Source organism: Roseibium sp. (assembly GCF_965229775.1).
Taxonomy (GTDB): domain Bacteria; phylum Pseudomonadota; class Alphaproteobacteria; order Rhizobiales; family Stappiaceae; genus Roseibium.
On the sequence record NZ_OZ245929.1, the window covers coordinates 1 to 115343 of the forward strand.

The window sequence follows — 115343 nt, forward strand, 5'->3', positions numbered from 1 at the left end:
GATGAAGGCGAAGCGGACGTGTTCGTGCACATCTCGGCGGTGGAACGCTCGGGGCTCGCGACGCTTGACAGCGGGCAGCGCATCTCGTTCGAGACCGAACCGGATCGTCGCGGCAAGGGCCCGAAGGCGGTGAACCTGCAGGTGATCGAAGAAGGTGCCGAGGCAGGAGAAGCCGAGGACGCCGCACCCGAAACGGGATCGCCCGAAGAAGAATAAGGCCGCATGGCCGGCAATACTGTATTGAGCGAGCGCAGCTTGGCTGCGCTCGTTCTTTTTCAGCACGTACCAACGCTCCATGAGGGCAGGCCACGAATACGGCAGGTCGGGCCTGCCCGGATGCATTTGCCATGACCCAGACAGTTTCTCCAGCAACGATCCGTCCGTTCGAACCCGGCGATCTCGGCGCTCTGCTATCTCTCAACAACGCGGCCGTACCGGCGGTCAACGAACTCGGCGCCGAAGAAATGCTCGACCTGATAGGCCAGTCGCTTCTGTGTCTTGTCGCACTTGCCGAGGACACACCGGTCGGCATGCTCCTCTGCTTCGGAGAAGGCGCGGACTACGCGAGCCCGAACTACCGCTGGCTCAGCGACAGGTACGAGCGGTTCGCCTACACCGACCGGATTTTCGTCGATGACACCCAGCGCGGGAAGAAGATTGGTGACGCTCTTTATTCCACGCTTTTTGATCACATGCGGGGGACGGGCCGCTGTTTCACCTGCGAGGTCAACGAACGCCCGCCAAATCCCGGCTCGCTGCGATTTCACACCGGATTGGGTTTCGAGGAAATCGGCAGGGCGGACAACGGTGCGACATCCGTCATTTACATGCGGCGCGATCCCGAACCCGCGCGCTGACCCTCTTCAGGCCGGAATAGCGACATGAACTACAGACATGCCTATCATGCGGGAAATATCGGCGACGTGCTCAAGCATGCGGTGCTTGCTCGGCTGATCACCTATTTTCAACGCAAGGACAAACCGTTCCGGATGCTGGATACCCACGCGGGTATCGGCCAATACGATCTGACGTCGGAGGAAACGAGCAAGACGGGAGAATGGCAGCAGGGCATCGCCAGGGTGCTTCAGGCGGATATGCCGGACGTGGTCGAGCCCCTGCTTCGCCCCTGGTTGGAAGTGGTTCGGGATCTGAACCCGGGTGATCAACTGGAGATCTACCCGGGCTCGCCCGCGCTGGCACGGCGCCTGATGCGCAAATCCGACAGGCTGACGCTCACCGAGCTTCACCCGGAGGATTTCCGAACCCTGTCGGATCTTTTTGCCGGCGACTTCCAGGTCAAGACCATTCATCTGGACGGATGGCTGGCCATGGGCAGCTTCCTGCCACCGAAGGAAAAGAGGGGCTTTGTGCTGATCGACCCCGCCTTCGAGGTCACGGACGAGTTTGAACGAATGACCGGCGCGGTTCTCAAGGCCTGGAAAAAGTGGACTAGCGGAACCTATGCGCTCTGGTACCCGTTGAAGGACACCCGATCGATAAAGCGAATGCACGACGCATATGCCGCGTCCGGCGTGCGGGATCTGCTTTCAGTTGAACTGCGGGCAGGCAAAAGCGGACTCGATACGAGGATGCTCGGCTCCGGAATGACGCTCATCAATCCCCCGTTTACGCTCGCCGATGAGATGCGGACACTCCTGCCCTGGTTCAATGACGTTTTGCACCAAGGCCCCGGCTCAGGGTGGGACGTGACCCAACTGATTGGCGAATAACTGCATATTCTGGTCCTTTTGGCGCACCAAGTCCTTGACCTTGGGGCTTCCCTCCCCCATCGTCTGTCACACTGTTTGCCTCTCGGAGACCATGCCGTGCACATCGCCCGTTTCGCCCGATTGATCCTGTCCAGTCTTGCTGTCTGCGCCTTCCTCACCGTTCCCTCGGTCGCGGAAGAAAACCGCGCCTACCTCTCCTTGAGCGGCAAGAACCGCTTGCCGGAATGCACGGCCAACTCGGTGCAGAAGGCCGTTCGCAAATCTGTCGCGCGTGCTTATGCAGACTACTACGAGGGCAGAAAGATCGTCGGCATCGAGGAAATCACCGAAATCGCCTTCAAGGTGAACGAGGTCAGCCCGCTGGCACGCCGCCACTGCACCGGAACAGCCAACATGTCCGATGGCTCCCACCAGCATCTGCATTACCTGATCGAGGAACATGCCGGTTTCGTCGGTGTGAGCTGGAACGTGGAAACCTGCCTGTCCGAACTCGACAAGTGGCGTGTCTACGGGTCGCACTGCAGAACCACAAAGCCACAGTGAGCCAGACGTCATGGCTCTTTTGAGCCGGGCGGCCGGCCTGACGGCTTTTCTGATTTGGGTTCTGGCGTCGACAGCAAGCTTCGCCGATGAGCCCGGCGACTTCGATTTTTACGTGCTTTCCCTGTCGTGGTCACCGACCCACTGCAAGCAGGAAGGCGTGGACGCCAACCCGCATCAATGCGACGTTCGCGATCCCTTTCGCTTCATCGTGCATGGTCTTTGGCCGCAATATGAGCGCGGCTATCCGCAGACCTGCCGGGGCCCGAAGCGGATCGACAGGCGTATCGCGGTCGGCATGGAGGACATCATGCCCAGTCACGGGCTGGTCTTTCATCAGTGGCGCAAGCACGGAACCTGTTCCGGTCTCGATCCGGAGGACTATTTCGACCTGACCCGGCGCGCCTTTGAAAAGATTTCGATACCAGGTGCGTTCACCAAACTGCAGAAGCGGGGCAAGGCGTCTCCCCAGACAGTGGAGAAGGCCTTTCGCCTGGCAAATCCGGGCCTTGACGAAAGCGCCATGGCGGTTACCTGCTCCCGCGGCGAATTCGACGAAATACGGATCTGTCTGACCAAGAGCCTCGATTTCCGGTCCTGTCCGAATGTCGACCGCCGCGGCTGCCGCGCCGATAGCCTGTCCGTGCCACCACCCGGCCGATAGCAAAAGACCTTCTCAGGGCGTCACACCCCCCGGGTGCGGACCCGTCCCAGTATCAGGAGTAACTTCATGATGAAACTTCGCTCATCGCCCCCCTCGCCCTTTGGACGCAAAGTCAAGATCGCAGCGGCGATGCTCGGCCTGAAAGACCGGATCGAAATCGTCGAAGCCAACACCGCCGATCCGGCCGACAGTCTTCGTGGACAGAACCCGCTCGGCAAGATCCCCGCCCTTGTTCTTGAGAACGGCGACGTCCTCTACGACAGCGCCGTGATCCTGGAATATCTGGACTTCCTGGCCGGCGGCAACAGGCTGTTTCCGGAAGGCGAAGCCCGTTTCACTGTCCTGCGTGATCAGGCCCTTGCCGACGGCATTATGGATGCCGCATTGCTGCGTGTGTATGAAAAGCGTTTCAAGCAGCCCAACTATCGGGATCCGGCCTGGGACGCTTACCAGGGCTCGAAAGTGGACCGTGGACTTGCCCACTTCGAAGCGAACACCCCGCCGGCTCCGGCAACCGCCGATGACGTCAACGCGGCCACGCTGACACTGGCCTGCGCGCTCGGGTATCTCGACATGCGGTTTGGCGACGGCTGGAGGGAAAACCATCCCGCACTCGTTGCCTGGCTGACCGCCTTTGAGGCCGCTGTGCCTGCCTTTACCGACACGCGTCAGCCGGCCGCACCCGTACCGGACAATGCTGCCGTTGAGCTTCGCTAGAGCATCGGGCGATAAGTGTGCACCATTTGACCGGATCTCCTTTGTCTGCTGAGGAGGCGGATTGCGCGCCGTGGTGTTTCCCACCACAAGTGCGATCCAACGATGTCAGCGGGCAAAGGAGAGCGGCCCTTCGTGTGATGCTCTAGGCCGGTGTCGAGGTCAGCTTAAGGCGTGGGCGTTTCGCCGTGTTTTCCCTGCAGCGGACGGCGTCCCTTTGCCTTGAGCAGGCGGCGTCCGCTTGATACCGACTGGCCGAAGTCTCTCTGAACGGCGAGCAGTGCCGGAACGAGCAGGATCACCAGGAACAGGCCGACACCCAACCCGTAAGAGAGGGTGATCACGGTCGGTTTCAGGAATTGTGCCTGCCGGCTGGTTTCAAAAAGCAGTGGTGCCAGGCCGAATACGGTCGTTGCGGTCGTCAGGACGACGGCGCGCAGTCTGTCACAGACCCCATTGATGAGCGCCTGCCGGAACGGATGGTTGCGCGCATATTCATCGATCGTGGTCACCAGCACGATACTGTCGTTGATGATGATCCCCGACATGCCGATGAAGCCGACGACCGAGAACATCGACAGCGGCACACCGTGAATGTAGTGCCCCCAAAGCATTCCGATCGACCCGAACGGAATGATGATCATGATCATCAGCGGCCGCGTCCAGGATTCGAAAATCCAGCACAGCACCAGGTAGATACCGGCCAGGCAAAGCGCAAAGCCGACCATGGCGTCCGACAGGAAGGATCTCTCCTGTTCAGCAAGGCCCGCCATCTCGCTCTCGACATCGAATTCTGCAGCCAGTTGCGGCAGCAGCTCGTTTTCCAGGAAGGCGGTCACCCGGGCAGCCGCTTCCGGATCGTCTTCGGAAACATCGCCGCTGACTGTCAGCGTCCGCAACCCGTCGCTTCTTCTGATGGACGCGAACCCGTAACTGCTGTCGGCCTGCACGATCTCGCTCAGGGAGACATAGGTCCCTGCCTCGGTGCGTATGCGCGTGGAGTAGAGGAATGAGGCGTCCGTCTCCTCGTCCGGCATCAGAACCTTTACCTTGGCGGTGCGGCGGCCAACCGGGAATTCCGCAACCTCGATCCCCTCCAGGCGATTGCGCAGGATCCGCGCAACATCGTCGGTGCTGAAGCCGAGAGCTTCCCCCTTGGGCGTCAGGCTGAGACTGAGTTCCGGCTTGTCATAGGCCAACGTATCTTCAAGAGCGCTGACACCTTCAAGCGGGGCAAGCGCCTGTTTCAGGCTTTCCGCAGCCGCCTTCAGGTTCTCCGTCGACGTTCCGTAGAGCCGGACATCGATTGCATCGCCGCCCGGACCCGAGCGCTCGCCGCGCAGGGCCAGGGTTTCAAGCAGCGGCGGCCGCTTGATTTCCTTGCGCCATTCGCCAATGAATTTGAACGCCGAATAGGGACGCAGGTCCGGGTCGATCAGTTCTATGGAGATGCCGCCCAGCTGGTCGACATCCTTGCTGTCTGCGCCGCTCAGGCCCCGCCCGGCGGTTCCACCGACGGTCGACAGCGCGAACTGGACCGGCTCATCGCCGTATTCTTCTCCGTAACGCTGATTGACGACATCGAGCGCCCGCTCCATTTCCGCGATCATCGCCTTGGTATCGTCCCGGTCCGCACCGGGCATCATGGCGATGCTGGCGGACACGACGGACCGTTCCGGCGCATTGAAGAAGCGCCAGCGGACGCTGCCGTCGACAAAAAGCGACACGGACAGAAGCAGCACCATCAGCGCAAACCCGAGCGCCGGGTAGCGCACTGTCAGGATCCAGTCGATGAACCTGCGGAAGACCTGTTCCCTGAACCACACGAACCCGCGATTGAAGACCCGGTTCGGCATGTCGTACCAGCGCTGTTTCTTGCTGGCCGAAAGGGCGTGGTTCATGTGCGCGGGCAGGATCAGGAAGCATTCCACCAGACTGGCGATCAGCACCACGGCCACCGTGAACGGTATGTCGGCAATCAACGTACCGAAACGTCCGCCAATTGCGATCAGGCCGACAAACGCGATCAGGGTCGTTATCGATGCCGTGAACACCGGAGCCGTCATGCGCCGCGCGGCGAGGCTTGCGGCTTCCGCCGGCGGATACCCGCGCCGATGGAGCGAATCCGCGTGTTCCCCGACCACGATGGCATCATCGACCACGATGCCGAGGCATATGATCAGTGCGAATACCGAAACCATGTTGAGTGTCAGCCCGAAGGCATACATCAGGCCGATGGTCGCAAACATGGCGACTGGAATTCCCGCCGCGACCCAGAACGCCGTACGCGCGGACAGAAACAGGAACAGGAAAGCAAGAACCAGCCCGAGCCCGAACAGTCCGTTTTCGATCAGGATATTCATCCGGTCGATAATGTTCTGCGACCGCGTTCGCGTCAGCTGAACCACGACGCCTTCGGGCAATGTCTTTTGAAATTCGGCGGTGATACGCTCCACCGACCGCTGGATCGAAATCGTGTCTCCCTGGGCACTCCGGTCAACCCGCAGCACGACGGCAGGCATGCCCCGGTGATAGTAGGCCCGGCCGCTTTCAACACCTTCGGTGACAATATCCGCTACGGAACGCAGTTGCAGCTTTTCGCCCTGGCTCGGGGCCTTGAGGACGATTTCCCCCAGTTCCTGTTCGCTGCGGCGGGTCTGCCCGGTTCTGAGCCGCGCGCCGCTGCCACTGACGTCTCCTGCGGGTGTCGTTTCCATTTCCGCCGCGACGACATCGGCAACGTCCCGCAAAGTCAGGTCGTGCCGGACCAGCATGCCCTCACCCACGTTGATCCGGATGATCGGATTTGCCAGCCCCTGGATCGACACCCGGGTGACACCGCCGCGGAACAGCACCGTCTGCAGATCTTCGGCAAACCGTGCAAGCTGATCGATATCCACGGGACCGTAGATCACGACATCCGTTACGCGGTCCCTGTAAACGCCCCGGCTGACGACAGGTTCCTCGATCCCTTCGGGCAGACTGGACCGCGCCTGGTCGACGGCGGCCTTGACCTCGTCCGTCGCCTGGCCCATGTCCCAGCCATCTTCGAATTCGAGATTGATCGACGCGCGGCCTTCGCGCGACACCGAAGTCGCCTCGTCTACGCCGTTGATGGCCAGGAGCTGCGGGCCGAGGATCTCGACCACCGAGCGGTCGAGATCGTCCGGACCGGCCCCCGGCCAGGAAATATCGACATCGACTTCCTCGCGCACGAAATCGGGAAAGAACTGCGTCCTGATTTGGGATCCGGCTGCGATCCCGGCCAGAAGCATCAAGGCCAGAAGCAGGTTCGCCGCCGTCCGGTGGCGCACCATGTAATCCAGAAACGATGCAAATCGCGGTCCGCCGGGAGAACGCATTCAATCACTCCAGTCTCGGCGCGGGCGGAAAAGCACCGCCGGCCTGCCCTCGGGTCCTAACCCTTGCGCCCCTGCCGCTGTTCCAGCCGGTCCACCAGATCCTTGGGCACCATGGGCTCGTTCAACAGCGCAAGCAGTCGCGCCTTTCGGTTTTCAGGCATGTTCGAGTTCGTCAGTTGCGCGATCAGCGCCGCGCGCCTTTCCGGGTCAAGAGCAACCAGGTCACCGGCAGGCTGGCCTGCACCTTCCGGCGCGCTTGCCGTGACCGGCGCGTCTCTTTCAGGTTTGCCATCGTCGCCGCGGCGCGGCGACACTTTCAGACCCTTGCCGAGTTGCGGAAGGCGTTCACGCACATAGTCGGTCCCGAACGGAACATCCGCCAGCAGCACTTCGTTCCCCATGCGCCGCAGGACGCGCGTCGTGATTTCGTCAATGCGTTCGTCTTCCGTGACAATGAGAAGACGGCCGTCCTCCGTCACGGCCGCCGCAGGGACTGCAACAACATTGGTGAGTTCCGGCTCTTCGACCGCCACCTTGACGAAATCTCCCGGTCGCAGAACCGTCCCGGCCTCGATCTCAAGCGCGGCGAACAATGTCCTTCCGGCTTCGCCTTCAGAGACGATCGCGGCGGCCCTGTCGATGCGTCCGGGAACCTCGACGGATCTCCCGCCGAGCTGCAGCGTGACCGTGACGGGTGCCTTGACCAGCTTTCCGCTTTGATCGAGCAGACGCGAAAACTCCGCGGTCGACAGCGAGAACTGCACTTCCAGGGCCGTGGGATCGATCAGCATCGCCAGGGTTTCCGACGGGCTGACACGGCGGCCAAGCGTGGCATCCACCTCAGCAAGATACCCGTAGAACGGCGCCGTCAGCGTGGTTTCCTGCAGCACCCGCTCCGCATCCTCAAGTGCCAGCGTGGCGCGTTGAACCGTCAGGTCCATGCGCTCCACCCGCCGGCGCGCGGTGATAACCGATTGCAGCCTGTTGTTCAGGGACTGTTCCAGCGAAGCGACCGCCAGTTCTTCCGTTTCGACCTGAACAGCGGTCGAGTAACCCTTGTCCTTGAGCTGGGATTGCCGCTCCAGCGCCTGTTTGCGCAAGTCCAGCTGTCGGCGCGCCGCTTCCAGTTCCTGTTCTGCGACAACGATCGCTTCTTCGGCCTCGGCCTTTTGCGCTTCGGCATCCGCAAGTGCGGCTTCGGCGTCGAGAAACTGGAACTCCGCGTTCGCCGGGTCGATCCTGAGCAGCAGTTCGCCCTCTGCCACGGCGGCGCCGTCCCTGAACTTGCTCGCGACATCGACGAGCCGCCCTTCCGAGCTGGCCCTGAGCTGCAGCGTTCGCCAGCTTTCGATTTCGCCATAGGCAATCGTCACCGGGCTGATCGACTGCGGAGTAAGCTGCGCGACATTGACGGTATAGCTGCGCTCACGCGCCGGGCGCTCGCGTGCGGTCTCCTCGACCGTCATGGCGCCATACAACCTGTAGGCTCCGAACCCTGCGAAGCCCAACATGATCGCCATCAATGCCAGACCGACAAGTCCGCGCATCAAAAACCGCATTCACTTCTCCACTCAAACCGTCCCGCCAGCCTGCCAGGGGCACCATCCTGACACCCAATATGGCGCGGGGACCCTGTTTTACCATGGACTTGGGGCAAATTTCGTAAAAGCTTGTATCCACTTGTAACAAAAAACCGGCCCCTTCCGGGACCGGTCTTTTTGTATTTGGTTGTGGCGGATATCAGAACTTGTATCCGACACCAAAGCGCACGAGTTGATTGCTGAAGTCAGACGTCACGCCTGTCCCGTTCAGGTTGAAATCCTGATCGCCAAAATCTTGGTAGGCATAGTCGAGGCGTGCGGTCACGTTGTTGGTGATTGCCGCTTCACCGCCGACACCGAGGGTCCAGCCGACCGCAGTCTTGCTGTCCTTGTCGCCGTTGCCCGAGACTTCAAGATCCGCCAGTGCCAGACCACCTGCCCCGTAGACCAGATACCGGTCGAACGCGTAACCGATCCGGGCACGGATGTTCGAGTTCCAGTCCGACTTGGACTTCAGCGACACGCCGCCCGCGGTCTTGTTGTCTTCCAGATCGGACAGGGTGAAGTCCGCTTCCGCACCAACCACGACGTTTGGCGTGACCTGGTAGTTGTAGCCGGTATAAAGACCGCCCGCGACACCGTTTGCATCGGTATCGAGATTGGTCCCGCCGAACCGGTTGTCGAAACTGCCGAATGACCAGCCGAGATTGCCACCGACATAAATGCCGGTCCAGTCGATGCTCTGCTGCTGAGCCGGAACCGCCTCATAGGCCGGGGCCGGAGCCTGGGGAAGGTCCGCAGCCAGAACCGGGGCGGTTCCCACTGTTGCGGCAGTCACTGCCAGGCCTGCAAGCGCAAGACGTTTCATGAATGATACTCCAGATCCATACTATCCATACTGAGCTGGCCAAGTTCCTTGACCAGGCAAAAGGGACGGTTATGCCGCGCCCTCACTCCCCCGGTAAGGACATATGGGGAGCGTTTGTGGCGGATCAGGATTTAGATTTGGGAGTTTTGATGACAAATCGGGGCAACAATCTGTCAAGGTGAACACGACGTTAAGCGAGTTGCAATTTGCAATGAAACCGGAACAAAGATGCTTGTCCCCGGGTTTCCCCATACCAATCTATTGCGTATAAGGCGCCCAAGTGATTTGCGCGCTCCCTCCGAAACCGTGCGCGCAGACCACAAAAACCCGAACCGGAACTCGTAGATGCTGTTTGACTATATTAGCCTCGCTGGCGGATTGGTTGTGCTGATTATTGCCGGCGATGTCTTGGTCAGGGGCTCTGTGGGTATCGCCCAGCGGCTGGGGATTCCGAATCTGGTCATCGGGTTGACCATCGTCGCATTCGGCACATCGGCACCGGAACTGGTCATCTCCCTCAAGGCCGCGATGGAAGACGCCGGCGGTATCGCGATCGGTAATGTGGTCGGGTCGAACATCGCCAATGTTCTCCTTGTTCTCGGCATGCCGGCGCTCATTGCCGCCACACCGTGTGGAGAAGACGGCGCGACTCGCAACGCCATGTTCATGGTTGCCGTCACCGTCGTCTTCATCGGTCTGTGCTTCTTCACGCCGATCGGCCTGCTCGCCGGGATCGTACTTCTGGTCCTTCTGGCGATTTTTCTGACCGCCTCCACGATCACCGCCCGCCGCCATCGAAAGAAACAGAAGACAATTACGGCCGCATCGGCCGGCGCTGCCGTCGCCGACGCGGAGATCGACGACGACGACACGCTGGACGATGTCGAGGACGTTCCGGATTCCGTCTGGATTGCGCTGGTCTATATTGTTCTCGGTCTCGTCGGACTGCCGCTGGGTGCGCATTTCACCATTACCGGCGCGACCGACATCGCGTCCCACTGGGGCGTCAGCGAAGCCGTGATCGGCCTGACCGTGATCGCGCTCGGAACATCGCTTCCCGAACTCGCGACAACGGTCATGGCCGCCATTCGCCAGCACGGCGCCGTCGCGATCGGCAATGTCATCGGTTCGAACATCTTCAACCTGCTCGCGATCATCGGCATCACGGCAGTGGTGGTCCCGATCGACGTCCCGCCCGAGGTTCTCAAACTCGATGTCTGGGTCATGCTCGCCTGTGCGGTGCTGCTGGCCGTTCTCTCCGCATTCCGCATCTGTCTGGGCAAAATCTCCGGCCTTGCCATGACGGCCGCCTACGGCCTCTATATCACCACGGTGTACATGCTCGGCCACGCAAGCTGACATTTAGGGCAGGAACCGGCACGCACGGCACGGGAATACCTCTTTCCCAATGAGCCGATGACGCTTAAATGTCGGGTATGCAGGACAGATCCGATTCTCCAGAAGCTGACGGCGACACGGCCACGGAAGACCCCGCCCGCACGCAAAAGGGCGTGGAGGTCATCGCCAACGAAGTGAAGCGCTTGCCCAACGGTCCCGGCGTCTACCGGATGCTGGACGAGAACGGCGAGGTGCTTTACGTCGGCAAGGCCAGAAGCCTGAAAAAAAGGGTCACCAGCTACACCCGCCTTCAGGGGCAGTCCAACCGGATCATGCGGATGATCCTGTCGACGGCGGCTATGGAATTCGTGGTCACCAAGACGGAACCCGAAGCCCTTCTCCTGGAAGCCAACCTGATCAAACGGCTCCGGCCGCGATTCAATGTCCTTCTCAGGGACGACAAGTCGTTCCCCTATATTCTGGTGACGGGTGACCACGAGGCGGCGGCGATCGTCAAGCACAGGGGCGCCCGGAAACGCAAGGGCGACTACTTCGGCCCGTTTGCTTCCGCCGGCGCGGTGGACCGGACAATCAACGCGCTTCAGAAGGCCTTCCTGATCCGCACCTGCTCGGACAGCTATTACGAGAACAGGTCCCGGCCCTGCCTGCAGTATCAGATCAAGCGATGCGCCGGACCCTGCACGGGGGAGATCGACCCGCAGGACTACGCCGGCCTTGTCTCGGAGGCAAAGGCCTTCCTGTCCGGGCGCAGCCAGCTGATCAAGAAACAGCTTGCCGAGCAGATGGAAGCCGCTTCCGCCGACCTGGAATTCGAGCGCGCGGCAATTTACCGGGACAGGCTATCCGCCCTGTCCCACGTCCAGGCACACCAAGGCATCAACCCGCAGTCTGTCCAGGAAGCGGACGTCTTCGCCATTCACCAGGAAGGCGGACAGTCCTGCGTCCAGGTCTTCTTCTTCAGGACCGGGCAGAACTGGGGAAATCGGGCCTATTTTCCGAAGGCCGACAAGACGTTCGGCGAAGCGGAAGTGCTGGAGAGCTTTCTTGCCCAGTTCTACGACGACAAACCGGCTCCGAAGCAGATCCTCCTGTCGCACGAACTTGCCGAGCAGGACCTGCTGGCCGAAGCACTGAGCGAACGCGCCACCCGAAAGGTGGAGGTTGCCGTTCCCAAACGCGGCGAAAAGAAGGAACTGGTCGATCATGCACTGACCAACGCACGCGAAGCACTCGGACGGCGTCTTGCGGAAACTTCCAGCCAGGCCCGCCTGCTCAAGGGTGTGTCGGAAGCCTTTGATCTGAGCGCACCGCCACGGCGCATCGAGGTCTACGACAACTCCCACATCATGGGCACCAATGCGGTCGGCGGCATGATCGTTGCGGGTGCCGAAGGCTTCGCAAAGGGCCAGTACCGCAAGTTCAACATCAAGTCCGGGGATCTCGTTCCCGGCGACGACTACGGCATGATGCGCGAGGTTCTTACACGCCGGTTTTCACGCCTCCTGAAAGAAAGCAGCCGACGGGAACCCCCGGACGCAGAAATCCAATCTTCGGATGTCGACAACGGCGAGGAAGCGGATGTTCCGGAAAGCACCGCCGACATGCCGGATTGGCCTGATCTGGTTCTGATCGACGGCGGACTTGGGCAATTGAACGCAGCCCGCGAGACGTTGGAGGAGCTCGGCATTTCGGACGTCCCCCTTGTCGGGATCGCGAAGGGCCCGGACCGCGACGCCGGGCGCGAGAAATTCTTCATCCCCGGAAAGCAGTCTTTCATGCTGCCGGAACGCGATCCGGTGCTCTACTTCGCGCAGCGCCTTCGCGACGAGGCCCACCGGTTTGCCATCGGCAGCCACCGGGCACGGCGGAAAAAGGATATCGCAAGGAACCCCCTGGACGAGATCGCCGGGATCGGCCCGACCCGCAAGAAAGCGCTTCTCCAGCATTTCGGAACGGCCAAGGCCGTCTCGAAGGCTGGTGTGGACGACCTGGCGTCAGTCCCCGGAATCTCGGAAGCGATTGCGAAACTGGTCTACGATCATTTTCATGAGTGACCACAGGTTCGCGGACCTGTCCACCGGCAGAACCATCAATGCGGCAAGCCGCACCCGTGCCAGGGGCCCGATAGCAGAATGTCTTCTACAAATTCCAAACGCCGCTGGTCCGTTCTTCTTGCCCTTGTGTCCTTGATCTGCTGGTGCGGCTCGCTCGCAGCTTTGGTCTTCTGCGCGCTCGGCATCTCTGCCTTTGTCGCACCGGATTTCTGGTTCACGGACAACATGAGCTTCTTCTTGAGGCAGTTTCTTGCCGCGGGACTCCTGGGATGTGGCGCGGCGGCTCTCGGCCTCCTGTTGCCGCACCGGTTCGCCCGGACCTATCGGCTGATGTTCGGGCTTGCCCTGGTCGCGTTCTCCGGCCTGGCGGCGGCAACCGCGATGCGGACCCTGGAGAACACGGCCGAGACCCAGGAGCCTGCCGAAAGCGGGCTTTCCCTCAAGATCGTTTCCATCAACGTTGAGCGCATGTTTCTGGGTGACCGGAGGCTGACACGTTTTCTGGAACGCGAAAGTCCCGACATCATCGTGTTGCAGGAGGTGATGTGGTGGCTGCAGGAACGCCGCTGGGAGCGGCTTGAACTGCCTGTCGGAAGCACAGGGGAAAACGGTTTCCCGGAGTTCTTTTCCGTCGGATCGGCCGAAAGCCTGGTCGTCTACTCAAGGTTTCCCATCCTTCAAACCAGGTCCCAGGTCGTGCTGGGTGATCTGCATGAGGGCGCCAGTGTCATCCACGACGCGGATCGTGAAATTCTGGAGGTCGCCCTGGACACGGCAAACGGCCCGCTGAACCTTGTTTCGGTTCATCCCGACAGCCCCAGAAATGAAGTCCGCTGGCAAAACAAGAGGCGGTATTTTGCGGAAGCCGACAGGTCCATCCGGGACCTCCGGGATAGCGATGCAGGTCCCATACTCGTTATCGGGGACTGGAACAGTGCGCCCTGGTCCGCGCGTTTTCAGAGAACACTCGCCGACAACAATCTCCGGACAGCCTATCCCGGGGGATGGCCGAGAACGACGCGGTTCTTTTTCGACCATCGCCTTCGCTGGATCTTGGGCGCTCCCGTCGACCAGTTTGCCGTTTCGGGCGGCATCAAGGTGCTCGGCGTATCAACCGGACCGCATGTCGGCTCCGATCACCTGCCGCTCATCATTGAAATCGAACTGCCTGCACCGAACTGATCCTGCCCATTCCCTGTGACTTCAGGGCAAAAGTGTTTGAGCCCGCCACGCGGATTGGGAACACTGCGGAGAACTTCAAACCGATTCTCAGACGATCTGAATGGCCAAACTCTATTTCAACTACTCTTCCATGAATGCCGGCAAATCCACTGTCCTGCTGCAGGCCGCCTACAACTATGAGGAACGCGGCATGAACGCCCTCCTCATGATCGCGGCCGTTGACGACCGGGGTGGCAAGGGACGGATCGCCTCCCGGATCGGTCTGGCCGCGGATGCCGACATCTTCACTGCCGAGGACAATGTTTTAAGGCACGTGGAACAGGTGCACACCAAGACTCCTGTCGACGCCGTCCTTGTCGATGAGGCGCAGTTTCTGACCGAAGAACAGGTCTGGCAGCTGGCCAACGTTGCCGACCAGCTGCGCATTCCCGTGATGTGTTTCGGTCTGCGCACCGACTTTCAGGGAAAACTCTTCCCCGGCAGCGCCACATTGCTGGCCGTGGCCGACAACCTCAAGGAAATCAAGACGATCTGCTGGTGCGGCCGCAAGGCGACCATGGTTGCCCGTCTCGACGGCAACGGCCGGATCGTGGAAGAAGGCGAGCAGGTCGTGATCGGCGGCAACGAGACCTACGTCTCCCTCTGCCGCAAGCACTGGAGCCGCCGGGAACTGGCCTAGATCCACCCGGTTACGCTCCGCCCTTGATGTGACCTAGCGTGAGGCATAAAAAGATCGGGACAGGGGTCCGTCAGACGATCCAGATTTTCAAAATATGGCGGCCTGTCGGTCGGCCAAAATCAAAGACAATCATTTAGGGAGGAAATCCATGAAGAAGACCTTGTTGTCACTTGCGCTCGCAGCCACGATGGGACTGGCGTCCGGCGTTGCTTCAGCCGAGACGCGCATCACCTACAAATCCGCCAAGTCGACGTCTTCCTATTACCAGATGGCCGTGCAGATCGCCGAAGCGATGAAGGCCGGCACTGATGGCGACATCATCGTCACGGTGGAAGAAAGCCAGGGCTCGGTCCAGAACGTCATGGAAGTGAGAGCCCGCGGCGGCGACTACGTGTTCACGACACCGCCTGTGCTCGTCAAACTGGCGCAGGGCGGCAAGGCCATGTTCGAGGGCAAGTCGGACCCCAAGTTTGACGAGATCCGGGCGCTGTTCCCGATCCCCTCGCTCACCATGCATTTCGTCATGTCCGAAGGCAGCGGCGTGACCGATTTCGCAGGCATGGAGGGCAAGACCATCCTTCTCGGCAAGGGCTCCTTCGGGGCGCGCGAAGGCGAGAAATATCTCAAGCTGTTCGGCCTTGAAGGCAAGGTGGACCTTGCCGAGGTTGAACTTTCCAATGCCGTTGCGGCCCTGAAAAACGGCCAGATCGACGGTTTCGTCACAGCCGGGTCCTTCCCGGCCCCGAACGTGATCGAGGCCGCCGCGTCAACGGGCGTGAACGTCATCTCCCTGAACGACGACCAGATCACGCAGACCAAAAGGACGAGGCTCGTCATTCCGGCCGGCACCTATGCAGGGCAGACCGAGGACATCGTCACCACCTCACTTCCGGTCGTGGCTTATACCACCACCGCAATGGATGACGACGCGGCCTACGAGCTGACAAAAACCTTCTGGGAGCAGAAGGCCGACATGGGCAACGCCGCTCCCTGGTGGAACGGTGTCGACAAGGGCCTCATGGGCAACATCACCGGCAAGATCCATCCCGGTGCCCTGCGCTACTACCAGGAAGCCGGGTTTGAATTGACGCCTGAGCAGCAGTAACTCCTCGCCTTTGCGCATAGCTTCTGCGCGCCCGCGCGCGGAAGCCCATCCTTCCAGCCTCACCAGCCGCGCCGGTTCTTCGTGCGCATGTTGCCTCCACCGGGAACAATGTCTTGAGACCATTGATCATCGCTGCAGCGCTCGGTCTTGTTGCGTTTCACCTCGCCTTGATCTTTTCGGGCCTCGTTCCCAACCTTGTGAGCCGCCCGCTCCACCTCGCCTTTGCGCTTCCATGGATCCTGATCGCAGCCAAACAGGGCATGCTTTCAAGGGTGAGCGGCATCGTCCTGAGCGTGTTTGGGGTCCTTGCCTGCATCTGGGTGGCGGTGTCGCATGACAGGCTGTCGGATCAGTACGGATTTCTGGAAGGCGATCTTCAGTTTGCGATTGCCGCCCTGCTGCTGTTTGTCGTTCTGGAAGCCGCGCGGCGGGCAATTGGCTGGCCGCTTCCGCTTGTGGCGTTGCTGGCCCTGCTCTACGGCCTGTTCGGGCAGCATATCCCCGGTGAATTCGGTCACTCCGGGACGCCGATCGCAAGTTTTCTCGGAACATTGACCATCGCCGAAGGCGGCATCTGGGGCAGCCTGACGGGCGTCTCGGTGAACGTGGTCGCGATCTTCGTGATCTTCGGTGCGGTCCTGAACGCCGGTGAAGCCGGTCAGGGCTTCATGAACATCGCTTCGGCTGCCGCGGGACGCCTGAACGGCGGGGCCGCCAAGGTCTCGGTCCTGTCTTCCGCGCTCTTCGGTTCGATATCCGGCTCGGCGTCGGCGAATGTCGCCTCGACCGGTGCAATCACCTTGCCCGCCATGACACGGCTCGGCTATCCCAAGCGCCTCGCGGCAGCCGTTGAAGCCGTCGCCTCTTCGGGCGGCCAGATCATGCCACCCCTGATGGGGGCCGGTGCCTTCGTAATGGTCGAACTGACCGGCGTCCCCTACACATCCATCATGGCCGCGGCGCTTCTGCCCGCCATCTTGTATTTTCTCGCGGTCTGGATCGGCGTCAACGCTTACGCCAGCCATCACGACCTCGCCGGGCTGGACGAAGAGGACCAGCCCTCGGGCCGGGATGTCTTCATCACCTCCTGCTTTTTCCTGATCCCCTTCACGGTCCTGCTTGTCGGCATGTTCTGGATCCGGTTCACACCGCAATACGCCGCGTCGATGGCAATCCTCGCCAGTTTTCTGCTGCTGTTTTTCAACGCCGGGGGGCTCGGCTCGTTCAAGGATAGCCTGGCCCGGGTCGAAAAGGCCCTGGTCAGCTCGGCGCGGCAGGTGTCGATGATCGCCGCCATCATCGTCTGTGCATCGATCATCATCGGTGTCCTGTCGATCACGGGCCTCGGCGTGAAAATCACCTCACTCATCCTGTCCGGGTCCGGCGGGCTGCTTTGGCCGTCCCTGTTCCTCACCGCGCTTGCCTGCATGGTTCTGGGAATGGAAGTGCCGACCACCGCCGCCTACGTGATCTGCGTTTCCGTCGCCGGCCCGGCGCTCATTCAACTGGGTCTGGAGCCCCTGCAGGCGCACCTGTTCGTTTTCTGGTTCGCCCTGCTTTCGACAATCACGCCGCCTGTCTGCGGTGCGGTCTTCATTGCCGCAGGCATGATCAACGAGAACTGGCTGAAAGTTGCGCTCACCGCGATGGCGCTCGGGATCGGCCTTTACATCATTCCGCTCGCCATGATCGCCAATCCGGAGCTCATCCGGCTTGAAGGCAATCCGCTGGGCGCGCTTCTGGCCGCTCTTCAGATCGGTCTTGGACTGGCACTGATCTCCTACGCGATCATCGGATTCCGCAATCCCCTTTACCGGATCCTTGCAGGCAGCGCCGGCATGGCGATCATTTTCTGGTCCCTGCTGCTGACCTGAGACATCTGTCGCCACGCGTCAGGTCACCGATGCCGCTCCAGCCCGGCGGCTTGCAGGGAAAACGGGACGTATGACCCCTGCTGGAACCCGGCACCTGGACAGGCAGCCTTCCGCGCATGACGAAATCGTAAAGCTGTCCCCCTTGATGCCCTCTGCCGCTCCCCCTAAAAGGGAACAAACAGTAAGGAGTGGGCGTTATGCTCGGCAAAATGTTCAAATCCCTTTTCGGGTCTTCCGAGGGGGGGCAGGCCACGAGTTCGGCAAAAGCCACCATCGTTGACCACGAAGGCTTTCAGATCATCGCGGAGCCGCAGTCCTCGGGCGGCCAGTGGCAGGTCGCCGGCCGGATCGAAAAGCAGGTCGGCGAAGAAACCAAATCGCACCGGTTCATACGCGCCGACGTGATGCCGGGCGAAGCCGATGCCGCCAACGAGATGATCCGCAAGGCGAAAATGATGATCGATCAGCAGGGTGACCGAATATTCGATTGAGGCAAGCAGCGCAGAAATGCTAATCGAAGGCAATGTGCGAACCGGATCAGACTGAATTGGCTGACCGGCGCCCGAACCGAATTGTGCCGTCGCGGTGGCCCGGACTGTCCCTGAATTGAAAGCCGACATGAAACGTAACGTAGCCCTTAGCCTGCCCAACCTTTTGACCTATGGGCGCATTCTGGCTGTGCCGGCGGTCGCGTTCTGTTTTTACTTCGAGGGAACGACCCCGCGCTGGATCGCACTCGGCATATTCATCGTTGCTGCGATTACGGACTTTTTCGACGGTTACCTTGCCCGCGCTTGGCAGCAGCAATCCGCTCTCGGGCGCATGCTCGATCCGATCGCCGACAAGCTGCTCGTTTCCGTTTCGCTCCTGATGCTTGCTGCGGACGGCACGATCGGAGGCTGGTCGCTGGTGGCTGCGATCATCATCTTGTGCCGCGAAATCCTGGTCTCCGGCCTGAGGGAGTTTCTGGCCGAACTGCAGGTCAGCGTTCCGGTGACAAAGCTCGCCAAGTGGAAGACGACGGTCCAGCTCGTCGCCATTGCCTTTCTGCTTGCCGGGCCGGCCGGCGATACCATCTTCCCCTACACGACGTTGACAGGGCTGATCGCGCTTTGGCTCGCCGCCACACTTACGCTATATACCGGGTACGACTATTTCCGTGCCGGCATCGGTCATCTCATCACCGAGTAGGCCGGTGATTTCAATTGCCGCAAAGGCTGCGCAGTAAGAGGTCGCATGAACATTCGCTATTTTGCCTGGGTGCGGGAACGTGTCGGCAAGGAAGAAGAAACCCTGGACCTTCCGGCTGACGTGAAAACCGTTGCCGATCTGATTTTGCATCTCAAGGGGATCGACGAGTATCACGCCTCCGCATTCGAGGAAGAGGACGCGATCCGGGTCGCGCTTGACCAGGAGCATGTGGAGACGGATGCGGAACTCGGAAGCGCCCGCGAAGTTGCCTTCTTCCCACCGATGACGGGTGGATGAACATGCCGGTCACGCCGAGGATAGTGGTTCAGGCCGACGATTTCAGCGCCCAGGACGAAGCCCGGCGGCTTACGGACGGCCGCAAGGACGTCGGAGCGCTTGTGACGTTCACGGGGCTCTGCCGCGACGAGGCCGGGACCTTGAGCGCGCTTGAGCTTGAGCACTACCCCGGCATGGCGGAAGCCGAACTGACCCGCATTTGCGAGCAGGCGATCGAACGCTGGCCCCTGACGGGCCTCACCGTCATACACCGCTTCGGCAAGATACCGCCCGGAGACAACATCGTCCTCGTGATCGCCGCCTCCTCGCACCGCCGTGCGGCCTTCGAGGCCGCCGACTTCCTCATGGACTACCTCAAGACACGTGCACCTTTCTGGAAAAAGGAACACCTCGTCGCCGGTGATGCGAGCGGCTGGGTCGAAGCCAGGGATTGTGACGACAAGGACGCTGCACGCTGGACCTGAGCGTTCCGACAGCATAGACTGACCGTCTCTCAGCCCGACAGCGGTGCCGTTTCGATTTTCAACGGGGGTCTGTCAGCGGCAAATCTTTGAACTGGTTCCGATACAGTGAAAACCGACATCGAGCATTCCGATGCTGCCGTTGCTGACTCGTCCACCGGCGCTTCGCGGCCCACCGGCGAGGTCCTGCGGGAACCGGGCATTCCATTCGCCGAATTCGTCGCGATCATCGCCATGATCATGGCACTCAATGCCATGGCGATCGATGTCATGCTGCCGGCGCTTCCGGCAATCGGAGACGCGCTCGACATCATCGAGGAAAACAATCGCCAGCTGATACTGACCACATACCTGGCCGGGTTTGGTGGCGCACAGCTGTTTTTCGGACCGCTGACGGATGCCCTTGGCCGCCGCAAGGTGCTCATTGGCGGGCTGGCTCTTTACAGCCTCGCGAGCATCGGGGCCATTTTTGCATCGGACCTTCAAACGCTGCTGATCGCCCGCGTGCTTCAGGGGGTCGGCTGCGCAGGTGCGCGCGTCGCCGCACTGTCGGTCGTCCGTGACTGCTATACCGGACGCAGCATGGGCAAGGTGATGTCGCTGGTCATGATGGTGTTCATGGCCGTCCCGGTGATTGCGCCTTCGGTCGGACAGGTGGTGCTTCTGCTCGCCGGCTGGCACTGGATCTTCGCATTCCTGCTGTTTGCAGGTCTGGCGGTCCTGGTCTGGTCGATGCTGCGCATGCCCGAGACGCTGGCCCCTGATCGCCGCCGACCGGTCGAGATTTCCGAGATATCTAATGCCTACGGAACGGCCATCACCACGCGTGTGTGTGTCGGTTATGCGGTCGCGACCGCCTTCGTCTTTGCCGGACTCTTCGCGTTTCTTGCCATGTCTCAGCAGATCTTCGTGGACATTTTCGGGCTTGGAAACCTTTTCCCCGTCGTGTTCGCATCGATCGCGATCGCGATGGCAATCTCCTCTTTCACCAATGCGCAGCTTGTCGAAGCGATGGGAATGCGGCGGCTCTCGCACGCGGCCCTGATCGTCTATACGCTGTTCGGCTTCTTGATCTTCGCCGTTTCGGCACTCGGCCTTGAAAGCCTGGCCTCGTTTTTCATTCTGACGACGATCGTCATGATGTGCTTCGGTTTTGTCGGCGCGAACTTCAATGCGATGGCGATGGAACCGCTCGGCAAGATTGCCGGCACGGCCGCCTCCGTGATCGGGTTCATCACGACGCTGGGCGGCGCGCTTCTGGGACATGTCATGGGACAACTGTTCGACGGAACAACCGAGCCGCTCGGGCTGGCCTTTGCCGTCTACGGCCTGGCGGCAATCGCCTGCGTTCTTTTTGCCGAAAAGGGCCGCATGTTCCACGCCCTTCATGACGGCAGACAATGAAAAAGGCGGGCTGAGCGGCCCGCCTCATTGACCCTCGATACCTCGGCTTCGATTAGCCGGCTGCCGCCTGCAGAGCAGGTGCGTCGGCTCTCACGGCCGCATCGTAGTCCTTCATCAGCGTCTCTATGATTTCGCCGACTTCGAATGTCGTACCGGCAATTTCCGAGACCGGCGTGACTTCTGCGGCCGTTCCGGTCACGAAACACTGTTCGAACCCTGGAATTTCCTCGGGCATGATCACACGCTCGATGACTTCGATACCGCGGTCCCGTGCCAGGTCGATGACGGTACGGCGGGTGATCCCGTCCAGGAAACAGTCCGGGATCGGCGTATGGATCTTGCCGTCCTTGATGAAAAACACGTTCGCTCCGGTGCATTCCGCGACCTGACCACGCCAGTCCAGCATGAGGGCATCGGTGTAACCCTTCGCTTCTGCAGCGTGTTTTGAAACCGTGCAGATCATGTAGAGGCCTGCGGCCTTCGCCCTGAAAGGTGCCGTTGCCGGATCCGGGCGCCGGTACTGGGCCATGTCGAGCCGGATACCCTTGAGCCGTTCTTCGGGCTTGAAATAGCTGGGCCATTCCCAGGCCGCAATGGCCAGGTGGATCGTGTTGTTCTGCGCGGAGATACCCATCATCTCGCTGCCGCGCCAGGCAACCGGGCGGATATAGGCATCCGTCAGATTCATGCGTGCCAGGGTCTCTTCCTTGGCGGCATTGATCTGGTCGGCCGTCCAGGGGATCTCGAAACCAAGCGTCCGGGCGGATTCCAGCAGGCGTTCGGTATGTTCCTCGGATTTGAAGATCCGCCCGCCATAGGCCCTCTCGCCCTCGAAAACGCTGCTGCCGTAGTGCAGCCCGTGACTGAGAATATGGAGCTTCGCATCCGACCAGGGCACGAATTCTCCGTCATACCAGATGTCACCACTGAGCTGATCAAAAGGCGCTCCCGCCATGTTTCTTCTCCCGGCCGCTCAAAGAGCGATTATTGATTTCTTTCAACAGACGCAAATAACGCCAAAGACTTGCGCCCGTTTTGCTGCTGTATCTTTTGCACAGCACGCGAACTATCGGTATCCTGATGACCGCAGCGGCGCTGAACGGATTCGCTTGTCGACGGATGCCCAAAAAATGCATCTTTGAGACCGATCATTTCGCGCGCGGCTGCTGACAAGTAACAATCGACCAGAATTATGTCAATATGACTGACGTAAATTTCAAAACTGCTGTTTCCCGCGGCCTGCCCGGCCAGGAGCGTGCCGTGTCCGGAGCGGACGTCGGCCCGTCTGAGGACACGTTGCCCTACGATCTGATCGAACTTCTGTTCTTTGCCTACAAGGACTTCACGGGGGATCCCGACGACGTGCTGGCGAAATTCGAATTTGGCCGTGCGCATCACCGCGTGCTCCATTTCGTGGAACGCAATCCCGGTATCATGGTGACGGATCTTCTGGGCATTCTGCGCATTACGAAGCAAAGCCTGGGACGGGTCCTCAAACAGCTCGTTGACGCCGGCATCATCGAGCAGCGCGAAGGTCTGAACGATCGCCGCCAGCGTCTGCTCTACACGACGGAGCGCGGCCATACGCTTGCCGAGAAACTCGCGCGCCTGCAGCAGGAACGCCTTGAACGCGCCCTAATTGGATTGCCTGATGGCAGCGAGGAGATCGTGCGGCGGTTTCTGCTGCAGATGATCGACCCCGACGCCCATGCAGACATTCTGAAGCTCGTCAGGAGCCCTTTTCCTCTCAAGGACTGAAAGCCGCCGAAAGCAAAGGAACCAGCCGCCGACATGAAAGTCCAGGTGCCCGACGACAACGCCAACCACATCCTTCTTGTTGATGACGACAAGCGCATCCAGGATCTGCTTTCCAGGCTGCTGAAGGAGAACGGCTATCGCGTCTCCACGGCCGCCAATTCCGCGGACGCCAGAAAGTGTCTGTCCGGATTGGAATTCGACCTGATCATTCTGGATGTGATGATGCCGGGCGAAACCGGGCTCGAGCTGGCGGCCTCCCTGCGCGAGGAGTCGGAAGTGCCGATCCTGATGCTGACGGCAAGGTCCGAGGCTACCGACCGGATCGCCGGCCTTGAAGCAGGTGTCGACGACTATCTGCCGAAACCCTTCGAGCCGCGCGAACTGATGCTCCGGATGGCGGCGATCCTCAGAAGGGGGAACAGTCAGCCTGCTGTCGTGAGCGAGGAAATCCGCTTTGGCCCGTTTTGCTTCAACAGTTCACGCGGCGAACTCAAGAACGGAGATTCAGTCGTGCGGCTGACGGACCGCGAAAAACAGATCCTCTCGATTTTCGCCGAACAGCCGGGGGCCACGGTGCCACGCCACAAGATCGTCGGCGGTGAGAGCGGTCTTGGCGAACGCACCGTCGACGTGCAGATCAACAGGCTGCGGCGCAAGATAGAAACCGATCCGGGCAATCCGATCTATCTGCAGACAGTTCGCGGCATCGGCTACCGTCTGGCCTGCGATTGAACAGGTGCCAATGGCCAACACAGAAGTCCTGTTCCGCAAACTTTCCAAATCGGCCTTTTTCAGGCCGTTTCTGCGTGGCTACAGGTCCGTGTCCCGGCTTTTGTACCGGCTCATGCCGAAGGGCCTCTATACACGGACCTTTCTGATCATTGTCGCGCCAATCGTCATTCTTCAGTCGGTGCTGGTGTTCGTGTTCATGGAACGGCACTACCAGCTCGTCACCAAACGCATGTCGGAGGCGGTCGTCCGGGAGATCGCCGCAATGGTATATGTTCTGGAAAACTACCCGCAGGACCCTGACCACGCGAAGATCGAGCAACTCGCCTCCAGCGCGCTCGGAATGTCGACGACGATCCTGCCGCTCGAACCGTTGCCGCCGCCGGCGCCAAAGCCGTTTTTCGACGTCATCGATCAGGAACTCAGCCTCGCGATCAGCCAGAAGATACGCAAGCCATTCTGGATCGATACCGTCGGCCGTTCACGCTTCGTCGAAATCCGGATCCAGCTCAAGGACTCGATCCTGCGGGTGTTCACGCGGCGCAGCCAGACCTTCGCATCGAACTCGCACATCTTTCTGGTCTGGATGTTCACCACATCGCTGGTACTCCTGATCATTGCCCTGCTGTTCCTCAGGAACCAGATCAGACCGATCATCCGGCTCGCCGATGCGTCGGAAGCCTTCGGCAAAGGCCGCTCGGTGGAGAATTTCCGGGCAAGCGGCGCGCGCGAGGTCCGCCGCGCGAGCGTCGCCTTCATCGACATGCGGCGGCGCATCGAGCGGCAGATCGAACAGCGCACCACCATGCTGGCCGGCGTGAGCCACGATCTGAGAACCATCCTGACACGTCTCAGGCTGCAGCTCGCCTTCCTGTCTGAATCGCCTGAAAGCGAAGCGATGCGGAAGGATGTCGACGAGATGAGCCACATGCTGGAGGACTATCTCGCCTTCGCAAGTGGTGATGGAGACGAGGAAGCGCAGACGACGGATATCAGTCTGCTGCTGGAGGAATTGGAGGAAGAAGCCGAGATCTCCGGTCTCCTGGTAACCACGCATTTCGAGGGGCCGACGGATGCGCAGGTCAAGCGGCTGTCGCTGAAACGGTGCCTGTCGAACCTTGTGACCAACGGCTGCAAATACGGAAACCGGGTCGAAGTGGCCGGTTCGATCGAAAGGGATTGGCTCACGATCACGGTCGACGACGACGGGCCGGGCATTCCCGAAGACGACCGGGAACTTGCGTTTCGCGCCTTCCACCGCCTCGACCTGGCCAGAAACCAGGACGAGTCCGGCAGCGGCCTCGGGCTCGCCATCGCCCGCGACGTCGCCCGCTCGCACGGCGGAGATCTTTATCTGGAAGACAGCCCGCTCGGCGGCCTGAGAGCGCGGCTCAGGATTCCGGCCTGAGGCCGCGTTGCGCTTCTGTCAGTAGAGCCGTCCGCCGACCGGCACGTCCTTGTCAGGCGCGAGCAGGACAACTTCGCCATCCTCATCCGGAACGCCGAGCGTCAGGACCTCCGACATGACCGGTCCGATCTGGCGAGGCGGAAAATTCACCACCGCCATGACCAGCTTTCCGGCCAGCGTTTCGGGCGTGTAGTGTTTCGTGATCTGCGCCGACGTCTTCTTGATGCCGATGTCCGGGCCGAAGTCGATCCGCATCTTGTAGGCAGGCTTGCGGGCCTCAGGAAACTCTTCCGCTTCGACGATCCGGCCGACACGGACATCCACCTTCAGAAAATCGTCGAAACTGATTTCAGTGCTCATGGTCTACCCCTTGCTTTCAGGGGCGACCATGACGGCTGGCAGCCGGCGCTGCAAGCACAAATCGCGTCAGGCGCCAGCCGGTTCCTCACTGGAATAATCCGGCTCGTGATCCCCGTCATCCTGCGACTGTCTGCGCCGTCCGCGCCGCCCGGCAGCGGCCTTCCTGAGGAACGAGCGCATGCCCTTGGCGAAACCTTCGATCCCGTTCAGGCGCTTCATGAATGCGGAGCCGCTGTCCAGTTCCTTGTCCAGCCGCGCCATGGTCCGGGGCATGCCTTCGTCGTCTTCGTCCAGCCAGACCCTGACAACGCGCGCAAAGGCGACCGACAAGCCCTGTGCGACGATACCTGCCTTCAAGCCGGAAACGTCAATCCCGGCCGCGATCAGCATCCATTTCTGGGAGCGGACTTCCAGACGGTTGAAATCCAGCGCCAGCGCCGGATCCTTGCGCGCCGCCCTGTGAAGGGCTCTCACCGCCTCCTTGTGCCCGTCCAGTGCATCGATACGTGACATGAGCACGTCGAACAGCCGGTCGCGGGGCGGCTGGTCATGCATATCCTCGTCACGCTCATCCAGCACCGTCTTGTCGACGCTCTCCGCAAAGGCCGCAACGAGATCCAGTTTCGAACCGTAGGCGCCCCGCATGTCCGACAGTTTGATCTTCGCCTTTTCCGCGACCAGCGGCAGGGAGACGTCCTCGTAGGGATGATCTGAGAGAAGATCCAGAAACGTCTGGAGGATCTTTTGCTTCGTCTTCGCGGTTGTCATGGAGCAATCTCCCTTGGCTCTTGATTGGGAAGATAGGAGATCGAGGGTGCGCCGAAAAGGGTGGCGCACTGCCGCAGTTCACGAATTTGCGTGCAATCCGTCAGCAATTAGGGCGCAGCCGTCTCAGGCTCGCCCCCAGGGGCGATGCAGGAAAACCTGCCTTAGCCGGCCAGTTCCCGTGCCCGTTTCACCGCGGCTGCAACGGCCTCGCTCAGAACGGGCTGAAGCCCCTCTTCATGCATGAGAACATCGAGCGCCGCTGCCGTCGTTCCGTTCGGACTGGTCACGTTCTGCCGCAGGACCGAGGGATGTTCGCCCGACTGATGCAACAACTCGCCCGCACCGCTGACGGTCGCTATCGCCAGTTCATGCGCAATGTCCTCCGGCAATCCGGCATCCTGGCCCGCCTTGCTGAGCGCTTCCGCCAGGTAGAAGACATAGGCCGGTCCCGACCCGCTGACGCCGGTCACGAGATCAATCTGGTCTTCCGCGTCGAGCCAGACGACTTTCCCGACGGCCGCCAACAGCCGCGCGACGGCGTCTTTCTGACCTTCGCTGACCAGTCCGGTCGGATAGACCGCGGTGATGCCGCGTTTGACCATCGCCGGCGTATTCGGCATGCACCGGCAAACCGGCACATCGCCGAAAACGGACAGGAATTTGGAAACGGGCGTGCCCGCGGCCACCGACATGATCAGCGTGTCGGAGGAGACCGCCGGTTTGATGCCCGGCAGAACGGTGTCCATCATCTGGGGTTTGACCGCGACAAGAACGATGCCTGCCTGAAGATCATCCGGGACCGCCGCCACGTGCCGGATACCGTGCCGGTTCAGCAAGGCATCCATCTCGTCCGACAGGCCCGGATCGCAAACGACGATGGCGGCCGGATCGATTCCTTCCGCCATCCAACCGGACAGCATGGCCCCACCCATCTTGCCGGCGCCGACAAGAAGAAAGGGCCGCTCCTTTGAAAAACTCATGCTTCTCCTGCGGTCTCGAACAAGGCCGAGTTCATTGCCTCCGTGGCGGAATGCCCCGCCCACACAACAAACTGGAATGCCTGATAGAAGCGCTCGCAATTCTCAAGCGCGTTTGTCAGCATTCCCTCGATCTGTGCGGAAGACGCCTCGGCGCCACCGCTCAGGAGCAGCGATTGCCTGAACATGATTACGTTTTCTTTGTGCCAGAGGTCGAAATGGCCCATCCAGAGCTGTTCATTGACGAGCGCCAGAAGACGCAGGACTTCCGTCTTGCGCGGTTCGGTCACCTTGAGGTCAAAAGCACACGCCAGATGCAGGGCTTCAACCTCTTCCATCCAGGAAAAGGAGACATGGTAATCGCACCAGCTGCCTCCCAGGGAGATTGTGATTTCGTCATCGTCTGAGCGCTCGAACGCCCAGTCGTTCAGCGCGGCAACGGTTTCGATGGTGTCGACGGGATTGCCAGGTCGCTCGAATTCGATCTCGATGAGGCTCATGTGCCTTCTCCCCTTCCGAGCCGGAGGCCGGGAACCCGATCAGGATAACCGGGCGGGCCGCCGGGAAATGTCCCATGCCGGAGGAGCAAAACGCGTCCTTTGGTGGCCCGTTACGATCGAACCGGTTCCGTCTTGCTCCGACGAATCCCTGTTACATCGAGTATAGGATCAGGAATGATTTAATGGATACACACCAAATCGGACCAAAAAGCTGAAACTTGTGGAAGAATTTGGAGAAATTCTGATCAGACTGCCCAAAATCACTGCATTCCCGCCAACTTTTTTGGTCGTATTTCTGTCATCAACAATCAACAGAAACCGCTCAATTCGGCGTCAACGAACCTGCTCAGGCGTCTCCACTTCCCGTTGCGTCGCCACCTTCCAGTTTGGCAAGCCGTGATTCGAGCTCTTCGATCCGGTCGAGTGCACGCACCGCCATTTCCTTGACGGCTTCATGCTCCTCACGGGAAACCATGTCCATGTCGGACAGGAACCGCTCGGCCTGTGCCCGAAAGGCGGTCTCCACCTCGCGCCGTGCACCCTGTGCGACGCCGGCGGCATCCGTCATCAGCTTGGCAAAATCATCGAGTAGGCGGTTCGGGCCCTGGGTCATCTGACCCTCCTTGTACAAGAAATGTTCAACACCAAAGAGGTATGGGTGAAACGCGGCAAGTTCAAGAACCATTTCCGTCGCACCGCCTGTCACCCGGCGGGCTACGTGCTTGACGAACAGGGAAAGATAGCGCAAGCGTTTGCCCGAATGCGCGCAAGCGACACTCCGCCAGGAAGGACCTCACGTGCCAGCAGTTTTCGTCCTGCCGTTTCCGGCAATCGACCCGGTGATCATCGAAGTCGGCCCCTTCGCGCTCCGCTGGTACGCGCTGGCCTACATCGTCGGCATCATTCTCGCCTGGCGCTACATGCGCGCCCTTGTCCTGAATGACCGGCTCTGGAACGGCGCGAAGCGGCCCTCTCCCCTGGAACTCGACGATTTCGTCCTCTGGGGAACGCTCGGCATCATCATCGGTGGGCGCCTCGGCTACGTGTTGTTCTACAATTCGGCCTATTACCTCTCCAACCCGGGCGAAGCTTTGGCGATCTGGTCCGGCGGCATGTCGTTCCATGGCGGGTTTGCAGGCACCGTCATTGCGATGATCCTGTTCGCCTGGCGCAGGGGATTGCCCGTCTGGACGCTGTTCGACCTGGCCGGATGCGCCGCGCCGATCGGCCTCTTTTTCGGGCGCGTCGCCAATTTCATCAACGCCGAATTGTGGGGACGGACGACCGATGTCCCCTGGGCATTCGTGTTTCCGGGCGCCGGCCCCGAACCGAGGCATCCCAGCCAGCTCTACGAGGCGGCCCTGGAGGGGGTCATCCTGTTTTTGGTCCTGCGCTTCCTCAGCCACCGGTTTCAACTGCTGAAAAAACCGGGTTTTCTTGCCGGCGCGTTCGCATTCGGATACGGCATCGGCCGCTCGATCGCCGAGTTCTACCGCGTTCCCGACGCCCATATCGGATATCTGTCGGGCTTCCTGACGATGGGTATCCTCTTGTCGTTGCCGATGATACTCGCAGGGCTCGCGCTCATGATCTGGGCGTCACGCCGCCCCTTGAAGGACGCCGCGGCTTGACGGAGCTCAAGGAGAAAATCAAGGCCCGTATTGCCACTGAAGGCCCGCTTCCGGTGGCGCACTACATGGCCCAGTGCCTCGGCGATCCGGACCGGGGCTACTACAGGACGCGGGAACCGTTCGGCAGCGAAGGCGACTTCATCACCGCCCCCGAGGTCAGCCAGATGTTCGGCGAACTGGTCGGCGCCGCCTGCATCGCCGCATTCCAGGCGCTCGGCGAACCTGAGGCGTTCAATCTGGTGGAACTGGGTCCGGGACGCGGCACGCTGATGGCCGATCTGTTGCGGACGGCATCGCTTCGTCCGGGCTTCATCGCCGCCGCGCAGCTCAATCTGGTCGAGACAAGCCCGCGTCTCAGGAAGATCCAGCAGGCCACGCTTGCCGGCGCGCCCCTGAAACCGGCCTTTCACGACGCTGTCGAGGACATACCGGAGGGACCTTTCATACTGGTCGCGAACGAGTTCTTCGACGCGCTGCCGATCCATCAGTTTGTCAGGACACCCGACGGCTGGCAGGCGCGCGTTGTCGGGCTGGACGCAGGCGGAGAACTCACATTCGGCGCCGGAACGGCACGGATCCCGGACAGCGACATACCGGCGGATTTCCGGAACGCGCCACCCGGGACGATCCTCGAAACCCAACCGGCCGCAAATGCGATCGCCGAAGGGCTGGGGCACAGGCTCGCGCGCGACGGCGGCGCTGCGATCATCATCGACTACGGCTATCTGAAATCCGCGACCGGCGACACATTGCAGGCACTTTATCGTCACGCCTACGACGATGTCCTGGCGCACCCTGGCGAGGCCGACCTGACCGCCCACGTGAATTTCGAAGCCCTGGCAGGCGCGGCGCTCAGGGGCGGAGCCGCTTCGCACGCTTTCCTGACCCAGGGCGAATTCCTGCTGCGGTCGGGGCTTCTGGAACGGGCCGGGTCTCTCGGCACCGGAAAGACGCACGAAGAACAGGAGGCCATTCGCGACGCGGTCGAGCGTCTTGCCGCTCCGGCGCAGATGGGAGATCTCTTCAAGGTTCTGGCCCTTTCGAGCACGCCGGCACCCTTTCCGCCATTTGACAGTATCCCATGAAGCAACCAAGGATCAGAGGTCGGACGCGAATCGAAGCAGGCCAGGGGCGCGATGTCCGGGCAGGTCAGCCGCGCGCGTCTTTTTGGGGCAGATTATGAAGATCGAAGCAGAAGCACTGAACCTTGACGGGATCCGCCACGGCTTTTTCACGCGGGAGGGCGGCGTTTCGACCGGTATTTACGAAAGCCTGAATGTCGGCCTTGGCTCCGAAGATGCGCGGGACACGGTGCTCCGGAACCGCGGCCGGGTCGCCGATGTACTGAGCGTGTCGGCGGACCGCCTCCTGTCACCCTATCAGATCCACTCCTCCGATGTGCTTACGGTCAAAGGGCCCTGGGAAGATGGCCGACACAAGAAGGCGGATGCGCTCGTCACCGACAAACCGGGCCTGGCGGTTGGCATCCTGACGGCCGATTGCGGCCCGATCCTCTTCGCGGACCCGGATGCCGGCGTTGTCGGTGCCGCCCATTCGGGCTGGAAAGGTGCACTCACGGGCATTCTTCAGAACACGGTCGCGGCGATGGAGGCACGCGGGGCATCCCGCGAAAACACGGTAGCGGTACTCGGCCCGACGATTTCGCGCCGATCCTATGAAGTCGGACCGGAGTTTCACGACCGCTTCGTCAGTGATGCGGCCCGCAACGAGGCCTATTTCACGCCGTCCGAACGCGACGGGCACTATATGTTCGATCTCCCGGCCTTCATCACCGATCGTCTGCGCGAGACCGGCCTGGGCAAGGTCATCGACCTTGAACTCTGCACCTATTGCGACGAAGACCGTTTCTTTTCCTACAGACGGACAACCCATCGCGGCGAGCCGGATTACGGCCGCCAGATCAGCGCGATTTCCCTTGAGACCTGACGGCCAGTTTAGTGAATGTGAGGACGACCATGGCACTGCATTTTTCAGACGCTGAATTCGAGCGCCGCTTTACCGAACTGAAAGCCGCCATGGACGCCGAGAAACTCGACGCCATGCTGCTGTTTGCACAGGAAAGCATGTATTGGCTGACGGGCTACGATACGTTCGGCTTCTGTTTCTTCCAATGCCTCGTCGTGACCAAGGACGGGGAAAAGGTCCTGTTGACGCGCTCGGCAGACCAGCGCCAGGCGCGCCATACCTCCAACATATCCGACATTCGGATCTGGATTGACCGCGGCTCCGCCAGCCCCGTGCTGCAACTCAAGGAGATGCTGTTCGACATGGATCTTCTCGGCAGCAGGATCGGGATCGAATACGACACGCATGGCATGACCGGCAAGATCGCGCTGCAGATCAATGCCGAGCTGACCAGTTTTGCCGACCTGCGCGACGCGTCGGCGCTGATACCGGACCTGCGCTCGGTCAAGAGCCCGGAAGAAATCGTCTATGTCCGCAAGGCGGCAGAGCTGACGGACAAGGCGTTTCACGCGGCCATGGACGAAATTCGTCCCGGAGCCGACGAAGGCAAGGTCCTTTCGGCCATGCAGGGGGCGATCTTCGAGGGCGGCGGCGACTATCCGGGCAACGAATTCATCATCGGCTCCGGACACGACGCGCTTCTGTGCCGGTACAAGTCCGGCCGGCGTGTCCTTGACGAACGCGACCAGATCACGCTCGAGTGGGCCGGAAGCTACCGGCATTACCACGCGGCCGCCATGCGGACGATCATCGTCGGCACGCCTTCGGACAGGCACCAGGAAATGTATCTGGCCGCGCGTGAGGCCCTGGCGGCGGTGGAAACCCAGTTGGTGCCGGGAAAGACCTTCGGCGACATTTTCGATGCCCATGCGGAGCGCATGGATGCCCACGGCATGATGCAGCACCGGCTGAACGCGTGCGGCTACTCGCTCGGCGCCCGTTTCACCCCGAGCTGGATGGACACGCCCATGGCCTACCGGTCCAATCCGGCCCCGGTCAAACCGAACATGGTGATTTTCATGCACATGATCCTGATGGATTCAATCACCGACACCGCGATGACGCTCGGACAGACCTACCTCACCACCGAGGGGGCGCCGGAGTGCTTATCCACTCTGCCACTCGACCTGCCGGTAAAGTCGGGATAAACCAAATGCGACACGGGAATCGGCCGGACGGAGCATCTGTCCGGCAGGTCCTGGATCGGAATGACGCAGACATCTGGAGCCGGACCCCTTCATGCTCTCAATTTCCAGCCAGAACTCCTATTCCGTTTTGCGGGCGGCGGCGGCTCTCTTGCTTCTCGGCTTCCTCGCCGCGTGCCAGTCTTCTCCGCAGACACCGACACCGATTTCAGGGCCGGTCTCGCAACCTTCCATCGCCGGGCAGGCCGACGCGGAAAATGGCGTTACCTTTGCGTTCGAACCGTTTACCGGCGCCCCGGGCAACATTGCCGATGAATTGTCGGAATATATCGGCAGGGAAGCGCGCCGGCAGAACATCACGCTCGTCAGGCGTGTCGGCGCGGCCGCGACGTACCGGGTAAACGGATACCTTGCCGCCACCGGTCAGCCGTCCAACGGAACCGTGTTCTATGTGTTCGATATCGTTGACGCAAACGGCAGCCGCCTGAAACGCATCTCGGGAACCGAATCGACCGGAGGCGCATCGGGAGATCCCTGGCAGTCCGTCAATTCATCGACCCTGTCTCGAATCGCGGCGCGCTCGATGGTGGAAATCGAGGCCTGGCTCAACCGATAATGATCGCTTAGCCGGATAACCGTGGTTTTGCGTCACAAAATTTCAAAAAAACAACGTGAGAGGGCCTATCACCTGTTGTGGTCCGGTTGCTTGGTTGTTACAACGCCGCCGCCTGCCGGGGGTCGCCTGAACACAACCTGCGGCACCCGGCACTCGACACGACATAGGCCTTTTCAGCGTGTTTGCGGGATATGACAGTCCTCATTCGCGCCGTCGCACCAGAAGGACTTGCGGCTCATGAAGATCGTCGCGGGCAATTCGAACCGAGCCCTGGCTGAGGAAATCTCCAATTACCTGGATGTGCCTCTCGCCAAATGCCAGGTCAGGCGCTTCGCCGACCAGGAAATCTTCGTAGAAATCCAGGAAAACGTGCGCGGCGAGGATGTCTTCGTCGTGCAGCCGACCAGCTACCCGGCAAACGATCACCTGATGGAGTTGCTCATCATCATCGATGCGCTGCGCCGTTCCTCTGCCAGACGCATCACCGCGGTGATCCCCTATTTCGGCTATGCGCGCCAGGATCGCCGTGCATCGGGTCGCACACCGATCTCGGCGAAACTGGTGGCCAACCTGATCACCAACGCAGGTGCGGACCGCGTTTTGACCCTGGATCTCCACGCCGGACAGATCCAGGGTTTTTTCGATATACCGACGGACAATCTCTTTGCGGCCCCCGTCATGACCCGGGACATCAAGGAACGCTACGCGACCGACAACGTGATGGTCGTGTCGCCCGATGTCGGCGGCGTCGTGCGCGCCCGCGCGCTTGCGAAACGGATCGATGCCCCGCTCTCCATCGTCGACAAGCGCCGCGACAAGCCCGGGGAATCGGAAGTCATGAACATCATCGGGGAAGTGAAGGGCTATGACTGTATCCTGGTCGACGACATCGTCGACAGCGGCGGCACGCTCTGCAACGCGGCCGAGGCGCTGCTGTCCCAGGGCGCGGAATCCGTGACGGCCTACATCACGCACGGCGTGCTGTCGGGCGGCGCCGTCGCCCGGGTGACGTCCTCGAAGCTGAAAGAGCTCGTGATCACCAACTCGATCGAGCCCACGGCAGCGATCACCGCCGCCGCCAACATTCGCACGATCTCGATTGCGCCCCTTATCGGCGAGGCAATCAACCGGACGGCACTGGAAAAGTCGGTCTCCAGCCTGTTCAGCTGAGGCAAGGCAAAGACGTCCTGAAAACGCCGGTCCAACCGGCGTTTTTTGTCTGCTCCACAAGGCGGGCCGCGTCAAATTCACAACGGGCTGACCCTGCGGCCGGAAAATTTTCCCAAATGATCAAAAAATTCGCTCCAAGACTGCGTGCACAGCTTGTGAGCACGCATATTTTGTGATCAACTTTTCGGGCTAAAAATACTTCCAGGGGATTCCGATGCTCGTATCAAAACAATTTTCCAGGGTCCGCAGGACCCTGTTGTCGGCTGCATTGGCCGTCACAGCCACTGTCGCCTTGCCGTCTGCCGGCGTGCTGGCCGCCGACCCGATCAAGGTGGCTGCGATCTACACGGTTCCGGTGGAACAGCAATGGGTCAGCCGCATAGACAAGGCGCTGAAGGCAGCGCAGGAGCGGGGTGAAATCACCTACACCTTCTCCGAAAACGTCGCCAACACCGATTATGAACGCGTGATGCGCGAATATGCCGAACAGGGCATGGACCTCGTGGTCGGGGAAGCCTTCGCCGTGGAACGCGCCGCGCGCAAGGTTGCTGCGGAATATCCGGACACGGCCTTTCTCATGGGCTCTTCCTTCGGCCCTGCCAAACCGAATTTTGCCGTCTTCGACAACTGGATCCACGAACCCAGCTATCTGTCCGGCATGATTGCGGGTGCGAGCACCAAGTCGAACGTGATCGGCATGGTCGGCGGTTATGCCATTCCGGAAGTCAACCGCCTGATGCACGCCTTCATGGATGGCGCGACCGCCGTCAATCCGGACGTGAAGTTCCTCGTGACCTTCATCAACTCCTGGTACGACCCACCCAAGGCCAAGGAAGCGGCCTTCGCCATGATCGACAAGGGTGCCGACATTCTCTACGCCGAGCGCTTCGGCGTGTCCGACGCGGCCAAGGAAAAGGAAATCCTGGCGATCGGCAACGTGATCGACACCTCCGCGGACTATCCCGGCACGATCCTGTCTTCCGCGCTCTGGCACATGGAGCCGACCATCGATCGCGCCGTGACCGCGGTCGTCGACGGCAGCTTTGAGCCCGCCGACTACGGTCCATTCAGCTTCATGTCCTATGGCGGCGGCAGCTTCATCGTCGATGAAAGCCTCGCCGATCCGGCCGCCGTCGCGGCGGCCAAGGAAAAGGAACAGGAAATCCTGGATGGCCTCTTCCGCGTCAACGTGAATGACAGCGAACCGAAATCGACCATGTAACGGTCTCTGCCGGCGGCGGCCTGCCGCCGGCATCTCCTGCCCAAGCCGCATTTGCGGCCGACAAACCAAATTCCGGAGCTCCGCATGACGGAACCCACGCAAGCGGCGGAGACCGTCCTCAGGCTGGACGGCATCACCAAGCGTTTTGGCGATCTCACGGCGAACGGCGACGTGTCGCTCGACCTCGCGAGGGGTGAAATTCTGGCGCTTCTGGGCGAAAACGGTGCCGGCAAGACGACCCTGATGAACATCCTCTTCGGGCACTATGTCGCGGACGAGGGCCAGGTCTATGTCGCCGCGCCCGGAGCCGGACTGAGCGAACTGGAAGCCGGATCGCCGCACGCGGCGCTTGAAGCCGGCATCGGCATGGTGCACCAGCACTTCACGCTGGCCGAGAACCTCAGCGCATTGGACAATATTGTCCTCGGCACCGAGAAGCTTTCGGCGGTGACCTCGGCGCGAAAACCGGCCCGCAAGAAGCTTGAGGACCTGATCACGCGCTCAGGTCTGAGCGTTCCGCTTGACGCCCGGATCTCGCAACTGTCCGTCGGCGAGAAGCAGCGGGTGGAAATTCTCAAGGCGCTTTACCGCGACGCCCGCGTTCTCGTTCTGGATGAGCCGACCGCCGTGCTGACGCCGCAGGAATCCGACACCCTGTTCGCGACCCTGAAAAAGCTTGCAGCGGACGGACTGGCAATTATTTTCATATCCCACAAGCTGGCAGAGGTGATCGCCTCGTCCCATCGCGTTGCCGTGTTGCGGGGCGGACGCAAGGTCGCCGATCTTGCCACTGCCGAGTGCGATCTGCGCAAGCTGGCGGAACTCATGGTCGGACACGAGATCGTGGAAACAGTCCGCAGCAAAGGCACACCGGGAGCGCCCCTGCTCGTTCTGAACGGCGTTTCGGCCGGCAGCGGACGCGATGCCCTTCACGGTGTGGATCTCACGCTGAATGCGGGCGAAATCCTGGGGATTGCAGGCGTTTCGGGCAATGGCCAGACCATGCTCGCCCGCGTCATCTCGGGCCTGCAGGCTCCGGCATCGGGAACATTGGCTCTCGCAGGATCGGACGAAACCGGTGCCAGTGCGCGCAAGATGATCGACGCGGGTCTTGCCCGCATCCCCGAAGACCGCCATCACGACGGCATCGTCGGGGCCATGAGCGTTTCGGAGAACCTTGCCATCGAAGCCATCCGGAAACCGCAAAACCAGCGCTTCGGTCTGCTGCGGTTTTCGGCCATGCGCGAAACCGCAAGGCGGCTGATAGCGTCCTATGACATTCGCTGCCAGGGAGAAGACAGCCAGGCGCGGCTGCTTTCCGGCGGCAACATCCAGAAAATCGTGCTCGCACGGACCCTTGATCCCGAACCGCAAGTGGTCCTCGCAGCGCAGCCTTCCCGCGGCCTGGACGTCGGCGCGACCTCTGACGTCCACAAGCGCCTTCTGGCCGTGCGCGACCGCGGTGCAGGCGTGATCCTGATCTCCGAGGATCTCGATGAACTGATGCGCCTGTCCGACCGGATCGCCGTCATGCACCGGGGCAGGCTGTCGGCCGCAGATCCGACCGAAGACCTGGATCGCGGTACGCTCGGATTGCGCATGGCCGGCCAGAGTGGAGAAGCAGCATGATCCGGTTTGAACCTCGCCCGCCGGCATCCGTTTCCCGCATGCTTGGCGTCTCCCTCGCCGCAGCCGTGGCCGCGCTGGTTCTTGCCGCCATACCCATGCTGTTTGCGGGACTATCGGTTTTCGAAGCCTATGGCCTCATGGTCAAGGGTGCCTTCGGATCCCTGTTCGCCTTTACCGAAATGCTGACACGCGCAACACCGCTGATCCTGACCGGGCTCGCGGCGGCGGTAGCCTTCCGGGCCAAGCTCTGGAACATCGGCGCCGAGGGCCAGCTTTACATCGGGGCGCTGGCCGCCGTTGCCGTCGGGACCGGCGCCATTTCCGCTCCGGCTTTCGTTCTCATACCGATGGTCGTTCTCGCAGGCGCCCTGGCAGGCGGCCTGCTGATGCTCGGCCCCACGCTGTTGAAGACCCGTCTGGGCGTGGACGAGGTTGTCACGACCCTCCTGTTGAACTTTATCGTCCTGCTCTTCGTGCAGATGATGCTGGAAGGTCCGATGCAGGACCCCATGGGGATGGGCTGGCCGCAGTCGGAACCGATCCTCGATGAAGCCGCCCTGCCCAAGCTTCTGGAGCGCATGCGCATTCACTGGGGCCTCGTTCTTGCGCTCGCCGCCTCGCTCGGGGTCTATTTTCTTCTGAAGCGAACGGTCTGGGGGTTCGAGATCCGCGCCGTCGGCGAAAACGCGGCCGCGGCCCGCCACGCGGGCATTCCGGTCACCGCCACGTTCATTCGCGTCGGCCTTCTCTCCGGTGCGCTCGCCGGCATTGCCGGTGTCGGAGAAGTCGCCGGACTGAAAGGCTATCTCACCGCGGACCTGTCGCCCGGTTTCGGCTATTCCGGTATCGTTGTCGCCATGCTGGCCGGCCTGTCCCCCATCGGCGTCGTTTTCGCGGCCCTTTTCATCGCCAGCATCTTCGTCGGGGCGGATTCCATGTCGCGCGCCACCGGCGTGTCCAACTATCTTGCGGATCTGATCGTCGCCATGGCGCTCCTGTGCGTCCTCGTCTCCGGCCTGTTCCTGCGCTTCAGGGTAAAGTTCATCAGCGCGCCCGCTACGAGGGAGGCCGGACGATGATCGAAATCATCGACATTCTTTTCTCCGCAAATTTCTGGGCCGCAGCCCTGCGCATTGCCACACCGCTGATCTTCGGCGTGATCGGAGCGCTGATCTGTGAGCGCGCAGGCGTGCTCAATCTCGGCATCGAGGGGATCTTCACCGCCGGCGCCATGGCCGGATGGATGGCGGTCTGGCTCGGGGCCGGCCTTTGGGGCGGTGTTCTGGTCGCCGCGTTTGCCGGGGCGGTCTTCGGGCTGATCCACGCGATCCTGACCGTGCCGTTGGGGCTCTCCCAGCACGTCTCGGGCATCGGCGTGACGCTGTTTGCCACGTCCCTGAGCTATTTCATCTACCGGACGGCACTGCCTGATGTCTCTTCTCCGCCAAGGATCGACGCCTTCCAGCCGCTGGACGTTCCGGTTCTGAGCGAGTTGCCGTTCATCGGCCCGGCCCTGTTTCAGCAGACGCCGCTGACCTTCCTGGCCCTGTTCCTGGTGCTTGCGACGGCCTATGTGCTCTACAAAACCCCGCTTGGCCTGGCGATCCAGGCCGTTGGTGACAACCCGGCCGCGGTCGAATCCCAGGGGCTGTCCGTCTACGCCGTGCGCATGAGCACCGTCGTCGCCGGATCGGCGATCATGGCGCTCGGCGGCGCCTTCCTGACGATGTCCGCTTTCGATGCGTTTTTCTTCGGCATGGTGAACGGCCGCGGCTGGATCTGCATCGCGCTCACGGTCTTCGCGTCCTGGCGTCCCGGAAAGGCGTTGATCGGCGCCCTGCTCTTCGGCGCGTTCGACGCCTTCCAGGTGCGGCTCCAGACCGAAGTCGGCAGCTTCATCCCCGGTCAGGTCTTCCTGATGATGCCGTACATTCTTTCGATCGCGGCGCTGATCGTGGTGGCAAGACGTGCCGACTATCCGCGCGCACTGCTGGTCCCCTATTTCCGGGGCCAACGCTGAGGTAAGAGCCCATGAGTCTTGATCTTCTGGTAAAGAACGCAAACCTGCCCGACGGTCGAACCGGGGTCGACATCGCCTGCAGAGACGGCCTGATCGAGGCTGTCGAGGCGGGCATTGATGCTGACGCGGGCGACATCATCGATGCCGCGGGGAAACTGGTTTCACCGCCCTTCATCGACAGTCATTTTCACATGGACGCGACGCTCTCGCTCGGCCTGCCGCGCATGAACCGCAGCGGCACGCTGCTGGAAGGCATTGCGCTCTGGGGAGAACTCAAGGAGATCCTCACGGTCGAGGCCGTTGTCGAGCGGGCCCTGAAGTACTGCGACCTCGCCGTTGCGCAGGGGCTGCTCGCCATCCGCACCCATGTGGATGTCTGCGACGACCGTCTGACGGGTGTCAAAGGCCTTCTGGAAGTCCGCGAGAAAGTCCGCGACTACATCGATCTGCAACTGGTCGCCTTTCCGCAGGATGGCCTCTACAGGTCACCGAACGCGGAAAAGAACCTGCTGACGGCGCTCGACATGGGTGTCGACATCGTCGGTGGCATCCCGCATTTCGAGCGCACCATGGACGATGGCGCCAGGTCGGTTGCCAGGCTGTGCGAAATCGCCGCCGACCGCGGCCTGATGGTCGACATGCATTGCGACGAAACCGATGACCCGATGTCGCGCCACATCGAAACGCTCGCATACGAAACGCAGCGGCTCGGGCTTCAGGGGCGCGTTGCCGGATCTCATCTCACGTCCATGCACTCGATGGACAACTACTACGTTTCCAAGCTTCTGCCGCTGATTGCCGAGGCCGGGGTGCACGCGATCGCCAATCCGCTGATCAACATCACCCTTCAGGGCCGCCACGACACCTATCCCAAACGGCGCGGCCAGACCCGTGTACCGGAGCTGCGCGCCTATGGCGTCAACGTCTCTTTCGGCCACGACTGCGTAATGGACCCCTGGTACTCCATGGGTTCGGGAGACATGCTCGAGGTTGCCTCCATGGGCCTGCACGTCGCCCAGATGACCAGCCGTGACGACATCCGCTATGCCTATGACTGTGTCACGTCTCATCCGGCAAAGGCGATGGGATTGGACGGGTACGGGCTGGACAGGGGATGCAAGGCCGACTTTGTGGTGCTGCAGGCACGCGACACGATTGAGGCGATCCGCCTGAAGGCAACCCGGCTCAAGGTGATCAAGGGCGGCCGGGTCATTGCCTCAACGCCCGAACGCAAGGCCGACCTCTTCCTTGCGGACCGCCCTGCGGCAGTCGACCCCAGCAGCTACGCGCCGAACGAGGGTTGATATTCGCGCGCGCTCCTCATCCTGAGGAGGGACCACAAGATCTGTCTCGAAGGATGGCGGCAAGGCATGAATCCGTCACCCATCCTTCGAGGCTCCGCTTCGCTCCGCACCTCAGGATGAGGCCGTGCAAGGAACTGACCCCACGAGTTCGCCCCCGGCAGTCATTGCCAGACTTGATCTGGCAATCCATGCCATTGCCTCACTGCGATCGATGGCTGCGCAACTGGAGGCGAAACGGCATGGAAGCCATGGTCAAGCCATGGCATGACCTGCAGGTTAGCTGCCTTGTCCTGAAATGCGTAATGGAGGCTCGATGGAAGCGCCGCGCGCTCCGAATACACCGCATCATCCTTCGAGGCTCCGCTTCGCTCCGCACCTCGGGATGAGGTGGAACTTGCTGTCCTGGCCAACATCTTCCGGCGTCATCCCCGACTTGATCGGGGATCCACTCGTTTCCAGAGCCTATGCCGTGTGAAACTTCGGACAGGCTGATACTCTCATACGCGGAGCACCCACCGGGTGGCGCGTTGGACTGGGTCCCGGATCAGGTCCGGGACGGCGAATTGGCGGTCGTTAATTGCAAAGTACCCTTCCGCGGTCATTGCCGGACCTGATCTGGCAATCCATGCCATCGCCTCACTGCGATCGATGGCTGCGCAACTGGAAACGGGGCCGTGCACCGGAGGTTCGGTGGAGCCTTTCGGTTGTTCCCTTCCCCCGGTGTGGGGGAAGGGTCAGGGATGGGGGACAACGACCCGGCCGTTCGCACCCCCACCCCCAACCCCTCCCCCAAAAGGGAGAGGGGAGCCTGCCCACCGGGGCAGGTGGACGGCAACAGGCCTTCGGCTTGCCACGGGAAGAGGCCGCGCCGGGAACGGCGGTCGCGAATTCGCAAAGAACCCACCGCGGTCATCGCCAGACCTGATCCAGCAATCCATGCCAGTGCCCCGCTGCGATCGATGGCTGCGCAACGGGAGGCGGAGCGGCATGGATGCCATGGCCGAACCCAATTCGGCCCGGCTTAATCCGAATTGGATCTGGTGAGGCGATCCCCTGCCAAGGAACTTGTCATTCCGGCTGAAGCGCAGCAGAAGGCCGGAACCCAGTACCCCCGTGTTTCTCCGTTTTGTATTCCTCGTCGGCCACACGGAAAACCGGGATGACAGATCCGGGAATCGATTTCGCATCCCGACTTGGCACCGTAAGAAACGTCTCTCCGTTCCACATCACAGATGTTCGACAATGTTTGTAAAACCGAAACAGGCCCCGGCGCAGCGCCGGGGCCTGTTGTTTGTCGCATCAGGGAAAGCCTGGATCGCCGTTGAGCCTCAGGCGGCCGCCACCGCCTTGAGGAAACGGTCGACGGTCTCACGCAGGTCCGTGGTGCGGGCGTTGACGTCGGTGGATGCGTTCAGCACCTGACCGGCGGACGAGCTGGTCACCTGGGCCTTTTCGGAGATCGTGATGATGGTCTGCGCGACCTCTTGCGTTCCCTTCGCGGCATCCTGGACGTTGCCGGAGATCTCGTTCGTCGCAGCGCCCTGCTGCTCGACCGCTGCGGCGATCGTGCCGGTGTATTCGTCCACCTGGCTCATCGTCTCGGTGATCCCGGCGATTGCGGAGACGGCTTCCTTGGTCGCCGCCTGGACTTCCGTGATCTGTCCCTCGATCTCTTCCGTGGCCTTGGCCGTCTGCGTGGCAAGCTCCTTGACCTCGGAGGCGACGACGGCGAACCCGCGCCCGGCTTCACCGGCCCGCGCGGCCTCGATCGTGGCGTTGAGCGCCAGCAGGTTGGTCTGTTCGGCGATTGCCGAAATCAGGTTGACCACATCGCCGATCCGCTGCGCCGCTTCCGCAAGACCTTCGATCTTGGTGTTTGTCTGCACCGCGGCCTCGGTCGCGCTTTGCACGATATCGGTCGTCGACTGGACCTGACGGCGGATTTCCTGAATGGATGCCGACAGTTCTTCCGAAGCAGAGGCCACGGTCTGAACGTTGGTTGAAGCCGCTTCCGAGGCGCTGGACGCATTGGAGGCTTCACCGGCTGTCTCATCTGCAACGCCGTTGAGTTCTTCTGCCGCGGTTCGCATCTGCTCGCTGTTGCTGTAGACGGCATCGAGCATCTGCGTGACTTCGGACCTGAAATCGGAGATGAGGCTCGCAACCGCATCCGCTTGCCGGGCCTGCTCGACGGATGTCTCCTGCTGTTCCTGCTCCAGCCGCTCGCGTTCGAGGGCATTTTCGCGGAAAATGCGGACCGAAGCAGCCATCTCGGTGATCTCGTCACGTGCCGATTGCGCCGGGACATCGACACTCGTGTCCCCGCCGGCCAGTTTGTTCATGACATCACTGAGACCGGTGATACGGCCGGACAGGCCCCTGGCCGTGACCAGGCCGAACATGGCGGCGATCAGTGCACAGACGATCGCGCTTGCGAAAATCCAGATCTGCAGCGTCGTCAGCGGTGCCAGAACCTCGCTGGCCGCCTGCACGACAACGACGGCATAGCTCTGGCCGAACGCAGTGATCGGAACGATCGCAGCAAAGACGTCCTGTCCGTTGAAGTCCGGCAGGCGCGTGAAGGTGTTCCCGCCTCCCATCGATGCAGCGATTTCCGGTGCGTTGAACTGGTCGCTAAGCAGTTCGGAGACCTCGGCCGTACGCAGGCTGTCATTCATCGCGAGACCTTCCCCGTTGAGAAGCAGGGTCTCACCGGTGTCTCCCAGGCCCGCAAACTTGCCGAGCAAAGTTGTGACTTCGACCGTCGGCGCTTCGTAGACCGCCATGCCGATCGTCTTGCTGCCGACCGAGATCGGGGCGGCCAGGAAACCGGTGGCCTCGTTGTTTCGTCCCGGATAGTGCTCCGGATCATAGGCAACCACCGCCTCGTTGCCGTCAACGACGATCGTCTTGTAGGCGTCGGCCAGGGGTGTGGTCTGCCAGGCTTCGGCCTGAACGTTCACACCGAAGTCATCCAGTTTGCGCGCGCTGTAGATGACGTCGCCATTGAGATTGACGAGCAACAGGTCGGGAAAATTGTTCGCGTCCGCAAAGTCGCGGAGCGGTGTGTGATGCTTGGCATGGGCCTTGTCGTAGGGCTTGCGCCCGGCCTTGACCAACTGGTCCCGCTCCTCGACCGGGTGCGGATTGTCCGTCACATAGATCTTCGTGAGCGTTGCGGACGCCTTGTCCTTGTATTTGGCCCAGGCGGCATCAAAAGCACTGTAGGCCGCCCTGAGCGTCTTGCCCTGGACATGCCCTTCGATCGTTCTCTGTTTCCCGTGATAAAGTTCCAGCAGGCTGTCCCGGCGGCTCTCGGCCAATGCCATCAATCGCTGTTCTGCCTGTCCTTTGACGGTGTTTGCGCTTGAAACGTAACTTGCGATACCGACGCCCGCAGAACACAGAAGCGCTATCCCTAGGACAAGCGCTGGAAGTTTTGCCGCAACCTTCACGGAATTCTCCAAAGTCTCGCGGGAAGGCGCTGCCTTCCCGCATGTGTGTAGATCAGAGGTTTTCGACGTTCACACCGAAGGTGACGGCACCGATTGCTTCGCCGCTCTCCGGGTCGACGACCGTGACGCTGACCTGGCTCTGGAGGGTCTGCGTGCTTTCGTCTTCTTCCAGTTCACTGATGTGGACGGCGCCCTTGCCGTTGGAATAGGTGTCCTGCCACTTCGCTTCGTCGCCCTGCCAGTAGTCGGAGGTGACGTCGCTCTGGCCGACGTTCAGGCCCTTGCCGTCCATGACGAAGATTTCAGTGAACAGACCATCGCTGCTTTCCTGGACATCAGCCAGGAAGGTCGACAGCGGGCGTTCCAGCACGGTATCAATCATGGGCTGGTCGACAGCCTCTGCTTCCGCGCGCCAGGTTTTGTCGAGTTCGTCGATCTTGGCCTGATCGAAGGCAGCCGTTTCGCCGTTCTGGGCGCGGACGGCGTCAATGACTTCGCTGGAGGTGGCGATCTCGGCGATCTTTCCTGCAGCCAGCGTTTTCAGTTCGCTTTCGAATTCATTTGCGGTCGCTGTACCGGCAAACAAGAAGCAAAGTGCAGTTGTAGTGTAGACGAGATTTTTCATTTTGCTCTCCCAAGGTGTTCAACCCGGAAAAAGCATGACTTCAGCAGATTAAAATTCAGTATATGAAGAACTTAATGCTTAAAATAACAAAATATTAAGTCGAGAACCGCGAAAAATACTAATATACAAAACGAATATATTTTTCAAACTACTCTATTTTTGATTGAAAATTACAATCTCAGAACGAGCTTCAAGACTCAAAACACCGGACAGGAAGCTGATTTCCGCTTCAAAAGCAGCACACTACGAATTTGCGCAGCGAAAGGCCGTCCGAAAGATACCCGCATGACGCGAAACCGTCCCGCTCCAGGTGAGTGTCGGAATCCGGCCAGACCGGACCTCGCCGGAAAAATCGGTCACCGGCGGCACAGATTTGGTGCCGACTGTTGCATCGCGCAGGCTTTTCCGCTATACGCGCGCTCGCGCCTGCACCCCTGGAGGAGGCGCATCTGGACCGATCCCGAACAACTCAGGTCATGTCGATACGGTGGTTCGCCGGTCCGCTATCATACACTCAAGGAGTTTGCCATGGCTGCCAGCTATGAGCTGAAGGCGTCGGCACGGGACCGGGTGGGCAAGGGGGCCGCACGGGCACTGCGTCGCGAAGGCCTTCTACCTGCCGTGATCTACGGCGACAAGAAACCTGCAATGCCGATCACCATTCCGGTGAAGGAAACCACCATTACCCTTCACAAGGGTGGTTTCACCGCGCAGATCGGTATCATCGATGTCGATGGTGAAAAGCACCAGGTCATCGCGAAGGACTATCAGTTGCACCCAGTGCGCGACGATGTCCTCCACGTCGATTTCCTGCGCGTCGCAAAAGGTTCGACACTCACGGTCGAAATTCCGGTCCAGTTCCTCAACGAAGAAATCTGCCCGGGCCTCAAGAAGGGCGGCGTTCTGAACATTGTTCGCCACACCGTTGAAATGACGGTTCCGGCCGACTCCATTCCGGAAGCGCTCCAGCTTGACCTGGCAAATGCAGAGCCGGGCGACAGCCTGCACATCTCGGCTGTTGAACTTCCCGAAGGCTGTCAGCCGACGATCACCGACCGCGACTTCACCATCGCGACGATCGCTGCGCCGGCCGGCGTTCAGGAAGAAGAAGAAACCGAAGGCGAAGCTTCTGAAGAGGAAGGCGCCACGGAAGAAGAAGCAAGCGAGTAAGTCTCCGCTTCGATTTGACACGACGGGAGGCGGCCACCGCCTCCCTGCTCCGGCAGCCGTTTTCGGCTGCCTTTTCGTTTCAGCCATGATGGTGCAGGTGCGAGATGAAACTGATCGTCGGACTTGGCAATCCGGGAGCCAAATACGCCGGGCACCGGCACAACATCGGTTTCATGGCCGTCGACGAGATCCATCGCCGCCATTCCGGCTTCCAGCCATGGCGCGCGCGTTTCCAGGGCCAAGTTTCCGAGGGCCGCCTTGGCTCGGAAAAGGTGCTGTTGCTGAAGCCGTCGACCTACATGAACGAATCCGGCCGCGCGGTCGGCGAAGCCATGCGCTTCTACAAGATCGAACCGGAAGATATCGTTGTCCTTTACGACGAACTCGATTTGCCGCCCGCGAAATTCCGGATGAAGAAAGGTGGCGGTCACGGGGGCCACAACGGTCTGAGATCCCTCACGGCCCATATCGGTGCGGACTATCGCAGGCTGCGTCTTGGCATCGGCCACCCGGGCGACAAGAAGCTCGTCTCGAATTATGTGCTCGGCGACTTCGCAAAGGCAGACAGGGACTGGCTCGAACCGCTCCTGTCAAACATCGCTGACCAGGCGGCTCTCCTCGCCGAGGGCAAGGACAGCCAGTTTGCCAACAAGCTTACCCTGGCGCTGGAACCGGAAAAGGCCCAGCGGAAGGACAAGACCCGAAAATCTTCTGACACTCCCGCGAAAACCCAAAAGCCCAAGGGCCAGAGCCACATCAGGCAGGCGCGGCAGGGAAAGCCGGCCGAACTGCCCAAATCGGGGCCGATGGCCGAGATGCTGAAAAAGCTGCTTGGCGGCAGCTGAGATCCGCATCAGACACCATTTCCCCTGCTTCACAATACAACCAATACGAGAACAAAAAATGTGACTCGCGTCACAAAATGGCCATGACAACCATGCAAAATCAGGATGTTACCTGGCGCGCATCGGGGGAGATGCCATGTCTCGGATCCTGTTCTTTGCATTGATTTCATTCTCTTGTTCAAGCCCTGCCCTCGCCTTTATCAAGCTGGAGGGATACTTCATCGCCGAGAAAACCTGCGAGGCCTTTCACAGCAAGAACCGGCAGACAAACCCGGGCGGCATCACCACGCACCCTCACATGGCTTACACGATGCTCGGCATCAACAAGGAGGGCGGTGACTTCTTCCAGGTCGAGGTACCGGGCGCGCCCGTGACGACGTCGCGCTGGGTAAGTACCGATTGCGGCGTCCATGCGGTCCGGGCAGATACGCACACCGGCGCAGACGAAGAAGACGACGAGGTGGTGCTGGAGCCGAACGGAACGGAATCCACCGACAACCTCTTGACACTGAGCTGGCAACCCGCCTTCTGCGAGACCCGGCCGGGCAAGAAAGAATGCCGGGACCTGAACGACGGCAACCTGCCCCACACGACGAGACAACTGTCGATCCACGGACTTTGGCCCCAGCCGCGGGGCAACGACTATTGCGGTGTGCCGGCCTCCGTCAGAAACCTCGACACGCCGGGGAACTGGCACCGCCTGCCCGCGCCGCAAATCGATACGGAAACGGCCGACGCGCTTCAGGCCGCCATGCCGGGCTTCGCAAGCTTTCTGCACCATCATGAATGGATCAAGCACGGCACCTGCTATTTCGGTGAAGGCGGCGCCGATGAATACTACGACGACACGCTGTATCTGACCGGACTGGTTAACGACAGCGCCGTCGTCGACCTTTTCATCAACAATGTCGGCCAGGAGATCACCGGAGCCGAGATTCGGGCCGCGTTCGATGCAAGTTTCGGAAGCGGAAGCGGCGAACGGGTCCAGATCAAGTGCACGCCGGATGCCGGCAGGACACTGATCAACGAGATCTGGATCAGCCTCGGCGGAACGATCACCCCGACCTCGGACCTTGGCGAACTGATGCGCGCGGCGGCACCGATCGGCACCGGATGCGATCGCGGGATCGTCGACCCGGCCGGCCTGCAGTGATGAATAGGCCCGATTGTCGCCGTACACGTTCGCAAACCAGGCGATTTGGAAGCCTCACGGGCGGCAAGTCTTGACCTGCCCGGCCCGCTCGGGCATGTAGCGCGGCGACAGTTTCGAAAAACGAACCGAAAGCGATCTCCCATGGGATTCCAGTGCGGCATTGTCGGACTGCCGAATGTCGGCAAGTCCACGCTTTTCAACGCGCTCACAAAAACCGCCGCGGCCCAGGCCGCAAACTATCCGTTCTGCACCATCGAGCCGAATACGGGCGAGGTCGCCGTACCGGACGCACGGCTGGACGCCATCCGCGGCATTGCCCAGTCGAAGGAAGTCATCCCCACCCGGATCACCTTCGTCGATATTGCGGGTCTCGTGCGCGGCGCGTCAAAGGGTGAAGGCCTGGGCAACCAGTTTCTCGCCAACATCCGCGAAGTCGATGCGATCGCGCACGTGCTGCGCTGCTTCGAAGACGACGACATCACCCATGTCGACGGCACGATCGATCCGATCGCCGATGCCGAGACGGTGGAAACCGAGCTCATGGTCGCCGACATGGAAAGCCTGGAACGCCGCATTTCACCGCTGAAGAAAAAGGCGACCGGCGGCGACAAGGAAGCGAAGGCCGTTCTTCCGATCATGGAAGCTGCCCTCGCACTTCTCCAGGACGGCAAACCGGCCCGCGTGCTGGAAACTGCCGACGCCGAAGAAGCAAGGATGCTGAAGGGTCTGAACCTTCTGACCTCGAAGCCGGTTCTTTATGTCTGCAACGTCGACGAAGCCTCCGCCGCCGAAGGCAACGCGCTGTCGCAGAAGGTTGCCGAAAAGGCCGCCCAGGAAGGTGCGGTTGCCGTTGTCATCTCCGCTGCGATCGAGGCCGAGATTTCCCAGCTTGAAAAGGAAGAGCAGGACGAGTTCCTGGAAACCATCGGCCTCGAGGAGCCCGGTCTCGACCGCATGATCCGCGCCGGCTATGATCTGCTCGGCCTGATCACCTATTTTACCGCCGGCCCGAAGGAGACAAGGGCCTGGACGATCACCGAGGGTACAAAGGCTCCCGGTGCCGCAGGCGTGATTCACACCGATTTCGAGCGGGGCTTCATCCGCGCCCAGACAATCGCCTACGGCGATTATGTCTCTCTTGGCGGCGAAAACGCGGCCAAGGAGGCCGGCAAGGCCCGCGACGAAGGCAAGGAGTACATCGTCAAGGATGGCGACGTCCTGCTCTTCAAGTTCAATACGTGATCGAAAGACTGGGCTTCCTGCCATAGGATAGGGTCATCGGATCACCAAAGATTGCCGGGACGGAGGCCCAGATGAAAACAATCCTGCTCACCGGTTTCGAGGCCTTCGGTACGACGCCGGTGAACCCGGCCGAGATGGTTGCCCGTCGTTTGGACGGCGAAACAGTCGAAGGTGTGCGGATCGTTTCACGGGTCATCCCCAACACGTTTTTTGTCTGTATCGATGCGGTCAGGGAGGCCATGGCGGAAGTCGGGGCAGACGCTGTCGTCATGATGGGCGAGTTTGGTGGCCGGGCCACGATCACGGTTGAGCGGATCGCCCTGAATTTCAACGATTCCTCGCGCTATGGCCTGAAGGACAACGCCGGCGTCTCGCTTCAGGGTGAACCGACCGCACCGGACGGGCCCCTGGCCTACCAAAGCACATTGCCTCTTCGGGCAATGGTCAAGGCGATGCGCGAAGGCGGTATTCCCGCAGACATTTCGGATGCAGCCGGAACGTTCTGCTGCAACCACCTTTTCTACGGGATACTGCATCACATCGCGCAGTCCGGCACCGCAATACCGGCGGGCTGGGTTCACCTGCCTCACCTGCCGGAAGTCGCGGCAATGGAAGCCAATCTCGGCGCGCCGAGCATGTCGGTGGAAACCGCGTCGGAAGGCCTGCGCCTTGCGCTCGCTGCGCTTGTCACGCATCCGCGCGATATCGACGACCCGATCTCGGGCCGCCTGCAAATCTAGATTGGCTTTTGGGGGCGCTCCAGCTCATGCCCCCATCGATGCCGAGAATAGATCGGCCTCGGCGTATCGGTCGATCACACCAAGGGCAGCTTTCTGGCGACCGACATTCGGACCCTGCAGACCGCCCGGCGCTGTCAGTGACCGTGGACTGACCATATTCGGCGCAAAGAAAAACCCCGTTGGTCTCAACGGGGTTTTTTCTTAGCTTCGGTCCAGTCCCATCATCAACAGCGGGTTCGGACCCTGCTGGTCCTGCCATTTGCGCCGCCTGTGATGGCCGGACTGTGAACTCCAGCCTGTTTTAGGTGCACCGTATTCCTGAGTCAGGCGGTGCGTTTGGTAGTTGGAACGAATGTTGTATTCCATCGTCTCTCTCCCTTTCTGTGCAAGAACCCTTTGTCCTTGCGTCTGTCAGGGATATGGGGATCTCGCGTGTCCAATGTGTGAAGGACACATTACAGATCGGACACACGAATTTAAGTCATTGATTTAATGAATAAAAGAAAAGAATGACACTGCGATGCGAGGCCTGCGCACTGTGAGATTTTGACGAAATCGGGACATGCACGACAAAACCCCCGCCGGTCTTCCGGCGGGGGTTCTGTCAGCTGCGGTCCAGACCCTGCATGGTCAGCGGATTCGGACCTTTCCGGTCTTGCCATTTGCCCTTGTTCTTTCCGAATCCGAACAAGGATCCGAAAAAGTCCTGCTGGCTCTGCGCCGCGCGGGCCATGACATCGACACTGTCGTAAGATTGACCTCTGTACTTCATTTTACTCACTCCCTTCATTGCAAGTGCATCATTGCCTTGCGTCTGACAGAGATATGGCCACGGCACTTGTCCGATGAGTGGCCTTGAGATTAACGTTCGGCCATGTTCAGCTTTGTCCTGTTGTCACTGTCATTTCTCCGGGGGCCCCTTTCGTGACTTTTGACCAGATCGCCTTGTTTGTGCTTTTCGGAATTGTCTTTGCGCTGCTTGTCTGGGGCCGGATCAGGTTCGATCTCGTCGCCTTCGCCGCACTGATCGTCGGGGCCTTTCTCGGGCTCGTTCCCTCCGGCGAGATCTTCAACGGCTTCGGCCACGCCGCCGTCATCATCATCGCGCTGGTCCTGATCGTCTCGAAGGGGTTGATGAACTCGGGGGCGGTCGAGCTGATAGCAAACCATCTCCTGTCGGCCTCCAGAGGCCTTGCGCGCCACATCTCGCTGATGTCGGTGGTCGGTGCAGGGCTCTCCGGCATCATCAACAACGTGGCGGCGCTTGCCCTGTTGATGCCCCTGGACCTGGAAGCCGCGAAGAAGGCCGGACGCTCACCCGGCCTGTCGCTGATGCCGCTGTCTTTCGCGACCATTTTGGGCGGCATGATCACCCTGATCGGAACACCGCCCAACATCGTCATTGCCGAATACCGGTCCGATGCGCTCGGCCGCCCGTTCGCCATGTTCGATTTCGCACCGGTCGGGCTCACGGTCGCCGTCTTCGGCATCGCCTTCGTCGCCCTGTTCGGCTGGCGCTTCCTGCCCGCTCACTTCAGGGAAAAGCCGAAAGACGAGGGGTTCGCCGACAGTCTTTATTCGGCCGAATTGAAGATCAGCAAGGTCTCTGAGGAAAAACCCGTGGCGGTGGGCGATCTTTATCCGGTCGCCGAAGAAAAGGATGTCGTGATTATCGGCCTCATCCGCAACGGCCGGCGGATAAAGGGCTTCGCGCGCCGCGAACCGATCAAGAGCGGCGACTTTCTCGTGGTCGAGGGCGATCCGAAGGCGATCGAGAGTTTCATGGGGGCGGCCAAGCTCGACTTTGCAGGCTCCGAGCAGCACAAGGGCGGCCTTGGTGGATCTTCGCTGTCCCTTGCCGAGGCGATCGCGCCCGACAGCGCGCGCATCACGGGCACCAGCGCCTTCAGGCTGCGGCTTCTATACGGACACGGTGTCACCCTGCTCGGCATCTCCCGCGAAGGCCGCCGGATCCAGAAGCGGGTCCGGCACGAGATTATCCGTCCGGGGGACGTGCTTCTGATGATCGGGACCGAAGAGCGGCTTGAGAACGCCTTTTCCTGGCTGGGTGTGCTGCCCCTGGAAGGACGCAGGACGGACATGATCCAGCGCAACAAGGCCTGGCTGGCAATTGCCGGCTTCATTCTGGCGATCGCGGTCGCTGTTGCCGGTTTTGCCTATCTGCCGGTGGCTCTTGCAGCCTGCGTCGTCCTTTATGCAGCGACCGGCCTTGTCAGCGGCTCTGAAGTCTATAACGCGGTGGAGTGGAAGGTGATCGTGCTGCTCGGGTCGCTGATACCGCTTGGCCAGGCCTTCGAGAATGCGGGCAATGCTCAGCTGATCGCCGACGGCATCGTCGCCCTCACGGCGGGCGCCCCGGCCTGGGTCACGCTCACGGTGCTGATGATCGTGACCATGACCCTGTCCGATTTTCTGAACAACGTCGCGACCTGCCTGATCGCGGCGCCCATCTCGGTGCAGATCGCCGGAAGCCTCGGTGTCAACCCGGACCCGTTTCTGATGGCCGTCGCGGTTGCTGCCTCCTGCGCCTTTCTCACGCCGATCGGCCACAAGAACAATACGATCATCATGGGCCCGGGAGGGTACCGGTTCGGAGATTACTGGCGCATCGGCCTGCCTCTGGAGATCCTCGTTCTGGCCGTGGCCATCCCGGCGATCCTGGTGTTCTGGCCGCTGTCCGCCTGACCGCTCAGGCGGCCGGTTTCAACGGCAGGCAGATATCCGTCAGAAGATCCGCCGGCGCGGTGTCGCGAGGATTGTTCAGATAGACTTCCATGCACGGCGCATCTGCCGGCTCGCGTCCCGACTGGGTCAGCCATTCGCCATAAAGCCATTCGTAGGCCCATTTCATGTCGGCGTAAGGTCCCTTGTAATGCAGGATGGCATAGTCGCCCCCATAGGTTTCGACAGCTTCGAAGGGGGCCTCGACGGGGAAACCGTCAGACACCGCCACGCCTGCAGCGGACCGAAGCTCGTCTTCCGGGACATGTGTCGGATCGGAGTAGTACAGGCCCTTCATCGCGCCCACCTGTCCAAGCTGATTGCGGCTGGCAAGAACCCCGATGGCCTTTTCAAACGCCTTGCCGATCTCCATGTAGGCGCCCTTGTGCGGAATGACGGCAAGCGTTTCGGTGCCAATGGATTTGATTTCAACCTGATGCATGAGAAGAGATCCTCTTTTCTTGGGAATGGGAGCGCCGCCATTGGCGGGCTGGAGGCGGCCTTCGACACCGGCCTCCCGATAGGCCGAGGGAGACTGGCCGTAGACTTTCTTGAAACTGCGGCTGAAGGCTTCCTGACTGCCGTAGCCGGCGCGCTTCGCGATCTCGGCAATCGGCATCCCGGAATAGGTCAGATCCGCGGAGGCACGATGGAGCCTCAACCGCTTGACCGTCGCGACGATGGATTCGCCATAGGCCGACTGCCAGACACGGTGCCAGTGCCATGGTGACAGGGCGGCGACTTCGGCAAGCATGGCCAGATCCGGGTCTTCGTCGAGATGCGCGTAGATATATTCGATCACCCGCGTGAAGCGCCTGAGATAGCCGTCATCCTTCGGCGAGATGGACTGCTTTTCGTGCTGTGTCATTGGAAATGGCCCTGTTTCTGTCAAAGGGACACTAGCACCGGGCCATCTGACAAATCTTGCTGACTTGGACGCGAGAAGACTACAGGCATGAGGCATCGACCCGTTTGAAGGCGCACGCTCTCCTTTGAGCGCGTCTTTGTGTCCCGCCTATCGAAATTGCATCCAGTCTTGTGCTACGACAGACGACATCAACGTCCTACCGCCGCAACCGTGACCGGTTCCAGACAACACAGCCCGACCAGATGACACATCCTCAGTATTTTGAAGACTTTGCTCCCGGGCAGGAAATCCCGCTCGGCTCCATCGAGGTCACCCGGGACGACATCATCGAGTTCGCGACCGAATTCGACCCCCAGGATTTTCACATGAGCGAGGAAGGCGGCAAGGCGTCGATGCTCGGCGGCCTGGCGGCATCCGGCTGGCACACCGCTAGCATCGTCATGCGCCTTCTGGCCGTGAACCTCTTCAACAAGAGCACGGGCCGGGGGTCGCCCGGCGTCAGCAAGCTCAGGTGGAAACACCCGGTTTTTGCCGGCGACACCCTGTCGGCGCATGCCGAGATCCTGGGTACGAAACCGCTGCGCTCCAAGCCCGGCCTCGGCCTTGTCTTCATCCGCATCCGTGCCGCCAACCAGAACGGCAAGGACGTTATCGACTGGGAAAATCCCGTTCTGTTTGAAAGACGGGAGCCGGCACGATGATCGATTTTTTCGAAGATATCCGCGAAGGCGACACCCTGGAACTCGGACGCTACACCTTCCAGACGGACGAGATCATCCGCTTTGCGGAAAAGTACGATCCGCAGCCCTTTCACCTGAGCGAGGAGGGAGCGGCACGGACGCATTTCGGGCGTCTGTGTGCCTCCGGCTGGCACACGGCAAGCGTTTTCATGAAGCTGTTCGTCGCGAAGATGAAGGCCATGCAGGCAGCAGCGCGCGAAACGGGCGCCACGGCGGCAAAAATTGGCCCCTCACCGGGCTTCGAGGATCTGAAATGGATCAAGCCCGTCTTTGCCGGCGACACACTGACCTATACCCGGATCGTGACTGGAAAGACCGAGAGCCGAAGCAGGCCCGAATGGGGTCTCGTTCACTCCGACATGCTGGCCCACAACCAGGACGGAACGCTGGTGTTCTCGTTCAAGGCAACCGTTTTTGTCGAACGACGCGCCGCCCGGGCCGGCTGATAAGGAGATCCTTGCCTAAATGTCTTGCGGCTGGTCTTCCCGGCGCGCTCCGGAGACGTGCGCGGCGCGCTGATGAAAGAAACCGAAAGGTGGCGGCGGAACGTGGAGTGCATTGCCGTCTGTACGTCTGTTCAAGTCGCCTAGAGAGTGCGCGCGAACAGGATTTCGTCACGGATTTCGATGCCGTAATCGCCGCGCAGCGGTATTCCGGGCTTCTGTTCGCGTTCCTCGTCAATAACCCCCTGCCCGATCCGCTCGAAGCGGAACCCGCGCCGCTGATAGAAGCGGAAGGCATCCAGGTTGTCATTTGATGTTCTGACGGTCAGGCGCGGAACCGACTGCGAGCGCGCCTCCGTGACGACCGCGTCCAGCAACTGGCTGCCGACACCGCCCCAGCGATTGATCGAATCCAGCGTCAGGATCTCCCACTCCCCGTCCCGCTTGATCAGCGTGACCAGGCCCACCAGATCGGTCCCGTCAAAGGCAACATAGCCAGGAAGCCGGGACGCATCGACCATCTCGTTGTCCAGCATGATTTCCGGAGCGGTCCAGCGATCCGTCAGGAGCTGACGCACCGCGGGATAGTCCCCTTCTTCCGTTCGGCGAATGACTACAGGCATTGAAGCGCTCCTACCGGTGAAAAACCCTGTTTGAAAGTGGACTGCGGGCCTGCCATCGCGCGCGTTCCAGTTCCGGGTCGACATGTTCTTCTTCAGGATAGCCAACACATAGATAAGCCACGAGCCGCCAGTTCCCGTCAACCTGAAGGATTTGGCAAACCGTTGCCGGATCCAGGATCGAGACCCACCCGACGCCGACACCTTCCACCCTGGCGGCGAGCCAGAACGTATGCACCATGCTGACCGTGGAATAGGCCAGCATTTCCGGCATGGTCGCGCGGCCAAGGCCATGTCCCTGCTCCGGGTCGGTGTCGCTGAAGATGGCCAGATGCACCGGCGCTTCCCGCAATCCGGCAAGCTTGAGCTGCCTGTACCGGGTTGCCTTCTCGTCTGGATATTGCTCCGCCGCGGCTTCGTTTTCCGTCTCGAAACTGGCAATCACGCCGTCCCGCATTTCCGGGCTCGCCACGACGACGACCCGCCAGGGCTGACTGTTGCCGACGGAAGGTGCGAGATCGGCCAGATGCAGGAGACGGTCGAGCAGCCCGTCCGGCAATGGATCGGTGCGAAAGCGGCGCACATCCCGCCGCCATTTCAGCAGGGTCTCGAAATCTTGCCTGAACTGTTGGGAAAACCGCGGCCCTTCCGCTGATGGAGGCATGGCGTCAGTGCCCGGGAAATTCCACCAGCGTGCGCACCGGCACATTGAGCGCTTCAAGCTTCGCGCGGCCGCCCAGGTCCGGCAGGTCGACGATGAAGCAGGCGGCTTCGATATTCGCTCCCATGGATTTCAGCAGCTTGCAGGCCGCTTCCGCGGTACCACCGGTCGCGATCAGGTCATCGACAAGGATAACCCGGTCGCCCGGCTGTATGGCGTCCTTGTGCATTTCCATCTCATCAAGACCGTATTCAAGCGAATAGGCAATCCGAACGGTTTCGTGCGGCAGTTTCCCCTTTTTCCGGATGGGGACGAAGCCCGCCGACAGCTGATGCGCAACTGCGCCTCCGAGAATGAAACCCCGCGCCTCGATCCCGGCAATCTGGTCGACTTTCGAGCCCGCCCAGGGCTGCACGAGTGCATCGACGGCACGGCGGAACGCGCGCGCATTGCCAAGAAGCGTGGTGATGTCGCGAAACAGGATTCCCTCTTTCGGATAGTCCTTGATCGTTCGGATCGAATGGACCAATTCATCCTGGATCGTCTGTTCGGTCATCGAACTCTCTTTCTTCAGCTTGTCGTTCGGGCACATGCCCCGACCGACGCTTATAGCAAGTTTGCGTCTTCTATCGAAGCAATTTCAGCATGTTGCATTGATCGGTGTAACAACCGCTCTTGCGTCAGGACGTCTGGTTCAGAACACGACCGGCGACGGCATCGAGTTTCGCCACAAGCGCGGGGTCCCGCTTTTCGGGTGCCGTCATGAAGGCAAACTCGAGTGCCGTGTCGGACCCTGCCGGACAGGATTGATGGTCCCGCGGCAGATCCCTCGCAACCCGGGCGACAAGACGCTGGGCGTTTTCGGCATTGTCATGAAGAACCTTGATGATGGCCTGGATATCCACTTCGCCGTGATCGGGATGCCAGCTGTCATAGTCGGTAACCATCGCGACCGTCGCGTAACAGATCTCCGCTTCGCGCGCGAGTTTGGCTTCCGGCATGTTCGTCATGCCGATCACGTCGCATTCCCACGACCGGTAGAGGTGGCTTTCGGCAAGCGAGGAAAACTGCGGGCCTTCCATCGCAAGATAAGTCCCGCCCTTCGCATAGGCGAGGCCTTCGGCTTCCGCAGCCGCGGCAACGGCCTCGATCAGCTTCGGGCTGACCGGTGTTGCCATGGACACATGCGCGACGCATCCGGTGCCGAAGAAACTCTTTTCCCGGGCGATCGTGCGGTCGATGAACTGGTCGACCAGAACGAAGGTGCCCGGCGCATGCTCTTCCTTCAAGGACCCGCAGGCCGAGACAGACAGGAGATCGGTGACGCCGCAGCGCTTCATCACGTCGATATTCGCACGGTAATTGATTGTCGTCGGCGAATAGACGTGTCCCCGGCCGTGGCGGGGCAAGAACACGATTTTCAGTCCGTCTATTTCACCGATACGGACCTGGTCAGACGGCGTTCCCCAGGGGCTGGCAACAGTGATCCATTCGGCGTTTTCAAGCCCGGGAAGATCGTAGATGCCCGAACCGCCGATAATCCCAAGAACCGCATCAGCCATTGCCAAGTCTCCAGTTGAAACAAGAATCCAGTCCTGTCAGCTGATTAACAAGCAGCGGGAAACTTGAATAGGTCAAAAAACAAAAAAGGCGGCCTCAAGGCTGATCAGCGCCGCGAACCGGCCCGGCCTCATCCTGAGGAGGACCGCAAGGTCCGTCTCGAAGCAACCCTGATCAGGCAGCGCCACCTTGCGGAGTTTTTCCCTCTCCCGATGGGAGAGCGGCCTGATCTCTGAAAGGGACTTCAACACTTGTCCCCTCACCCGGCCTTTCAGGCCGACCTCTCCCGGCAGGAGAGGTAGCAGCCGCAGCGGCAAGAACGTTTTCGCCCCGAAAGCTGCCTTTCCAAGCTCAAACATCCGCTGGCGTCCCGGCATGGATTGCGAGAGCAAGTCCCCTGCCGTCCGGTTTAGAAAATACTATCGAAGTGATGCGGCTGAGAAAGCTGCATAGTTCCATCCGTCGCCACGTCTGAATGCGAACTTGTTTCCCTGATTTGTCATCCCGGTTTGCTGCGCAAGCAGCAAGACCGGGACCCAGTATCCCCTATGACTTGAGGCCGATGATAGGAAGGAGAAACAAGTGGCTACTGGGTTCCGGCCTTTCGCTGCGCTGCAGCCGGAATGACAAGAACATTGACTGGGGAGCACCTCAAAAGATGATCGCCAGGTTAAACTCGACAGCAGTGAATCAAGTCTGGCAATGACGGCTGAAATCAAGGGGGATGAATTCGCCGACCAATACGCCGCGAACCGGCCCGGCCTCATCCTGAGGAGGACCGCGAGGTCCGTCTCGAAGGATGGCGTAGCCGGCTCTGAAACTGCCGCCCATCTCTCGAGGCTCCGCTCCGCACCTCGAGAGGAGGTTGGGGATTCAGGTCGGCGGCCAGCAAAAAAGGCGGGCCCAGGGCCCGCCTTTTTCAAGATCTGCCGGTGTTTGTGCGGATCAGTGTTCCGCGTTGCGCCAGAGCTGCTTCTTGGTGAAGTACAGCAGGCCTGCAAACACGATCAGGAACACCATTACACGGAAACCGATCTTCTTGCGGTCTTCCAGATGCGGCTCCGCGGCCCACATCATGAATGCGGAGACGTCTTTCGCGTATTGCTCGACCGTCATCGGCGTGCCGTCGGTATATTCGACAGCCTCGTCGAACAGCGGCGGTGCCATCGAGATGAACTGGCCGGCCAGGAACGAGTGGTTGTAGTACTGGCCATCCGGCACGGTTACGTCAGCCGGCGGGTCCACATATCCGGTCAGAAGCGAGTAGATGTAGTCAGGACCGTTTTCCTGGTACTGCGTGAAGATGTCAAAGACGAAGCCCGGGAAGCCGCGTTGCGCGGCACGGGCCTTTGCCAGCAGCGAGAAATCGGGCGGGTACGCGCCGTTATTCGCTGCGCGGGCAGCCTGCTCGTTGGGGAAAGGCGACGGGAAGCGGTCCGCCAGGATCGCCGGCCGGTCATACATGTCGCCGAAATCGTCCGGGCCGTCGACAACCGTGTATTCGGCAGCAATAGCCTTGGCCTGGTCTTCCGTGAAGCTGGGCCCGCCGTTTTCCGCCAGGTTCCTGAAGGCGACAAGCCTCAGGCCGTGACAGGCGGAACAGTTTTCGCGATAGACCTTGAAGCCGCGCTGCAGCTGTCCGCGGTCGTAGGAACCGAACGGTCCGGCGAAGGACCAGTTCTGATAGTCGATTTCCACCTTGGCTCCGGCGGCGAGCGCCGGTGTCGCGATGGCAAGGGATGCCACCGCCACCAGGGAACGAACCATATTGATCATGGTGCTCATTGTCTCAAATAACTCCTGATCCGGTTCGCGTTATTTCGTTTCCGGCGCGGCGGCTGCGCCGGCGGGTTGCCCTGATCCGCCCTTCAGCACCGCTTCGGAGATCGAGGCCGGCAACGGGCGCGGCTTCTCCAGGAAACCGAGCATCGGCAGGACGATCAGGAAGTGGGCGAAGTAATAGGCGGTGAAGATACGCGACAGCGTCACGTAGATGCCTTCCGCAGGCATCGCACCAAGATATCCGAGTGCAACGCAGGTCAGTGCGAAGATCCAGAAGAACTGCTTGAACAGCGGCCGGTAGGTTCCGGAACGGACCTTCGACGTATCGAGCCAGGGCAGGATGAACAGGACCGCGATGGCACCGAACATAAGCACGACGCCGCCAAGCTTGTCCGGCACGGCGCGCAGGATCGCGTAGAACGGCAGGAAGTACCATTCCGGAACGATATGCGCCGGCGTCACCAGCGGGTTTGCCTCGATGTAGTTGTCCGCGTGGCCCAGATAGTTGGGCAGGTAGAAGGCGAACCACGAGAAGAAGATCATGAACACGACGATCGCGAACAGGTCCTTCACCGTGTAGTACGGGTGGAACGGCAGCGTGTCCTGCTTGGTCTTCGGCTGCACGCCCGTCGGGTTGTTGTTGCCCGTGGTGTGGAACGCCCACACGTGCAGGATGACAACGCCGAAGATCATGAACGGCAGCAGATAGTGGAGCGAGAAGAACCGGTTCAGCGTCGGATTGTCGACGGCAAAACCGCCCCACAGCCACGTCACGATGGCTTCACCCACGAGCGGGATCGCCGAGAACAGGTTCGTGATGACGGTCGCGCCCCAGAAGGACATCTGGCCCCACGGCAGAACGTAGCCCATGAAGGCCGTTCCCATCATGATCAGGAAGATGATCACGCCGAGGATCCAAGAGATCTCGCGCGGCGCCTTGTAGGAACCGTAGTAGAGGCCGCGGAAGATATGGATATAGACGGCGATGAAGAACATCGACGCGCCGTTCGAATGAAGATACCGCAGCAACCAGCCGAAATTCACATCGCGCATGATGTGCTCGACACTGTCGAATGCGGCATCGGTGCTGGGCGTGTAGTGCATCACCAGAACGATTCCGGTGAGGATCTGAGCGATCAGCACGAAGAACAGGATCCCGCCGAAAGTCCACCAGTAGTTCAGGTTTTTCGGTGTCGGGAAGTCCACGAAGGAACCGCGCATGAGCGAAATGACCGGCAGGCGGCTTTCGAGCCACTTGGCCGCAGCGCTCTGCGGTACGTAGTTTGAATGTCCAGCCATGGCTGTCTCCTAAAAATTTCTGCCGTTAACCGATCTTGATTGTCGTGTCGCTGACGAATTCGAGCGGCGGAATCAGCAAATTCTCGGGAGCCGGGCCTTTACGAATGCGGCCGGCCGTATCGTAGTGCGAGCCATGGCAGGGGCAAAACCACCCGCCGAACTCACCGGCGTCGCCAATCGGCACGCACCCCAGGTGCGTACAGATACCGATCTGCACGAGCCAGTTTTCCTTGTCCTTGACGCCCCGGTTCGGGTCGGTTGCCTCGGCGTCGGCGGGCAGGTTGGCGTTCCGGGCCAGTTTGTCCGGCAGATCCGCAATCGGAACGTCCTTGGCGTCGGTCACTTCCGTTTCCGTACGGTTGCGGATGAATACCGGCTTGCCGCGCCATTTGACTGTGATTGACTGCCCCTCTTCGACGGCAGACACGTCAACCTCGATGGATGCCAGCGCAAGCGCCGAGGCATCCGGGTTCATCTGGTCAATGAACGGCCATACCAGCGCGCCGGCGCCCACAACGCCCATTGCGCCGGTCGCGATATAGAGAAAATCACGGCGGTTCGGTTCTTCCGCATCCGTGTTGTGTGCCAAGGTCGCGTCCCCTCAAAAGTTCTACCTGTACCGATAGCCCGCATCATGTCCCACCGCCATCCTGGGAGAAGGATAGAGGGAACCATGCCGGGCTCAACGGTGGCCAAGTGCGGCAGTTCCCCGCATCGGCCAAGCGGCTTGTCTTTTTGCACCCTTCGAAACGCTTGTCCAGACAAACAAACGCCACAAAACGCATATGTCGCAGGCAAAACAACAGCCACGCCGCTTTTCTGCCCTTTTTTGGGGAAAAAGCGCAAGACCGGAATTCAAATGAATCCCGATCCCGCCATTTCGTTTTGTCAATTATGCCGCCTGAACAGGCGCCAGAAAGCCGCCCGACTGGTGCTGCCAAAGCTGCGCGTAAAGACCGTTGGCATCCAGCAGTTCCTGGTGCGAGCCTTCCTCGATGATTCGCCCCTGATCCATGACGATCAGCCGGTCCAGCGCCGCGATTGTCGACAGCCTGTGAGCGATCGCGATCACGGTTTTGCCCTTCATCAGTTCGAAGAGACTTTCCTGAATGGCAAGCTCGACTTCCGAATCCAGCGCGGATGTCGCCTCGTCCAGCACAAGGATGGGCGCATCCTTGAGCAGGACCCGGGCAATCGCAATTCTCTGCCGCTGGCCGCCGGACAGCTTGACACCGCGCTCACCGACATGGGCATCCAGCCCCGTGCGTCCGTTGAGATCGGTCAGGCCCTTCACGAAGTCCATTGCATGCGCCTTTTCAAGCGCCGCCTCGACCTCGTCCCGCTCGACATCCGGCTTGCCATAGGCAACGTTCTCGAAGATCGACCGGTGCAGAAGCGATGTGTCCTGCGTGACCACCCCCACATTCGCCCGGATATCGTCCTGCCGCACACCGGCAATGTCCTGTCCGTCGATCCGGATGCGGCCACGCTCCAGGTCATAGAAACGCAGCAGCAGGTTGACGATGGTCGACTTGCCGGCACCGGAACGCCCGATCAGACCGATTTTCTCGCCCGGAGCGATCGTCAGGTCCAGGTCCTCGATCACGCCGGACTTCTTGCCGTAGTGAAAGCCGATTCCGTCAAAACGGATCTCGCCCTTCGGCACCGAAAGCGCTCGGGCATCGGGAACATCCACCACATCCCGCTCGCGCGAGATCGTGTTGATGCCGTCCTGCACGGTCCCGATGTTTTCAAACAGGCCGGACACTTCCCAGAGGATCCATTGCGACATGCCCTGGAACCGCAGAACGAGGGCAACCGCGACGGCGATTTCGCCGGTCGTTACCCTGCCCGCCTGCCAGAGCATGATCGACATGGCCGCAACGGCGAACAGCAGCACCATGTTGAGCGTCGTCAGCGTGATGTTCATGCCGGTCACCAGCCGCATCTGCAGGAACACCGTCTTCAGGAACGACGTCATGAAAGACCTGGCATAGTCTTCTTCGCGCTCCGCATGGGAGAACAGTTTCACGGTTGAAATGTTCGTATAGGCGTCGACCACGTGCCCCGTCATCACGGACCGCGCATCGGCCTGCTCCCGCGACACGTCCTTGAGCCGCGGAATGAACACACGCATGGTGATCAGGTAACAGCCGAGCCAGGCCATGAACGGGATCGCGAAGTAGATGCTCGCTTCTGCGACCACGAACAGCGCCGCGACGAAATAGACCACCACGTAGACCAGGATATCCGCGATCCGCGTGACCACCTCGCGCACCGCCAGCGCCGTCTGCATCAGCTTGTTGGCGATACGGCCGGCAAAATCGTTCTGGTAGAACGAGATGCTCTGCCGGAGAAGGTAACGGTGGACGCGCCACCGCACCGACATCGGATAGGTGCCCATCAGACCCTGGTGAAACAGCATCTCCCAGATCGCGGCAATTCCCGGCAGCAGAACCAGCACAACGAGCCCCATCCAGACGAGCTGCCCCCAGTTGTCCTGGAAGAACGTTTCCGCGTTTTCGGTGCTGAGCCAGGTGACCAGCTCGCCCAGAAACGTGAAGATGGTGACTTCCAGAACGGCAATGAGCGCGCCCAGGATGGAAACGACGAGCAGGATCGGCCAGACGGGCTTGGTGTAATACCAGCAGAACGCCCAGAACCCGCTTGGCGGAACGTCGAGCTCGGTCTTCTCGAAGGGATCCACGAGCTTTTCGAAACGGTCGAACATGACTACCTCTCAGAGCGGCTCAAACGTAGCACGGTCAGATGCGCCATGGCATCCTGACCGGCCATCGATTGCGGCCGCGGGCGAATGGTTGTCCCGGCCGTCATGAAGAACAGGCCGGACATCAGACTTGTAAATGACAGCGCAATGATCGCCGTGCCCCAGAAGAGGGCACCCAGTTCGTCAACGAAGACGGAGACCGGGATGTGCCTGCCTGCAACTTCGAGGGCCTCGACGCGGCCCAGGTTGTAGACGAGCACCGGCACGAAAAGCAGCACTGCGACAATGAACGTGACACCGGCAAACGCTGCGGCATGCAGCAGGCCGCGCATCAGCCTGCGCCGCGCACTGCCTTGTGGAACAGGCGGCGGCGGCACTTCAACATCCGGACGGTCCGCCGGCGCGGACGGGTCCTGTGGGTAGAACGAATTCATCGGAACGGCTCCGAAAACGGGAATTTGGTCAATGGTGACGGCAGACACGTGACAAGAAACGCGCAGCACACGGACGGCTTAAGCCGGTCACCGCAGAACTAAGATGTGAAAAAGGAAGTGTTGGCGCCTAAAGCTGCCGGACGACCACCTTGGTGCAGCCAGTGGGGACTGGAAATGCCTGGATCATATGATGATCTATCATGTAAGCCCTCCTGGTTGCGCGGCCGACGGCCACAAGGAAAATCAAAAGGTCAACGACGTGAGGTTGACTGCCGGTGTTGGTAACCGTTTTAGGCGAAGATGGAAAGAGCTATCTTGCCGGCACCGCAACGAAACTGACACCTGTTGCCAATCGGACACATTGCGCCTGACCGGCGGAACACGGTCGAAACCTCAGTGGTCCTCGAAGACGAATTCGCGAACGTGGATCTCGGCTTCCCGGGGCGTCTTCCACGGCGAAACGATCGGGCCCTGAATATGCCCGCAACCCAGATCCCGCAGAATCTTCTCTTGTTCGGGCCGCTCGACGCCGAGAGCGACGACCTGATAGTCAAACTTCGCAGCGAGATTGACGACGGCTTCAACCAGATGCCGCCTGTCGATGCTCGTTTCCAGATCAGTGATGAGCGAGGGGCTGATCTTCAGAAGGTTCGCCCCGCTGTCGATGAATTGACCCAATCCGCTCTGAAGGCTGCCGAAGTTGTCGAGCGCGACACGGCAACCTGATGTCTTGAGGCTCTCCAGCGTGTCCTTCAGCCTGATGCAGTCCTCGATACGAACGATTTCCGGATCGAGTTCGATCGTCAGGTCAGACAGCGCGAAACCCGCGTCCTCGCAAAGTTGAACAAGCAGCGCCTCGAATTCCGGATCGCTCAGGCTGGCCGCGGTAAGGTCGACGCTGAGCCGCAACGGCATCCCGGACGCCTCGAGCAGCCTGCCCATTTCGGCGAGGCCCATCTCCAGCGCAAACCGCTCGATCCTTGAAATGCGCTTTGCGTCATCCTGGCTGCTCAACATCATCCTGGGATCGACAAGGCCTTCGGAGGGATGCAGCCACTGGGCGGAGACCTCGTAACCGGTGATGCGCCGCGCGTGGAGATCGAATTGCGGTTGCATCAGGAGCGTCAGATTGCCGGTCTCCAGATCCTGATCCAGCTGCGCCATGCTCATGCGCCGGTGCCGGTGCGCCGCCCCGAGCGCTTCGGTGTACCAGCAGTACCGTCCGCGTCCCGATTTTTTCGCCGCGTAAAGGGCGATGTCGCCGCAATTGATCAGTTCCTCGAGCCCGACCCTGGTGCAGTCGGCCAGGACGAGCCCGGCGCTCCCGCCGATCTTGTAGCGCTGGTGCTCGATTGGAACCGGCTTCGAAAGGTCGTCAAGCAGGCGGCTCGCCAGGCGTTCCAGTTGCTTGCCTTCAACCGGCTGAAAGAAGGCGACCATGAATTCGTCGCCGCCGATCCTTGCAGCCAGCCCGTCGTCGCCAATCACTGTCTTCAGAACGCCGGCCACGTGACGCAGGACGGCATCGCCTGCGCTGTGACCATGACTGTCGTTGATGTCCTTGAAGTGATCCAGGTCGAGCAGCAGCAGGCCGATCTGATCCGCTTCGGCCCGTCCTGCCGACAGACGCTCCTGCAGGAATTCCGTGATTTTCGCCCGGGTCACCAATCCCGTCAGCTCATCGTGTTCCGCCTGGTACTTGAGCCGCTTGCGGGTTTCCTCCAGTTCCGCGAAGCGCTCGACCTCGCGCGTCACGTCCTGGCACAAGATGATCATGCGGGTGTCGTCTTCGGTTTCAGCCTCGATGCGCGCGAATGTGAGCTGGTTCCAGAACAGTTCGCCGTTCTTTCGCCGGTTCTGGATCAGTTCCTTGAAGCCGGACGAAAACTTGTCCAGGTCGAACTTGAAGTTTTCAAGCTCGTCCGGTGCAAGTTGCTTGTTCGGGGGCAGGATGAACTCCTGCGGGCGGCGTCCCCGGATCTCCTCGGCGGTATAGCCGGTGATCCTGGTATAGGCGGGGTTCGACCATTCGATCCGGCCATAGACGTCCTGGAGGACAAGCCCCTCGTGCGCATGCTCGACCACCGTTTTGAGAATGGCAGCATCGTTCCCGAACTCCGAAGGTCGCTGTTTGTCCGAAAGCGCCCACCCGCGCCGGCCCAAGATAAACCCGGCGGAGAGGAACACGGCCCCAACTCCGGCACAAACAAACAGAAAAAGTACAGGCCAGTCGGCCGGGGACGTTTCCATGCCAGTTCATCAACTGCTTCACAAGTTGAAGACTATCCTGGCAGAATAACTTGAAGGAAACGCTAAACGGGCAGCTTCAATACAGTCGTATTATTGACAATACATGCAACGCACGCATTGAAGAAGCTGCGACATGCGAAGACCGCGCCGGAACGTCAGGTCACCATTCTTGTCAGCACGTAGCCCATGCCGGCCGAGAAGGCCGAAAGCACGGTTCCCCAGGCGACATCGACCACGGTCACGATGACCGGCCAGTCCCGGAGCGTCGCGTAGTTGGTCACATCGTAGGTCGCATAGGTGAAGAACCCGAACATCGCCCCGTAAACGATTGCGATCGCGAGGCTTTCAGACTTAAGTGCCGGCGCGACAGCGAAGATCACGATGCCGACGACGTAGATGATGTAGAACGCGCCGGCCGCCCCCATATTCGGTTTATCCATGAGCAGATGCCCGATGCGGTCGAAATAGAACCGCGTCGCGATCTGTGACAGCCAGACATAGTCGACTGCCAGAAACACCAGTGCAGTCGCAAAATAGGCAATGATGTGTTGAACCATGGGACCCTCGGAAACAAGATATGGCTGATACGTGTCCGGGTGTCGGTCGGATCATGTGTTGCAACCGCACGGCCCCTTTGTGCGCCGGTCAGGCCGTTTCGACGTCCGCCTTCAGGAAACCTCCCGACTGCCTGCGCCAGAGCTGCGCATAAAGTCCGCGTTCGTCCGCAAGGAGCGCCTCGTGGGTTCCCTGTTGCACGATCTGTCCCTTGTCCATCACGATCAGCCGGTCCATGGCCGCGATCGTCGACAGTCTGTGCGCAATCGCAATGACGGTCTTCCCGGCCATGAGGCTTTGCAGATTGTCCTGGATCGCCGCCTCGACTTCCGAATCGAGTGCGGACGTCGCCTCGTCGAGCACAAGGATCGGTGCGTCTTTCAGCAGCACACGCGCAATCGCGATGCGCTGCCGCTGTCCGCCGGACAGTTTGACACCGCGCTCACCGACAAAGGCATCGAACCCGCTCCGCCCCCTTTTGTCCGCAAGCTGTTCGATGAACTCGAGCGCGTGCGCCTTGCGGGCGGCCTCGACAAGATCCTTTTCACTGGCTGTCGTGCGGCCGTAGAGGATGTTCTCCCGGATCGACCTGTGCAGAAGCGACGTGTCCTGTGTCACCATGCCGATCGACCTGCGCAGCGTTTCCTGCGCAACCATGCTGATATCCTGGCCATCGATCACGATGCGCCCGGTTTCCAGATCAAAGAAGCGGAGCAGCAGGCTGACCAGCGTCGTCTTTCCGGCCCCTGACGGTCCGACGAGACCGACCCTTTCTCCGGGACGGATGGCAAGGTTCAGATGATCGATCACACCGCCGTCCTTGCCGTAGTGGAAGCGGATATTCTCGAACCCGATCGCACCCTCTTCGACCTTCAACGTGGTGGCGTTCGCGGCGTCCGTCAGCGTTATCGGCTTGACGACCGTCTCCATGCTGTCCTGTAGCGAGCCGAAATGCCGGAACAGACCATTGAGCTGATTGAACAGCCGGTTGAGGAGAATGTTGAGACGCAGGATCAGGCTGAGCGCGAAAGCGACATGGCCGGTGCTGATGCCGCCGTCCTGCCAGACAAGCAGCGAGGCAGCCGTGATGGATACGATCATGACGCCGTTGATCAGCGACATCGTCATCCTGATCGAGGTCAGGTACCGGGTGAAGCGCTGAAGCTTGGAAATAAAGTGTTCGACCGCCTCGCGCGCGCCCCGGTTTTCCTCTTCCGTCGAGCCGAACAGCTTCACCGACTGGATATTGGTGTAAGTGTCGACGAGTCGTCCCGTTACCCCGGAATAGCTGTTTGCCGTGTCCTTGGCCGCGAGCCGGATGCGCGGAACGAAGTAGACGGCGGTCACGGAAAAACACACAAGCCAGACGGCAACGATCGCTCCGAGCCGCACGTCGAGCTGCGTGACCAGAACCAGGGTCGTGATCGCGTAGACGATGATGAACCAGGCGACCTGCAGCAGGTTGACCATGAAATCGCCTGCGGACAGCCCCGACTGCAGAACCTTTTGCGCGAGACGACCGGCAAGATCGTCCTGGAAGTAACTCAGGCTCTGTTTCATGACACGCTGGTGGCACTGCCAGCGGACCAGGTTGAAGAAACCCGGAACAACGGTCTGCTCCTCGACCAGCGCCATGAGCGAGTTGACGATCAGCCGCAGAACAAGAACCACGAACGCCATCCCCGCGAGCGTCCAGGCGTGGTCGGTGAAGAAACTGTCCCTGTTGCCCGTTTCGAGAAGGTCCACGATCCGTCCGAGGAAATTGAAGATCGTGACTTCCACAAAAGCCGAAAGTCCTCCGAGCACCAGCATGGCCACGAAGGGCCACCTGACCTGCATCACGAAATGAGCGAGAAATGCAATCCCGTTCCGGGGCATGTCCTGTGGCGGCGGACCTCGAAACGGATCTATCCATGTTTCAAATGTGCGAAAGAGTGAGGACACGTGCCGTCTCCGGAGGTGGTGCGATTCTAGGGTCAGGACTCATTAATTTGGTTTAATTGGCGCAGCAAACGGCGATGAGCTGCGAGGAAATGCGCGAAAAGCGGGCTTCCTGCCCGGTTGAGCGGTTTGACGAAGCAGATCGAAGCCGTTTTTGCGTCCCGCAGGGATAGGGTGAATTTACCCGGCAACGTCGTTGCAAATCTTTGGAAACCGGACGGTTTCCTGCAGCTTTGCGCCTCGTATCCGAACAAATTCATCCCTACCAATTCATCCAAATTAATGAGTCCTGACCCTGGCGATCATTCTACGCGCGGAAGGTGTCACCCGACCAACAATATCCTTGCGGTTTTCGCAAACGCGAATGACATTTGGCGCCCAGGCTGATATCCAGCCGAGCCCGAAATCCTGTGTTGAAAAGAGTTCCCGAAGCATGCCCGACCTAGCTCTCTATCAGCCTGACATTCCACAGAACACGGGCACGATCCTGCGCCTGTGCGCCTGCATGAGCGTAACTGTGCATCTGATTGAGCCGGCAGGCTTTCCGATTTCGGACAGTGCACTCAAGCGCGCCGGCATGGATTATCTTGAACGCGCTTCGATGCGGCGGCACAGGAGCTTTGCGGACTTCGAACTGTTCAGGCTGACCCAAAACCGCCGCCTGATCCTGCTCACCACCAAGTCGGACAGGAACTATACGGATTTTGAGTTTCAGGCCGACGACATTCTGGTCATGGGCCGCGAAAGCACCGGGGTTCCGCAGAGCGTGCACGATCTGGTTGACGCGCGGCTGACTATTCCGATGGCCGAGGGTATGCGTTCGATCAACGTCGCCATATCCTCCGGCATGGCGCTTGGTGAAGCCTTGCGGCAGACGGACACATTTCCTAAGAAACTGGATTGAAAGCCGCCCTGGCTCGGACACCTGCTGACGCGAAGGCCAATCACATGACAGCACCTGCTCCTGAAAAACGCGGGGGACCGATCCCCGACAACATCGAGCAAAAGAAGGAAACGGCGCCTGCCTGGTTCGAGGGTCTGCGCGACAGCATCTGCAAGGCGTTCGAGGACCTTGAAGACGAAATCGGCGCACGGTCCGGCCCCCTGTCCGACCAGCCCGCGGGACGGTTCGAACGCACGCCCTGGGAGCGCACCGACAGCTCCGGCCAGAAAGGCGGCGGCGGTGTCATGTCCATGATGCACGGGCGCGTCTTCGAGAAAGTCGGCGTTCACGTCTCAACGGTCCACGGGGAGTTTTCTCCCGAGTTTCGGGGACAGATACCCGGAGCCTCGGAAGATCCGCGGTTCTGGGCGTCCGGCATCAGCCTGATCGCGCATCTGCACAATCCCCACGTGCCCGCCGTTCACATGAACACACGCATGGTCGTGACAACGAAGCAGTGGTTCGGCGGCGGCGCGGACCTGACACCGGTGCTGGATGCCCGCCGCACGCAGGAAGATCCGGACACGATCGCCTTCCACGAAGCGATGCGGTCTGCCTGCATGGCCCACGACGTCGCCGACTATGACGCCTACAAGGCCTGGTGCGACGACTATTTCTTCTTGAAGCACCGTAACGAAGCCCGGGGCATCGGCGGCATCTTCTACGACTATCTTCACAGTGGTGACTGGGACGCCGACTTCGCCTTCACCAGGGCCGTCGGCGAGGCATTCCTGGGCATTTATCCAGAATTGGTGAGAAAGAACTTTGAAAAGCCGTGGTCCGAGCAGGAACGCGAGGAACAGCTGGTCAGGCGCGGCAGATACGTGGAATACAACCTGCTCTATGATCGCGGCACGATCTTCGGATTGAAGACGGGAGGCAACGTCGCCTCGATCCTCTCGTCCATGCCGCCGGTCGTGAAGTGGCCCTGAGACGCCTTCGACCGGTCAGGCTGCCGGGGCTTCCCGCGTGACCGCGCCGAAGGCCCGCCCGAAGAGCATCTGGAAAAGGCTGGCGACAATTTTCTGATCCAGCTTCGGCCCCATGTCCTTCAGCATGTCGACTGCGGTGCGCGAGGGAACGCTGCCCCTGTAGGAACGCTGTTCCGTAAGCGCGACGAAGATGTCGCAAACGGTGATCAGCCGCACCTTCGGGACAAGCTGCTCGCCGCGCAGGCCTTTCGGATAACCGGAGCCGTCCAGCAACTCGTGGTGCTGAATGGCCATACGTTTCACATCCGCGGACACTTCCAGTCTCGACTTCAGGATATCCCGTCCGAACACCGGGTGCTTGTCGATGATTTTCCGCTCCTGGGGCGTGAGCTTGCCGGGCTTGTCGAGAATTGTCAGCGGAATACGCATCTTGCCGATGTCATGGACAAGCCCGCCGGCGATGACTTCCTTGCAGTCCTCCTCGCTCCAGCCGATATGCTTGGCCAGCATGCCGGCAAGGCCGGCGACCTGAAGCGAATGGCTGTATGTGGCGCTGTGATGCGTCTCGAAGGCATTCAGCCAGCACGACACGCCGTCCTTCTTGAGCGCGGTCAGCATGTCCTCAGCGCTCTCGTTCATCAGGCTGATGCGGATCTTGGCCCCTTCCACCGTCGACAGGCAAAGGCTCTCAAGGAAGGTGTTGCTCGACTTGTAGGCGCGGGCCGTCGTTTCCGGGGTCTTGTGCGGCAGTGCTTCAAGGATATCGGTCTCCATGAGCTGCTTCAACCGCTTCAGGAGGAGCGCGAACGGCGCGTCACGTTCAAGCGTCTCCGTCTTGCCGAGTGCCCCGGCCTGGATGACCTCCCTCCGGTTCTTCTGCGACACCAGGCAGATGACAGGTATGGATGCGATGCTGCTCCAGGACGCCTTCAGTGCCGCCAGTCCGGCATCGGTGGCACCGAGCAACTCGACCACGGCCACCTTGCCCTCACCAACCGTGTGCGGCGACACCATATCCATGTTTATGAGGCGGGCCGGAAAGAAAAAGGGAAGCTTCCTGACCGGGGAATCCATCGGTAGTGGCCCGTCTGAAATAAGAACTATTTCCATCGATCGTCTCGTTCGCGCCCTCAAAACATGTGAGACATGAAATACAGGTGGATTCCTATAGGGAACTGCAAACGTTATCTTGCAGGAATTACTTTTAAAATTTCGCTAAGACGCGGCACCGGACCGTTCGAGCAATTGCTCCTTGGTCAGTGCAAACTCGCTTTCGATCCACGCGACTTCCAGCCGCCTCAGAAGTGCGCCGAGTTCCGGTCCGGCCTTGTGACCGAGCGAAATCAGATCCGCGCCTTTCAGGGGAAATTCGGGGATGACCTGTGCGGCGAGATCGGACAGCATGCCCTCGTAGAAGGCGCTGTCCTCCTTCGCTCCCGCAAGACTGGCGGACCAGACAGCCAGCAGGCCGTCGATCGCACCTTCCCGCCCGAACGCATACGACATCGCCGCAGCGCTCGGACGCCGTGCGGTCTGCAGGAACCGCTTCTTCGCGGCCCACGCCGTTTCCATGCGTTTGCGTTCCTGGTTCGAAAGCCGGAAGCGGTCGGAGATCCTGGCCAGGTCCTCGCGCACGAAACCCGCGAGCACAACAAGTCCGAGTTCGGCATCCCGTGTCTGCGGCGCGACGCTGTCCAGCGACCGAAGCGCATCGTAGTCGTCAATCCGGGCCAGGCCGCCGGTTGCGATTTCCCAGAGACCGCAATCATTCATCATGCGAAGCGCGTAGGCAGCACGCGGCGCGCGCAGCAGCCGGCGCATTTCGTGACCGATACGTTCAGCGGACAGCTGCCGTAACCCGTTCCTCTGCCGAAGGCACGCGCCGAGACCCTCCGCGTCGAGTTCCCCCTCGCCGTAAGCCGCGTAGATGCGGAAGAACCTCAGGATCCGAAGATAGTCTTCCTTGATGCGGCCGTCGGCGTCGCCGATGAACCGGACGCGGCGGCCGAGACAATCATCGAGGCCGCCAAGCGGATCATGGAGATGCCCGTTCCGGTCCACGTAGAGCGCATTCATGGTGAAGTCCCGGCGTCTTGCATCCTTTTCCCAGTCGCGGCCGAAGACAACGCGCGCCTGCCGGCCGAACGTTTCGATGTCCTCTCGCAAGGTCGTGACTTCGTAGGGAAAATCATCGGCAACAATCGTGATCGTGCCATGCTCGAGCCCGGTTCCGATTGCTTTCAGACCGGCGTCCCGGGCGCGGGACATCACGACATCCGGCGGAGCGGTCGTCGCGATATCGACGTCGGGAACGGGATGATCCAGCAAGGTGTTGCGCACCGCACCGCCGACGACCCGCGCCGCGTCTCCGTCGCGTTCGACGGCGGAGAACACCGCCTGAATGCCGGGCGCGGCAAGCCAGTCGGCGTTCGAGAGCTTTTCGTCCACACTGGAAGTCATGTGCCTATTCGAAACCACCGGGCACGAAAACGCCATCCTTCATTTGCGTTGGCCGGTAGTCGGTCCCCTCGGGCCCGCGGTTCAACGTGGACATGACGATGAAGCCCGCGATCACCAGAACAAGGCCTGACACGGTCAGCCATGCCAGCGGCCCCCGCGCCCAGCGGTCAGGATCCTTGCTTCTCTTCGTGAGCCACAACCAGATCGCGTAGCAGAGAAAAGGCAGGAGAAACAGGAGCAGGTGGGTCAGTGCAACACGCAGCATCAGCGATAAACCGTCTCGTACATGGATCTTATGATTCCGGCGGTAACGCCCCAGATATAGCGTTCTCCGAACGGCATGGCATAGAAATAGCGCCGTTTGCCTTGCCAGTCCCGGCTCTGTTTCTGGTGGTTCACCGGGTCCATCAGGAAATTGAGCGGAACTTCAAAGACGTCTTCGACTTCGTCCGGGTTGGGTTGAAACGGGCCGGTGGTCTGCAGCTTTCCGACGACCGGAATGATCTTGTAACCGGAGCCGGTCAGATAGGGGGCGAGCGTGCCGAGAGGTTCGACCCTGTCCGGCAAAAGCCCGATTTCCTCGTCCGCTTCGCGCAGCGCCGCCTCGACAGGTCCCGCATCGGTGGGGTCGATCTTGCCGCCCGGAAAGGCAACCTGGCCCGCATGTGCCTTCAGGTGTCCGGTGCGCTGCGTCAGAACCACGCTGAGGCCGGCGTCGCGTTCCAGTATGCCGATGAGCACCGCCGCATCCCTTGGTGCGCCCTGCCAGCGCGCATAGGGCGGAAGATCGGGATTGAGGATATGATCGCCGGTTTCGGGCTGTGCGGCACGTTGGGCGGCAACATCAAGGCGTTGCCGAAGGTCTTCCGACCATCGGTTCAAATGAATCCCCTTGTCCACGATTGGAGCGCTCATCCGGAAACGGGCTCTGGTTTGGTTATTGTCCGCACAATCAAATGGTTATTCCGTTCATTTCAGCAAGTGTGCACCGATCGGAAAAAAGCTCCCTTCGCTCCAGATCCCGGTTTCGGCGCCGGCGGCGCCCTCGCGTTCCACGATCAGCTCCGCCAGCTGGTACATGAGCGCGCGCGTGAACAGCGCTTCCAGCCTGCCCCGCACCAGAACATAGGGTTTCAGGCCACCGCTGTCCGTTTCTTTTTCAAATCTCAGCGGGTGTCCGGCCCCAACTTTCACGAGTTCACCGAGATTTGTCCTGAGCGTCAGTTCCTGTTCTTCCCCCGTTCCCGCCACGGCCATTTCAACGGCCAGAAACGGGGCATCATCGACGGTGATGCCGATCTTTTCGACCGGTGTAACGAGATAGTGCTTGCCGTCGGCATCCCGTCTCAGAACCGAAGCGAACAACTTCACCAGTGGCTGCCGTCCGATCGGCGACCCGAGGTAAAACCACGTTCCGTCCCGGGCAATCCGGATGTCGAGATCCCCGCAAAACGGCGGATTCCACTTCTCCACCGGGGGAAGCGACCTGTCCTTTCCGTCCGCCCTGCTCATCAGGGCCTTCAACCCCTCCGGCATGTCTGCCGCGGCTGGATTGTCATTTTGTGGCATTTGTTTCACAGTCCTGAAAAGAAATTCCGGCCCCTCCGGAAAATTGCCGAGACATTAACTTACCCGTCGGTTGCCGGCCCGGGAACGCCCTTCTTAAGCACAGCCTTTTCCCCAACACCTGGAAAGAATCTTGGACCTTTCCACTGTATGGCGCACAATTGCGCCTTATCTACAGATTTATATGGTGTCAGACTGCATGAGTCGCAGCAACCGAAGACAATGCCCCGCGCCGCCTCAGGTCCGGGAAAAGACAAGACGGGAAAGGTGATTCATGAGCGTTGTTTCCCCCTCGAACCCCAGCGATGAAGATCTCGCCGCCGTAGCGGAAAACGCGGAACGGGCGGTTTCGCGCATCACCGACGCGAAGGCCGATATCGCGCGGATCATCTTCGGTCAGGAAACGGTCGTGGAGCAGTCTCTCGTGACCATCCTGGCGGGCGGCCACGGTCTGCTCGTGGGCGTTCCGGGGCTTGCAAAGACGAAGCTTGTTGAAACGCTCGGCACCGTTCTTGGCCTCGATGCACGCAGAATTCAGTTCACGCCGGACCTGATGCCTTCCGACATTCTCGGCGCCGAGGTCATGGAACAGTCGGCCGATGGCGGCCGGTCCTTCCGCTTCATTCCTGGGCCTGTGTTTTCTCAGCTGCTCATGGCCGACGAAATCAACCGGGCAAGCCCGCGCACGCAGTCCGCACTGTTGCAGGCGATGCAGGAATACCACGTGACGGTGGCCGGTCACCCGCATGACCTGCCGCGGCCGTTCCACGTTCTGGCAACGCAAAACCCGCTCGAACAGGAAGGCACCTATCCGCTTCCGGAAGCGCAGCTCGACCGCTTTCTCATGCAGATCGATGTTCATTATCCCGATCTTGAGGCTGAGCGCCGGATCCTTCTGGAGACGACCGGTGCGGATCAGGCGGAAGCGCAGGTTGCGATGAATGCCGAGGAGCTGATGGAATATCAGCAACTCGTGCGCCGCATGCCGGTCGGTGAATCGGTTGTTGAGGCCATATTGAAACTCGTCCGTTCGGCGCGGCCTGACGACAGCTCGGCCGAGAGCGACATCACCAAGCTGATTGCGTGGGGACCGGGGCCGCGAGCAAGCCAGGCGCTCATGCTGACGGTGCGTGCACGCGCCCTGGTGGACGGCCGTCTGGCCCCGTCCGTGGACGATGTGCTCGCCCTGGCGGAACCCGTTCTGCAGCACCGGATGGCACTGACCTTTGCCGCCAGAGCCGATGGTCATACTGTGAGAGACGTCATTCAGCGCGTCAAAGAGACAATCGCCTGAGACCGAGTCTTTCGCAGGAGCCCGAGACCATATGGACCCCCGGACAAACAAGGCAGGCATAGACCAGGACACGTGGCCCAGCGTCATCGGCGAGGCAAGATCCGTCGCCGACGCGCTGCCGGATCTCCTGGTGGAGGCGAGCCATGTCGCCAGCTCGATCATTGCCGGCTGGCATGGCAGGCGCAGAGCCGGTCCGGGCGAGAGTTTCTGGCAGTTCCGGCCCTTCAACATGGGCGAGCCTGCCAAGCGGATCGACTGGCGCCGCTCCGCGCGGGACGACCATCTCTACGTACGCGAGCGCGAGTGGGAAGCTGCGCATACGGTCTGGCTGTGGTCCGACCTGTCCTCCTCGATGGTGTTTCAGTCACGCCTGTCCATGGTCAGCAAACGGGACCGTGCCATCGTCCTGATGCTTGCGCTTGCCGACATGCTGGCGGAGACCGGCGAACGGATCGGGCTTCCGGGACTGACCAGGCCCTTTTCCGACAGGCGCGCGGCGGAACGGCTCGCAGACGCCCTCGCCCATCTGTCAAAACCTGTCGCCTTTCCCGATACCACATCGGTGAAGCGCTTCGCCGACGTGGTTCTGGTCTCCGATTTCCTCGATCCGCTCGATGACATTGCCGAATGGGTCGCCCGCGTCGCCAGCACCGGCGCGAAGGGTCATCTGGTGCAGGTCCTCGATCCGATCGAGGAAACCTTTCCCTTCGATGGCCGGATCGAATTTACCGATCCGGAGCTCGGAACGCGCCTGACTGCGGGCCGCGCGGAAAACTGGCGCGAGGACTATCACACCAAGCTGGAAGCACACCGGGCAGAGGTCCGGGACATGGCCCGCCGCGCGGGCTGGACCTACGTGCTCCACCATACCGACCGGCCCGCGGCCGAGCCGCTTCTTGTCCTGCACAGCGCGCTGTCCGGTGCGCTCGACGTGATGAACAGGGGAGGTATCTGAGCCGATGTTAGCCGGTCTGCCCCTGACCTTCACCGCCCCTTGGATCCTCGCAGCGCTCGCGCTCCTGCCGGTCATCTGGTGGCTGCTGCGCCTGACCCCGCCGCGTCCGCGCGAAATCTCATTTCCCCCGACGCGCCTGCTTCTCGACATCGACCAGCACGAGGAAACCCCTCAGCGCAGCCCTTGGTGGCTGACCCTTTTGCGGCTGCTGCTGGCTGCGATCCTGATCATTGCCCTGGCCGGGCCGGTCTGGCGCACGTCCGAACCCGTTGCCACCGGAGACGGTGTTCTCTGGCTTCTGGTCGACAACGGCTGGACGTCCGCAAAAAGCTGGGACGCGCAGCTCAGCGCCGCCGAACAGATCCTCGCAACCGCCGAACAGTCGGGGCAGCCGGTCGTCTTCGTGGCGACAGCGGAGGGCCCAAATCAGGGTTTCACGCCGGAAGCTGCAAGTGCCGCGCTCGAAAAGCTGCGGGCACTGGAACCACGCCCCTACCCGCCCCAGCGCAGTGAACTGAATATCGGCCTGCGCAAGGCCGCACAGGACACCATGCCGGGCACGATTGTCTGGCTGTCCGACGATACCGAGCTGGAAGGTCCGTTCATGACCGACCTCGCCGCAATGACAGGCAATGTCCCGGTCACGATTCTGACCGGCCTCGACACCCCGATGGGCCTGAAGAACCTGCAAAACGATACCGATGCGCTGTCCGTAACCGTGGTCCGCCACGACGAACAGCTCCTGGGGACGGCCAATGTCAGGGCTCTGGATCTGAAGGGACTGGTTCTCGGCGAAGTCCAGGCCAGTTTTGACGCCGGCAACACGGAAACCACCGCACGGTTCGAATTGCCGAGCGAATTGCGCAACGACATCGCCCGCGTCGAGATCTCCGGGGAAGCGGCTGCCGGTGCAGTCCAGCTGGTCGATGACAGCTGGCGCCGCCGCACGATCGGCCTCATTTCCGGTCAGTCCGGTGATCTCGATCAGCCCTTGCTGTCGCCGGTCTACTATCTTGAGCGCGCGCTGTTGCCGTTTTCCGATATCCGCCGCTCGAAGGACAGCGATATTGCCTTGGCCGTGCCAGAACTGATCGACCAGGGCATCTCCGTGCTGGTTCTAGCCGATGTCGGGCGTCTTCCGGACACGACGGCCGCTGAACTGAGAGAGTGGATTGAGAACGGCGGCACGCTCGTGCGCTTCGCCGGTCCGCGCACGGCAGGCGGCAGCGACGACCTGATCCCCGTGCGCCTTCGGGCCGGTGATCGCTCGCTCGGCGGCTCTCTTTCCTGGAAACAGCCGCAGCACCTTGCCGATTTCCCGGACGATTCCCCCTTCTTCGGCCTGAAGGTGCCCGAAGAAGTGACCGTGAACCGGCAAGTGCTGGCGGAACCAACATCGGACCTGCCTGAAAGAACCTGGGCGATGCTTGAGGACGGCACGCCGCTCGTGACCGCCGCGCCCATTGGCGCAGGCAGTGTTGTCCTCTTCCATGTCACGGCCGATTCGGCCTGGTCCAATCTGCCGCTGTCCGGTGTCTTCCTGAACATGCTGCGCAGGATCCTGGCCGTTTCGAACGTTGCCGCCGCCTCCGAAACCACCGATGACAGCACGTCGGCGTCAAGCGTGCTGCCGCCCTTGCGGCTGCTTGACGGCTACGGGCGCTTCAGTGCCCCGCCGGTCGAGGTTACGCCTGTCAGCGCGGCAGATTTCCGGGAAGCGGCTGCCAGCCGGCGAACGCCGCCCGGCCTCTACGGAACCGAAGACGGTTTCCGCGCACTGAATCTCATGGGCGCGGAGGACACCCTGTCATCGCTCGACCTGACGCTGCTCGGCGACCGGGCAACCAGGACCGCCTACCCGGCGTCCGATCCGATCGACCTCAGGGCGTTTTTCTTCACGCTCGCTTTTCTGCTGCTCGTGGCGGACGCTATCGCCGTCTTTCTGCTTGCCGGCGGTCTCAGCCGCATCGGACTTCGCAGCCGCGCCGCCGGGATTGCCGGTCTGCTTGCCGTGATGTTCACCTGCGCGGCGTATATCGGCACCTCTCCGGCTCTGGCGCAATCGACATCGGACGAACTGCAGGCGCTTGAATCCACGCTGGATACGCGTCTCGCCTATGTCATCACGGGCAACCCGGAAATTGACGATGCAAGTGCCGCCGGCCTGGCGGGCCTGACCCGTTTTCTGGCTGAAAGAACCGCGCTGGAGCCCGGCGCGCCCGTTGCGATCGACATCGCGAATGACGAACTGGCGTTTTATTCTCTGCTCTACTGGCCGATCGATCCTGTCGCGGACAAGCCGAACGACCAGACGATGGCCCGGATCGACACGTTCATGCGCAACGGCGGCACCATCCTGTTCGACACGCGCGATCATATCAACGCATCCGCCACCGGTTTTTCGTCGACACCGGCAACGCTGAAACTGCGCGAGATCCTGGAGGATCTGGACGTCCCGCCCTTGCAGCCGGTCCCGCCAGATCATGTCCTGACCAAGGCGTTCTATCTGCTTGATGCCTTCCCCGGACGCTATGCCGGTAGCCCGCTCTGGGTGGAGAGCCTTGAGGAAATCGCCGCGCGCGGCGACCGTCCGGTGCGGGCGGGCGATGGCGTATCGCCCATCATGATCACGGGCAACGACTTCGCGTCGGCCTGGGCCATCACCGAAGAGGGCGAATTCATGTACCCCACGGTTCCCAACAGCCCCGTGCAGCGCGACTACGCCTTCAGATCCGGCGTCAACATCGTCATGTACAGCCTGACCGGCAACTACAAGGCCGATCAGGTTCACATCCCCGCCCTGCTTGAACGGCTGGGACAATAGGAGCGCCGATGGTCTGGTCCCTTTCCTTCGACCCGCTGCTGCCCCTCTGGGCGCTTGTTGCCGGAGGCGCGATCGCCCTCTTTCTTGCGGCGCTATCCGGTTACCTCAGTCTGCGTGGATGGGTCCTGCGCTCGCTCACGATGGCTCTGTTGCTGTTTGCGCTCGCCAATCCGGCGGTAGAACGCGAGGACCGCGAACCGCTCTCCAGCGTGGTTGCGCTGGTCGTCGACAAGAGCCAGAGCCAGCGCCTGGCGGACCGGGAGGCAACCACGGACGAAGCGGCCGCCGAGATCCAGCGCCGCGTCGCCGCACTCAAGGGCTTTGACCTGCGCGTCCTGGAATCCCGCAATGCCGGCTCAGGCAACGGGACAGAGCTCTTTCAGACCCTCAGCAACGGACTTGCGGATGTGCCGCCGGAACGGGTGGGCGGCGCGATCATTGTTTCGGACGGACAGATCCATGATGTGCCGGAAAGCGCGGGTGCGCTCGGTTTCGACGCTCCTGTCCACGGTGTGATCACCGGCGCACCGGACGAGCGGGACCGCCGTATCGTGCTCGACAAGGCTCCGAGATTCGGCCTGGTCGGCTCGGAGCAGACCGTCAGCCTCACCGTGGTTGACCAGGGCGCGGGCACCGGTCCGGGAGATCTCGTTCAGCTGTCGGTCAAGCGGGACGGCACCGTGGTGAGCGAACGCACGGCGCGCACCGGTGAAAAGATCGATATTCCGGTCGAAATCGCGCATGGCGGCGACAACATCTTCGAATTCGAGGCAGCCCCGCTCGAGAACGAACTGACGACTTTGAACAATCGCGCCGTGGTTACCATTGACGGCATCCGAGAAAACCTTCGGGTCCTCCTCGTCTCGGGCTCACCGCATTCCGGCGAGCGCACCTGGCGCAACCTTCTCAAGTCCGATGCGTCCGTCGATCTTGTCCATTTCACCATCCTGCGCCCCCCGGAAAAGCAGGACGGCACGCCGATCAACCAGCTTTCGCTGATCGCCTTCCCGACACGCGAACTCTTCTCGGTCAAGATCGACGAGTTCGACCTGATCATTTTCGACCGCTACGTCAGGCGTGGCGTGTTGCCGATGCTCTATTTCGACAACATCGCTCGGTACGTTCAGGACGGCGGCGCCGTGCTGCTCGCGGGCGGTCCGGACTACGCCGAAGCGGGCAGCCTGTACCGGACGCCGCTTGCGCCGATCCTGCCTGCAAGCCCCACGGGTGGCATTTTGGAAGAACCTTTCCACGCGACGCTGGCAAGCCTCGGCGAACGGCATCCCGTGACCAGGGGCCTTCCCGGTTCGGAGCAGGATCCGCCGGCCTGGAGCCGCTGGTTCCGCGCGGTCGATACCCAGCTTGATGCCGGACAACAGCTGATGTCCGGCCCGAGCGATACACCTCTGCTGGTGCTCAACCGCGAGGGCGAAGGCCGCGTCGCGATGCTGCTCTCCGATCACGTCTGGCTTTGGGCACGCGGCTTTGAGGGCGGCGGACCTCACGTCCCGCTGCTGCGCCGGCTGGCACACTGGCTGATGCAGGAACCTGATCTCGAAGAAGAAGCGCTCAATGTATCGATCCGGGGATCCGACCTTGTCGTGGAACGGCAAACCCTGGGAGACACCGTGGGTGAAGTGACCGTCACCGCACCTGCGGGCGACACGACGCTGGTGGACATGAGCGAGCGGGAACCCGGCCTTTGGCGCGGGGACATGGCCGCGGACCAGACTGGATTGTTCTCGGTGACGGACGGCACGCTGAGCGCGCTCATTCATGTCGGCCCGCAAAATCCCAAGGAATACACGGACGTTCTTTCGACGACCGACGTGCTGACACCGATCAGCGAGGCAACCGGCGGCAGCACCCAGCGGCTGAGAGACGTGGGCGGCGACCTGGACATTCCCCGCGTCGTCTCCATGCAGCCTTCCGCGAGCTATGCCGGCAACGGCTGGATCGGCCTGAAGGCGACCGAAGCCAGCGTCCTGAATGGTGTCGACCGTTACCCGCTGATGATCGGACTTCTCGGCCTGGCGCTGCTGCTCGGCATGCTGTCCCTGACATGGTATCGCGAGGGACGGTGACCGGCACGATTCCGGACGTTTGAACCGAGACCCAACGCCGTACCCTGGCCTTCAGGCCGTTCTTTCCGTTTGCGCACCTGCCTTCAGAAAGACGGCGAGATCGTCGACCTGCATCGGCTTGGCAAGCGCGAAACCCTGGGCAAAGTCGCATTGCATCGTTGCCAGGCGCTCGACCTGTTCCAGCGTGTCTGCCCCTTCCGCGATGACGGGAATGTTCAGGGAATGCCCCATATCGATGATCGACCGCACAAGCCGCTCGAACGTATTGCCCGCTTCGATGCCGGAGACGAGGTTACGATCGATCTTGATATGGGACGGTTCGATGTTCATCAGGCCCATGACGGAGGCGTTTGCCATTCCGAAATCATCGAGATCAAGGAGGCACCCGGCCGCCCGGATCTGGTCGAGCACCCCGGCCACATGCGCGTCGAGATTGTCGAGAGCGATGGTCTCCACAAGTTCGAAACGCAGCTCGAACGGCAGGTCGCGAACAAGCTTGAGCGCATCCGGAAACTCCGGTGACGTCAGCCTTTCTTCAGACAGGTTCACGGCAAGCGCGGGCACATTGATGCCTTGTTCGCCAAGGCCCTTCAACAGACCGACGGACCGTTCCAGCATCATGGCGTCGATTTCGCCGAGAAGATTGAGATCCTTTGCCGTGTCCAGAAAGTCGTGCGGCGACAGCAGCCCGCGGTCCGGGTGCTCCCATCTGACAAGCGCTTCGACACCGGAGACCGTCTGATCCGGCAACCGGAACTGCGGCTGGAAGTACGGCAGGAACTGGCCCTTCTCCAGACCGTTCAAAATTTCAGCCGTCAGGGTTCGCTCTTGCTGAATTGCCGTCCTGAGCGCCGGCGAATACATCACGAACCGGTCCTTGCCGGCCTTCTTGGCATCGTACATGGCAAGGTCGGCGGCCTTCATCAGGTTGGAGCGGTCCGTCGCGTGCTCGGGAAAGCAGGCAAAACCGACGCTTGCCCCGATCCGCGTTTGCGCACCGTCCAGAACGACCGGCTCCTTGAGGCGATCGACGATCAGCCCTGCAAACTCTTCGATACGGTTGACCTTTTCGGACGGGATCCAGATCGCGAATTCGTCTCCGCCGAGACGCGTGACCAGGCAATTGCGGAACGCATCCGGCGAAATCTGACCTGTCTCCTCCGGATCGATGTCCGACAGCCTCTCGACACCGAAAACCTCGCACAATCGCTTACCGACGACCTCGAGAACCTTGTCCCCCACGTCGTGTCCATGCACGTCGTTCACGGCCTTGAACCCATCGAGATCAATCAGCATGAGCGCCCCGGATTGCCCGGCGCCGATCGCGTTGTCCAGTTGCTGATGCAGGTAGGTCCTGTTGCCGAGACCCGTGACCAGATCCTGGTAGGCGAGCGCATTGATGGTCGACAGGTTCTCCCGCAGGCGCAGCACCATTTCCCGGAAACGCCGGCTCAGCTCGTTGAACTCGACCGGCAGCAGACGGCTGGAGCCCTGCAGGTCCGGCAGGCCGAACTCGCCTCCCGCGATCCTGGACGACGCCCGCGATATCTGTTCGATCGGCCGGACCACACGCAGGGAGACCAGAAGCGCGAGCGCCAGAGCGGAGGCCACCCCGATCGCCAGGACGATGACCCCGGACCGCCGTGCGATGTCGGCCTTTTGCTGCAATTCGGCGATCGGCTGCGGGATCATCACCCCCCAACCGACAGGATGAACGAAGGTGAATCCGGCAATCATGTCGCCCTTAAGCGCAGGGGAATAGAAGGTCTCGACACCGGTCTGCCGCGCCAGCATGCGTTGCACCGCCGAGATCCCGGACATGTCCTTGCGCGCGGCAACCCAGTCGGGAAGGGGATGCGAAAGCGCCTTTCCGGTGTGATCGACGATCGCGGCGTGACCCCGGACACCGAAGGAAATCGCTTCCCCGAGTTCGCGGAAATAGGTTGTCCGCACGGCACCGACCGCTAGTCCGTCCTCAAGCGGACGAACCATGTGCAGCACGTTTTCACCGTCCGCGGTTTGCACGACCGGGCCGAACGTGACTTCGCCCGGAACAGCGAGCGCCTTGAGCCGGTCAAGTTCCGTTTCGGGGATCGTGTCGGGACAGGGAGCGGAGGCCGATGCCAGCGTCAAAGTCACCTTGCCGGTGTCCCAGTCCGCGATACAGACATGACGGAAACTCAGATTGTCGAGCACGCGGACCATCGACTTGGTTTCCGACCAGGCTTCCGGCGTGTCGAGAAGCAGGTCGAATGTGGTGACGAGATCCCGGTAATACCGCTCCAGGGCTGCCGCAAGGTTTCGCGCCAGGAGCAGGTGGCGTTCATGCACCTCGTCCAGCTCGCCTTCCAGTACTTCCGAGTGCGGCCACGCCTGGAAAAGCAACAGTGGTGTCATCGACAGGAAAAGAAACAACGTCAGCAAAAAATATCTGAGTTTCATGTTTCGAATGCCTCGGCAAAATCCTGTCGCGAGGGATTCTATATGCCGAAACTCTTAACCCGAAACAAAAACAACAATAGGAAAAATAATCAATGGCGCGATAAAGCGGACTTTCCTCTGCGTACACGCGAATGTGACCTTTTCACCGGACACCTGTCGCATACCGGGCACGCCTTCCGGTATGAAACCAGGTAGTTGATGTCCGGCTGACTGGACAGGGTCCGCCAGGCTGGCGTTATTGCCCGCCCTGTACCGCACCTTCGGGCATCTCTGCCCCATTCACTAGCGCGACCAGCAGCCTTGCCGGATCGACCGGACCCGGCAGCGTGATCTGGCCGAGGGGCACTTGCTGAAAACCGAAAGGACTGTAATAGGGCGCGTCGCCGACGAGAAGAACGATCTTGTCACCGGCCAGTTCGGCAGCATCCATGGCGGTGCGCATCAATGCCTTGCCAAGCCCCCTGTTCTTGAAGTCGGGCGACACGGTCAGCGGTCCGAGCAACAGCGCCGCGGTGTCACCGATGAGGATCGGTGACAGCCGGATCGACCCGGCAATCTGCGATCCGACGAGACCGACAAAGGAAAGATCCCGCCGGGGTTCGACACTTTCCCGGATGCGGAACGCGGTGCGCGCGAACCGGCCCGGTCCGAATGCATTTGCCTGGAGATCTTCAATTGCTGTGGTGTCGGCGGCCTCTTCCGGCCGGATAACCCAGGTGGTCTGTTTCATGAGATTGGTCCTGAACAAGCGATCTTAAAGCAAGCGCGCCTGCCGTGAACCCGAAATGAAAAGCCTTGTTGGTCCGGGATGAGGTCAGCCGCGACGGAACGGACGAGAGATGTCTCGTCGGTCGGTTCGTCGTCGGAGTGTCAGACCTGCGGTCATGGGTCCCAGTCTCTGGATTACGACCACCAATCGTCAAGCGATGGCGGTTTATTTGTGAGGCAAAGCGGTTATCACGCAACCTTCTCCCGGTCCAGCATTTTTTGGAGATCGATTCGGATTTGATTGTTCATGGATCGCGAACACAGCATTCAGTTGATTGAATTCCGGCACCGGCGCACAACCTATTCCACGAGGAAACACGAAGGAGCGCGCAATGGGTTTGCTGGTAAACGGGGTCTGGACGGATCAATGGTACGACACGAAGTCGAGCGGCGGCCGTTTTGTCCGCAAGGACGCAGCGTTCCGCAACTGGATTACCGCTGACGGGTCAGCCGGTGCCAGCGGCAAGGGCGGCTTCAAGGCGGAAGCCGGACGGTATCACCTGTTCGTTTCCTATGCCTGCCCCTGGGCACACCGGACGATGATCTTCCGCAAACTGAAGGGTCTCGAAGAGGCGATCTCGCTCTCCGCTGTCCAGCCGCTGATGCTGGAAAATGGCTGGGAGTTTGCCGAAACGGAACCGCTCACCGGCGCCAAGTACGCCTGGAACATCTACGCCAAGGCCGATCCAGAATATACCGGACGGGCAACCGTGCCGATCCTCTGGGACAAGGAACAGGAGACCATCGTCAGCAATGAATCGTCCGAAATCATCCGGATGTTCAATTCCGAGTTCGACGGCCTGACCGGCTCCAACCTCGATTTCTATCCGCAGGACCTGCGTGAGAAGATCGACACCATCAACGAGCGTATCTATCACACGGTCAACAACGGCGTTTACAAGTCCGGCTTCGCAACCAGCCAGGAAGCCTATGAGGAAGCCGTCACGGCGCTGTTTGAAACGCTGGATTTCCTTGAGGATCTGCTCAGTGAAAACCGCTACCTGACCGGAGACCGGCTGACCGAGGCGGACTGGCGTCTGTTCACCACGCTCGTGCGCTTCGATGCGGTCTATGTCGGCCACTTCAAGTGCAACATCAGACGCATTGTCGACTACCCCAACCTGTCCAACTACCTGCTGGAACTCTACCAGGTGCCGGGTGTTGCCGAGACCGTCGACATGGCAACGATCAAGCAGCACTATTACGGCTCGCACGAGAGCGTCAATCCGACACGGATCGTACCGGTCGGACCGGCACTCGACTTTCTGAAGCCCCACGACAGGGACCGGCTTCCGGCCGCTGCCTGAGCAGGACGGGATCTCCTCTGAGGAATTTCAGGCCGGGATTTCAGGCCGGGATTTCAGGGATGGCTCACCACCAGGCACCTGAGGGAAATGTCCCGTCCGCGAATTCTGAAAGACGCCGCGCGGTTGCCGGGCTCAGATCGTCTGGCAGCGCGTCGAGCGGAAAGAAACGCGCTGCAGCAATTTCCGCATTCGGCGCGAGAAATGCCGGGGCCTCTTGCCATGTATCCAGTTGAAACAGGCCGACATGATCGCGGCCTGTTGCCTCGCGGTTGAGATACATGCCCAGGAGGCGCGGCGCATGTTGCGCGGCGATCCCCGCCTCTTCCAGAACCTCCCGGATTGCGGCCTGTTCCAGCGTCTCGCCGCGGTCGACGGCCCCGCCCGGCAGATACCATCCCTCGAGATAGGTGTGACGCACCAGCAGGACGCCGCCGCGATCGTCTACCACGATTACCCGAACGCCCAGGATGTAGGGGTTTCTGATCAGAACTGCGCTCTGCACGATGCGCTTCGTCAGGCTCGTCGGCAGGAAGGATAACAACTTCAGCATGTCCGTAGATTGCACCCCCTGCCGCCAAAGGTAAACACGCTTGACCCATGCAACCGCTGCAGGGCTGATACGCGGGAATAGCTCTCCTCCTGCGCCGGGTGAATGCCTATATAGCGTGCACAGTGATGAATTCGAAGGCAGGTGAGACTGCCGTGACCTTACGAAGGAACAGACAATGTTGAACGCAATTTTCGGCAAGCGCCGCACCCGCCAGAACCACTACCAGTGGAAACCGGCCCTCGATCTCAGCAACCCGCGCGTTGTTGCTGCCCTGACCACGTTCCCGAGCAACTAAGCTTCGGACGAGCCCGCGGAGGCAGAAGAATGTTCGGTTTTGTACATGTCGTGAACGCGACGCTGCGCGAGACCACGCGCACCGCAAACACGTCCTCGGGCAAGACTGCCAGACCCGCTCAGGCCAAGTAGGCCGGCCCGGGGCAGGATGCCCTTTATTCAAAAACAGATGCTCAGCAACCTGAGCGCCGCGTTATTTTCTTGACGCGGCGCTTTTTGCTTTGAAGATGCGCCACCATGTTCACGCTTGCGCATATTTCCGACCCCCATCTCGGCCCCCTGCCCGATCCCAAGCTTATCCAGCTGGTTTCAAAGCGTATTCTGGGTTACCTCAACTGGCGGCGAAACCGTTCCAAGATCATGGGCGCCAGCTACCTCGACCAGCTCGTCGAAGACATGAAGGCGCAGTCTCCCGACCACATCGCCGTCACCGGCGACCTCGTAAACATCGCCCTTCCCCTTGAAATCACCGGCGCGCGCGATTGGCTCGAAGAGATTGGAGAGCCGGACAGCGTGTCCGTCGTTCCGGGAAATCACGATGCCTATGTTCCAGGCGCCGTCTATAAGGCACGTGCGGTGTGGTGGCCGTATATGTGTTCTGACGATGCGGCGGCGAAACCACCGGAAGGCGCGCGCGTGGAAGCGACCTTTCCCTATGTCCGCACACGCGAAGATGTCGCCCTTGTGGGCGTGACCACCGGGCGCGCCACGGCCCCCTGGTTCGCGACCGGACGGGTCGGGTCCGAACAGGCAAGACGCTTGCGGGTCATTCTGGAAGAGCTCGGCAGGAAAGGCTATTTCCGGGTCGTGATGCTGCATCACCCGCCGTTCAGGCACGCCACGAAATGGCACAAGCGGCTGTCGGACGCCTCGCGCGTGCGCGCCGCCATCAAACACGCGGGCGCGGAACTCATTCTCCACGGGCACACGCATATCGTCAGTTTCGAAGAAATCGAAGGGCCGGCCGGTCCCGTGCCCGTTGTCGGCGTACCGTCTGCAACAAGCGCACCAGGCGGGCGGCACCCGGCCGCACGCTACAATCTCTTCAGGATCGAAAAGTCCAATACCGGCTGGACCTGCCGCATGGAAGAACACGGTTTCGATGCGCCCGACACACCGGTCAAGCTGCTCGCGGAAAGGGACGTCAGTATTCCAAACGGTGATTAGCCGGGACGGTGTCTGCGCTTCTGCATCCCGCGATACACCAGTCTTGTCATCCCTGCGAAGGCAGGGAACCAGTAATCTCCAGCGCTCATCACCTGAATCTGAAGTTCGCTTCGGAGGTTGCAGGAGAATTGATGCGAACTTCAAATCCAGTGCCGTGTGGCCCATCCTTCGAGACAGGCCTAACGGCCTTCCTCAGAATGAGGGTTTGCGAATGTGAGGTTGGCCCCAATAGCGCGGCCTCTCCCTGTCATCCCGGACGCAGCACAGCGAGATCCGGGACCCACTCGTTTCCAGAGCCCTCGAGTGGAACACGGAGAAGCGGACACAATCGCCCGATGCGGCAAGCTGACAGGCGAGTAGGCCCCGGATCAGCGCTGACGCTTGTCCGGGGTGACGGCAGAAGCAGATGGACGGCAAAAATATTTCACCTACCGCATGCATGCGCTCAAGCCTCTCCCTCATCCTGAGGAAGCGCGTCAGCGCTGTCTCGAAGGATGGGCGGCAAATTCAGTGCCGTGTGGCCCATCCTTCGAGACAGGCCTATGGCCTTCCTCAGGATGAGGGTTTGCGAGTGTGAGGTTGGCCCCAATAACGCGGCCTCTCCCTGTCATCCCGGACGAGCACAGCGGAGATCCGGGACCCACTCGTTTCCAGAGCCTGCAAATGGGAAACGGAGAAGTGGACACAATCGCCCGACGCGGCAAGCTGACAGGTGAGTAGGCCCCGGATCAGCGCTGACGCTTGTCCGGGGTGACGGCAGAAGCAGTTGGACGACAAAAATATTTCACCTACCGCAGGCATGCGCTCAAGCCTCTCCCTCATCCTGAGGAAGCGCGTCAGCGCTGTCTCGAAGGATGGGCGACAAATTCAGTGCCCTGCGGCCCATCCTTCGAGACGGGCCTGACGGCCCTCCTCAGGGTGAGGGTTTGCGAGTGTGAGGTTGGCCCCAATAACGCGGCCTCTCCCTGTCATCCCGGACGAGCACAGCGAGATCCGGGACCCACTCGTTTCCAGAGCGCCCAAATGGGAAACGGAGAAGCGGACACAATCACGCGATGCGGCAAGCTGACAGGCGAGTAGGCCCCGGATCTGCGCTGACGCTTGTCCGGGGTGACGGCAGAAAGCCAAGACCTTGCGCTTTCAAACTGCCGGAACGCGTCTTTTTTTGTCATCCCAGGGTAACAAGAACACTGTGAGACAAGCGTTTAACAGGTTCCGGCCTTCCCCTTCGCTGCAGCCGGAATGACGGGTTTACTCACAGGAGATCGTCTCGCGAGAGCCGTATTGAGGTAAAACTAAAAGCAGCGGCACAAAGACAACGCAACGTCAAATCGGGTTGGCAAACCAGGCGAAGGCGACGAGGCCGACAACGCCTGCGGCAATCCCGATGCCGAATGCACCGGCAACCGCGAGCCAGGACGTTCTGCTTTCACGCACCCGGACAACCTTGGAGTCCTGCGCGACTTCCTTCAGACGGTTGTTCAGCCAGTCGCCCTCGAGCGCCTTTTCCCGTTCGATCACCCGCTCTGCGATGTATTCCGTCAGGCAGTCGGCCATGTCGTCGATATTCGCGGTTTCGAGTATGACCACGCGGCCAAGGCGCGTGTCCTTCAGAAAACGGTAGGTCTTGCGATCCCCGCCGACGGCCACGTGGCTGGTGGCATCGATCCACAGGCGCGGTGTCGACCCGGAAATGATCTGCAGCGAAAACTGGTCGTCATCCTCAGGGATCTCCTTGAAGACATCCTTGAGCTCGTCGGCCAGCATGTCGAGCCGTGCCCGTTCCGTATCCTGCAACTCGACAACCACGTCCGATCTCTCGACTTCGCCCAGCTGCACCTTGCGGATGGCATCGCGCAAGGAGCGAATACGCGTGTGTGGGACAACGTTATCCTGCATTTCAGACATAAGGCGCCTGGCTCCGTTCTTCTGCCGTCGTGAACACAAAAGTCTTAACCGACTCGCGCAGGGGCAGAACGGCGCTCCGTCTTCACCTGCTGCCTATCCACCGGCATTGATCCTAAAATGGTTAACAAAGCTTAGGGGAAAATTAACCGTAACGCCAGCAAGGCAGCGCTGGTCTCACTCCAAATCATGGGTTATGCAAAGCTAGAGTGATCTTTCGTCCACCTGCCACGGGGAGACTGCGTCATGAATGTTGATGGCAAGAAATACCGCACGATCTGGCTCGCTCAGGACGGAGGCAGCGTCGAGATCATCGACCAGACAAAGTTTCCCTACGCCTTTGAAATCATCAAGCTGCACACCATGGAAGACGCGGCCCATGCCATCCGCGTCATGCAGGTGCGCGGTGCGCCGCTGATCGGTGCCACGGCGGCTTACGGCGTCGCCCTGGCGATGCGGGCGGACTCCTCCGACGAAGCCCTGCACAATGCCTGCTCCGCGCTTCTGCAAACGCGCCCTACCGCCGTGAACCTGCACTGGGCGCTCGACCGCGCCCGCAAGAGCCTGATCCAGGTGGAACCGGCGCTGCGGGCTGTGGCCGCCTTCACGCTCGCCAACGAGATCTGCGACGAGGACATCGGCATCAACATGGCCATCGGCATGCACGGCATGGAGCTGATCGCCGCGATTTCCGAGACCAAGCGCAAGGGTGAACCGGTCAACATCCTCACCCATTGCAACGCCGGCTGGCTCGCAACCGTCGACTGGGGAACGGCGACGGCACCGGTCTACATGTCCCACGATGGCGGCATCCCGGTTCATGTCTGGGTGGACGAAACCCGTCCCCGGAACCAGGGTGCGTTCCTGACGGCCTGGGAACTCGGCCACCATGGTGTGCCGCACACGGTCATCGTCGACAATGCCGGCGGGCACCTGATGCAGCATGGCCAGGTGGACATGGTGATCACCGGAACGGACCGGACGACGGCAAGCGGCGATGTCTGCAACAAGATCGGCACCTATCTGAAGGCGCTGGCAGCCAGGGACAATGATGTGCCCTTCTATGTCGCCCTGCCCTCACCGACGATCGACTTTGCCCTGTCCGACGGTGTCCGGGAAATTCCGATCGAGGAACGGGCGGGCACGGAGGTCAGCAAGATGACCGGACGCACCGATCGCGGCGACATCCAGACGATCAACATCGTCGCGGAAGGATCCGATGTCGGAAATCCGGCCTTCGACGTCACTCCGGCCCGGCTGGTCACGGGGCTGATCACCGAGCGCGGCGTCCTGAAACCGAACCGCCAGGCGATCGCCGAGGCCTTCCCAGAGCGTGTCAAGATGAGCGCCTGAAATCGTACTCCTCACACTTTCCTCTATCGGCGTCATCCCGGCCAAGCGCAGTGTGAGCCGGGATCGGAGAGGCGGATGCCTTGCGGATTGGGCGATACCCATGCCAGCGCACCCGGGCACCCCGGCCCCGGATCTCACGCTGTTCGCCCGGGGTGACGATGGAGAGTGTTGATGCGCTCCCCTCCCAGGTCATTCCGGATAAGTGAGACGCAGCCGAACGCCGATCCGGAACCTGTGCCCGGCTTGAACGGGTAACCAGATATGAGCGTGAGCACAGCGAACCCAAGTCGCAACTGAACTGGTTCAGGCCGCGCCTGCAGCGCGAATTCCCACACCAAGGGTCATCCCCGACTTGATCGGGGATCCAATCCAGATCTCGGTAACCACGGGCTCGGCAAACGAGCGAGGCGTTGCGGAGCCCTGTCACCGCTCATCTTCAGCTCTGGAAACGAGTGGCTCCCCGATCAAGTCGGGGATGACACCGGAAGTTTGCTCCAACTTTTGGAATTCGATCTTGTCCGCCCTCATCTAGGGGAAGCGCGAAGCGCTTTGTCGAAGCATGGGCAACTTGCGTCTCTGCCACTTGCCCTCTACCCCTTGATCACCGGCACATGCGGGGCCGTCTCGTGCGGATAGAGCCCGAGCAGCCGCGGGTCGTCGTCGATCTCGATGGACCGCTTGTAGGGCCTGAAGCCGCAGGACGTGTAGAACTTCATCGCCTGCGGGCTGTCGCCCGTGCAGGTGTGCAGCCACAAGCGCCTGGTTTCGGGCCGTGACCAGGCGATGTCCACGGCCTGCGCCATCAGCCAGCGCCCGAGGCCGCCGCCGATCGCCTGCGGGATAAGGCCGAAGTAGGAAAGCTCCGGTTCCTCCGGATTGCCGAACTCCAGCTCGAGCGTTCCGATCGGCGTACCGCCCTGCATCGGCAGATAGTTTTCACGGGCCGGATCGGCCAGCATTTGCCGGAGTTCCTCGTCCCCGTGGGTCAGCCTGCCGAACCAGATCCAATCCTCGCCCACCTGCCGGAAGAGCTGCCTGTAGGCGGTGAGGTTCGGTTCGTGCCACCGGACAAGTTCGACATCGTCCCGCGCCGGCGCGAGCGGTTTGGCCGGCGCCTCCAGCATTTCCAGAAAGGTGACGACAAAGGCGATCTTGCCGTCGGGCACGTCCGTGTATCCGGTCAGATTGAGCGTTTGGTCAGGCATGAGAAGATCCCGGATCAAAGATTTGAAAGCACCCGTTCGGCTTATCAGCTGGTCCCGATTTGACCAAGTGCGGCCGTTGCGGTTTGCACGCCTTTAACGCTTCATTAACCACGTCCTGAGAGATTGAAACCGTATCCAGGAAAGATGCGCCCATGCCCAAGGTCGGGAATTACGTCCAGAGAGACTATCACAGCCGGTTCCGGTCTCAGGGGAAATCCACCTGGTCCGACTACAACCAGGCATGGTCCAAGCGGCGTCAGGCCTCAGCACAGAAGATGCAGGAACTGCGCGCCCTCGCCAGCAACTTCAATATCATCGGCACCCAGGCTTCACAGGCCAACACGGCTTTCGTGTTCCAGAACAGGAACCAGGCCGGCCCATACGCCAACGCGACCGCCGTCGCGGCGCGCGTGAACGTGCTGGTCTAGCGCCAACTTCTTTAGATCGACCCGACCGTCTTCAGTTTGATGCGCGGGTGAACCTCGGCCTGGCTCATGATGGTCGTGTGCGCGCGGAAGCGTTCGACGATGGACCGCACGAACGGCCGTGTCTGCGGCGACGTCAGAAGCACGGGCACCTCGCCCTGCTGGGCGGCTTCCTCGAAGGCATCGCGGACCTTGCCGACGAATTCCTGCAGCTTGCTCGGCTGCATGGCAAGCTGGCGGTCGTCGCCTTCCCCGACAATCGATTCCAGGAACGCCTGCTCCCATTGCGGTGACAGCGCGATCAGCGGCAGGTAACCGCCCGGGGAAAGATTTGAGGCGCAGATTTGGCGGCCGAGACGTGAGCGCACATGCTCGGCAATCGTGTCGGTGTTCCGTGTCATGCCGGTTGCCTCGGAGACGCCTTCCAGGATGGTGCCAAGATCGCGGATCGAGATCCGCTCGTCCAGAAGCGCCTGCAGCACGCGCTGAAGACCGGAAACGGTGATCTGCGACGGCACCAGATCCTCCACCAGCTTGGCCTGCTCGCCTTTCAGTTCCTTCAGCAGTTTCTGGACATCGCCATAAGTCAGCAGTTCGCTGATATTGGTCTTGATCGTCTCGGTCAGATGGGTTGAGAGCACCGTTGCCGGATCGACGACCGTATAACCTCGCAGGGAAGCGTCTTCGCGGTATTGCGCCTCCACCCAGGTTGCCGGAAGGCCGAAGGTCGGTTCCGTCGTGTGCGTGCCGGGCAGTTTCACCTGACCGCCCGCCGGATCCATGACCATGTAGTGGTTCGGATAGAGAATACCCCTTCCCGCTTCGACTTCCTTGACCTTGATGACATAATCGTTGGCACCGAGCTGGATATTGTCGAGAATGCGCACCGGCGGCATGATCACACCCATGTCGCCCGCGACCTGGCGGCGCAGTGCCTTGATCTGTTCGGTCAGGATATCTCCGTCGCCCTGGGCCTTGCCATTGATCAGCGGCAGCAGTGCATAGCCGAGTTCGATCCTCAGTTCATCCATCTTGAGCGCATCGGTGATCGGCGGCTCGGGCGGCGGCTTCGGTGCATCCTCGATCGCCTTTTCCTGTGCGACCTTGACCTCTTCCTTCTTCTTGTTCGCACCGACCCGGTAGGCGAGGTAGCCCGCGATCCCGGCAAGCGCGAGAAACGGTACCATCGGCATGCCGGGCAAAAGTGCCAGGATGACCATGACGGCCGCCGACATGCCGAGCGCTTTCGGGTAACCGGTGAACTGGCTGGACAGCGCCTTGTCGGCCGCGCCGTGCACACCCGCCTTGGAGACGAGAAGGCCGGCAGCGGTCGACACGATCAGCGCCGGGATCTGCGAGACAAGACCGTCACCGATGGTCAGAAGGGTGTAGTTGTTGGCGGCCTCGGTGAAGCTGAGCCCCATCTGGGCGACGCCGATGAAGATCCCGCCGAGAATGTTGATGAACGTGATCAGAAGACCTGCGATCGCGTCGCCGCGGACGAATTTGGAGGCACCGTCCATCGCCCCGAAGAAGGAGCTCTCGTCCTCCAGTGCTTTCCGGCGCGCCTTGGCCTCGGCCTCGTCGATCAGCCCGGCAGAAAGGTCGGCATCAATGGCCATCTGCTTGCCGGGCATGGCGTCCAGGGTGAAGCGCGCGGCAACTTCCGCGATACGGCCGGAACCCTTGGTGATGACGACGAAGTTGACGATCACCAGAATGGCGAAAACGATGATCCCGATGACGAAATTGCCGCCCATCACCAGGTTGCCGAAGGACTGGATGACGTTGCCGGCTGCAGCCGTGCCTTCGTGACCGTTCGACAGGATCAGCCGTGTCGAAGCGATGTTGAGCCCCAGCCGGAGCATGGTCGCGATCAGGAGGACGGTCGGAAAGGAGGAGAATTCAAGCGGCTTCTGGATGAACAGGCCCGTCATCAGGATCATGACGGAAAAGATGATCGACACGGCGAGGAACGTGTCCAGCATCATCGGCGGCATCGGCAGGATGAGCAGCGTCAGGATGACCAGAATACCGGTGGCAAGGCCGACATCGCCCTTGCGCAACGTATCGATCACTTCCTGAACACCCGGCAGGGCCGAAAGGCCGCCGGCGGACTGCGGTGCCGCCGCCGGTTTTTCGGGCGCGGGTTCAGGTGCCCCGCTCTGTCCGCCTGCTGCCGTATCCGACATTCCTACTTCCGGTTCCTGACAGGCGATCGACTAGAAAAACCCACGCCGTGAGATGCTTGATTGACTGGTTTCAGGGACGCGCCTCGCCCGGAGCAGGCACGCTAATTCCTTCATCGGTATACTGATTCAGCTTGTTGCGCAGCGTGCGAATGGAGATTCCCAAAATTTTCGCCGCGTGTGTCCGGTTGCCCAGGCAATGGTCGAGCGTGTCGAGAATGAGATCGCGTTCCACGTCTGCCACCGTGCGACCGACAAAGGATCTGGTGACGGCTTCGGCTGTCTCGGCCGCGCGCTGCGCCGGTCCCCTGGAAACGGACAGGGGCGATCCGTCGGGCATGCGGATCGCCTCGACGCCGATCTCCGGGCCGGACGCGAGCAGGATGGCCCTGTGCATTGTGTTTTCAAGCTCACGCACATTGCCCTGCCAGGGATTGGACATCAGGGCCTGACGCGCCTCGACGGAAAGCGGGCGCTGGGGCACACCGTTCGCCTCGGCGTAGTGCTTGATGAAGAACTGGGCGAGTTCCATGATGTCGGCCGGGCGCTCACGCAGGGCCGGCAGCTTGAGATTGACGACATTCAGCCGGAACAGGAGATCCTCGCGGAACTGACCCTGCCGGACGCTCTCGGCAAGATCCCGGTTGGACGTCGCCAGGATCCGGATGTTGACGGCGACCGGGCGGGTGCCGCCGACGCGGTCGATCACGCGCTCCTGAAGCGCACGCAGCAGCTTGGCCTGGAGCCGCACGTCCATTTCCGATATCTCGTCAAGGAGCAGCGTGCCGCCATCGGCCTCCTCGAACTTGCCGATGCGCCGTGCGACTGCGCCGGTAAAGGCGCCCTTCTCATGGCCGAACAGTTCCGACTCCAGCAGGTGTTCTGGAATAGCGGCACAGTTGATCGAAATGAAGGGCTTCGAGGCACGGTTGGAGCACTTGTGCACGTGCCGCGCGATTACCTCCTTGCCGGTGCCGGACTCGCCCGTGATCAGGACGGATGCTTCCGATGGCGCAACCTGTTCGGCCAGTTTGACGACATTCGCCATCGCCTCGTCGCGATAGATGAGATCTCCCCGCTCCTGAGCCACGGCATGCAGCACGGCGGCGATCATCTCCGGATCGGGCGGCAGGGGGATGTATTCCTTGGCCCCGGCGCGGATCGCCGACACGGCGGCCTGCGCATCCGTTTCCACACCGCAGGCGACCACGGGCACATGCACCCGTTCGTCCTGGAGCTTGCCGATCAGCCCGGCGATGTCGAGATGGACTTCAACCATCAGCAGATCGGCACCGCGGCCGGATCTGAGCACCTTCAGCGCGCCTTCCACGTCATCGGCGTGGGTGACCTGTGCGCCCCCCTGCATGGCGATCTTCGACGCCGTTGTGAGCTGACCGCCTAGTGTTCCGACAATGAGCAGACGCATCTGAGTAATCCTATCGGTCGGTCTTGATGATTTCCGTCATGGTGACGCCCAGCTTGTCCTCCACCAGGACAACTTCACCGCGCGCGACCAGACGGTCATTGACGTAGATGTCGATTGCCTCCCCGACCTTGCGGTCAAGTTCCAGAACGGTTCCGGAGGCAAGCTTCAAGAGCTCAGACACATGCATGCGGGAATGTCCGAGAACGGCCGATATACGGACTGGTACGTCAAAAACGGCTTCCAGATCCGCGGCGGACTCCGGCGACGGAACATCCTCGTCCTCAAGACTGCGTTGCGGAGCTTCCAGTTCGTCAAGCGGGATATTGGTCTCTTGCTCGTCGCTCATGCGTCAGTTTCCTTTTCCGCTCCAGGCGCGGATGAAGTGCCTTTCGTGCCTGCGCCGCGTGCGCGCAGATAGCTGCGAATGCTGGTGTCGATTTCGTTCTCGAGCGCTTTCCGGTCACGCTTGATGCCGCCATCCGCCCATTCGATGTGGCAGTCTCCACGGCCGATTTCCGGTTCGCCGAGGATCACGAGACGGCCGTCGAAGCCTTTCTCATGCACGATCGGGTCCACCCGGGACTTGAGCCCCTCAACGTCCTTTTCCGCGATCCGGATGACCAGGTGAGGCGCTTTCCGGAGCGGACCCAGACATTCTGACACCAGTGCCACGGTTTCCGCCAGCGGCTGACGCGCAATCAGATGTGCACAAAGACGTCTGGCCACAAGAAATGCGAGGCCGATGGCATCTTTTTCCTGCACCGCCAAGCCGTCGTCGATCTGTCCGATCGCGTCAGCAACGACATCGACCAGCCGGTTGACCTCCGCCGTCAACAGGGTCTCCTGCTTGCTCTGAAGGTCCTGAAGCGCCTGTGCCCGCCCTTCCTCGAAGGCCTGGGCCTTCGCGTCGGCAAGCAGCTTTTCATGATCGGCCAGGGGGATGGACGGGATGTCCGGCTCGGGCGGCGCAACGACCTCCGGCTCCTCCGGCTCGGAGAAGTCCATGTTGAACAGAAATTTAGACGGGTTGGTCATTTTGCCCATTCTGCTGTCGGTATCTGCCTGTCGCCCGAGTGTCATCAGTAGATGATTTCCTCATCGCCCTTCGACTTGGAGATCATGATTTCGCCTTTCGCGGCCAGATCCTTGGCCTTGTTCACCATGCCTGTCTGCGCTTCATCGACATCACGCAGCCGCACGGGACCAAGCGCGTCCATATCGTCCTCGAGCAGTTTCGCCGCACGCGACGACATGTTGCCGAAGAAGAACTCGCGGGCCGTGTCGGTGGAGCCTTTGAGCGCGATTGCCAGCTGATCCTTCTCCACGTGACGCAGCAGCGTCTGACAGCTCGCCGCATCCAGCTTGAGCAGATCGTCGAAGGTGAACATCAGCGTCTTGATCCGGTCCGCTGCCTCGCGGTTGTCTTCCTCGAGCGCCGCCAGGAACCGCGCCTCTGTCTGCCGGTCGAAATTGTTGAAGATGTCCGCCATCATCTCGTGACTGTCCCGGCGCGAGGTGTTCGTCAGGTTGGACATGAACTCCACCCTGAGCGTCTGCTCCACCTTCTCAAGGACTTCCTTCTGCACGGCGTCCATGCGCAGCATGCGGCTGACCACTTCGAGTGCGAGTTCTTCCGGCAGGATGCCGAGGACGCGCGCGGCGTGGTCGGAGTTGATTTTCGACAGCACCACGGCGACGGTCTGCGGATATTCGTTCTTCAGATAGTTCGCGAGAACATTCTCTTGAACGTTGGAGAGCTTTTCCCACATGTTCCGTCCGGCCGGTCCCCGGATCTCTTCCATGATGACCGACACTTTGTCACCGGGAAGAAAGTTGGCCAGCAGGCGCTCGGTCGCATCCACGTTGCCCGTCAGGGCGCCTCTTGAGCTCACCCGGCGAACGAAATCCTTGAAGAGGCTCTCCAGCATGTTCGGCGTGACCGGTCCAAGGTTGGCCATCGCGGCCGAGACCTGACGAACCTCAATCTCGTCGAGCTTTTCCCAGATGGGTGAGCCATGCGACTCCCCCAACGCAAGCAGGAGAACCGCCGCCCGTTCGGCACCTTTCAGCTCACGGTCTTCTTCATCCGCGCTTATCGTGAGGTGTTGTTGAAGTTGATCGGTTACCATCAGGCCGCCTGCTCATCCAGCCAGCCGCGCACGATGTTAACGGCTTCAGTCGGATGATCCTTGATCATGTCGCCCACTTTTGCGATCGAACTCGCCTGCATTGCCCCTTCCTGCTTCGCCTGCTCCAGCCATTCGATCACGAATTCGTCTTCCATATCCTCTTCCTGCGGCACATCCGTCTCGACGACCAGTGTTCCGTCAGGGCCGATCATGAGTTCCTGCGGCTGTTTTTCCTCCGGTGTGACGATGCGTCGGAGCAGCGGCCGCACCACGAACAACAGCAGCAGGATCGTGATCAGGAACAGAACCCCGAGTTCGGCGAACCGGATGATATCGTCCCGCGTGAACTCGAACAGCCCGTCTCCTTCTGCCAGAAGATCGTCCTGGGGCGGGAGCGCGAATTGCAGATTGACGACCTCGACAAGGTCACCTCGGTTTTCGTCGAAACCGACCGCCGAGCGCACCAGAACCGCGATACGGTCGAGCGTTTCCTGCGGGCGCGGTGTATAAACCGAGTTCCCGTTCCCGTCGGGCTCGTAGGTGCCGTCGACCAGAACCGCGACTGACAGCCGCCTGACCTGCCCGGCTTCCACAACCTCGGTCCGCGTCGAGCGCGAAATCTCGTAGTTGACAACCTCCTCGGTAAGCGAAGCCGTGTCGCGCCCGTCATCCTCCTGCGGCACCTGCGCATTCGGAAGCTGGTTCCCGGCCGTCACCTGCCCGTTGCGGCTGATGGAGGACGTCGCCTCTTCCTTGGTCTGTGTCGACCGCACGACCTGGCCTTCCGGATCGAAGGTTTCCGTCGTTTCTGTCAAACGGTTGAAATCGACTTCGGCGTTGACGCGCACGCGCGCCCGGCCGGGACCGACAACCGAATTCAGAATTTCCTCGACCTGGTTGCGCAAGCGGCCCTCGATGGCGACCGTCCGCTCCTGAAGCGACGTGGACACCATGTCCTCATCGCTGGCGCCGGCACCGGACGCAAGCAGTCTGCCGCTTTCATCGACGATCGACACCCTGTCGGGGTCCAGACCGTCCACAGCCGTTGCAACAAGGTGCTGAACCGCGCGGATCTCGCCGGGCCCGAGGGCACCGCGCACATTCAACACGATCGATGCGGATGGCGGGCGGCGGTCTCGCTGAAACAGCTGGCGCTCTGGGATTACCAGGTGAACGCGCGCCGTCTTGATCCGGTCCAGCGATCCGATTGTCCGCGAAAGCTCGCCTTCCATCGCCCTCAGGTGGTTGATGTTCTGAACGAAGCTCGTCGCGCCGAGCGTGTCGCTCCGGTCGAAGATCTCGTAGCCAATGGAACCGCCGGTCGGCAGACCTTCGGCGGCAAGCTGCATCCGCAGCCTTGCGACCTGGTCCTTCGGAACGAGAATTGTGGCACCCTGGCGGGAGAGTTGAAACTGGATGCCCTGGCTCTCGAGCTGGCTGACGATCGCGGCGGAATCCTCAAGGGTCAGCTCGTTGTAAAGCGTCGTCATTTGCGGCGCGGTCACGCGAAGGATGATGAAGGCGAACACGCCCACGAGAATGGCCGCAACCGCTCCCATGGCGGCGATCCGCGCCGGACCCAATGTCTTTATGAATTCAATTATGCCGTTCACGAATGCCCGCCCGCATCTGAAACATGTCCAAGCCGTTATTGTTGGAGTCGGCTCGACACGCCACACCCTCGATGGGCAAAATTTGCCGCCCAGACGGTTAACAACTGGTTAACGGTATCCGGCCCAATTTGGCAAAACGACGGATTTCCGGGATTTCGGGAATCGCAAAACGCGAGCGAGGTGGGGAAAAAATGCCCAGTTCATTAACTTTTGGATAAACCGGGATCAGACAAGGCAAATAAAAAAGGCCGGAATAACCGACCTCTTCAAACGAGCAGCGGCACGCGCCCGTATTACTCTGATTTCAGAGCGTCAGCCCCTGTATTGCTGGATGCGCGTGGCGCGCAAACCCGCAAGTCCGTGCTTTTCGATGGAACTCTGCCAGGAGAGGAATTCCTCAACCGTCAGGGTATATCTCTGACACGCCTCTTCGAGGGACAGGAGACCTCCGCGAACTGCGGCGACAACTTCGGCCTTGCGACGAATAACCCAACGCTTCGTCGATGTTGGTGGCAGATCCGCAATTGTGAGCGGGCTACCATCGGGGCCGATGACATATTTTACACGCGAACGAATTTGTTCGGTCATTGTACTCTCACACTAACCATGACCAAGGTGAGATGAGACTACAAGACGACGCTTAACAAACGCCTAAAGCAAAATTGTGTTTTTATTAACTATAAAATCTAAATTTAGTGAATGATATTTAGGAAGTCCCAAAGAAAAAATCTAAAGTTATTAACTGTATTGCATGGTTCTGTTAACCATGAATTCCCGCATGTGCAATTTGCGAGGCAGATCGAAGGAAACGCAAAGCGGTGAGTTGGCGCACGAGGGACCCGGCCCGCAAAAAAATCTGCTCAACCCCACCGGTTTTCCGGCGAAACGGCTGATCAGGCCCGAATATCTGGCCGATTTTCCTGAAAAGATGCCCAGGCAGGTGGTAAATCCGCCCTGGAGTTGCATCAGGAGGGAGCAGAAACGGACGTCACCGAGGAAATGGGAACGCTCTGACCGCCGACATTCAGAACGACTTCCGATCCGGAAAGATCGACGCTGTCGACGATGCCCTTCGTCTCAGTCCTGACGGTTTCCCGGTTGCTGGCGGCATCCCGAACATCGAACGAGATCGTATAAAGACCGGCGGGAGCTTCACCGCCGGCGGACAACTGGCCATTCCACGTGACGGTTCCCGAACCTGCCCTGAGATCCGCATCGCCGGTATAGACGACCACGCCGCTGGAGTTGCGGACTTCATAGGTTCCGGTTGCGTCTTCGCTGACGTCGTAGGTCCAGGTTGCCTGGCCGCCGGACAGCGTGGTGGTAGATGCATCCGCCGTCACCTCGTTGCCGATATAGCCGACATAGCTCATGCTCATGTTGCTGCCGAGCATGGCGATGATTTCTTCGAGGTTCTTGTTCTGCTGGATCGACTGTTCGACATTTGAATATTGCACAAGCTGGCTTGTGTATTCAGCCGAGTCCATCGGATCGAGCGGATCCTGGTTCTGGATCTGCGTGGTGAGGATGCTCAGGAACAGCTCATAGTTGGCCATGAGGCCGGACTGGCTGGCCGTGCTGGTACTCTGCGAGGTCCCAGTCGTACTGGAAGAAACGGTTGTCACGCTATGCTCCTTGGATGACCCGTCATCCCGTTCGTCAAATCTTCACGTCGAGGCCGCCGCGGCTCTCGGCAAGTGTCAGCCGGATGATCTCTTCGGTCTCCGGATCCAGGTCGTCACCTTCCGGACCGCCCGCGCCTTCCGCTACTTGTGCGCCCTGGTCACCCTGGCCGTCACCGGAGGCAAAGCCCCGTCCTCCATCCTGTTTCAGCGAAAACTGAAGGTTCTCGGAATTCGTGCTGAGCCCGGCAGCTTCCAGGGCCCGCTCAAGACTGCGCTGGTCGCGCAGGAACATGTCGAGGGTTTCTGGACGCTCCACGATGAGATGTGCCTGCACGCCGCCGTCAGCGCCGACGCGCATGTTGACGTCAACGCGGCCGAGTTCCGGAGGATCGAACCGCATCTGGAAGCGGGTCTGACCATTCTTGAGATGTCTGGCAATCTCTGCGGCGACCTGCGTCGCCACCTGTCCCGACTGGGCCTGACTTGGGGTCTGCAGACTCTCGGTCCTGACGGCACCATGCGTCTCGCCACCGCGCACGGTGGCGGCGAAATCGCCGGTCGTTGTGAATTCAACCGGCTTTGTGAGGAGGTCCGGGTCATCAACAGGAGCCTGGGGTGCCAGCGCGGCGGCGGCCAGCGGACCGGCCACCGGACGTGCATCGGCAACATTGGCTCCTGCCTGCGGCGCGGAATTCGTGTCACCGTGAGGCACACGCCCCGGCGACTGGTTGTCCGGACCGGCTGCCTGCTGCGGCGCCTTGCTGTCCTTCACGCCGGTTTCCGTTTTCAGGGAGACAGGTTCGACCCCTTCCGGAGCCACATCAGCAGAAGGGTCGCTTGCCACCTGAGGTGTCAATGGCCCGGGACCGGTGTTCTGCGCCCCTTGCCTTGCAACCTGTATCAGCGGAACTGCCTCGGGCCGGTTGCCTGAAGATTCACTTCCGGCTGCGGGCAGCGGATCAGAACCGGCCACCGGCGCGTCACTGGCGGGCTGCGCCACCCTTGTTCCTGTCTCGGGCAGCGTGCTCGCCGGCACGGGTGTCTGAACGGGAACCGTCGGCGCCTGTGCGTTGCCGCCGGCCGGCGCACTGGAAGCGGCAGGCGGTGTTGTCGTGCTGTCAGCCACTACAGAAGCTGCAGCAGCCTGCGGCGGCAGCACGACCTCCGCGCTCCTTGAGAATGCCGGGACCGGTGCGCGCAATTCGCTCGGCAGTTCGCTCTGCCACCTGCGTCCATTGGCAAGCAGCTGAGCCGCCGGCTGTGCGGGCGCGCTCGGGACAGCAACTTGCGCGGGCCTCTGCGCAGCGGCAGCGCCCGCATCTTGCGCCGGCGGCGGCGCGGGCTCTGCAGGCCGCGGTGTATTCGCTGGCGCGTTCTTATCAGGCACAGCAGCTTCCGGCACAACGACCCGGGCGGCCTGAGACACGGGAACCGGGTCCGCGTCCGGCTGCGGTCCAGGTACATTGACAGCGGCTTGCGCAGGTGCTGCCGGTCCGTTTTGCAGGCCGCCTGTCTGGGCGACGGGTCCGGACTGTACCGGCGGCGGCGGCTGAATGGGCGTATTGGCCGGCCGGGCCTGCTGCTCATCGGCAAGCCCTTCAGGCGGCCCGGCCGGGATCGGTTGAGGTTGCGACGTCTGCGCTGATGGCTGGCCCGGAAGCTCGGGCACGTCCGACGGTCCCGTTTCCGGTGCACGCGCCGCGCTACCCGCGGAAGGAAGCGGAGGGCCCGGCAAAGGAGCAGCAGCCCCGGCGGGTACCGGCGCAACACCTTCGCCGTCTGCATCGGGAACCGGAAGGGGCGCCGGACCGGCCGGCCCCGCTGCTTCCGGCGCCTCGCCGCCAGCCTCAGGGTCGACCCCGGGCTCAACCGGATTGAACAGCGCCGCAAAGGCGAGCGGAAATTCGCCGCCGGCAAATTCGGTGCCGTCCGGCATCCCGGGCGCACCGTTGGTGGTGACGTCCGAAAACGCGGTCAGCTCTGTTTCGAAATCAGATGTCCCGACCCGATCGCCAACAGGCTTTCCCAAACCCGGAAGCGCACCCGTCCCGGCAGCCAGGGCTCCGGCAGATACATCGGTCATCAGTCCAAATGGCAGCAAATTCGCCCCCGAAGTCATTGCCCTGCAAGAAGGGCACATTGCGTCACCGCCTACAAAGCAAGCCGCAGGCCAAGTCGGAAGGCAGGGTAAGTCGTTGAAAAGTATAAAACTCCTTGACAAAGAATGGCCTGACCCTCGACTGCGGGTCGGCAAGAGTTGCCGATCCGGCAAAGCATGCCTGCCGCGCGCTGCCTGCAATTGGCATTGCATGATCCTGTCTGTATAGTGCCGCCAACTTTGAAATGGCCTTGATCTGGCGCGCAGGGATCCTGAAGACGCGATCGGCGACCTTGGACAAAGGTCCGCCGCAAGGCCGACGCTTCTGGAAGTGTTGAAAATGGGAAACAGTCTTGATCTGCCCGGCCGTCCGGAGGATACGCGCGTCGTTGTCGCCATGTCGGGCGGCGTCGACAGCTCCGTTGTCGCCGCGCTCATGAAAGCGCAAGGGTACGACGTCATCGGCGTCACCCTGCAGCTCTACGATCACGGCGCTGCGGTCGCCAAGGCCAAGTCGTGCTGCGCCGGTGTCGACATCCACGATGCGCGCCGCGCCGCGGAGAAAATCGGCATCCCGCATTACGTGCTGGATTACGAAAGCCGCTTCAAGGAACAGGTCATGGACCGGTTCGCCGAAAGCTACATCGCCGGTGAGACCCCGATCCCCTGCGTGTCCTGCAACCAGACCGTCAAGTTCACCGACCTCTTGAAGACCGCACGCGATCTCGGAGCAGACGCCCTTGCGACGGGCCACTATGTCCGCTCGGCGCAGATGGGCAACAAGCGCGCACTTTTCCGCCCGGCCGATCTCGACCGGGACCAGAGCTATTTCCTGTTCGCGACCACGCAGGAGCAGCTCGATTTCATCCGTTTCCCGCTCGGCGGCATGCCCAAGTCCAGGGTACGCGAGCTAGCCGCGGAGTTCGGCCTGTCGGTCGCCGACAAGCCCGACAGCCAGGACATCTGCTTCGTTCCCAATGGCGACTATGCCGAAGTGATCCGCAAGCTGCGGCCCAATGCGGCCGAACCGGGCGAGATCGTGCACATGGACGGGCGCAAGCTCGGCACCCATGACGGCATCATTCATTTCACCATCGGTCAGCGCCGGGGCATCGGCGTTGCGACGGGCGAACCGCTTTACGTTGTCCGCCTGGATGCCGACAGCCGCCAAGTGATCGTCGGCCCGCGTGAGGCGCTGGCAACCCGGACGATCCTGCTGCGCGAAATGAACTGGATCGGCGACCAGCCGCTCGATGAAGGCGACGAGGTCGAGCTCTTCGCCAAGGTCCGCTCCACGCGCCCGCCCGCACCGGCAACCCTGCGTCTTTTGGGCGGCAAGGGCTTTGTCGAACTGGCAAACGGGGAAACCGGTGTTGCGCCCGGCCAGGCCTGTGTCTTCTTCGACAGCGACGACGACACCGCCCGCGTGCTGGGGGGAGGATGGATCGACAAGACCGAGCGATCCGTCGCGGCACCTGCCGATTTTCCACAATCCGAAGCCCCGGTTTCCGCGGCTTGAAGCATGGAAAAAGCGTTTGCGGTCAGGCGCTCATTCTGCGCTTGACGCCTGCCCGCAGCCTCACTATAAGCACCCCACGTCGCGCCGGCCTCAACCGACGCCCGCGCGCCCGGTTGGCGGAGTAGCTCAGGTGGTTAGAGCAGCGGAATCATAATCCGCGTGTCGGGGGTTCGAGTCCCTCCTCCGCTACCAAAAAGACCTCATCAAAATGCGATAGTTAGGTCGCGCACACAGTGGGATCAGTCACCTGTGGATCGCCCGGGGTTGCATTCTGGGTTTCAAATGCGTGAGATTGAATGCGACGGGTTGGGCAAACAGGACTTGTCAGCTTAGTAATTCACAAGTTACCTGCGGAGACCTAGTCTAACCGCGAGGAAAGATCTTGCTAAAAGATGACGTCGAAACGTTTATCGCCTCTGGTATCCGCCCTGAGAAACTTAAGCAGTTACTTGTTCGTTGCATGGAGGATGGCTCTCTAGACGCCTTGTTGCTCGCTCGAAAGCTATTTGAAGATGATTATGGGGGAACAACACACAAGTGGGCGCTCAAGGCTCCAGCCGGTCTTTGTCTACTCTTTTGGGGAGAGATAGGCATCCAGCAAATTGTGGAAGTTTTTGAAGCAAATGACACATTCGCAAATCAGTCTCTTGCTGTTGGGTTACTTGCGGATGTGGCTGCCTGCGAAAGGCCCTATCGACTAAAAATTGCGGGCTATGATGACCTGTTCAAAACCGTAGAGCACAAGACGGGCGGCTTCCACGAACTATCTGACGTCGCGAGACAAGCTCTTGTAAGATGCATCCTCGCTTTCGCTGATGATAGCGATGTGAGTAGCGTAGTGGGTACAGTACTTACGTTCCAACAACTGGGAAATGCGCAATCCTCGCAAGAGCTTGTGAGGGCACTTTCTGCGCGTTGGCTTGCGCTCAGCACACCGGTTTTGAGCGAGTTCCAAAGCCTGATTGAAAGCCAGCCAAGTCATGAGCCGTCCTTCCAGCGCTTTTTCGAACAACACCCCCAACTTCTAGACCCTATACCCCAAGCGAACGTGGGCGGAGTTGGAGCAAATCTCAGTTCGGCATTTCGAATTTTTTGACACCCTTCGCCACGGATCCAGATTGAACCGCTTTCTTTTGTCAAACGGGTAAATTTTGCTTAGTTGCAAACAAAGTTTTCTCACCCAAAGACATTTTATCTTTTGACGAAAACCTTTTTTGCGCTGCTATATGGATAATCTGAGATCATATTTTTTTATAGATATGTAAAAAATACACCTAAATCGAGTTGACTCAACTGCCAAATTTAAATTGAATAAACTAACTCAGCGTCAAGAATTTAGACATGCCTCAACAAAGTCGACAAATAATATTGATATCGCTAAAGAGACTTCTAGCTCAGAAGCGTTTTAATGATACCAGTGATTGGATATTGGTTCGAGTGTCTGACTCCCTCGATTTATATCTACCAGGAGGTGGCCCAGCTAGGGCGGCATTCCTTTACGAGGTTCACGAGGCACAACCCTTCGCAGACGACGGGGTATCGATGCATCCCGATGATGTACGCCACACAAGGACAGTCGGAGAATACAACGATGCGATCAAGCAGTGGTATCGCAACAATGGTTATACGCTTACTCCCTGATAACATTTTATCTTTTGGGAGAGCGCTTAGTCTATACGGCTCTGTTTTCATTTTGGCGATCGGCGGATTTGAAAACACTGCTTTCGGACTACCGATTGAACAACTCAAAAAATACGATTTCAATGAAAACGGTAGAATTGATGTGGGAGACGAGCAGTCAGTCTACATACTGCATCTGCAGAACCGTGTTCTGCGGAAGTATGACTCTGACCCCGTAAATGGACGACTGGATCCAAATGAAGTTACAAGTATTGAGAAGGATAGAGACGTTAAGTTGGGTAGAACCTATTCCGAGACGGAAGTAGACGAAGTACTGTCTGACTTAAATTTCGGCCCATCTCGACAAGTTGCGGATTTGGCAGATCCCGACGAGGCGTTACAAGACGAAAAGCGATCGGATCAAAGGTTCTTTCTACGAAACAACCGGTTGAACATTTCTGTTTACAACAAGTCCATCGCAACTTCTGCGGCAGACGGAGCGGAATTCAGTATTGTTCGCAACGAAACTGCGAACGATAACCAGTTCCAAGCAAAGGGAGTTGCGTCTCTAGTACTGTATCGCAACACGAGGGTTGAGCGTCCAAGGGGACAAGCTGCGAACGACCTTTTTGTTTCGGGATTGGCGTCCGCGGTTTGGGCGGACTTTGACTATCTGGAAAGCACCGGCAGCCCCGACGCTGAACGCGACAAACTAATCTTCGGCCTTGATAATCAAGTTGAAGTTTTTGGCGGTTTCACGAAAGGAATCCAAGTTTTCAACTTTAGTCCAAGCTTTCAAACCGATTTCGAATTTGAGGGTCGAATTTACGGCGCTGAAGCAAGTTGGCAGCCTTACATCACTCCGATTGCGCTAGGAAGTTACATGTCGGTTCCGAACCTACCCATTGGTTTCACTTGGTTGGCTCAGGCCGACACTTTATTTCAACAAGTCGACCGCGCAGGAAAAACAAACTTGGAAGATAACTCTGGATATTGGTGGGTCGGCGGCGCTCTTGACGCAACGATTTGGCTTTATCCAGAAAAACTAGAACGAAAACTATTCGCAAAGCTAACTTTTCCCTACCATCGCGATTTGAACACCGGCCAAGAGGCTTGGATGTTTTCATCAAGTCTCAACTACAACATTGACGATAAGGGAATTACTGCTCTGAGCCTAGGATACGAGAACGGTGAAGACTACCGTACGGGCAAGGAGCGTGAACTATTTACTGCAGGAATTAAACTTAAATTCTAAATAAGAACTGCGGCGGGTTTCAAGGCAGTTACCCTGAGGCCGTCTTCAAAGATAGCATTACAAGCGGATGTGCAGCGTTATCGTGGCCAGGACACATCATCGATAAGGTGCACTAGCGCGTGTTACCGAGCCCCTATCTTGCATGTTTTCTTCCGCCTTGCCTTTTCAGAGCATTTTGGTAACTATCAAAGAAATGCTGCTCGTATTTGTCTAGTCTATGGTCGTAAAATATTTCAATTACTCTCTTAAACACCAAGTTTGGCAGTAAATTGATAATGAAAGCCAGTTGACCCGCACGTCTATCCCAAGATTTTGTGGTTAAGCGCACTGATGGATTTATTTTGCCAGAGCGTTTTACGTACCATTCCGCCCCAAAATGCTTATAAACGAGATTGGGTGGCAAAGCGTTAGCCACCATGTCATTCGCCTTAGTTCCCCGATGGTACTTTCCCTTCAGCAGTGGTTTCGCATAGTTTACAAACTCCTTGTTTCCAACACGAGGTTGCCCAAACGTATATAAGTGACCAAATTCAAACTGGTCTTTGAAGCTGCAACTTTTTTCATCCAGGAATCGCGTGGCGGCCAAGACGGCAATAGCACCGCCAAGACTGTGACCAGTAATCCAAAGTTTTTTGTTTTCTATTTGATCGGTTTCTCTGCGAACGAAACACGCTAACTTCTCCCAAATAGCGTCTAGTTGCTCGAGAAATCCATGGTGGACACTCCCGCCACTTTCGAATTTTTGCAACCAAGCCCTAGAGTCATATCGAATATCCGTCAGGTCATTTGTACCCCGTATGGCAATTAGTATAAAGGTTCGAGTAGATATAGCGTAGGCCTCCGCGCCACTGCGCTTATCCTCAAAATACTCAATCTTACAATCATCCATTTGAGAGAAACCATCGAACGCCCCCTTGATCTGCACTTCAGATTTGTAAGCTAAATTTGAAGCCCAAGCCATTGCCCAGCCATTTACTGCTTTATAGCCCTTACGATGAGGGTCAAATAGATCCAACGGGTGCTGTTGATATTGATTCATCATTCCACTCCAAAATACTTGATTAGGCCAAGTGACGTTACAGCAACAGGGGTTGTTTTATTTAATCTTTGCCGACCATAGTTATTTGCTCGCCTCAAGCAGGCAGATGCCCCCAAAACTGAGTGAAACAAATTTTTCGTTATTTAACGCTCAAATCAGCCTCACCAGTTTTATCAATTCTATCGTCTAAGTAATTTTCCATTTTTTCTAATATTTTATTTTATACAAATAAAATTTTACTATTCCTCTTTTTGTTTTTGCTTTATCAATTCCTCCGGCTGAACCGCTGATATTCGCTCATAACCTTCTGACAACACCTTTAATAGGAGTTCAGTATTCTCGTTCGACAATTTCGATTGCAAAATAGCGACCTTTAAGCGCCAGAAAGCACTGTAGAAAACACTCGCCATACGCCCCGGTTGAACGAAAGAAACAATTCCAACTATGACAGATGAAACTACGCCAAGGTACTTGGTCTCAAGAGAAAAAACGCTAATATCGGCAGCGATTACGGCGCCGATCGCGACACCAACAACGCCTAGCACAATATGGGTCGAAATAAGTAAATGATAGTAAATTCGCCACCATTTACTTACTTCTTCGCATTGCTTTTCAACTTCATCAATTTTCATTTTCACCCCGTTGCTTAGACTAAATGATCAATCATAGCGCGACAATTTTAAGCGCGGCAACCAAAATGTTAAGTCGCTGGGAATCGTTAGGCTGATTAAAAAAATTCCAATTGTCTGTGAGGTTGCTCGAAGGATCAAAATTTGCCCACCAATAAAACAATCATAGAATGTGTTACCCTAAGGAACATGTAACTTGACAACCTCTGCGCGTGTTTTCATTCTTGATAGTAGCAAACATTTTTTCATCTCTTTTTTGAGGCATAGAAATGAATTTTTTCGCGGCTACGATGATAACTTTGACGTCGGTGATTATTTTTTCTACCAGCGTCGCAGCGCAAACATTTGACGAAACTCAATTGAGAGCAAACATTCACTCGACGCTAAAACAAGGTCATTCGAAGATTAGCTACACTCACGCTTATGACGCCCTCGAACAGATTTTCGAAGACCCCGCAAATCCAGAAAACCTGATCCTCTTTTATACCAATCGCTCCCAAAAAAAGTCTCAAAGGGTGAATCAAGACAACCAAAACGGTTGGAATCGCGAACACTTGTGGCCGCAATCCCACGGTGCGAAACAAAAACCCGTAAAGAGTGACCTTCATCATCTGCGTCCCGCCGATGCTACAGTCAATAGTCGTCGCGGAAGCCTTGATTTTGATGACGGTGGCTCTCCTGAAGGCGAAGCACCGGACACGTTCAAGGATCATGACAGTTTCGAACCGAGAGACGCCATAAAGGGCGATGTAGCCCGCGCGATGTTTTACATAGATGTGCGCTATGAGGGCACGGGCACCGAACCCGACTTGGTGCTCGTAGATAAATTGACTGGAAAGGGCACAACTTTAGGAGACCTTTGCACTTTATTCGATTGGCATCTAGCAGACCCGCCTGACGCGGAAGAGCGACGCGTCAATGACGCCATTGAGCAAATCCAGGGCAACCGCAACATTTTTATCGATCAACCGAAGCTCGTAACACTACTGTATGGTTCCGATTGCGGTGCGGCTTTGCCTTCATCGGCTACCTCTATAGTCTCGTCGATTGCGTCTGCTTCGCCCACTACGTCAGCGGCAACGTCCACACCGGGTGAATTGCGGCTTGCGACATGGAACATTGAAAACTTTTGGCACGTGGAAGGAGAGCACCTACGGCCGAATAGAGACGGTAGCCAAGGCACGACGCGAGATAGCGAAGACTACGACGCAATCCGCCAGATTATCGAAAATTTAGATGCCGACATAATTGGTTTGCAGGAGATCGGAGCACCAGCAGGTGTACGACTTCTGTTCCCGAGCACAGACTGGGATATGGTTTTCTCCAAAAGACTTGATGATGATCTCAACGATAACCCCGACCAATTAGACATCGACACAGAGCGTGACATTTACACCGCCGTTGTCGTGCGCCGCGACGCCGCCAAGATCATAGGTACTGAACGTATCGCGCTCAACAATCTAGGCGGCAAGAAAGATAGGCTTCGCGAGGGTACCGCTGTTCTTCTGGAGGTTGATGGAGAAGAAATTTGGGTGGCCTCAATTCATCTCAAGTCAGGCTGTTTTTCTGACAATAATCTCAATTCTAACGGCACATGCCGGACGCTTGCCAAGCAAATTCCCCTATTGGAAGACTGGCTAGATAGAAAATCTGCGTCTGATCAGAAAGTAGCGTTACTCGGAGACTTCAATAGACAAATTGATCGCGCAAATGATGTTGTCCGCAAAGATCTCGACGATGGCAAGCCCGTTGATATATTCAAAGTTCCTCATAAACAACAGCTGCCTTGTACAGCGTTCAGCTCAAGCGCCCGAACGTCGATCGACTATGTCATCGTCAATGAGCCTCTTTGGGCGTATGTGAGCGTTCCTCCGACACCAAAGTTTGATTTTAGCGATCCACAAATCAGTGACCATTGCCCGGTCTTTGTCGACGTAAACCTCGATCAGTAAGACCAATTTTTTGGGAGAATGACTATGCCAACTTCCTTACATCCAATTTTCGATGCCCGTCTAGGTGAGGCAGAAATAGCCGTGTTTGATTTGGAGACTACCGGGCTTAATTCCTCGAAGAACCGAGTGATCCAGGTGGCTATCGTGCAGGTTGCCAATGGAAGAATAATAGATGGCGGGTGGAACCAATTTGTGCATCCGGGCGAAGACCACCTTCCGCTCACAGAAACTGTGAAACGGATTACCAAAATTGATGAAAAAGACCTAAAAGGGCAGCCGTCGATGGCTGAAGTGGTAGTCGAGTTCGATAAACGCGTCGGAGAAAAATTTGTTGCCGGCCACAACATTGCTTCTTTCGATTTGAGGTTTATGCGAAAAGCTGAAGACCGGCACCGTGTCGAGCTGCAAACCGACTACTACATCGACACGATTAAACTGATGAGAAAGCTTCATCCCGATATCGATAGCCACAACCTTGCAACGTCAGCGAAGCACTACGGGTTGGATGTGGATGAAGAAAAACTTCATAACGCACTTGTGGACACAAAGCTGACCGCTGAACTCATGCTGAAACAAATTGAAGAACTTGCTGCAAAAAATGTTCGCACTTTCGGTCAAATGCTGACTTTCCTACAGTCATAAATGCATTTCTTTCGGTTTCTCGAGGTAAAATCGAGGAGGTTTGCTCCATACTAACTTCAATTGAAATATTTGGCGATTCAAGAGCGGTTTAACATGTTAGCTGCGTCGAAAATGAAGAAAGCAATGATTGTTATTGCTGTTTCAAAGTACCGAGGAGCGTACCAGGATCTGCCCGGTGTGCTCACTAGTGCGGCTCGCCTCGTAGAGTGGGCGAAAGTAGATACCCCTGGTAGGGGCTACGAAGTTCTTGAAATTACCGACGCCGATGGTCAAGACGTCACTGTCGACCGGCTTCGCCATGAAATACCGAAATTTCTTGAAACCCGAGGCGTTGATAGACTTTTTGTTTATTTCGCTGGCCACGGTCTTGCTCGATCAGGATCGGATCAGTTTTGGCTGCTGACCGGAGCATCCGACGACTTGAGAGAGGGCATCAATTTCCCCCGCTTTGTTGAGGGCGTTAGCCGTTATGGTCTTGCCTCGACAAACAAGGAAATGAAAAGAGGGCAGCTCATTGTAGTTGCTGATGCTTGTCGAAACTCTTCTAACCATACGATCAACTTTGTAGGTGACCCCATTCTAACCAGGAGTGGACCAACCTCTAAACTTGAAGTCGAACTGAACTTATCGACTACCCTTGGGGAATATTCGTTTCAATCGAATGCAGTTGATGGGGGAGAGCCATATTGTATTTTCTCAGATGCGCTTTGCGACGCACTCGAGGGAGGAGTTAGCGAAGTTCTCGATGAGGTGAGCGGTTTAGGCACCGTTATTCACAATCAATTGCTGGCAAATTACTTAGAAGAAGAGGTAAAGAAACGCGCCCAGGAGTTGAATGAGGATATGACGCCCGATATGAATCCGGCGCTTCGGATATATAATCACTACTACGATATCCTGGATGACAAGGGAAAAAATCCCGAAGAGCAATCAAACACGGATCCATCTGTAGGCACAAAAAGTCCCTCGGACGAAGGTACTAGACCACCGGCGTCTTCAAAGAGACCCCGAGCTCGTGCGAGGCGAGTTACACGGAAAGCAAGATCCAATCTTGCGCCTGATCGTAGTCTTGAGCACGCATACAATTTGATTGAGCAAAGTGGTGCAAAGCAGAAATCGAGAGGATCAGTCGTAGTCGACGGAGAACTCAATGTAGCTATACCTACACAGGCCGGCTCAGGATCTCTAACAGAAAGGTATGGTGTATGGCGTTTTGAACCTCAGCCGCAAAAGATTACACCTCAACCAATTGTCTGCCAAGGGGACGCTTGGACTCTTGTACCTATGTATCCGAACAGCATTAGTTTGTTGTTGTCTAGAAACTCTGGTGACATCCTCGTCTACTCAGGTGAAAGTGATTGGGATACCTCGCTTACAACTGGCATGTTTGGCGGTAGTCGTAGAGTTCCTCGCATTTCGGACGCTCTCAGTTACGCCGATGCGATAAGATCCGGCAAAGAAATCCAGCCGCAACGAGCAGATCTAGCTGCATATGTTTATCGGATGGTAGGTGACCAGGATAATATCATACGGACAGCGCACTTTATGGTCAAAGCCGGGTTCTTGAGTTGCGACCTGGCGCTTTTGGCGGGCCAGCAGCCAACATGGACGCAGGGTAAGTTTGGATGGCAGTTACAAGTCGACTTGCCAGCGGTTGAAGAATACCACGACCCTGAGCGTCCAAGATACGCAACAATTGCAATGAACGCGCGCGACCGCGTCGTTGCCAACACATTGTTTCCTGTATATCGGCAAGGATGGCTGCGCATGCAGGAGCTTTCAGGCGCGAGTGTTCCAAAGGTTATTAATCAAATCGCTGGAATGGCTCTCGGTTATGCTGCGGTTGTACTTCCAAAGAATGCGATAAATATCGTCTCTGATCATTTCGACTATGCGATTCACAACTAACGTTGCGAGGGAAAAAGAGAATGCGTCGGCTAGTTTTTGTTCATGGCATAAACAACGAAGACTTTACGCCCGAGCAGATTGAAACAGATTGGAAAAACGCTTTGCACTCCGGCATAGGCGATCGGGCTAACGAATGGTGGAATAACGTTGAAGTAAGAACCGCCTACTATGCGGATGTACTTGCAAAAGAAACTAACGCTTGGGGGAGAGCCGAACCTGCTGGTGTTAGGATGGGGGCCGAGGCGCCGGATGCTGACTACGTCGAAGATAGCATCGCTGAGCTCTACTTAGAATTACAACGCGCCTACGAAATCGATAATAACACTGTCTCACTGGAGTTAGATGACAGCGATGAGCCGAAGTTCGCACGACGTATGGCAGCCGGCGTCCATAAGAAATGGCTCAAAGCAATCACTCGAGCGCTTGAGAAGATAGTTCCGTCTGCGGGCCATGGTCTTGCTGGGATATTCCTTGAGCAAGCGGCTGCATATCTGAACAAACCAGGTCTGTATGAAAAAATAAACGCACTTGTGGAAGATCAGGTTTTGCAAGATTTTTCAAACCTTGACAATACCGTAGTGGTTGGTCATTCACTAGGCACGGTCGTCATGTATTCACTATTGCGTGCCACTAGCAGTGAGGAGAAGATACCTCAATTCGTAACGCTCGGCTCTCCGTTGGGAATTCAGATTGTCCGGAAACGTATCGGGCCTCCGTTTATCAAGCCAGAGATAGTCAAGAGTTGGACGAACGGTGCAGACCCCGAGGACTTCGTTGCGTTACATCCAAAACTCGACGCGCAAACCTTTGGGCCCGCCAAAATTACAAACTATTCAGAGCTCAACAACGGTCAAGAAGACGCACACTCCGTGCGACGTTATCTTAGCCAACCTGAAATCGCTGGAGTAATATACGAAGCGCTGAAGTGAGTCTCATTGAAACAAGTGGAAACCAAAAGTACAAATCAAACAAGTGAATGAGACATTTTGTTAAGGGACCACGCAATCGTTAGCCTGCAACGTGCGTCAATTCTTCAGGCTATTTAAATGATCGTAGGACTCAAGTGGAAGTTTTCTTGTCCCAAGCGCGTCGCTCAACAGGTAGGCACCGTCACCTTTCTGAAA

General features: G+C 59.8%; 105 protein-coding genes, 1 tRNA gene and 1 pseudogene (1 of these 107 running past the window's edge). 57 read left to right on the plus strand and 50 right to left on the minus strand.

What is annotated here, in order from left to right; genetic code table 11:
• From ACO07N_RS00005 to ACO07N_RS00030, 6 genes and pseudogenes are all read left to right on the plus strand, one after another.
• Nucleotides 1-144 (plus strand): annotated as a pseudogene (locus ACO07N_RS00005) (cold-shock protein); the annotation flags it as partial.
• A 203-nt stretch (nucleotides 145-347) separates the two neighbouring features.
• Nucleotides 348-857 carry a GNAT family N-acetyltransferase gene (locus ACO07N_RS00010; protein WP_421979049.1) on the plus strand — a complete coding sequence of 170 codons (510 nt, stop codon included), beginning with the start codon at nucleotides 348-350 and terminating at the stop codon, nucleotides 855-857.
• A gap of 24 nt (nucleotides 858-881) precedes the next feature.
• Entirely contained in the window at nucleotides 882-1730 is an 849-nt protein-coding gene (locus ACO07N_RS00015) for a 23S rRNA (adenine(2030)-N(6))-methyltransferase RlmJ (protein ID WP_421979050.1), read from the plus strand.
• A gap of 96 nt (nucleotides 1731-1826) precedes the next feature.
• Nucleotides 1827-2273: a cytoplasmic protein gene (locus ACO07N_RS00020; RefSeq protein ID WP_421979051.1), complete on the plus strand. Its 447-nt coding sequence runs from the start codon at nucleotides 1827-1829 to the stop codon at nucleotides 2271-2273.
• A 10-nt stretch (nucleotides 2274-2283) separates the two neighbouring features.
• Entirely contained in the window at nucleotides 2284-2934 is a 651-nt protein-coding gene (locus ACO07N_RS00025) for a ribonuclease T2 family protein (RefSeq protein WP_421979052.1), read from the plus strand.
• Between the two features lie 66 nt (nucleotides 2935-3000).
• The gene (locus ACO07N_RS00030) at nucleotides 3001-3651 is read left to right on the plus strand and encodes a glutathione S-transferase family protein (RefSeq protein WP_421979053.1); all 651 of its coding nucleotides are present in this window, start codon (nucleotides 3001-3003) and stop codon (nucleotides 3649-3651) included.
• Between the two features lie 164 nt (nucleotides 3652-3815).
• Here ACO07N_RS00030 and ACO07N_RS00035 read toward each other — a convergent pair whose 3' ends face one another.
• The 3 genes from ACO07N_RS00035 to ACO07N_RS00045 form a co-directional block, all read right to left on the minus strand.
• Nucleotides 3816-7010, minus strand: a complete 3195-nt coding sequence (locus ACO07N_RS00035) for an efflux RND transporter permease subunit (RefSeq protein WP_421979054.1) — start codon at nucleotides 7008-7010, stop codon at nucleotides 3816-3818.
• 56 nt (nucleotides 7011-7066) lie between these two features.
• Complete coding sequence (locus tag ACO07N_RS00040) at nucleotides 7067-8569, minus strand: efflux RND transporter periplasmic adaptor subunit (protein ID WP_421979055.1); 1503 nt, start codon at nucleotides 8567-8569, stop codon at nucleotides 7067-7069.
• A 181-nt stretch (nucleotides 8570-8750) separates the two neighbouring features.
• Nucleotides 8751-9419, minus strand: a complete 669-nt coding sequence (locus tag ACO07N_RS00045; RefSeq protein WP_421979056.1) for an outer membrane protein — start codon at nucleotides 9417-9419, stop codon at nucleotides 8751-8753.
• A gap of 345 nt (nucleotides 9420-9764) precedes the next feature.
• On the opposite strand from ACO07N_RS00045, the gene ACO07N_RS00050 reads away from it, so the two are divergent.
• The 11 genes from ACO07N_RS00050 (at nucleotide 9765) to ACO07N_RS00100 (ending at nucleotide 21025) form a co-directional block, all read left to right on the plus strand.
• Entirely contained in the window at nucleotides 9765-10778 is a 1014-nt protein-coding gene (locus ACO07N_RS00050) for a calcium/sodium antiporter (RefSeq protein WP_421979057.1), read from the plus strand.
• 68 nt (nucleotides 10779-10846) lie between these two features.
• Nucleotides 10847-12832: an excinuclease ABC subunit UvrC gene (gene uvrC, locus ACO07N_RS00055; protein ID WP_421979058.1), complete on the plus strand. Its 1986-nt coding sequence runs from the start codon at nucleotides 10847-10849 to the stop codon at nucleotides 12830-12832.
• Nucleotides 12833-12910: 78 nt separating this feature from the next.
• Nucleotides 12911-14014 (plus strand): endonuclease/exonuclease/phosphatase family protein, encoded by a 1104-nt coding sequence (locus ACO07N_RS00060; RefSeq protein ID WP_421979059.1) that lies wholly within the window; start codon nucleotides 12911-12913, stop codon nucleotides 14012-14014.
• A gap of 100 nt (nucleotides 14015-14114) precedes the next feature.
• The gene (locus ACO07N_RS00065; protein ID WP_421979060.1) at nucleotides 14115-14693 is read left to right on the plus strand and encodes a thymidine kinase; all 579 of its coding nucleotides are present in this window, start codon (nucleotides 14115-14117) and stop codon (nucleotides 14691-14693) included.
• Between the two features lie 148 nt (nucleotides 14694-14841).
• Complete coding sequence (locus ACO07N_RS00070; protein WP_421979061.1) at nucleotides 14842-15798, plus strand: TAXI family TRAP transporter solute-binding subunit; 957 nt, start codon at nucleotides 14842-14844, stop codon at nucleotides 15796-15798.
• A gap of 113 nt (nucleotides 15799-15911) precedes the next feature.
• Nucleotides 15912-17672 (plus strand): TRAP transporter permease, encoded by a 1761-nt coding sequence (locus tag ACO07N_RS00075; RefSeq protein WP_421979062.1) that lies wholly within the window; start codon nucleotides 15912-15914, stop codon nucleotides 17670-17672.
• A gap of 197 nt (nucleotides 17673-17869) precedes the next feature.
• Nucleotides 17870-18163 (plus strand): HlyU family transcriptional regulator, encoded by a 294-nt coding sequence (locus ACO07N_RS00080; protein ID WP_421979063.1) that lies wholly within the window; start codon nucleotides 17870-17872, stop codon nucleotides 18161-18163.
• 127 nt (nucleotides 18164-18290) lie between these two features.
• Nucleotides 18291-18863: a CDP-diacylglycerol--glycerol-3-phosphate 3-phosphatidyltransferase gene (gene pgsA, locus ACO07N_RS00085; RefSeq protein WP_421979064.1), complete on the plus strand. Its 573-nt coding sequence runs from the start codon at nucleotides 18291-18293 to the stop codon at nucleotides 18861-18863.
• 45 nt (nucleotides 18864-18908) lie between these two features.
• A complete protein-coding gene (gene moaD / locus ACO07N_RS00090; protein ID WP_319383431.1) occupies nucleotides 18909-19160 on the plus strand; it encodes a molybdopterin converting factor subunit 1 in 252 nt (83 codons plus the stop codon).
• Between the two features lie 2 nt (nucleotides 19161-19162).
• The gene (locus ACO07N_RS00095) at nucleotides 19163-19624 is read left to right on the plus strand and encodes a molybdenum cofactor biosynthesis protein MoaE (protein ID WP_421979065.1); all 462 of its coding nucleotides are present in this window, start codon (nucleotides 19163-19165) and stop codon (nucleotides 19622-19624) included.
• Between the two features lie 105 nt (nucleotides 19625-19729).
• The gene (locus ACO07N_RS00100; protein WP_421979066.1) at nucleotides 19730-21025 is read left to right on the plus strand and encodes a multidrug effflux MFS transporter; all 1296 of its coding nucleotides are present in this window, start codon (nucleotides 19730-19732) and stop codon (nucleotides 21023-21025) included.
• Nucleotides 21026-21077: 52 nt separating this feature from the next.
• On the opposite strand, the gene ACO07N_RS00105 is transcribed toward ACO07N_RS00100, so the two are convergent.
• Nucleotides 21078-21980, minus strand: coding sequence for a branched-chain amino acid aminotransferase (locus ACO07N_RS00105; RefSeq protein WP_421979067.1), 903 nt, complete (start codon nucleotides 21978-21980; stop codon nucleotides 21078-21080).
• 245 nt (nucleotides 21981-22225) lie between these two features.
• Here ACO07N_RS00105 and ACO07N_RS00110 point away from each other — a divergent pair, with 245 nt between their 5' ends.
• The 3 genes from ACO07N_RS00110 to ACO07N_RS00120 all read left to right on the plus strand — a co-directional run bounded on the left by ACO07N_RS00110 (nucleotide 22226) and on the right by ACO07N_RS00120 (nucleotide 24920).
• Nucleotides 22226-22783, plus strand: a complete 558-nt coding sequence (locus ACO07N_RS00110) for a MarR family winged helix-turn-helix transcriptional regulator (RefSeq protein WP_421979068.1) — start codon at nucleotides 22226-22228, stop codon at nucleotides 22781-22783.
• Between the two features lie 33 nt (nucleotides 22784-22816).
• On the plus strand, nucleotides 22817-23515 hold the full coding sequence (locus ACO07N_RS00115; RefSeq protein ID WP_421979069.1) for a response regulator: 699 nt from the start codon (nucleotides 22817-22819) through the stop codon (nucleotides 23513-23515).
• A 112-nt stretch (nucleotides 23516-23627) separates the two neighbouring features.
• Nucleotides 23628-24920, plus strand: a complete 1293-nt coding sequence (locus ACO07N_RS00120; protein ID WP_421984355.1) for an ATP-binding protein — start codon at nucleotides 23628-23630, stop codon at nucleotides 24918-24920.
• 18 nt (nucleotides 24921-24938) lie between these two features.
• Here ACO07N_RS00120 and ACO07N_RS00125 read toward each other — a convergent pair whose 3' ends face one another.
• The 5 genes from ACO07N_RS00125 to ACO07N_RS00145 form a co-directional block, all read right to left on the minus strand.
• The gene (locus ACO07N_RS00125) at nucleotides 24939-25280 is read right to left on the minus strand and encodes a tRNA-binding protein (protein ID WP_421979070.1); all 342 of its coding nucleotides are present in this window, start codon (nucleotides 25278-25280) and stop codon (nucleotides 24939-24941) included.
• 66 nt (nucleotides 25281-25346) lie between these two features.
• On the minus strand, nucleotides 25347-26048 hold the full coding sequence (locus ACO07N_RS00130; RefSeq protein WP_421979071.1) for a TetR/AcrR family transcriptional regulator: 702 nt from the start codon (nucleotides 26046-26048) through the stop codon (nucleotides 25347-25349).
• Between the two features lie 161 nt (nucleotides 26049-26209).
• Entirely contained in the window at nucleotides 26210-27028 is an 819-nt protein-coding gene (proC, locus tag ACO07N_RS00135; protein ID WP_421979072.1) for a pyrroline-5-carboxylate reductase, read from the minus strand.
• Complete coding sequence (locus ACO07N_RS00140) at nucleotides 27025-27525, minus strand: YbjN domain-containing protein (protein WP_306141401.1); 501 nt, start codon at nucleotides 27523-27525, stop codon at nucleotides 27025-27027. Before ACO07N_RS00140 ends, proC begins: the two co-directional genes overlap by 4 nt.
• Before the next feature lie 346 nt (nucleotides 27526-27871).
• Nucleotides 27872-28138, minus strand: a complete 267-nt coding sequence (locus ACO07N_RS00145; RefSeq protein WP_421979073.1) for an accessory factor UbiK family protein — start codon at nucleotides 28136-28138, stop codon at nucleotides 27872-27874.
• Between the two features lie 184 nt (nucleotides 28139-28322).
• Here ACO07N_RS00145 and lgt point away from each other — a divergent pair, with 184 nt between their 5' ends.
• The 11 genes from lgt to ACO07N_RS00200 all read left to right on the plus strand — a co-directional run bounded on the left by lgt (nucleotide 28323) and on the right by ACO07N_RS00200 (nucleotide 40248).
• Nucleotides 28323-29156, plus strand: coding sequence for a prolipoprotein diacylglyceryl transferase (gene lgt, locus ACO07N_RS00150; RefSeq protein WP_421979074.1), 834 nt, complete (start codon nucleotides 28323-28325; stop codon nucleotides 29154-29156).
• Complete coding sequence (locus tag ACO07N_RS00155; protein ID WP_421979075.1) at nucleotides 29153-30241, plus strand: class I SAM-dependent methyltransferase; 1089 nt, start codon at nucleotides 29153-29155, stop codon at nucleotides 30239-30241. Before lgt ends, ACO07N_RS00155 begins: the two co-directional genes overlap by 4 nt.
• A 94-nt stretch (nucleotides 30242-30335) precedes the next feature.
• Entirely contained in the window at nucleotides 30336-31103 is a 768-nt protein-coding gene (pgeF, locus tag ACO07N_RS00160) for a peptidoglycan editing factor PgeF (protein WP_421979076.1), read from the plus strand.
• A 29-nt stretch (nucleotides 31104-31132) separates the two neighbouring features.
• A complete protein-coding gene (locus ACO07N_RS00165; RefSeq protein ID WP_421979077.1) occupies nucleotides 31133-32290 on the plus strand; it encodes a M24 family metallopeptidase in 1158 nt (385 codons plus the stop codon).
• 91 nt (nucleotides 32291-32381) lie between these two features.
• Nucleotides 32382-32903: a hypothetical protein gene (locus tag ACO07N_RS00170; protein WP_421979078.1), complete on the plus strand. Its 522-nt coding sequence runs from the start codon at nucleotides 32382-32384 to the stop codon at nucleotides 32901-32903.
• A gap of 237 nt (nucleotides 32904-33140) precedes the next feature.
• The gene (locus ACO07N_RS00175; RefSeq protein WP_421979079.1) at nucleotides 33141-34073 is read left to right on the plus strand and encodes a ribose-phosphate pyrophosphokinase; all 933 of its coding nucleotides are present in this window, start codon (nucleotides 33141-33143) and stop codon (nucleotides 34071-34073) included.
• A gap of 214 nt (nucleotides 34074-34287) precedes the next feature.
• Entirely contained in the window at nucleotides 34288-35295 is a 1008-nt protein-coding gene (locus ACO07N_RS00180; RefSeq protein ID WP_421979080.1) for a BMP family protein, read from the plus strand.
• A gap of 84 nt (nucleotides 35296-35379) precedes the next feature.
• Entirely contained in the window at nucleotides 35380-36924 is a 1545-nt protein-coding gene (locus ACO07N_RS00185) for an ABC transporter ATP-binding protein (protein WP_421979081.1), read from the plus strand.
• On the plus strand, nucleotides 36921-38003 hold the full coding sequence (locus ACO07N_RS00190) for an ABC transporter permease (protein ID WP_421979082.1): 1083 nt from the start codon (nucleotides 36921-36923) through the stop codon (nucleotides 38001-38003). The genes ACO07N_RS00185 and ACO07N_RS00190 overlap by 4 nt, the downstream gene beginning before the upstream one ends.
• A complete protein-coding gene (locus ACO07N_RS00195; protein WP_421979083.1) occupies nucleotides 38000-38944 on the plus strand; it encodes an ABC transporter permease in 945 nt (314 codons plus the stop codon). Before ACO07N_RS00190 ends, ACO07N_RS00195 begins: the two co-directional genes overlap by 4 nt.
• 11 nt (nucleotides 38945-38955) lie before the next feature.
• On the plus strand, nucleotides 38956-40248 hold the full coding sequence (locus tag ACO07N_RS00200; RefSeq protein ID WP_421979084.1) for an amidohydrolase family protein: 1293 nt from the start codon (nucleotides 38956-38958) through the stop codon (nucleotides 40246-40248).
• 1328 nt (nucleotides 40249-41576) lie between these two features.
• Here ACO07N_RS00200 and ACO07N_RS00205 read toward each other — a convergent pair.
• Both ACO07N_RS00205 and ACO07N_RS00210 read right to left on the minus strand, forming a co-directional pair.
• Nucleotides 41577-43577 (minus strand): methyl-accepting chemotaxis protein, encoded by a 2001-nt coding sequence (locus tag ACO07N_RS00205; RefSeq protein ID WP_421979085.1) that lies wholly within the window; start codon nucleotides 43575-43577, stop codon nucleotides 41577-41579.
• 178 nt (nucleotides 43578-43755) lie between these two features.
• Nucleotides 43756-44328 carry a hypothetical protein gene (locus ACO07N_RS00210; protein ID WP_421979086.1) on the minus strand — a complete coding sequence of 191 codons (573 nt, stop codon included), beginning with the start codon at nucleotides 44326-44328 and terminating at the stop codon, nucleotides 43756-43758.
• 528 nt (nucleotides 44329-44856) lie between these two features.
• Between ACO07N_RS00210 and ACO07N_RS00215 the strand changes: the two genes are divergently transcribed.
• From ACO07N_RS00215 to pcp, 5 genes are all read left to right on the plus strand, one after another.
• Nucleotides 44857-45498 carry a 50S ribosomal protein L25/general stress protein Ctc gene (locus tag ACO07N_RS00215; protein ID WP_421979087.1) on the plus strand — a complete coding sequence of 214 codons (642 nt, stop codon included), beginning with the start codon at nucleotides 44857-44859 and terminating at the stop codon, nucleotides 45496-45498.
• Nucleotides 45499-45602: 104 nt separating this feature from the next.
• Nucleotides 45603-46343, plus strand: coding sequence for an aminoacyl-tRNA hydrolase (pth, locus tag ACO07N_RS00220; protein WP_421979088.1), 741 nt, complete (start codon nucleotides 45603-45605; stop codon nucleotides 46341-46343).
• 136 nt (nucleotides 46344-46479) lie between these two features.
• Nucleotides 46480-47496: a ribonuclease T2 family protein gene (locus ACO07N_RS00225; RefSeq protein ID WP_421979089.1), complete on the plus strand. Its 1017-nt coding sequence runs from the start codon at nucleotides 46480-46482 to the stop codon at nucleotides 47494-47496.
• 141 nt (nucleotides 47497-47637) lie between these two features.
• Nucleotides 47638-48738, plus strand: coding sequence for a redox-regulated ATPase YchF (ychF, locus tag ACO07N_RS00230; RefSeq protein WP_421979090.1), 1101 nt, complete (start codon nucleotides 47638-47640; stop codon nucleotides 48736-48738).
• Nucleotides 48739-48809: 71 nt separating this feature from the next.
• On the plus strand, nucleotides 48810-49478 hold the full coding sequence (pcp, locus tag ACO07N_RS00235; RefSeq protein WP_421979091.1) for a pyroglutamyl-peptidase I: 669 nt from the start codon (nucleotides 48810-48812) through the stop codon (nucleotides 49476-49478).
• A gap of 201 nt (nucleotides 49479-49679) precedes the next feature.
• Here pcp and ACO07N_RS00240 read toward each other — a convergent pair whose 3' ends face one another.
• Together ACO07N_RS00240 and ACO07N_RS00245 are read right to left on the minus strand one after the other, a co-directional pair.
• A complete protein-coding gene (locus tag ACO07N_RS00240) occupies nucleotides 49680-49844 on the minus strand; it encodes a hypothetical protein (RefSeq protein ID WP_421979092.1) in 165 nt (54 codons plus the stop codon).
• A gap of 238 nt (nucleotides 49845-50082) precedes the next feature.
• The gene (locus tag ACO07N_RS00245) at nucleotides 50083-50250 is read right to left on the minus strand and encodes a hypothetical protein (protein ID WP_421979093.1); all 168 of its coding nucleotides are present in this window, start codon (nucleotides 50248-50250) and stop codon (nucleotides 50083-50085) included.
• Between the two features lie 152 nt (nucleotides 50251-50402).
• Between ACO07N_RS00245 and ACO07N_RS00250 the strand changes: the two genes are divergently transcribed.
• Nucleotides 50403-52184: an SLC13 family permease gene (locus tag ACO07N_RS00250; RefSeq protein ID WP_421979094.1), complete on the plus strand. Its 1782-nt coding sequence runs from the start codon at nucleotides 50403-50405 to the stop codon at nucleotides 52182-52184.
• A gap of 4 nt (nucleotides 52185-52188) precedes the next feature.
• Here ACO07N_RS00250 and ACO07N_RS00255 read toward each other — a convergent pair whose 3' ends face one another.
• Nucleotides 52189-53088 carry an AraC family transcriptional regulator gene (locus ACO07N_RS00255; RefSeq protein WP_421979095.1) on the minus strand — a complete coding sequence of 300 codons (900 nt, stop codon included), beginning with the start codon at nucleotides 53086-53088 and terminating at the stop codon, nucleotides 52189-52191.
• A gap of 242 nt (nucleotides 53089-53330) precedes the next feature.
• On the opposite strand from ACO07N_RS00255, the gene ACO07N_RS00260 reads away from it, so the two are divergent.
• Nucleotides 53331-53789, plus strand: coding sequence for a MaoC family dehydratase (locus ACO07N_RS00260; protein ID WP_421979096.1), 459 nt, complete (start codon nucleotides 53331-53333; stop codon nucleotides 53787-53789).
• Nucleotides 53786-54274, plus strand: coding sequence for a MaoC family dehydratase (locus ACO07N_RS00265; RefSeq protein ID WP_421979097.1), 489 nt, complete (start codon nucleotides 53786-53788; stop codon nucleotides 54272-54274). Before ACO07N_RS00260 ends, ACO07N_RS00265 begins: the two co-directional genes overlap by 4 nt.
• A 140-nt stretch (nucleotides 54275-54414) precedes the next feature.
• Here the strand turns inward: ACO07N_RS00265 and ACO07N_RS00270 are convergent, their stop codons facing one another.
• The 14 genes from ACO07N_RS00270 to ACO07N_RS00335 all read right to left on the minus strand — a co-directional run bounded on the left by ACO07N_RS00270 (nucleotide 54415) and on the right by ACO07N_RS00335 (nucleotide 68379).
• A complete protein-coding gene (locus ACO07N_RS00270; protein ID WP_421979098.1) occupies nucleotides 54415-54894 on the minus strand; it encodes a GNAT family N-acetyltransferase in 480 nt (159 codons plus the stop codon).
• A gap of 10 nt (nucleotides 54895-54904) precedes the next feature.
• Nucleotides 54905-55555: a 5,6-dimethylbenzimidazole synthase gene (bluB, locus tag ACO07N_RS00275; protein WP_421979099.1), complete on the minus strand. Its 651-nt coding sequence runs from the start codon at nucleotides 55553-55555 to the stop codon at nucleotides 54905-54907.
• A 4-nt stretch (nucleotides 55556-55559) separates the two neighbouring features.
• Nucleotides 55560-56108, minus strand: a complete 549-nt coding sequence (locus ACO07N_RS00280; protein WP_421979100.1) for an adenine phosphoribosyltransferase — start codon at nucleotides 56106-56108, stop codon at nucleotides 55560-55562.
• Nucleotides 56109-56232: 124 nt separating this feature from the next.
• Nucleotides 56233-57114, minus strand: a complete 882-nt coding sequence (locus ACO07N_RS00285) for an S-methyl-5'-thioadenosine phosphorylase (RefSeq protein ID WP_421979101.1) — start codon at nucleotides 57112-57114, stop codon at nucleotides 56233-56235.
• 72 nt (nucleotides 57115-57186) lie between these two features.
• Nucleotides 57187-57489 (minus strand): hypothetical protein, encoded by a 303-nt coding sequence (locus ACO07N_RS00290; protein ID WP_421979102.1) that lies wholly within the window; start codon nucleotides 57487-57489, stop codon nucleotides 57187-57189.
• A 568-nt stretch (nucleotides 57490-58057) separates the two neighbouring features.
• Nucleotides 58058-58897, minus strand: coding sequence for a cytochrome c1 (locus ACO07N_RS00295; protein ID WP_421979103.1), 840 nt, complete (start codon nucleotides 58895-58897; stop codon nucleotides 58058-58060).
• A gap of 30 nt (nucleotides 58898-58927) precedes the next feature.
• On the minus strand, nucleotides 58928-60193 hold the full coding sequence (locus ACO07N_RS00300; protein WP_421979104.1) for a cytochrome b: 1266 nt from the start codon (nucleotides 60191-60193) through the stop codon (nucleotides 58928-58930).
• Nucleotides 60194-60218: 25 nt separating this feature from the next.
• Nucleotides 60219-60782, minus strand: a complete 564-nt coding sequence (gene petA / locus ACO07N_RS00305; protein WP_421979105.1) for a ubiquinol-cytochrome c reductase iron-sulfur subunit — start codon at nucleotides 60780-60782, stop codon at nucleotides 60219-60221.
• A 303-nt stretch (nucleotides 60783-61085) separates the two neighbouring features.
• On the minus strand, nucleotides 61086-62924 hold the full coding sequence (locus ACO07N_RS00310) for an ABC transporter ATP-binding protein (protein ID WP_421979106.1): 1839 nt from the start codon (nucleotides 62922-62924) through the stop codon (nucleotides 61086-61088).
• A gap of 2 nt (nucleotides 62925-62926) precedes the next feature.
• Nucleotides 62927-63355: a hypothetical protein gene (locus ACO07N_RS00315; protein WP_421979107.1), complete on the minus strand. Its 429-nt coding sequence runs from the start codon at nucleotides 63353-63355 to the stop codon at nucleotides 62927-62929.
• Nucleotides 63356-63748: 393 nt separating this feature from the next.
• Nucleotides 63749-65542: a putative bifunctional diguanylate cyclase/phosphodiesterase gene (locus ACO07N_RS00320; protein WP_421979108.1), complete on the minus strand. Its 1794-nt coding sequence runs from the start codon at nucleotides 65540-65542 to the stop codon at nucleotides 63749-63751.
• A gap of 218 nt (nucleotides 65543-65760) precedes the next feature.
• Nucleotides 65761-66162, minus strand: coding sequence for a DUF2177 family protein (locus ACO07N_RS00325; RefSeq protein ID WP_319383476.1), 402 nt, complete (start codon nucleotides 66160-66162; stop codon nucleotides 65761-65763).
• Between the two features lie 88 nt (nucleotides 66163-66250).
• Nucleotides 66251-68038: an ABC transporter ATP-binding protein gene (locus ACO07N_RS00330; RefSeq protein ID WP_421984356.1), complete on the minus strand. Its 1788-nt coding sequence runs from the start codon at nucleotides 68036-68038 to the stop codon at nucleotides 66251-66253.
• 98 nt (nucleotides 68039-68136) lie between these two features.
• Nucleotides 68137-68379: a hypothetical protein gene (locus ACO07N_RS00335; protein WP_421979109.1), complete on the minus strand. Its 243-nt coding sequence runs from the start codon at nucleotides 68377-68379 to the stop codon at nucleotides 68137-68139.
• Between the two features lie 155 nt (nucleotides 68380-68534).
• Here ACO07N_RS00335 and ACO07N_RS00340 point away from each other — a divergent pair, with 155 nt between their 5' ends.
• Complete coding sequence (locus tag ACO07N_RS00340) at nucleotides 68535-69005, plus strand: tRNA (cytidine(34)-2'-O)-methyltransferase (RefSeq protein WP_421979110.1); 471 nt, start codon at nucleotides 68535-68537, stop codon at nucleotides 69003-69005.
• A 44-nt stretch (nucleotides 69006-69049) separates the two neighbouring features.
• Entirely contained in the window at nucleotides 69050-69976 is a 927-nt protein-coding gene (gene hemF / locus ACO07N_RS00345) for an oxygen-dependent coproporphyrinogen oxidase (RefSeq protein WP_421979111.1), read from the plus strand.
• Between the two features lie 15 nt (nucleotides 69977-69991).
• Here hemF and ACO07N_RS00350 read toward each other — a convergent pair whose 3' ends face one another.
• The 5 genes from ACO07N_RS00350 to ACO07N_RS00370 form a co-directional block, all read right to left on the minus strand.
• A complete protein-coding gene (locus ACO07N_RS00350; protein ID WP_421979112.1) occupies nucleotides 69992-71086 on the minus strand; it encodes an HD-GYP domain-containing protein in 1095 nt (364 codons plus the stop codon).
• A 105-nt stretch (nucleotides 71087-71191) separates the two neighbouring features.
• Nucleotides 71192-72436 carry a CCA tRNA nucleotidyltransferase gene (locus ACO07N_RS00355; protein ID WP_421979113.1) on the minus strand — a complete coding sequence of 415 codons (1245 nt, stop codon included), beginning with the start codon at nucleotides 72434-72436 and terminating at the stop codon, nucleotides 71192-71194.
• Nucleotides 72437-72440: 4 nt separating this feature from the next.
• Nucleotides 72441-72701 (minus strand): DUF6111 family protein, encoded by a 261-nt coding sequence (locus ACO07N_RS00360; RefSeq protein WP_421979114.1) that lies wholly within the window; start codon nucleotides 72699-72701, stop codon nucleotides 72441-72443.
• Nucleotides 72701-73351 (minus strand): CoA pyrophosphatase, encoded by a 651-nt coding sequence (locus tag ACO07N_RS00365; RefSeq protein ID WP_421979115.1) that lies wholly within the window; start codon nucleotides 73349-73351, stop codon nucleotides 72701-72703. Before ACO07N_RS00365 ends, ACO07N_RS00360 begins: the two co-directional genes overlap by 1 nt.
• A gap of 54 nt (nucleotides 73352-73405) precedes the next feature.
• Nucleotides 73406-74005, minus strand: coding sequence for a DUF1285 domain-containing protein (locus ACO07N_RS00370; RefSeq protein WP_421979116.1), 600 nt, complete (start codon nucleotides 74003-74005; stop codon nucleotides 73406-73408).
• A gap of 271 nt (nucleotides 74006-74276) precedes the next feature.
• On the opposite strand from ACO07N_RS00370, the gene ACO07N_RS00375 reads away from it, so the two are divergent.
• The 4 genes from ACO07N_RS00375 to ACO07N_RS00390 are packed head-to-tail and all read left to right on the plus strand — an operon-like array spanning nucleotide 74277 to nucleotide 81159.
• Nucleotides 74277-75296, plus strand: a complete 1020-nt coding sequence (locus tag ACO07N_RS00375; RefSeq protein WP_421979117.1) for an AAA family ATPase — start codon at nucleotides 74277-74279, stop codon at nucleotides 75294-75296.
• Between the two features lie 31 nt (nucleotides 75297-75327).
• The gene (locus tag ACO07N_RS00380) at nucleotides 75328-76251 is read left to right on the plus strand and encodes a DUF58 domain-containing protein (RefSeq protein ID WP_421979118.1); all 924 of its coding nucleotides are present in this window, start codon (nucleotides 75328-75330) and stop codon (nucleotides 76249-76251) included.
• Nucleotides 76252-76255: 4 nt separating this feature from the next.
• On the plus strand, nucleotides 76256-79075 hold the full coding sequence (locus ACO07N_RS00385) for a DUF4159 domain-containing protein (protein ID WP_421979119.1): 2820 nt from the start codon (nucleotides 76256-76258) through the stop codon (nucleotides 79073-79075).
• Between the two features lie 8 nt (nucleotides 79076-79083).
• On the plus strand, nucleotides 79084-81159 hold the full coding sequence (locus ACO07N_RS00390) for a hypothetical protein (RefSeq protein ID WP_421979120.1): 2076 nt from the start codon (nucleotides 79084-79086) through the stop codon (nucleotides 81157-81159).
• 51 nt (nucleotides 81160-81210) lie between these two features.
• Here ACO07N_RS00390 and ACO07N_RS00395 read toward each other — a convergent pair whose 3' ends face one another.
• A complete protein-coding gene (locus ACO07N_RS00395) occupies nucleotides 81211-83601 on the minus strand; it encodes a putative bifunctional diguanylate cyclase/phosphodiesterase (RefSeq protein ID WP_421979121.1) in 2391 nt (796 codons plus the stop codon).
• Between the two features lie 235 nt (nucleotides 83602-83836).
• Complete coding sequence (locus tag ACO07N_RS00400; RefSeq protein ID WP_421979122.1) at nucleotides 83837-84331, minus strand: GNAT family N-acetyltransferase; 495 nt, start codon at nucleotides 84329-84331, stop codon at nucleotides 83837-83839.
• A gap of 370 nt (nucleotides 84332-84701) precedes the next feature.
• On the opposite strand from ACO07N_RS00400, the gene ACO07N_RS00405 reads away from it, so the two are divergent.
• A complete protein-coding gene (locus ACO07N_RS00405) occupies nucleotides 84702-85676 on the plus strand; it encodes a glutathione S-transferase family protein (RefSeq protein WP_421979123.1) in 975 nt (324 codons plus the stop codon).
• Between the two features lie 64 nt (nucleotides 85677-85740).
• Here the strand turns inward: ACO07N_RS00405 and ACO07N_RS00410 are convergent, their stop codons facing one another.
• Nucleotides 85741-86226 carry an NUDIX domain-containing protein gene (locus tag ACO07N_RS00410; protein ID WP_421979124.1) on the minus strand — a complete coding sequence of 162 codons (486 nt, stop codon included), beginning with the start codon at nucleotides 86224-86226 and terminating at the stop codon, nucleotides 85741-85743.
• Between the two features lie 531 nt (nucleotides 86227-86757).
• On the opposite strand from ACO07N_RS00410, the gene ACO07N_RS00415 reads away from it, so the two are divergent.
• Nucleotides 86758-87687 (plus strand): metallophosphoesterase family protein, encoded by a 930-nt coding sequence (locus ACO07N_RS00415; RefSeq protein WP_421979125.1) that lies wholly within the window; start codon nucleotides 86758-86760, stop codon nucleotides 87685-87687.
• A gap of 1326 nt (nucleotides 87688-89013) precedes the next feature.
• On the opposite strand, the gene ACO07N_RS00420 is transcribed toward ACO07N_RS00415, so the two are convergent.
• Complete coding sequence (locus ACO07N_RS00420; protein ID WP_421979126.1) at nucleotides 89014-89595, minus strand: hypothetical protein; 582 nt, start codon at nucleotides 89593-89595, stop codon at nucleotides 89014-89016.
• Nucleotides 89596-89838: 243 nt separating this feature from the next.
• Here ACO07N_RS00420 and mtnA point away from each other — a divergent pair, with 243 nt between their 5' ends.
• Nucleotides 89839-90945, plus strand: coding sequence for an S-methyl-5-thioribose-1-phosphate isomerase (gene mtnA / locus ACO07N_RS00425; RefSeq protein ID WP_421979127.1), 1107 nt, complete (start codon nucleotides 89839-89841; stop codon nucleotides 90943-90945).
• Nucleotides 90946-91535: 590 nt separating this feature from the next.
• Here mtnA and ACO07N_RS00430 read toward each other — a convergent pair.
• The gene (locus ACO07N_RS00430) at nucleotides 91536-92150 is read right to left on the minus strand and encodes a GNAT family N-acetyltransferase (RefSeq protein ID WP_421979128.1); all 615 of its coding nucleotides are present in this window, start codon (nucleotides 92148-92150) and stop codon (nucleotides 91536-91538) included.
• 152 nt (nucleotides 92151-92302) lie between these two features.
• Between ACO07N_RS00430 and ACO07N_RS00435 the strand changes: the two genes are divergently transcribed.
• Nucleotides 92303-92578, plus strand: a complete 276-nt coding sequence (locus ACO07N_RS00435; protein ID WP_306141460.1) for a flagellar biosynthesis protein — start codon at nucleotides 92303-92305, stop codon at nucleotides 92576-92578.
• 11 nt (nucleotides 92579-92589) lie between these two features.
• Here ACO07N_RS00435 and flhA read toward each other — a convergent pair whose 3' ends face one another.
• From flhA to ACO07N_RS00480, 9 genes are all read right to left on the minus strand, one after another.
• A complete protein-coding gene (flhA, locus tag ACO07N_RS00440; protein WP_421979129.1) occupies nucleotides 92590-94767 on the minus strand; it encodes a flagellar biosynthesis protein FlhA in 2178 nt (725 codons plus the stop codon).
• A gap of 70 nt (nucleotides 94768-94837) precedes the next feature.
• Nucleotides 94838-96190, minus strand: a complete 1353-nt coding sequence (locus tag ACO07N_RS00445) for a sigma-54-dependent transcriptional regulator (protein WP_421979130.1) — start codon at nucleotides 96188-96190, stop codon at nucleotides 94838-94840.
• Nucleotides 96191-96200: 10 nt separating this feature from the next.
• The gene (gene fliN / locus ACO07N_RS00450) at nucleotides 96201-96536 is read right to left on the minus strand and encodes a flagellar motor switch protein FliN (protein ID WP_421979131.1); all 336 of its coding nucleotides are present in this window, start codon (nucleotides 96534-96536) and stop codon (nucleotides 96201-96203) included.
• The gene (locus tag ACO07N_RS00455; protein ID WP_421979132.1) at nucleotides 96533-97270 is read right to left on the minus strand and encodes a flagellar assembly protein FliH; all 738 of its coding nucleotides are present in this window, start codon (nucleotides 97268-97270) and stop codon (nucleotides 96533-96535) included. Before ACO07N_RS00455 ends, fliN begins: the two co-directional genes overlap by 4 nt.
• Nucleotides 97270-98319, minus strand: coding sequence for a flagellar motor switch protein FliG (gene fliG / locus ACO07N_RS00460; RefSeq protein ID WP_421979133.1), 1050 nt, complete (start codon nucleotides 98317-98319; stop codon nucleotides 97270-97272). Before fliG ends, ACO07N_RS00455 begins: the two co-directional genes overlap by 1 nt.
• On the minus strand, nucleotides 98319-99932 hold the full coding sequence (fliF, locus tag ACO07N_RS00465) for a flagellar basal-body MS-ring/collar protein FliF (protein WP_421979134.1): 1614 nt from the start codon (nucleotides 99930-99932) through the stop codon (nucleotides 98319-98321). The genes fliG and fliF overlap by 1 nt, the downstream gene beginning before the upstream one ends.
• Before the next feature lie 312 nt (nucleotides 99933-100244).
• Nucleotides 100245-100520, minus strand: a complete 276-nt coding sequence (locus ACO07N_RS00470) for a DUF1153 domain-containing protein (RefSeq protein ID WP_029065927.1) — start codon at nucleotides 100518-100520, stop codon at nucleotides 100245-100247.
• Nucleotides 100521-100897: 377 nt separating this feature from the next.
• On the minus strand, nucleotides 100898-101557 hold the full coding sequence (locus ACO07N_RS00475) for a flagellar hook assembly protein FlgD (protein WP_421979135.1): 660 nt from the start codon (nucleotides 101555-101557) through the stop codon (nucleotides 100898-100900).
• Nucleotides 101558-101591: 34 nt separating this feature from the next.
• Complete coding sequence (locus ACO07N_RS00480) at nucleotides 101592-103640, minus strand: flagellar hook-length control protein FliK (RefSeq protein ID WP_421979136.1); 2049 nt, start codon at nucleotides 103638-103640, stop codon at nucleotides 101592-101594.
• 355 nt (nucleotides 103641-103995) lie between these two features.
• On the opposite strand from ACO07N_RS00480, the gene mnmA reads away from it, so the two are divergent.
• The 4 genes from mnmA (at nucleotide 103996) to ACO07N_RS00500 (ending at nucleotide 108049) form a co-directional block, all read left to right on the plus strand.
• Complete coding sequence (gene mnmA / locus ACO07N_RS00485) at nucleotides 103996-105174, plus strand: tRNA 2-thiouridine(34) synthase MnmA (RefSeq protein WP_421979137.1); 1179 nt, start codon at nucleotides 103996-103998, stop codon at nucleotides 105172-105174.
• 115 nt (nucleotides 105175-105289) lie between these two features.
• Nucleotides 105290-105366, plus strand: a tRNA-Met gene (locus tag ACO07N_RS00490).
• Between the two features lie 190 nt (nucleotides 105367-105556).
• A complete protein-coding gene (locus ACO07N_RS00495; protein ID WP_421979138.1) occupies nucleotides 105557-106270 on the plus strand; it encodes a hypothetical protein in 714 nt (237 codons plus the stop codon).
• 495 nt (nucleotides 106271-106765) lie between these two features.
• Entirely contained in the window at nucleotides 106766-108049 is a 1284-nt protein-coding gene (locus tag ACO07N_RS00500) for a hypothetical protein (protein WP_421979139.1), read from the plus strand.
• 133 nt (nucleotides 108050-108182) lie between these two features.
• Here the strand turns inward: ACO07N_RS00500 and ACO07N_RS00505 are convergent, their stop codons facing one another.
• Nucleotides 108183-109088, minus strand: coding sequence for a lipase family protein (locus tag ACO07N_RS00505; protein ID WP_421979140.1), 906 nt, complete (start codon nucleotides 109086-109088; stop codon nucleotides 108183-108185).
• Between the two features lie 239 nt (nucleotides 109089-109327).
• Nucleotides 109328-109720: a hypothetical protein gene (locus tag ACO07N_RS00510; protein WP_421979141.1), complete on the minus strand. Its 393-nt coding sequence runs from the start codon at nucleotides 109718-109720 to the stop codon at nucleotides 109328-109330.
• Nucleotides 109721-109986: 266 nt separating this feature from the next.
• On the opposite strand from ACO07N_RS00510, the gene ACO07N_RS00515 reads away from it, so the two are divergent.
• The 4 genes from ACO07N_RS00515 (at nucleotide 109987) to ACO07N_RS00530 (ending at nucleotide 115148) form a co-directional block, all read left to right on the plus strand.
• Nucleotides 109987-111669, plus strand: coding sequence for an endonuclease (locus ACO07N_RS00515; RefSeq protein WP_421979142.1), 1683 nt, complete (start codon nucleotides 109987-109989; stop codon nucleotides 111667-111669).
• Between the two features lie 24 nt (nucleotides 111670-111693).
• Nucleotides 111694-112311: a PolC-type DNA polymerase III gene (locus tag ACO07N_RS00520; protein WP_421979143.1), complete on the plus strand. Its 618-nt coding sequence runs from the start codon at nucleotides 111694-111696 to the stop codon at nucleotides 112309-112311.
• Nucleotides 112312-112404: 93 nt separating this feature from the next.
• A complete protein-coding gene (locus tag ACO07N_RS00525; protein ID WP_421979144.1) occupies nucleotides 112405-114219 on the plus strand; it encodes a caspase family protein in 1815 nt (604 codons plus the stop codon).
• 20 nt (nucleotides 114220-114239) lie between these two features.
• Nucleotides 114240-115148, plus strand: a complete 909-nt coding sequence (locus ACO07N_RS00530; RefSeq protein ID WP_421979145.1) for a hypothetical protein — start codon at nucleotides 114240-114242, stop codon at nucleotides 115146-115148.
• A 96-nt stretch (nucleotides 115149-115244) separates the two neighbouring features.
• On the opposite strand, the gene ACO07N_RS00535 is transcribed toward ACO07N_RS00530, so the two are convergent.
• Nucleotides 115245-115343, minus strand: partial view of a thiamine-phosphate kinase gene (locus ACO07N_RS00535; protein WP_421979146.1) — the end only. It continues 912 nt past the right edge of the window; the window shows 99 of its 1011 coding nt (coding positions 913-1011); its start codon lies off the right edge, out of view — the gene reads right to left on this strand; its stop codon occupies nucleotides 115245-115247.

Bases quoted from the DNA above. Each gene is read 5' to 3' on its own strand.
- ACO07N_RS00360 (WP_421979114.1), bottom strand. From the start codon at position 72,701: ATGCTGCGTGTTGCACTGACCCACCTGCTCCTGTTTCTCCTGCCTTTT.
- pgsA (WP_421979064.1), top strand. From the start codon at position 18,291: ATGAAACGTAACGTAGCCCTTAGCCTGCCCAACCTTTTGACCTATGGG.
- ACO07N_RS00310 (WP_421979106.1), bottom strand. From the start codon at position 62,924: ATGTTCGACCGTTTCGAAAAGCTCGTGGATCCCTTCGAGAAGACCGAG.
- ACO07N_RS00120 (WP_421984355.1), top strand. From the start codon at position 23,628: ATGCCGAAGGGCCTCTATACACGGACCTTTCTGATCATTGTCGCGCCA.
- ACO07N_RS00015 (WP_421979050.1), top strand. From the start codon at position 882: ATGAACTACAGACATGCCTATCATGCGGGAAATATCGGCGACGTGCTC.
- pgeF (WP_421979076.1), top strand. From the start codon at position 30,336: ATGAAGATCGAAGCAGAAGCACTGAACCTTGACGGGATCCGCCACGGC.
- ACO07N_RS00225 (WP_421979089.1), top strand. From the start codon at position 46,480: ATGTCTCGGATCCTGTTCTTTGCATTGATTTCATTCTCTTGTTCAAGC.
- bluB (WP_421979099.1), bottom strand. From the start codon at position 55,555: ATGCCTCCATCAGCGGAAGGGCCGCGGTTTTCCCAACAGTTCAGGCAA.
- ACO07N_RS00045 (WP_421979056.1), bottom strand. From the start codon at position 9,419: ATGAAACGTCTTGCGCTTGCAGGCCTGGCAGTGACTGCCGCAACAGTG.
- ACO07N_RS00280 (WP_421979100.1), bottom strand. From the start codon at position 56,108: ATGACCGAACAGACGATCCAGGATGAATTGGTCCATTCGATCCGAACG.
- ACO07N_RS00050 (WP_421979057.1), top strand. From the start codon at position 9,765: ATGCTGTTTGACTATATTAGCCTCGCTGGCGGATTGGTTGTGCTGATT.
- mtnA (WP_421979127.1), top strand. From the start codon at position 89,839: ATGAATGTTGATGGCAAGAAATACCGCACGATCTGGCTCGCTCAGGAC.
- ACO07N_RS00520 (WP_421979143.1), top strand. From the start codon at position 111,694: ATGCCAACTTCCTTACATCCAATTTTCGATGCCCGTCTAGGTGAGGCA.
- ACO07N_RS00255 (WP_421979095.1), bottom strand. From the start codon at position 53,088: ATGACACAGCACGAAAAGCAGTCCATCTCGCCGAAGGATGACGGCTAT.
- ACO07N_RS00060 (WP_421979059.1), top strand. From the start codon at position 12,911: ATGTCTTCTACAAATTCCAAACGCCGCTGGTCCGTTCTTCTTGCCCTT.
- ACO07N_RS00365 (WP_421979115.1), bottom strand. From the start codon at position 73,351: ATGAGCGCTCCAATCGTGGACAAGGGGATTCATTTGAACCGATGGTCG.
- ACO07N_RS00445 (WP_421979130.1), bottom strand. From the start codon at position 96,190: ATGCGTCTGCTCATTGTCGGAACACTAGGCGGTCAGCTCACAACGGCG.
- ACO07N_RS00195 (WP_421979083.1), top strand. From the start codon at position 38,000: ATGATCGAAATCATCGACATTCTTTTCTCCGCAAATTTCTGGGCCGCA.
- ACO07N_RS00505 (WP_421979140.1), bottom strand. From the start codon at position 109,088: ATGAATCAATATCAACAGCACCCGTTGGATCTATTTGACCCTCATCGT.
- ACO07N_RS00110 (WP_421979068.1), top strand. From the start codon at position 22,226: ATGACTGACGTAAATTTCAAAACTGCTGTTTCCCGCGGCCTGCCCGGC.
- ACO07N_RS00285 (WP_421979101.1), bottom strand. From the start codon at position 57,114: ATGGCTGATGCGGTTCTTGGGATTATCGGCGGTTCGGGCATCTACGAT.
- ACO07N_RS00510 (WP_421979141.1), bottom strand. From the start codon at position 109,720: ATGAAAATTGATGAAGTTGAAAAGCAATGCGAAGAAGTAAGTAAATGG.
- flhA (WP_421979129.1), bottom strand. From the start codon at position 94,767: ATGTCGGATACGGCAGCAGGCGGACAGAGCGGGGCACCTGAACCCGCG.
- ychF (WP_421979090.1), top strand. From the start codon at position 47,638: ATGGGATTCCAGTGCGGCATTGTCGGACTGCCGAATGTCGGCAAGTCC.
- ACO07N_RS00170 (WP_421979078.1), top strand. From the start codon at position 32,382: ATGCTCTCAATTTCCAGCCAGAACTCCTATTCCGTTTTGCGGGCGGCG.
- ACO07N_RS00270 (WP_421979098.1), bottom strand. From the start codon at position 54,894: ATGCCTGTAGTCATTCGCCGAACGGAAGAAGGGGACTATCCCGCGGTG.
- ACO07N_RS00330 (WP_421984356.1), bottom strand. From the start codon at position 68,038: ATGCCCCGGAACGGGATTGCATTTCTCGCTCATTTCGTGATGCAGGTC.
- proC (WP_421979072.1), bottom strand. From the start codon at position 27,028: ATGAGTTTTTCAAAGGAGCGGCCCTTTCTTCTTGTCGGCGCCGGCAAG.
- pcp (WP_421979091.1), top strand. From the start codon at position 48,810: ATGAAAACAATCCTGCTCACCGGTTTCGAGGCCTTCGGTACGACGCCG.
- ACO07N_RS00080 (WP_421979063.1), top strand. From the start codon at position 17,870: ATGCTCGGCAAAATGTTCAAATCCCTTTTCGGGTCTTCCGAGGGGGGG.
- ACO07N_RS00215 (WP_421979087.1), top strand. From the start codon at position 44,857: ATGGCTGCCAGCTATGAGCTGAAGGCGTCGGCACGGGACCGGGTGGGC.
- ACO07N_RS00035 (WP_421979054.1), bottom strand. From the start codon at position 7,010: ATGCGTTCTCCCGGCGGACCGCGATTTGCATCGTTTCTGGATTACATG.
- ACO07N_RS00200 (WP_421979084.1), top strand. From the start codon at position 38,956: ATGAGTCTTGATCTTCTGGTAAAGAACGCAAACCTGCCCGACGGTCGA.
- ACO07N_RS00395 (WP_421979121.1), bottom strand. From the start codon at position 83,601: ATGAAACTCAGATATTTTTTGCTGACGTTGTTTCTTTTCCTGTCGATG.
- fliG (WP_421979133.1), bottom strand. From the start codon at position 98,319: ATGGTAACCGATCAACTTCAACAACACCTCACGATAAGCGCGGATGAA.
- ACO07N_RS00415 (WP_421979125.1), top strand. From the start codon at position 86,758: ATGTTCACGCTTGCGCATATTTCCGACCCCCATCTCGGCCCCCTGCCC.
- ACO07N_RS00010 (WP_421979049.1), top strand. From the start codon at position 348: ATGACCCAGACAGTTTCTCCAGCAACGATCCGTCCGTTCGAACCCGGC.
- ACO07N_RS00205 (WP_421979085.1), bottom strand. From the start codon at position 43,577: ATGGCATTGGCCGAGAGCCGCCGGGACAGCCTGCTGGAACTTTATCAC.
- ACO07N_RS00180 (WP_421979080.1), top strand. From the start codon at position 34,288: ATGCTCGTATCAAAACAATTTTCCAGGGTCCGCAGGACCCTGTTGTCG.
- ACO07N_RS00480 (WP_421979136.1), bottom strand. From the start codon at position 103,640: ATGACCGATGTATCTGCCGGAGCCCTGGCTGCCGGGACGGGTGCGCTT.
- ACO07N_RS00070 (WP_421979061.1), top strand. From the start codon at position 14,842: ATGAAGAAGACCTTGTTGTCACTTGCGCTCGCAGCCACGATGGGACTG.
- ACO07N_RS00350 (WP_421979112.1), bottom strand. From the start codon at position 71,086: ATGGAAATAGTTCTTATTTCAGACGGGCCACTACCGATGGATTCCCCG.
- ACO07N_RS00470 (WP_029065927.1), bottom strand. From the start codon at position 100,520: ATGACCGAACAAATTCGTTCGCGTGTAAAATATGTCATCGGCCCCGAT.
- ACO07N_RS00430 (WP_421979128.1), bottom strand. From the start codon at position 92,150: ATGCCTGACCAAACGCTCAATCTGACCGGATACACGGACGTGCCCGAC.
- ACO07N_RS00315 (WP_421979107.1), bottom strand. From the start codon at position 63,355: ATGAATTCGTTCTACCCACAGGACCCGTCCGCGCCGGCGGACCGTCCG.
- ACO07N_RS00130 (WP_421979071.1), bottom strand. From the start codon at position 26,048: ATGACAACCGCGAAGACGAAGCAAAAGATCCTCCAGACGTTTCTGGAT.
- ACO07N_RS00065 (WP_421979060.1), top strand. From the start codon at position 14,115: ATGGCCAAACTCTATTTCAACTACTCTTCCATGAATGCCGGCAAATCC.
- ACO07N_RS00245 (WP_421979093.1), bottom strand. From the start codon at position 50,250: ATGAAGTACAGAGGTCAATCTTACGACAGTGTCGATGTCATGGCCCGC.
- ACO07N_RS00185 (WP_421979081.1), top strand. From the start codon at position 35,380: ATGACGGAACCCACGCAAGCGGCGGAGACCGTCCTCAGGCTGGACGGC.
- ACO07N_RS00175 (WP_421979079.1), top strand. From the start codon at position 33,141: ATGAAGATCGTCGCGGGCAATTCGAACCGAGCCCTGGCTGAGGAAATC.
- ACO07N_RS00385 (WP_421979119.1), top strand. From the start codon at position 76,256: ATGTTAGCCGGTCTGCCCCTGACCTTCACCGCCCCTTGGATCCTCGCA.
- ACO07N_RS00125 (WP_421979070.1), bottom strand. From the start codon at position 25,280: ATGAGCACTGAAATCAGTTTCGACGATTTTCTGAAGGTGGATGTCCGT.
- mnmA (WP_421979137.1), top strand. From the start codon at position 103,996: ATGGGAAACAGTCTTGATCTGCCCGGCCGTCCGGAGGATACGCGCGTC.
- ACO07N_RS00400 (WP_421979122.1), bottom strand. From the start codon at position 84,331: ATGAAACAGACCACCTGGGTTATCCGGCCGGAAGAGGCCGCCGACACC.
- ACO07N_RS00260 (WP_421979096.1), top strand. From the start codon at position 53,331: ATGACACATCCTCAGTATTTTGAAGACTTTGCTCCCGGGCAGGAAATC.
- ACO07N_RS00030 (WP_421979053.1), top strand. From the start codon at position 3,001: ATGATGAAACTTCGCTCATCGCCCCCCTCGCCCTTTGGACGCAAAGTC.
- ACO07N_RS00420 (WP_421979126.1), bottom strand. From the start codon at position 89,595: ATGTCTGAAATGCAGGATAACGTTGTCCCACACACGCGTATTCGCTCC.
- fliN (WP_421979131.1), bottom strand. From the start codon at position 96,536: ATGAGCGACGAGCAAGAGACCAATATCCCGCTTGACGAACTGGAAGCT.
- ACO07N_RS00325 (WP_319383476.1), bottom strand. From the start codon at position 66,162: ATGGTTCAACACATCATTGCCTATTTTGCGACTGCACTGGTGTTTCTG.
- ACO07N_RS00435 (WP_306141460.1), top strand. From the start codon at position 92,303: ATGCCCAAGGTCGGGAATTACGTCCAGAGAGACTATCACAGCCGGTTC.
- ACO07N_RS00290 (WP_421979102.1), bottom strand. From the start codon at position 57,489: ATGCCGGGACGCCAGCGGATGTTTGAGCTTGGAAAGGCAGCTTTCGGG.
- ACO07N_RS00500 (WP_421979139.1), top strand. From the start codon at position 106,766: ATGCGATCAAGCAGTGGTATCGCAACAATGGTTATACGCTTACTCCCT.
- ACO07N_RS00390 (WP_421979120.1), top strand. From the start codon at position 79,084: ATGGTCTGGTCCCTTTCCTTCGACCCGCTGCTGCCCCTCTGGGCGCTT.
- ACO07N_RS00405 (WP_421979123.1), top strand. From the start codon at position 84,702: ATGGGTTTGCTGGTAAACGGGGTCTGGACGGATCAATGGTACGACACG.
- ACO07N_RS00240 (WP_421979092.1), bottom strand. From the start codon at position 49,844: ATGGAATACAACATTCGTTCCAACTACCAAACGCACCGCCTGACTCAG.
- ACO07N_RS00105 (WP_421979067.1), bottom strand. From the start codon at position 21,980: ATGGCGGGAGCGCCTTTTGATCAGCTCAGTGGTGACATCTGGTATGAC.
- ACO07N_RS00340 (WP_421979110.1), top strand. From the start codon at position 68,535: ATGCCCGACCTAGCTCTCTATCAGCCTGACATTCCACAGAACACGGGC.
- ACO07N_RS00375 (WP_421979117.1), top strand. From the start codon at position 74,277: ATGAGCGTTGTTTCCCCCTCGAACCCCAGCGATGAAGATCTCGCCGCC.
- ACO07N_RS00295 (WP_421979103.1), bottom strand. From the start codon at position 58,897: ATGAGCACCATGATCAATATGGTTCGTTCCCTGGTGGCGGTGGCATCC.
- ACO07N_RS00165 (WP_421979077.1), top strand. From the start codon at position 31,133: ATGGCACTGCATTTTTCAGACGCTGAATTCGAGCGCCGCTTTACCGAA.
- ACO07N_RS00095 (WP_421979065.1), top strand. From the start codon at position 19,163: ATGCCGGTCACGCCGAGGATAGTGGTTCAGGCCGACGATTTCAGCGCC.
- ACO07N_RS00210 (WP_421979086.1), bottom strand. From the start codon at position 44,328: ATGAAAAATCTCGTCTACACTACAACTGCACTTTGCTTCTTGTTTGCC.
- uvrC (WP_421979058.1), top strand. From the start codon at position 10,847: ATGTCGGGTATGCAGGACAGATCCGATTCTCCAGAAGCTGACGGCGAC.
- pth (WP_421979088.1), top strand. From the start codon at position 45,603: ATGAAACTGATCGTCGGACTTGGCAATCCGGGAGCCAAATACGCCGGG.
- ACO07N_RS00115 (WP_421979069.1), top strand. From the start codon at position 22,817: ATGAAAGTCCAGGTGCCCGACGACAACGCCAACCACATCCTTCTTGTT.
- ACO07N_RS00140 (WP_306141401.1), bottom strand. From the start codon at position 27,525: ATGAGCCTCATCGAGATCGAATTCGAGCGACCTGGCAATCCCGTCGAC.
- ACO07N_RS00380 (WP_421979118.1), top strand. From the start codon at position 75,328: ATGGACCCCCGGACAAACAAGGCAGGCATAGACCAGGACACGTGGCCC.
- ACO07N_RS00515 (WP_421979142.1), top strand. From the start codon at position 109,987: ATGAATTTTTTCGCGGCTACGATGATAACTTTGACGTCGGTGATTATT.
- ACO07N_RS00300 (WP_421979104.1), bottom strand. From the start codon at position 60,193: ATGGCTGGACATTCAAACTACGTACCGCAGAGCGCTGCGGCCAAGTGG.
- moaD (WP_319383431.1), top strand. From the start codon at position 18,909: ATGAACATTCGCTATTTTGCCTGGGTGCGGGAACGTGTCGGCAAGGAA.
- ACO07N_RS00040 (WP_421979055.1), bottom strand. From the start codon at position 8,569: ATGCGGTTTTTGATGCGCGGACTTGTCGGTCTGGCATTGATGGCGATC.
- ACO07N_RS00190 (WP_421979082.1), top strand. From the start codon at position 36,921: ATGATCCGGTTTGAACCTCGCCCGCCGGCATCCGTTTCCCGCATGCTT.
- ACO07N_RS00410 (WP_421979124.1), bottom strand. From the start codon at position 86,226: ATGCTGAAGTTGTTATCCTTCCTGCCGACGAGCCTGACGAAGCGCATC.
- ACO07N_RS00025 (WP_421979052.1), top strand. From the start codon at position 2,284: ATGGCTCTTTTGAGCCGGGCGGCCGGCCTGACGGCTTTTCTGATTTGG.
- hemF (WP_421979111.1), top strand. From the start codon at position 69,050: ATGACAGCACCTGCTCCTGAAAAACGCGGGGGACCGATCCCCGACAAC.
- ACO07N_RS00530 (WP_421979145.1), top strand. From the start codon at position 114,240: ATGCGTCGGCTAGTTTTTGTTCATGGCATAAACAACGAAGACTTTACG.
- ACO07N_RS00370 (WP_421979116.1), bottom strand. From the start codon at position 74,005: ATGCCACAAAATGACAATCCAGCCGCGGCAGACATGCCGGAGGGGTTG.
- ACO07N_RS00355 (WP_421979113.1), bottom strand. From the start codon at position 72,436: ATGACTTCCAGTGTGGACGAAAAGCTCTCGAACGCCGACTGGCTTGCC.
- ACO07N_RS00265 (WP_421979097.1), top strand. From the start codon at position 53,786: ATGATCGATTTTTTCGAAGATATCCGCGAAGGCGACACCCTGGAACTC.
- ACO07N_RS00525 (WP_421979144.1), top strand. From the start codon at position 112,405: ATGTTAGCTGCGTCGAAAATGAAGAAAGCAATGATTGTTATTGCTGTT.
- ACO07N_RS00145 (WP_421979073.1), bottom strand. From the start codon at position 28,138: ATGACCCAGGGCCCGAACCGCCTACTCGATGATTTTGCCAAGCTGATG.
- ACO07N_RS00455 (WP_421979132.1), bottom strand. From the start codon at position 97,270: ATGACACTCGGGCGACAGGCAGATACCGACAGCAGAATGGGCAAAATG.